The organism is Thermocladium modestius, assembly GCF_055398215.1.
The window spans coordinates 1638756-1749850 of record NZ_AP043731.1 but is presented as its reverse complement, the minus strand read 5'-3'; the positions used below and the strand labels follow the sequence as shown (position 1 = coordinate 1749850).

Below are 111095 nucleotides of genomic sequence, written 5' to 3'. Positions count from 1 at the left end.
CGTAGTTAGCGTCATCAACCCTACTCACTGTGGCGAAGTAAGGGACTTGCTGGAGAGGCATGCCAGCTGGCGTCGCGTCCACCCTGAGAAAGCCCTTGGCCTCGCCGCCCTTTTCCACCATTGCAATTCTGGTGAACGGGGATGGCGGTAAGGGCGATTGAGACTTTATCCTGCCCAGTTCCTCGATGCCGGCGGTTCTGACCTCCATGCCGTCGATCTCCAGCTTAAAGCCATCGCCCAACAGCTTGTAGAGCCAGAACTCATCCATCCTGAGAGTTGCGGCAATTATGGAGAGAGGCTGGACGCGGTCCGGGCTAGTCAGTACAAGCATGGATGCGGTCAATGCCTCAAGAATTGATGTCTTGAACGTGCCGTTGCACCCAGTCAACACGTTGACCCTCCTAAGCTCCACCGCATCACCCTCCCCGCCGCGCACCCCCTTTACCCTAAACCCCATCCCCCTAATATTACGGACAGCCACGCTCCCAATCCGCACAGCGCCTCAAGCAATAGCGCAGCGCCGGTTAAATACATTGCCGGTGCGGGGATTGAGGCCCCTCCTCAGGGGATTTCAAACCACGGGAACCGCCTCAATAATCTCCTGTCAAGGCAGAAATAATCCAGTTACGCCGACTTCCGAAATAATTACGTTATCAAAAATAGAACACGCAATTTCTACATGCATTGATTGAGTTGTTTAATCGATGATTCCTATAGATACATGCGAACCATAGGCAAGACAGGAAGCGAAATTAACGTACGGCGACAGGGAAATAAGATGCGGTAGAATATAGTTCAATTTCGAATCATAGCAGCCCCAGAAAGTTCCTCCCCTACCTCCTCAAAGCGCTTGATAACTAAAAGGGAAGCCTCGCCCCCTCCAGGAGGCGGGGAGCCGTCAGCATGAATAGATAGTTCGAGACCATTCATGAGTCCCAGCCCTGATCCCTCCTCTTAGCCGAATTGAACTTAATGCAATGCAATGGTTACCTATCTTCCGAGTAAATTGGAATTGAAGGTTTCAAGGAGCCGGGCCTCGAACGCTATAGTTTTGGTGCGGCCGGTGGGATTTGAACCCACGATCTACGGCGTGGAAGGCCGTCGTCCTGATCCAAACTAGACTACGGCCGCCCGATAGTCCATTCACGTCGCTTTTTTAAAGATTATCGCCGGGCAACCCTCCCCCGACATTAGTGGAAAAACAAACCATTACCACCCATAATAGGCCCGAAACACGAGCCCCAGGGCCCCCATGAGGGCTCCATTAATCACGGCGCGTTGCCACCTGCTCACTGCTCCGCGTCGAGCCTCTTTATTATCTCGTATACATCGCTCGCCGTGCTGGCCACCGGAACCCCGGGGAACCTCCTGGTCCAGGACGCGAACCCGATCGAGTTAAACCCAACCGCGACGCCCGCCTCCACGTCGCGCGGCGTGTCAGTGACGTACGCGGCCAGCCTGGGGATTATGCCGTGGGTCTCAATCACGACGCGCAGCAGGTCCAGCTTAGTGCCCCTCCCCAGGTCTCCTAGGGAGTGAACGGCGTCCACCCCCGAGACCCCGGCCGCCTCCATCTCCCTCCTAACCAAGCCGCTCTCCATCTCCCTCCCCGTCGCCACTATAATCCTCCTCCCCTCATCCTTGAGCCGCTTCACGAGCTCAGCCATGCCGGGGATGGGCCTCCCCACCTCCCCCGCCTCCACGTAGATGGACCAACAACGCCTCCAAAACCGGAATGAATCCGCCCCACCCGGCACGTAGGACCTGAGCAGGTTCTCCTCGTAATCCGCCAGGAACGAGTCGAAGCTGGGCGGGGGCCGCGCGCCGTGCTCCTCCACGCACTTCATGAACGCGCTGTAGAAGCCCCTGAAGGTATCCAGCAACGTCATGTCCAAATCAAACACGACCCACTCAATCATCAACCACGCGAGACAAAGCCCCCTTTTATCCTTAACCGATGACCAGCTCCCAGTCGAGACGCGCCTAGAAGAGACGCCGCGGAGTCGCTCCTGATCCCCAGCCGCACCTCCCGCATTGAGCCCTATTCAAGGTCTTCCTAGAGTGATGATAAGAAGCATCACCGAGTAAATACCTACCACAGTCCCCACACAAATATCTCTGCCTTATATAAAACATAATCTGAGTAATTTAGTAGATGTACTTAATATACTTCAATGCAATTAGTAATGAAAGTATCAACCATGTTAACTCGGAAACTAAAGATAATTCAAGAACTATAGATGTTCCAATTTGATAAAACACAGTAATGGCAGAAGTTGGCAAAAGCATGGAAACAAAGACCATGTAGTGAGGTAATAACTTAACATTGTAATACACCGGAGGTAATAAAGTAATCACAGAAGCTATGATAAAGAATACCTCCCTAGCCCTATAAGCCCAGCTAATCTTCAAAGCCATGAACAACCCCAAATTAGACGAAGTAAGGTAAAGCATGAAGATCTCGACAAACATAGTTAGCAGTGTAGTTAAAGGTAATTTTACAGTGAGTAACAATAACAATACATAAACTAAAACGAGAGGTAATGGAAATAGGAGATTTACGAGATAAATACTTACCGTATAATTCCTCCTAGCGGCTTCGTCGAACCAAATCATGTCCGTAAACTTGACGACTCTAGTCAAATATGAGAAGTCACCTGCAGAAGAAAAGCCTGAGAGGGTTAATGTAGATGCAATTGACCCCATAAGTGCAATGTCGTTCAACTTCCCCTCTATTACACTTAATATGAAGAGGATTGCAAGTGAGTCGAAATAAAGGCTAAGTAATGTCAAGGGGTGTCTTATACTGAACTTAAGCCCGTAATAATAGCTGAAGATGATCCTACTCATAAAAGACCACTTTAGCGACTATATCATCAACGTTAGCCTTTCTAATTGAGTTATAAGAAGGTATTATTCCCTTCTCGCATAGATAGTTCTTCTCGTATAATTGATAGCAATTTTCAAGAATCTCATCGCTATCCACCACTACCTTATCCTCAGCCTCTTTAACTAGCTCTTCTGGGGAAAAATGTAGAAACCTCTTACTCTTAGTAATTATCAAGACTTTATCCAATACATCAATTATGCCAGATAATGTAGGAGACGAAATTATCACAGTCTTCCCATCTTCTTTCATCTTCTTTATAATTCCCTTTAGCCTTGTTATCCCTTCAATATCGAGATAAGTTAAGGGCTCGTCAAGGAGGTAAAGGTCAGCGTCGAAGGATAATACTGCACTTAGCAATACTCTCTGTTTTTGTCCTCCAGACATCTCGTCAACTTCTTTATTAGGTACGTTAAAATACTCCAACATCTCTAAGGCTTTTTGCTTAGCCCTCCTTGAGTCAAGTCCTCTCAAGGTGAGGTAGCTCACTATAAAGTCGACTGCAGACATTACTCCTATAGGCTCTGCGTCCTGGGGCAAGTAAGATATCCTCTTAGCGTTTACTGTAACCTTACCGCTGTCAGGCTTTAGGATTCCCAGGATTATCCTTAACAGCGTCGTTTTTCCGTAGCCATTAGGAGCTACGATACCGTACACTAGGTTTTCATCGAAGGAGAGAATTAGATCTTTAAATATTATTACGTCACCATAGCTTTTTGAAACGCTCTCAAGTCTCACTATCGCCATTGTTACTCGCCCATCTCGTTTAGTTTTTAACAAAATGATTGATAAAAGATGGGGCGGGCCTCGCTCCTTCTAGGGGCTGGGGTGGGTTTTCAGGTCATGTTTTGTTTGGGTTTTTTGTTTCTTGCTGGTCGACTCTCTGAGGATGGGGGGCTGGGGCCGACTACCCCAGCAATACCAGTAGGGGAGGGGGCCAAGTAGCCCTAAAGAGGCGTAACCCCCCAGACCCCGGGAAACCCCCTCAAGGGCGGGGAGGAGGTCAGCAAAGATCTTATCTACTCTACTTTTAGCTTTCAACTTATCAGTTGAAGAGAATAATCGCATCAAGAAGAGCAAGACGCTCAAAGAGTTCAACATTTATAAAGAGAACTGCCCTTCACCTTACCGCCTTGACCTCGCTTTTTTCCCTTTCATCAAACCCCCAGTTTAGGTCTGGTTTGGAATTAATCTAGGGGTTAGGCTATAAGCAGCATACTTAATATTCCAAACCTAGGTTAAATAGGCTCAGTTTTCCTCCACTGCCTGAAAGAAGTTATGAAGGCCCTAGGGGGTGAGCCTGCCGTTCCTTTCGTCATAAGCCCAGGACTGCCCTCCTCAACGCCTCCAGCGCTTCCCACTGCGCGCGGGTGGGGGATGCGTCTGGGTTAGCCCTCTTCACGGCCAGGAACGCCTCCTCCAGACTCAACCCCCTCCTCATTAGGTAGCCAGTCAATACGGTGGGGCTCCTCCCGACCCCGGCTCTGCAGTGAACCACCACCCCGCCGCGCTGCGTCGCTCTATCCATCCACTCCAGCAGGGAGATGAAGTCGCCCAGCGGCGGCGCTTGATTGTCTCGAACCGGGACGTGCAGCACCTCAATGCCAAGCCTCCCCGCGTCCTCCACGTACTGCCTCAGGGGGTACCCGTCCTCCTCCATCTCCCACTCCTCCAGCACCGCCACGGCGGCGGTTATCCCCTCTCCCCGCCACCGCCTCAAGTCCCTCATCCCCTGGGGAGCGCATGAGCCGGCCACCCCCTCAGCCACGAAGTAGGGACACCTGCTCGGCACTAGGCACCACCGCCTCTCGGGGTGAATGGCTCGCCCCCTACCTTATTGAAATCCTCCGCTGCCATGAGGAGGCCCCTACGCTCTGGTTTTAAACTTAAAAAAGCACGTCGGGTGGGTGACTTAATGGTTAAGGAATCATTATACAGCGCAAGGACGGGCGAGGAGAGGAGGTTCGTGTGCTGCGAGTGGTGGTGCGAGGGTTACTGGCTTAGCCTGGGCGAGTTGAATCAATGCGAGGGAGAGAGCGGGGGGAGCCCCAGGGTTCCCTTCCTCATGAGGTTGAGGGCGGTGAGGAGGATGGCGTCGCCGGGCAGGTTCCCCAGGAATAAGTGGATAATCAGGTTCTGGGGGATGGCGAGCAACATGGCCAGGCAAATGAATCACTTGGGCGTGGAGTCGCTTCCGGAACCGCCGAGGGCGGCCGTGAAGGAGGTGGCGGGGGACGCCTTGGTGGTGGGCGGCGGGCTGGCGGGGCTCTCCGTGGCGGGTGAGCTGGCCAAGCTGGGCTTCAGGGTAACAGTGGTGGAGGGCTTCAAGGCCCTTGGGGGCCGCCACGCGCTGGACTCGGGGAAGCTGGTGGATGGAAAGGTGCCGGCCGAGTTGATCCGGGACTTGGCGGGGAGGCTGGAGGGGGACCCCAACGTCACCATCCTGACGGGCGCGGCGTTCGATGGAAGGCTGGAGGACGCCGTGATAGCGCACTCGCTGGACGGCTCTACAGTGTTCAAGTTGAGGCATAGGTACGTCGTGTTCGCCACCGGATCCCGCGAGGTCCCCATAGTCTACCCCGGAAACGCCTCCGTCACCACATTCACGGGGTGGACTTACCTAACGCTCCTCAAGTCCGGCGCGTTGAAGCACAAGTCCGTGGCGGTCTACGGCTCCGACGATTGGGGAGTGAGGGTGGCGCACGCCATTAAGTCGGCCGGCGTAAGCGTCTCGCTGCTGGACAACTCGGTGCAGGTGAGGAGCGACGCGTACAGGGACTTGGCGAGGGAGCTCAACGTGGAGACCTCGGTCAACCTCACCAGGGAGAAGCTGGTCGGGATGGGGGTGGACGCGCTTGTGGCGGCGGCCAGGGTGCCGGCGATAGAAGCCGTGGTTCAGTGGGGAGGCGAGGCTTACTACGAGCACGAGCTGGGCGGCATGATTCCCAGGCACTCCTGGAGCGGGGAGGTGATGGGCACCACGGACGCCTACGTGGTTGGGGAGGCGGGCGGCTTGATCCCGGTGCACTTGATACCTCTCCAGGCGAAGGCGGTGGCGGCCGGCATAGCCTTCAAGGAGGGGAGGATCGGGGAGGCGGACCTGGATAAGGCCATCGCCGAGTTCAGGACGGCCATAAACGTGGCGTCGCCGAAGCAGTTCAACGCGTTCCAGAGGCTGGATAAGGGGTTGCACGAGATAGGCCTATTCGTGGAGCCCAACGTGATAAACGTGCCCCAGTGGGGAAGCGAGATGAACCTGGAGGACGCCGAGGAGGAGTTGATATGCCCCTGCGAGGACGTGAGCCTGGGCGACTTGCTGGAGGACGTGAAGGCGTTGACCGGGGTTAAGGAGATCAAGGTGACCGTGCTCCACGAGGAGACGCTGGAGGCAAGGAACTTCCGCCCGCCCTCCATGGAGAAGATAAAGCGAACCACGGGGCTGGGCACGGGGGCGTGCCAGGGGAAGCTGTGCATGATGACGGCCACCCTAATACTGGCGAGGATATTCCAGAAGAAGCCCAGGGAGGTGGGGATCTTCAAGCAGAGGTTCCCACTGCATCCAATCCCAATGGGAGTCGCGGGTGATGCGAGTGAGTGAGGAGGGACGCGGTCTCCAGTCCTTCGTGGGGGACGTCGTGGTGGTGGGGGGCGGCGTGGTGGGGCTCGCCACCGCGTACGGCCTCGCGCGGAGGGGCTTGAAGGTCGTAGTAATGGAGCGGGGATACTTGGGGGGCGGCAGCTCGACTAGGAACGTCTCCAGGTTCAGGGTTCACTTCGGTAACGCGGAGAACACGAGGTACGCCATCGAGTCCGCCAGAATAATGGAGAGGCTGTCCGGGGAGCTGGGGTGGAACGCCATCTTCAAGAGAAGCGGGTACCTCTGGCTGGCGAGGGAGGAGAGGATTTTGAATCAATACAGGGAGTTGAACGAGAAGGTATGGAAGCCCCTCGGCGTTCCAGTCAAGTTCCTCACCAGGGAGGAGCTCGCCGAGAGGTACCCCTACATAGATAAGTCCAGGTACGTGGGGGCAGTGCTGGGCGAGCAGGACGGGGAGTTCCACCACGACTACGTGATGGCTGGGTACTACACGAGGGGGAGGGACCTGGGCGTGGAGTACGTGGAGAACTCCGAGGTGACCAAGATAACCATAACCAATGGAAAGGTGAGCGAGGTGAGGGGAAGGAGGGCGTTCGCGAAGGCCAAGAGCGTCGTCGTGACGGCCGGGGCCTGGACCAAGGACTTAATGCTTCAATTAGGCATTGACCTACCTATAACCCCGGTGCGCAAGGAGATAGGCGTCACGGCGCCCGTGAGGTACTTCATGGAGCCATTCATAATAGACACGCAGACGAACGCATACGTCGCCCAAACCATGAGGGGGGAGGTGATTGGAAGCATTGAGGGGAGGGACGAGCCGGGCCTCAAGCCCTTCGAGAACACGCTGGACTGGTTGACGAAGTGGGCGAGGGCAATGGAGGAGATCATGCCATCCGCCCGCCGCCTCAGGGTGATGCGCGTATGGTCAGGCTTCTACGAGATGACCCCGGACCACAGCCACATAATGGGCAGGGGAAGGGACTGGCCCGAGGGGCTCTACGTGGCCAGCGGCTTCAGCGGGCATGGATTCATGCTGGCCCCCCTCACGGGCGAGTTGATGGCTGAGTACGTGGCGACGGGGAGATTAAGCGATCTAGCCGCTCCCTTCTCGCCCGATAGATTCAGCTCCGGCAACATGCTGAAGGAGGCCGTAGTGATAGGCTAAGAGCGGGTAGCTGGCGGCTCATCAAAAACCACCTATAAGTTTCGGCTTATCCCGCTTCCTCGCTTGCCCAATAGCGTTTTAAGCCTCTTCCCCGCTTAACGCGAGTGGTAGTGAGGATACCCTCCTCCCTCTGCGCGGAGTGCAAGGGCCGCAGGAGGCTGTGCGGGTTGCCGGAGTGCCCGCTGCTGGACAGGCAGAGGAGCCTGAAGCCCGTGCTGAAGATAGCGGGCAGGGAGATATACGGGGCCTCGCCCCCCAGCGTGGTGGTTGGGGAGAGCGGGTACCCGAGGGTGAGCGTGATGCTTGGAGTCCCCCCAGGCAAGTCAGGGGATGAGAGCAGGGAGTTCGAGGACCCCATGGGCTGGTGGGGGAGGGCCCAGCTAAGGGATATACTGGGGCTTCGGGCCTCCATGGTGGCCTCGGCCGCCAGGGTGGATGCGCGCAATCCATTGAGGCTGTACGAGCAGGAACTCAGCGTGGCCGCGTCCTCCCTGAGGCCGGTGGACGTGGAGGTCAAGGCGGACGGGCCGCCGGTGGGCGGGGTATCCATGGATCCCCTGGACCTCCCCCACCCGCCCCTAGTGAGGGCAGTGGGGGTGCGGGTCAGCGGCTCCCCCCTCCTGCCCCGGAGGCTGGAGCAGTTGATATTCGATGATTTAAGCGCCGATAGAGCGGTGCTGGAGCTGAGTGGGGCCGGCGTCGATGTGTACACCATAATAAGGGCGTTCTCCATGGGCCTCCTGGGGGAGCGGCGGAGGCGGCGGTTGGTGCCGACTCGGTGGGCAATAACCGCGGTGGACACCATCATAGGGAACGACTTGCTGAGGCGCGTTAGGTCAATGCCGTGGGTCACCGCTCACGAGCTCTATTTCACGGAGTATCTATGGAATAGATTCGCGGTACTCATAAGCCCCGGCCCGCTCAGCGTGGCGTGGGTGGAGATCTGGCACCCCTTCACTCCATGGGCCTCCGGGGAGCCCGCCGTGGTGATAGATAGGGAGAATTGGAGGGGGGAGGTGAAGTTCCTGGACGGCGGGTATCAAGCCGCTCGCCTCTCCCTCCTGCGGTACCTGGAGTCCAGGGGTAGGTCGGGCTCCGTTATAATAATAAGGGAGGTGCTTCCGGAGTACTACGTGACGGTGGGGAACTGGCATATAAGGGAGAGCATGTCGCACGTGTTTCAAAACATGGTTGCCAGGGGGGAGGGCGCGCCGGAGGCAGTCAAGGCCCTCTTCAAGTACGACGTGTCCGGCATATTGAGGCAATTGATGGGCAAGCAAGCATCCATTATGAATTATCTATGATCTAGTCGATGATTCAGACCATCGAGGCCAGCCGTGGCTCCATTAGGTAGGATTAGGTAAGCTTTATAATCGATTCGCCGCTCCATGGCGATGATGAGGGCTCACGACGCCTCCAATCGCCGCGAGTTGGATGAGGAATTGCTGAGGATCCTGGAGGAGGATTGCACGCTCACTTACCAGGAAATGGCGAGGCGGGTGGGCAGGAGCTTGTGGGCGGTTAGGTATAGAGTGGAAGCGCTGCGGCGGAGCGGCGCGATAAAGGGATGTAGGGCCGCGGTGGATTATAAGTCCATGGGGTATGACAAAGTTGTTCTGTTCTTTAATATTCCCCCGGAGCACATGAGGGAGGCCTTGGAGTTCATGAAGTCGCAGAGCATCATCAAGAGCATATCCATGATAAGCGGAGACAAGCGATTCGTGGTCACAATGGTGGGCAAGAGCATCGACGACATCAGGAAGTTCATAGTCGACAATCTAACCAAGTACAAGATATACGACGCGGAGCTCGACATAGTAATCGACGAAATAAAGTGACCCCTCCTTCCCCCCCACCCCCGCCTGGGTGTTCCGGCCGCGGGATCCGCTTTAGGGTTTTACATCCATGCCATGAATGGCCATCTCATCTTTTCGAGGCCAACTATTTCCTCCGCAATTCAGGGGAATCCCGGCCTTCCCGGCCCTCAAGCCCTGCGGCGCCTGTTCATTTGTGGCTCAAGGCTTTGCTGGCAATTATTATAATCCATGCCTCTCCATGGAAGTGCATGGGTTCTAGCATTGCTGGGAATCGGAGGGCGAGCGGGTTGGAGAAAATAAGATCTCACATGGATAAGTGGCTCGGCCTCTATGTGGGCTTGATGATAGTGATCGGCCTGGCCGCCGGGTATCGGGACGTGGGCTGGGTACAGCATCACGTCCAGGCGCTGCAGTTGCTGGAGATAGCCTCCATCTACGTCATGATATTCCCCATGATGCTCATGCTCAACGTGAGGGCCTTGGGCAGCGCATTCAAGAACTACAAGTTGGTGTTGGCCGTGGTGCTGCTGAACTTCGCGTATGGTCCATTGATGGCAGTGCTGCTGGGCGGTCTATTTGTTGCAAACCCATTCGCCAGGTTCGGCCTGTTCATAGCCTGGCTCGTTCCTTGTTCATCAATGAGCATAGGCTACGTGGGCCTCATGATGGCCGACATAAGCGCGGCGACGGCGATGGTCGCCTTATCGTTCATACTGTCCCTTGCCGTGATACCGCTCGAGGCGTCCCTCTACATAAGCGTGATGGTCCATCAAGTAAGGGGCGTTGCGTTGACGGGGCGCGCCGTCTCCAGCATAGAGGTGGGGCTCTTCATGACGATAATAGAGGTGCTGCTTGCGCCGTTGGTTCTCGCAATTCCGATTAGGGAGGCAATGATGAGGAGGATGGGGCAGGCCAGGTTCAGGGAGGTCAGCCCCCTCTTCCCGACGCTCACCATGTTGGGCATGATGATGATAATATTCATCATTTTCTTCGCCCATGCCGGCGTATTGATCTCCCATATAATGGACGTGCTGGGCATCTTCTACTCCGCAATGGTATTTGGAACGGTTTCCCTCACGGTGCTCACGGTGCTATTCAAGTATGTGGGGCTGAACAAGAGGGGGGAGTCGAGGTATGGTTCGGCCATGGTAGCCATACTGACCGGAGTGCCTAAGAACGAGGCCACCGCGATAGCCATAAGCACGCTGGCCCTATCCTCCCTCGGCCCACAGGCCGCCTTCCTCACCTCCATGCCGCCCTCGTTGCTGCCTGCATTCCAAGTCGTCTTCATAATAACCTTCCTAAAGCTGAGGGATAGGGTAATGAAGTACTACGGAGAGCGGGGAGTCGAGGTGATAGAGCGGGGAAGGGCGGCGGAGATGGGGATCCTCGAGGCGGCCCGGGGGGCGATGGCTATGCTCGTTCCGGTGGACTTCTCTCGGGGCACCGATGAGTGGGTCGTGAACGGCCTGGGTAGGTTGAGCAGCTACGCCAGGATAGGCAGGGTTAGGCTGCTATACGTGATACCGCTCGGCCTCTCCGAGGTGAGCGAGTTCATAACCGATAACATAATCTCGGAGGGCAGGAAGGCGGCGGAGGCCAAGATGAGGGAACTGGTGGGGGCGGTGAGGAGCAAGGTGATTGGGCTGGGCGGCGTCGACCTGGACTACGAGATAGTCGTGGGTGACCCCGCCTCTATAATACTCGATAGGGCGAGCGCCGGTGGATTCGATGCAATAATGATGGGGCACAGGGGCTATGGGTACGTGGAGGACTTGTTCGTTGGTAGCGTCACGTTGAAGGTGGTCTCCAGGTCTCCCATACCGGTCGTGGTGATCAGGAAGAGCGTCTAAGGCTAGGCGAGGGCTAATCACGAAGCGGGGAAAGGCCATGGCTAGGCTCAATGAATCAGATGAATGATTATCAAACGACGCTTGCTTCACGATTAGGGCGGCGAATCAACCCATTCTCTTCAAGCCGGGCCTCCTGCCCCTCAATAAAGGAGGGAGGAACCTAGCCCTCTGGGAGTAGTGGTCGGTGGCCCCGCTCATCTCAATGGGAACCTCTCGAGTTGCTATTTCAGCTTGGCTATTATGGGAAGTAACTCGCCGTAGGTGTTGGGTAGGTTGAATCCCCTGTATATTATAGTGCCGTTGGGCGACACCAAGTAGTACACGTCTAGTTGAAGCGTTGGATTGAACGTCTTCGTCAATTGGAGGCTTGCGTTGCCTTCCATGAAGTTGCCGGGCAGCTTGCCTGCGAAGCTCTGAACGAAGCTGGTTATCGGCATGCCTTGATACCCCAGGTCATTATACTGCTCCAGTATCACGACGTAGATGCCCCTCGCGGCGTACGCGGCGGCGTCGTGGCCAAGCATGGAGACCCCCAATGCGCATGCATCGCACCAAGTCGTCACCAGGTACAGTAGGACGTAGTGCCCCCTCAATTGATCCAGGTAAATGATCGTGCCATTCGGAAGCGTGAACCAATCATTGGGAGCTTGATCGCCGACGGTTATGCCGACGCCGTGGCCGGAGCCGTGGAGAGTCAATACGATCGACGCGGCGGCTATCAACGCAACAGCCATTAAGATGATAATTATTATTCTAAACCTCATTCCCACCAACCCTGCAATGCCCTCTGCATATGTATGTGGAGGCCCTATGGAGGCTTATGGCAGCCAACGCCACCGCCGCCAAATCCAGTAGGGGCGACAGCTCACCCAGCGCGCCCTGTATCTTTCCAGTCATGGAGGCAGCAAAGGAAAAGCCGCCCAGCGATGCCAATAAGGCAGGCACTAGCGAGGTGCAGCACGCGCCGGGCAACGCGCCTATAACCATTGATGACACGCCCAGCTTGCCTCTGGACAGCGTGCCGTATGCCATCAAGTTAACGGATATGGCCATGCTCACCATCACCGAGAGGATGGCTGCCATGGATATCGAGTACGCCGCGTAGTACTTGCCAAACAACAGGAAGCCCACCGCTGAACTAATGAATAGCCAGTAGTAAATCGCCATTAAGGCGGCGACCATCGACGCGAAGATCGCCATGTATCGAGGCCTCGACGCCAATTGCTTGATTGCGCCTCGAATGTCGTTAAACCCCATATGTCGCCATTTATAAAAGATCACTAAAAAATAACTATATTAATGCATATTATGCAGTGCGCAATGCCAGCTAAGATATCTTAACAAGACAATTCGATTTAACTGACCTCCTCCCCGCCCTAAAGGGCGAGGGTTCCCCGAGGTCTCAAGGTTTGACTTCGTGGACGCCCTCCCCCGGTATTGCTGGGGTGATCGGCCCCCGCTCCCCATCCTCTGAAGATTGATCAGGGGAGGACGTCATAAAGAAAGATGTGCCGACGAAGCTTAAAAACTTTCTTCCCGCCTCAAAGAGGCGAGGTTTGTCCTCTTTTTATCACGGCAAATTTCGCCTGGCGATATTTCCCGCCCCCGGGAGGGGGGAAGGCTTTTAATTGAGGGAGGAGCGGTGGGGCAATGTTTAAGCCATCCCATGAACAGCCCAGGGTGGAGCCAGTAATAGGAATTATAGTGGTGAGCGATTCCAGGTTCCGCAAGTACTTGGAGGAGGGGAGTTACGAGGACGAATCGGGCAGCTTGGCCGCGGGCCTGTTGAGGGATGTTGGGCGGGTCTACAGCCCGGTGCTGGTTCCCAATAATCGGGATTACCTGAGGGGCGCCGTGGCCGTTCTTCAATCCATGGGCGCCAACGTAGTGGTAACCATAGGAGGGACAGGCGTGGGGAGGCGGGACTTGACGGCTGACGTGGTTTCCGAGATGTGCACGAAGGACGTGGAGGGGTTCGGGGAGACGTTCAGGAGGCGCAGCGAGGCCAGCCTCGGTCCCCACGCCATGATGAGCAGGGCATGTGCCTGCGTGCTGGGTGATTCCGCCATAGCGTTCTGCCTCCCGGGCTCCCCCGACGCTGTCAAGCTGGCCGTGAATGAATTGATAAAGCCCGTCCTGGGCCACCTGCTGGGGGAGTTGGCTCGCTGATCTCGGAGGGGGATGGGGGTGGAGGTGAGGGTTAGGCACAGGATTTGGATAGAGGTGGGGGGCCAGAGCGTTATCGGGCCGGGGGGATACGACATACTGGCCGCCATAGATCGCACGGGCTCCATATCCAGGGCGGCGAGGGAGCTCGGCATGTCTTATAGGTTCGTGTGGAATTACATTGATAAAATGGAGCGGAGGCTTGGGGTCAGCGTGGTGAGGGGGTGGCGCGGCGGCTCGAGGAGGGGCGGGGCTCAATTGACGCCGGCCGGGCGTCGACTGCTCGAGATATACGGCAGGATACTGGACGACGTGAACAAGTTGACGCCGGCGTGGGAGGAGGAGGTGCGGGGGCTTCTGGAGGAGGGCGGTGCTGGGAGGGGTTAGGGCCGGGTTTGTTTTTTAACCTCGCCAGGGCGCGGCGCAGGTGAGGATAAAGTGGCGTAGAGCGGCTGGACCGGATCCGCGCAACTACGTGGAGTTAATGGCCCTCCTCGCGGGGGTGGATGACTTGGATGAGGTGGTGGGTAGGATCCCCCTGGGCGTGGACTTAGCGGTGCTGGGAGGGGTTAGGCCGGATGAGTTGGTGAAGTCAATTATAGCGCTGAAGTCCCTCTCCAAGATGCGGAGGCCGGACTCGAATAAGGTGCCCGTGGCCATGTTCGTCAGGTGCTCCGCCATGCATGGATTCATGGGCTCGGATAGGAGGTGGGGGTCCACCATGAGGGACGTCTTCTCCCAATTCATAGGCTCATCGCTTCACGACTCCCTAATATCGGAGATCCAGGCGAGGCTCGGAGTCAGGGAGTCGGGGGAGGCCGTTCATGAATACCGCGGCTTCGCCTTGATGGGGAGGGCCGACCTATTCGTGCCCGAGTGGGATCACGTGGTGGAGATCAAGTTCAAGAAGCTGAGGGGGAGCGGGCCGCCCATGGAGGACATGCTGCAGGCAGCCGCGTACGCCTCCCTCTACGGCAAGCCCAGGGCGGCGCTGCTGTACGTGTACGATAACGACGTGAGGGGGTTCTTCCTGCCCTCCGCGTTGGGGATGGAGGTGGTGAACGCGTTCCACGAATACGTGGATTCAATGATTGAGGGCAGGCCGGCGATAACGTTGAAGACGATAAACTGCAGGGAGTGCCCCGTCAACTCGATTTGCCCGTACAGGGACGACGCGGCGAGGCCTGTGATTCCCCCCGTGAGGCTGGACGAGTACCTGGACCCCATGGGGTGAGCGCAACGATAGCGATAGCCGACATAGCGATTCGCTCCCCCTACGCTCCCCCCGGGTTCGCGGTGAGCAGGGCAGGCAATGTCTGGGTGGTCAGGGGATCCGGGGAGGGGGCCGTGGTCGTCCCTGTTGGGGATCGGCTTCACTGTCCATGCGAGGCAGGCGCGAGGGGGAAGGCGTGTCCCCACGCGTTGGCTGTGGTCGTTGAGCTGTTGAGGTCCGTCGCCGTGCATGGATTCTCCTTCTGGCTCGAGGGGGACGCGTACGTGGATGGGGAGGGGGAGTGGGTGTTGGCTAGGCGGGGTCGAGTGGGTGGGCGGGCCTTGAATTGGTTCTTGGCGGTGAGCGGCAGGCCCTTCTCGGCAACCATAAATGCAGTGGTGAACGGGGAGTCCATGGTGGTGAGGGGCGAGTCTCGACCCATGAATTGCCTCCAGGTCTCCCTGTTCGCCTTGGACTCCCATCCATGCATTAAGTATTTAATCCGGGATCGCTTCATCGATCATGTTCAAGGAAGCTAGGAAGCTGTTGGACTCCTTAATGGGGAGGAAGGGCGCGGCCTCGATCGAGGTTGGAACCCCCGTGCGGCTTGGGTTGGGGGATAGGTTGATCCTCGGGAGGGACTCGGCCGTATTGATAAGCAACCGCATAAAGGAATTGAGGGCGCCGGCCAAGCTGCCGCTGAGGCGCGTTGACATTGCCTGCGTGAGCGGGTTGTTCATCGGGAGGGCAGAGGAGCTGGATGAGTGGATAGCGGGTGGGGGTTACATTGCGGTGGAGCGGGCGCGAAGGGCTAGGCGCAGGGCGTTTCCGCCGGGGGACTTGCCGGCCGGCTACATGGTGTCCCTCACCGCTTGCCCCGCCGCCATCGGGCTCTACGCGTGGGGCGGCAGGGATAGGCCGCTGGGGAGCGTTCTGCCCAGGTGCCTGGTTCCCTGCGACGTGGTGAAGAGCGGCGTTGCGCGGTACATGTCGCTATCAATGAGTTGGTCCCAATGATGCTCTTCGATTACTTGCCAAGGCTGGAGGGCCACGCGTTGGTTCTTGGAACCACTGGGACGGGCAAGTCCACCCTGATAAAGGAGTCCCTGTCCAGCGTGAGGGGGGATTACTCGGTCGTGGTGTTCGACGCGTTCGGCTCCTATGAGGGGTACACGGACTCGCACGCGCCCTACCCGCTCAATCCATTCGACTTCGAGGACAATCCCCTGGCAATGCTTGATTCACTGGATGAGGCCTTGGCAATTCGATTCCCCAACTCCAATTACCGCTTCACCCCGGCCATGGAGCTGCTGTTCGTGAGACACGCCAAGTCAAGCAAGTCCCTCAGGGAGGTGAGCGCAGGGTTGTCCAGGGAGGTGGAGGAGCGGAGGCTGGGCACGGATGACGAGAACGCGGCTAAGGGGTTGATGAGGAGGCTGGCCTACTTCACGGGCGACGCGTTCTCCTCAACCCACCCCCTCCTGCGCGAGGTGATTGAGAGCAAGACGCGCGGCAAGTCGGTCGGGATAGACCTGAGCGGGCTCAACGAGACGCAGCGCGTCGCGTTCGTGGTGTTCTTCCTCAAGGCCATGGAGTCCGCCGGCACCACCAACGTGATTGCAGTGATCGATGAGGCGCACCTATTCTTCCTGAGCGGGGAGTCGAGCACGCTGGCTGTGCATGTGAGGGGCGGCCGCAACTTCCGCAGGTTCTACGTGATGATAACTCAATCCCCCCTAGACATACCGAACGAGGTGGTGGCCAACGTGAAGCTCCTCATCAAGTTCAGCCTCTCCTTCACGGACCCCTCGGACTTCCTTCTGGGGAGGGAGGAGTTGGTGAGGAGGTTGAGGGATAGGGTCACAGTGAGGCCGAGGAGAGCCATGGCGATCGCCGTCGCCACGAACGGGGAGGCAGGGGAGGAGCCGTGGGGTATAAGGGAGGAGGCCGTGGTCGTCGACCCAACCGCGTTGAGGCCGAGGAGCGGCAAGACACTGGGGGAGTGCTTATCCAAGGAGTTCGGCGGCTCCGCCCCCGACATAAAGAGGGGGGTGGTGAGGAGGGGGTTCGGCTACATAAAGGACGCGGCCGCGAGGGATAGGGTATGGAGGTGTGTGGGGAGCACCTAGCCGCCCTGGTTCTGTGGGGCTCCATAACAGTGAGGAGCGCGGTGGCCTGCGTGGATTGGAATTGCCGCGTAGACGTGGAGACCGCCGACTCCGTCCCCCCTCTCCCCGTTGAGACGGCGTCGCTCTTCAGGAAGCCCTTCCTGTCCAGAATGCTCGGCCTGCCTCCCCGCTCCATAAGGAACATATCCCTCAATCCATTCAAGGTACCGACGCCGGCCTCCTCCGAGGTAGATGCCCTGCGCAACGTGGTGCACATGCACGCCTTGATGCGGTTATTAAGGGGGGTCAAGATGGGGCTGCCCTCCTCGGTTTACCTATTGAACGCGGTGCTCCACGACTTGGGCCTCGGCTTCGATGAGTCCAAGTACGGGCGAGCGGCGGCTACGCTGGGCGACTCAATCCTGGGCTGCGGGTTCTTGCGGGAATTGATGAGGAGGCGCGCGGAGGGACAAAGCTAATAAAGCGTGGAGGGGGTTCATGCATCATGTCGTTGGCAATAAACGGGGGGGAGCCCGTGAGGAGGAACCCCCTCGAGTTCAAGCCCTGGATAGAGGAGGAGGACATAAAATTGGTGGGGGACATAATAAGGAGCGGCAACTTATCCTCGCTTCACGGGGAGTACAATGCCCAGCTGGAGGAGGAGCTGGCCCGCTACTTGGGGGTTAAGCATGCATTCACGGCTAGCAGCGGCACCTCCTCAATTCACCTGGCCCTCAAGGCGGTGGGGGTCGGGCCGGGGGATGAGGTCATAACGACGCCATTCACGTTCGTCGCCACGGCCTCCACGATTCTCCACTCCAACGCCGTGCCCATTTTCGCCGACATAGATAGGGAGACGCTTAATCTAGACCCCAGCAGCGTGGAGTCGGCAATAACTGATAAGACAAAGGCGATACTGGTCGTCCACCTGGCCGGCCACCCGGCCGACATGGATGGATTCACCAAGATAGCCAGGGAGAGGGGGCTGTACGTGATAGAGGACACGGCTCAATCACTGGGCGCGGAGTATGGGGGGGTTAAGGCTGGGGGGTTGGGGCACGCCAGCACCCACAGCTTCTACCCCACCAAGACGATAACGACGGGCGAGGGGGGCGCGGTGGCCACTGGGAGCGATGAGTTGGCGGCCAGGATTAAGTTGTTGAGGAGCCATGGGGAGACGGAGAAGTACCACTACGACGTGCTGGGGTATAATTACAGGTTGACGGAGTTCCAGGCAGCGCTGGGGCTCATGCAGTTGAGGAGGATAGAGAGGATAATAGAGAATAAATCGAAGTTCGCCAGGGCGTTGACGGATGAATTGAGGGAATTGGACGGCGACCTCCTCTACCTACCCCACCCTAGGCCGAGGGTTAGGCACGCGTGGCATATATACCAAATGCTGCTGACGGACAGGGCCGGGATAAACAGGGACAAGCTCGTGGACGCGATAAGGGCGGAGGGGATTAGGGCAGTCACCGTGGCGTACCCAGTCCCGCTTTACAGGACGAAGCTGTTCCAGGAAATGAGCGGGCACGGCCTGGGCTGTCCCTGGTCATGCCCATTCTATGGGAGGAAGGTCCAGTACAAGCCCCTCCCCAACGCCGAGTGGGCCTCGCAGAGGGTCTTCGGGATACTCGTCTCCCCCCACTTCACCGAGTCAGATGCAGTTGACGTGGCGAGGGCCATAAGGAAGACAATAAAGGAGTTGAAGTGATCGGGGGCGCCTCGCGTCATCGTGAAGTTATTAAAGGCCCTCCACGGGCTCTCTCCATGATGCTGTCAGGGGAAGCCATAAACGGCCTAATAAAGTCGGGCGCCCTCTCAATACAGCCCCTCTCCCCCGACACGGTTAGGGAGAACGGGGTTGACCTCAGGGTGGGCAGTCAATACGCGATCTACTCGTTCAACGATCAAGTGATCGACCCGTGCAATCTAGACAACGCGAGGGACCTCTACAGCATAGTGGAGGCCAAGGACGGAAAGATAGTGATCCCGCCCAGGAACTTCGTGCTCCTCACCACGACGGAGTACGTCAAGTTCCCCAACGACGTGATTGGCTTGTGCAACCTTAGGAGCACCGTGGCTAGGTACGGCTTATCCAGTCCTCCCACGGTCATAGACGCCGGATTTGAGGGTAACGTCACGATAGAGATAGTCAATTCAAGCAGCAATTACATAGTGCTGAGGCCAGGCATGAGGTTCCTCCACGTGGTTCTCTCCAGGACGGAGGGGGCGGCCAAGTACTCCGGCAAGTACCTGGGGCAAAGGGGGGTTACTCCCCCCAAGGGTCTCCGCGATGAGTGCAAGTGACGGGGCCGTCTCTCCGCGTCAATGCATGGAAAGATATATTAAGCATGGTGGGGGCGCAGAGCCATGGCGTCGAGCGATCCAGTAATACGTAGGATGGCGGAATTGATGAGGGAAGGCGCCGCGTTGACGCAGTACGCGTGCCCCACGTGTGGGACGCCGCTGCTCAGGTTGAAGAGCGGCAAGTACTACTGCGCCAGGTGCGATAAGGAGGTGGTCCTCGTTAAGAGCGAGGAGGAGGAGCGGTCGGTATCCATAAGGTATGGGCTGGTGGGGGTCCGCGACGTGGTTTACGGTAAGATAATGGCCATATCGAGGACCCTCGAGTCGTCCAGGGAGGTGGATGACGTGGATAGATCGACGGCCGCGCTCATAAATCTCCTCCGCGCGCTTGACCTCCTCAACCATTTAATAGGGGGAGAGCAGGAAAAGCACGCGGATTAGCTTCAGTTCGTGGGTTCCCAATCATTGCTCATCACTTAATGATCGTCATCACGCGGCGCCGGCCGCGGCTTCGCTTAAATGCGTTTCCATGCCAGGGAACGCGTTGGGCACGCAAGGCTTAAATATCGTTGGCGTTGTCCCGAGCATGGTGATGAAGCTTCACCTCACGGATCAATGACGAATCCTTTAAGTCCTGATGAAGGACCGTAAGCGAGGAGTCAACGGGCACACTCCACGCGTACGTTAGATGCAATGCGCGTCTTCAATTCATAAATTACCCTCAACTCATCCATTGATGGATCCAGCCGCGGGGCCTCGTTGGTGCCCAACTCGCTGATCGCCTCTGAGTACCGACTCAAGTCCCTCAACACCCTGCTTGGATCGGCGTAAATCGTTGAGAAATTCCTTGCGCAGCCGATGACGGGGACGGCCGCCATCCTGGTGGACCAGTGAAGCGAGAGCGGCACCCTCAACATGCCCACCTTCAACATGGTGTTGCTCCCTATCGTTACGCCGCCCATGTTATCCCTGAGCACCCTTATCTTCTTGGCGGCCCGCTCAAATGCCTCCCTCGTCGCCTCCACAATCATGCTGGCCACCCCCCTCTCCACCCCGCCGTCCAGCGGCGCGATCACCTTGAATCCATTCATGCCGTCGAAGAACGCCAACGTATTCCTAACCCCGAAGAATGAGAGGGACTCCCTTATTGCCTGGATGGCCAGGTGGAAAACCGTGGATGAGTCCTCGCTCAGCCATAAATTGCTCGTTCCCTTCACGTCGAATACGAACGTATCTATCAATCCATTCCTGGAGACGCTCGTCATGACGTCTATCCAGCCCTCCCGCACCAACTCGAGGAGGGACTCCGCGCTTGTTATATCCACCACCGCGCTCCTGCTGGCCTTGCTAGACCCCCTAACCACCGCGCTCCTCCTCCCAGCGGTGAACCTCACTATCAAAGGCGCGACCGACGCGTAGTACGCCTCCGCGCTTAACCCAGCCCTCACCGCCATCCCCATCACATCACCCCCGGAAGCGTGTAGTACCCTATCTTGCCGTCCACCCAGTCCTTGAGCACGGCCTTGGCCGCCTCATTAATGTTGGGCCTCCCGCCCTTCAACAGGAAGCCCCGCCTCCTGGCCACCGCCTCCAGCACGGCCATGGGGTCGCTCAAGTCCTCCACCCCATACCTATCGCTCAACGCCGTGGAGCCCGCCTCGCGCAGCCTGCGTATCAAGGCGACGGCGCTCACCACGGGGTCCCCGCCGCTCACGTGGGACTCCTCCCCCCTCACAACCTTGGCGGCTGGATCCCTGCTCTCGCCAGGTATAACGCCTGGAGTATCTATCACGGTCAGCCAGGGCCTCGCCTTAACTATCTTCTCCCCCCTGGTCCACCCCGGGACGGGGCTCGTGGGGGCGGCGTACCTACCGCTGAGGTAGTTTATTATCGTTGACTTACCCACGTTGGGGTACCCCACCACCAGCACAGTCACCGGTATCCTGGGCGCGATTCTCTTTATGGTTCTCGTAAGCATCCTGGTGCCCAGCCTATGCTTTGCGCTTATGAATATGGTCGGCGCATCGCGCTCCAGGTACCGCTTCCACCGCAGCATTACATTCATGGGAACCAGGTCCGACTTATTAATCACTATTAGGAGGACCTTGCCCATCCTGCGCACAGCTCCTCTGCGGCGAGGCTCCTCGTGGCCGCGGGGTCCCTGGCGTCCAGTACCTCCATCACCACGTCGCTGGCCTCCATCATCCTGGAAATCCGCCTCCAGCTCTCCCTATTGAATTGGGTGACGGCCATTGAAGTCGAGGTCGCCCCGCTCTATATAAAGTTTCATCGAGGATGAACCCAGCCCCTCACAGGAACTCGGCGGCCAGCATACTTACCCCCGCCCAGGGCGCCTCCTCGCCCAGTATCCTAGCCCTAGCCGTGCCGGCCGCCCCCACCGCCACGTAGAGAGGCTTGAGCGAGCCCTCCGGCTGCGCCTCCATCCACTCCCTAGTGCCGTGGAGCCCCAGCAGTGAATTCAAGTCGCCGGCCTCCAGGGTCTTCCTCAGCAACTCGTCGAACCAGCTTCGCCTGGGCCTCGCGCCCAGGGACATCAAGTCCAGCCTATGCGTTGGGGATCCCGTGCCCAGCACCACGACCCTCTCCTCCCCGACCGACTTGGCAATGGCCCTCCCCATCTCAATGTGGTCCACGAGCGACGCCTCAGCGGATATCGACACGGGCACCGCCCTCACCCCGCTCGGGAACATGTACGAGAGGGGGATCCACGCCCCGTGATCCAGTCCCCACCTCTCATCCCCCCTCACCGCCAGCCCAGCGTCTCTCCCAGCCTCAATTATGCGTCGAGCCAGCTCCGGGTCATTATCGGTCGAGTAGCAGTAGGTGTAAAGCTCGTCGGGGAATCCATAGTAGTCCTGAATGCATGGAAGGCGCTGCTGGGTCTCCACCAGGAACTCCCTCCTCCACGACACGAAGTGGGGGCTTATTACGACCACGGCGTCCGGCCTGAACTCGCCGCTTATCCTCCTCCCTAGATCCCCCAGCAATTGCTTCCATGGATCGTCCTCCACCAATATTGTAGGAGACCCGTGGGATACGAATATGGACTTCACGACCACAACTTCATTGAAGCCGGAGCCATTTAAACGCGTCTCGACCGTTCACTTGAATCGATGCGCGGCCGGAGGCGGGGCTCCAGAGATGGGAGGCTATCAACCGCTCACGGCGAATCACTCCCTCCTCCCTCGCCTTGCCTGGTCTGAACGGGATGGGATTATTCCGGGTCCAATAAAGATTAAAACCGACGGGATTATGGATGCATGCATGCATAAGGTTAAGTTAATGGCGTCAATAGGGCCGGCTACGGATGATGAGGCGGTGTTCCGGGAATTGGCCAAGCACGTGGACGGCGTTAGGGTGAACTTCTCCCACGGCGACCCGGGGGAGTGGCGGCGCAGGGCGGCGATGGCTAGGCGGGCCGGGCTCCCCGTGCTTGGGGACCTGCGAGGCCCGGGGGTCAGGACGGGCGTGCTGCGGCAGGATCTCAGGGTGGCGGCGGGGGACGTGGTTCAATTTAAGTTGGGCACGGAGGGGTCGGGATCAGTGCCCGTCCCCGTTAGGGAGTTCTTCTCCTCCATAGATGTGGGGGATGTGTTGGTCATGAATGACGGCAGGCTCAAGCTAGTGGTGGAGGCCAGGGGAGATGACTGGGCCAGGGCAGTGGCTCAATCGAGCGGCTCCATTGGAAGCAATAAATCAATAGACGTGAAGGGCAAGGATTACCCCCTCCCGGTCCTGGATGACCATGACAAGGCAGCGCTGTCGATAGCGGTGGAGGCGGGGTTCGAATTCGTTGGGGTCAGCCACGTGAGGAGCGGGAGGGATTTGGAGGACGTGCGGAGGGCCTTGAAGGAGCTCGGCGGGAGCGCCAAGCTGATAGCCAAGATGGAAAGCAAGTCAGCCCTGGACAACTTGGATGCCATAATCGACGCCGCCGATTACGTAATGGTAGCGCGGGGGGACTTGGGCATGACGTTTGACCTGGAGGAGGTGCCGGTGATTCAGCAGAGGATAATAGATGAATCGCTGCGGCGGGGGAAGCCGGTCATGGTTGCTACCCAACTGTTGACGTCGATGACCATGAATCCCGTCCCCACCAGGGCCGAGGTGGTGGACATAATGACAGCGGTCAAGCAGGGAGTGGATGCCCTGCTGTTGACCGATGAAACGGCCGTCGGCAAGTACCCAGTGGAGGCCGTCAAGTGGCTGGAGAGGATCGCGGCGAAGTACGAGGAGGAGAGCCCCACGCCCCCGGTTGACCTGGCCCTCTTCGATGAGAGGATGAGGTTCGCGCAGGGAGTCGCCAAGCTGGCCAGCGACATGGGGTCCAAGATAGTGATCTTCACCAAGAGCGGGTTGACCGCGGTGAGGGTGTCCAGGTTCAGGCCTGGAGTGCCCATCCTGGCCGCCACGCCAAGCGAGGAGGTGGCTAGGCAGTTGCGCATGATGTGGGGCGTGGAGGCTATCGTGGTGAAGGCGAGGGATTACGGGGAGGGGTTGGAGGAGGCGTTCTCCAACTTCCTGGGGATGGGCTTGATAACTAGGGGGGAGAACGTCGTGTTGACGTACGGCATGCAGGACAGGGAGGGGGAGCACTTAATAAAGGTCAGGAGAGCTTAGCTGCTATTCTATACTCGCCGATCCTCTCCCTGGCCTTCTCCCTCGCCTCCCTGTGTTGAACCATGAACTTGCTCAGCCTCTCGTGCAGCATTAACTTGCACTCCCCGCATAGGAGCCTGCCTCCCCTGCAGTCATCGTATATCCTCCTCACAGTCTCGTCGCTGTCCTGGAAGAGCAGGTGGTACTTATAGACGGGGCACGCATCGGGGTTACCCCCCAGTCTCCTCTGTTCCTCCACCGTGGCCTGTCCCCCCGTGAAGGCGTTCATTACCTTCCGCCTCACCGCTTTATCGTCGTCCGTGATGTATATCGATGACTCCGGGTTGGACGCGCTCATCTTATCCTCGCCTGTCAAGCCGGGGAGGAACTTGCTGTATATGGTGGCCGGCTTGGGGTAGCCCAGCAGCGGGGCCACGTCGCGGCCTAGCCTGAAGTACGGGTCTTGATCTATGGCGGTCGGTATTAGGACCGGCACCTCGGCCCCGCTTACTCGGGAGGGCAGGAACGCCATGGCTATCTCCAGGGTCGGGAAGAACGCCGCGCCCACGTTAGTGGAGTCGGTGAAACCGAAGGTGTGCTTCAGAGTGGATAGGGTTAAGTGCTTCCCTATCCTCACCGCTATGCCGTATAGCAGCGATATATCCTCCGTATCTATTATCAAGTGGAGGTGCTTCGGGTCGAAGCCCAGCGCTATCAAGTCAAGCGCGTTCTCGTATGCCAACCTGTTCGTGTCCTCCAGCGAGTACCCCTCCTTAACAAGGAACTTCTCGTCATCCGTTAACTCGAAGAAGAACTCCACGCCGAATCTATCCACGAACCACTTAGCCAGCATCCAGGGAATTAGGTGGCCTATGTGAAGGTCCCCGCTTGGGCCGCGGCCCGCGTAGAGGGCCCACCGCCCACCCCCTGCCTGCCGCTCTATTATTTGATTCAGGTCCCTGTGGGCGTAGAAGTAACCGCGCCTCAGCAATGGGTGGACGTCCCCTGCCAGCTCCCTCAACCTGCCCAAGTCCTCATCGGTTATTAATTGAACCCCGAACTCCTTCGCCAGCCTGAGGTAATCCACCTTACCCGTCACGCTCCATGGAGTTACCGAGAAATTACCATTGCCCTCCAGATGGAAATCACTGAAGGCCTTGGAGGGGCATTGCCTTAAAAATTATTCCCCGCCCGCTATCCCGCTCGACCCCGATTCCGGGGGATGGTGATGAGAACGGCGATCGACCTTCGGAGCGGGAGGGGTCAATTAAGTAATCCATATAAACCCGTCCCGAACGCGGTGAGCCATGCCATTAAGACCGGGAAGATGCTATAGGAAGCTGGAGCGGCCCTACACGAGGACCAAGTACATACACGGAGCGCCTTATGCTCAAATACCTAAGTTCGAGATGGGGGCCACGAAGCCCAAGGAGAGGGAGAGGTTCACCCACGTGGTTGCCCTCTTCCCCCTAGCCTCCGGCCAGATAAGGGTTAACTCGCTGGAGGCGGCTAGGCAGATGGCGTATAAGTACCTCTCCGCTACTTTGACTGATCAGAACTTCTACTTGAAGCTGAACAAGTACCCCCACCATGTGATCAGGGAGAACAAGATGTTAGCCATGGCTGGAGCCGATCGTCTACAGGAGGGGATGAGGCAATCATTTGGAGTGCCCACGGGTAGGGCGGTCCAGATAAAGAGGGGCGACGTGCTCTTCTACGTGGAGGTCGAGGAGAAGAACGTGAACCACGCCAAGATAGCCTTGAAGAGAGCAATGTCCAAGCTAGCCATAACTTGCCGCATGGTTACAGCCAAGAAGGGAGAGCCCCTGCTCATCCTAGGCAGAGAAGAATCCCTCGCGTGACGTAGGCCACCTGCCTTACAACCTCGCCGGTGGAGTATCCCCTCCTCATCACGTCCACGCTCACCCAGAGGGTGACTTCATCATCCCCGTTTGACTTCACCATGACTCTCCCAAACCTGGACTCGCTCATCTTCCCCTCATCCTCCTCCCGCAGGCCCAGGTACCTCAACAGGTACGGGACGGCGCGCCCAACGCCGCGGCCTCGGTACTCGCAGGGCACGTAATTCAAGCCGTTCATGGAGTAATTGCCGTAATTCATGTCGCACCGCACGTTCAAATCATCCGCCTCGAATTGCAGCACGCTCATGCGCGGGGGATTCCATGCTTCTCTATAAAGCTTTATGGTCATTGGACCCGCAGGCCGCCCAAGGGAGCGGGGGGCAATGTTTTGGATGGGCGATCGATGAAGGTTAACGCCGATGGCGTCTACTGATTTTTTAAATTAACTTGTTAAAGAAAAACAAATAATTCATGGTAAAATTACGTGAATGCTTCCCCGAAATTATGGGGAACTAGTGTTCATATTTTGCTCAACTCAACGCAAAGATTAAATAGTATTTACGTTTATTCATCTACCACAATGTCGTTTAACAGCATATTTAATACCAAGACGGATGCGGTGGGGCAAGCCATCTCCTCGCCCAGCTCCGGTGAGGAGAGGGAGGCCTACGTCAATCTTTATTGGCTGTTGGGGGGCTCCAAGGGCGGTCCAACGAGGCTGAGGATATTAATAGAGATAAAGAGGAACCCCATGAACCCCAACCAAATATCAAAGCTGCTGGGCCTGGGCTATAAGACTGTGATGTATCACTTGAACATACTTGAGAAGAGCGGATTGATCAAGAGGCTGGGCAATAAGTATGGATCCCCGTACTACACGACTGAGGTCGTTGACGCCAATTGGGCCAAAATTATTAAATTGGCGGGAAAGCTTGGAATAGACGCTGGATGGGATTAATAGATCTGGCAGTGGACACGGTCCTAATAGGCTGCCAAGCAATAATGTCGGGCCTGATAGTTAGGAACTACTTCCACATATTCAAGCTAAAGGCCCCATTAAGCTTCGCCTTAGCCGCTCTCTCGCTAATACTGCTCGCGCACAGCATCACCATGTTCGTGTTGGAGGCCGAATTGTCCGGCTCCCTGGCCACGAGGGTGGTGGACCTCCCCTTCCTGGTCCTATGCGTTCTAGACCTAATTGGTATATGCATAATATACTACGTGTCCAGAATTTGAGGCTCTCCCCGCTCCCGTCGAGGTGATCCCGCAACGCAAGCACCTCCACGGCAATATCTCCAATCAATGCCCCGTTCTTCCAATTCCCGTAGGGCCTTAAGGATGGCGGAGAGGGAGGGATGAGCCTCGCCCGGCAGGGCGGGGAGCGGGGGTAGGCTTGGGAATACATATAAGTCGGAAATTCCATCAGGCTTATGCGGCTGCGTAGGATTGAGCTTTATCACGTGGCGATGAGGCTTAAATCAAGGTTCGAGACCAGCTTCGGCGCGTCCGTGGATAGGCATGGGATTCTGGTCAAGGCGTCCTTCGATGGGGGATTGGAGGGGTGGGGGGAGGTGACTGCTGATGAGGGGCCGTGGTACAGCTATGAGACGGTCGGCACGGCGTGGCTGGCATTGACGGAGTACATGCCTCCCATCCTCAGTAAGGCAGAGGTAACGGAGCCCCGCTCGTTTATTGATCTCCTGAATAGAGTGAGGGGGCATAATATGGCGAAGGCCGGCATCGAGGAAGCGGTGTGGGATGCCTACGCCAAGTCGCTGGGCAAGCCGCTCTATGAATTGCTGGGTGGGGTTAGGGATAGAATAGTGAGCGGCGTATCGGTTGGCATACAGGACAGCGTTGATGAGCTCCTCAAGGTGATAGGGTCGTATCTTGAGGCGGGGTATAGGCGAATTAAGATAAAGATAAAGCCGGGCTGGGACTTGGCTGTGGTGAGGCGAGTCAGGCGGGAGTATCCGGACGTGCCGCTTCAGGTCGACGCGAATGCGGCCTACTCCTTAAGCGATGCGGCTACCTTCAGGGAAATGGATGACTTGGGTCTCCTCTTGATAGAGCAGCCGCTCGATTATGATGACTTGGTGGATCACGCTAAGCTACAGAGGGAGCTGAGGACGCCGGTTTGCCTGGATGAATCCATAAAGACGCCGGCGGACGCGAGGAGGGCCTTCGAGCTGGGTTCCTGTAGGGTGATAAACATAAAGCCGGGCAGGGTTGGCGGGGTAACGAATAGCGTGGCCATACATGACTTCTGCAGGCTTGCCGGCATGCCCGTCTGGATAGGGGGGATGCTGGAGACTGGGGTCGGCCGCGGCGTTCAGGTTGCGCTGGCTACCCTCCCCAACGTGAAGCTGCCCAACGACATAAGCGCGAGCGATAGGTATTACGAGGAGGATGTAACGGAGCCCTGGGTCCTCAACAGGGACGGCACGATAAGCGTCAGGAAATCGCCCGGAATAGGGGTGGAGCCCATAGAGGAGAGGCTGGTCAAGCACGTGGTTAAGCACGTATCGATAGAGCTGTGATTGCTCCGGGAAGCGGGGCAGTAAGGACTGGCTTTTTACTCTCCTCCTAGGTGCTGGCTTCAATAGCCTTGGTTGACTTGTTGATGGGCCTTCGTTAATGAGTCTCATTTAATTATTTATTTAAATATTTACACGTATTACGTGCGGAACCTGCAACATTATTTAAAGAAAAGTATTTAAATGCAGAGGGAGAGGCAATATTCATGGGTGGCAGCGACATAGCGGGCGATTCCCCCAAGGGCGAGGGAAGCAATTCGCGCGCATCCAATACCAATACTGGAAACGTGGCTAGGGGTTCCGGTAAAAGCGAGCTGGCTCCCGCTAAGTTTCCCTGGGGAGCCATAATAGCATTGGCAATGGGCATGCTGGTCTACGGCGTGGCCGAGAGTTACGGACCTGTGGCGGCCATAAGCGGCGTGATACCGTCGAGCTACGCCTTCCTGGGCCTCAGCCTTCCATACGTGGCCGGGGGCTTCGGCGCCCTTCTCTCCGGCTACTTGACGGACGCCGTGGGGAGGCGGAATTCCTTCATGTTGACGGCGGCAATGATACTGGCCGGCATAATAATATACGTGTTGGCCGGCACCAACGTTGCGGCCCTGGTGGTATCGTTTATTTTAATAGGAATGGCTGCCATAGGGCTCGAGACGCCTATCCTCTCCATAATAGCGGAAACGGTGCCCGCCAAGTGGCGTGGAAACATGGAGGTGATAGTCCAAAACTTCGGCAATTTAGGCGTCGCGATAGTGTTCATACCCCTCCTGCTTGGCTTCAGCGCGGCGCAGACGGAGGTAGCAATAGCGCTGCTGTTCCTGGCCCCGCTAGCCGCGCTGGTAATGGGTTACTTCATGGTAGAGGAAACCCTACCGTGGAGGGCGGCGACCGGCAAGGCAAACATAGATGCAGTGAATGCTTGGAAGGCCGTGGATGGAGACGCGGAACCGGTGGCGCCTACCATGAGCCTGCCCCTCAGATTCCTAATAATAACCCTAATAGGGATTGTACAGGACGTCGCGTTCGTCTACATAACGTACGACCTAGGATTCCTCTACTTCTCCAGCAGCCTGGCCAGCGAGATACCATTGATTGGAGGATTGATAATGGTGGCGGTCGGGATAGCCTTTGGGCTGGCCGCGGTCCACAAGGCATCTAGAAAAGCCGTATCGCTCGCCTCATACGGGGCCCTCGCCGCTCTATGGGCGGTTCTCTGGGCCTATGAAGCCATAACTAGGGATGTTGCAAGCAACACTCTGCTCTTCCTCACCGCGTTGCTGTTCATACCGGTGGAGACGACTTGGGGAGTCAGGGCAATGCTGGAGCCGGAGATGTTCCCAACCCAGAAGAGGGGGAAGTACGTGTCCTACGCGAGGACATTGGTTTGGATAATAGCCGGAACAATCACTGGGCTGCTCTCCGTCTACGTAATGTCATTCAACGCGGAAGCGGCCATCGTGATGGCCATATTCCTGGTCGGGCTCGCCATGACAATGCTGTGGTATTTCAAGGGATTCGAGACAGGCAAGAAGAGCCTGGTAGGGCACGACGTAACTCAATGATAGTTGGGCCTCCAAGTCCTCATTAAAACAATCTCCTCTCCCCTCAAATGCCTCGCTTCTCCGATCGAGTCGGGCAGGGGGTAAAATTAAAAAACGTTGAAATCTACGGTAGGGAAGAGGGCCCGTGGCTTAGCCAGGTGGAGCGGCCGGCTCATAACCGGTAGGCCCCGGGTTCAAATCCCGGCGGGCCCATCATTCTAACGGAGTAACATCATCGATTGGCTCGGGGCATAGCGGGGCCTCAATGAAAGAGGAGGGGCGAGTACTTCCGCTCGTACTTATATTTAGTCAATGCATCCTCCATGACCCCCAGCCCAACCCCGCCTCGGCCAAGCAGGGGAGCCACGTCCACCTCCCCGTTCCTGACCTCCAGGTTACCATCGTATAATTCGTTCAGCCAAGCCAGGGGCCACTCCACGGTGGTTACCTCGCTCACGGCTGACGCCACGTGAAGCGTGAATGCATGGGCCAGCACGGATCTGTGAGGCCTATGATGGGGAGCGATGTACTTGCCCAAATCCTTTATTCCCCTCACCACAGCGAAGAACCTGGCCACTCCCCCCACCTTAGATATATCCGGTTGGATGTAGGAAACCCCCGCCTCGGCCAACTCCTTGAACTCGTTCACGTAGTACTCATTCTCTCCAGCGGCGATCGGCACGGGCGATTCCCTGGCCACAGCGCGCAGTGAATCCTTGTCGTTGGGAGGCCAGGTTGGCTCCTCGACCCAGCGGGGCTCATACCCGTGAATCTCGTTCAGGAACTTAATTGCCTTACCGGGCGAGTTGAATGCGGCGTTTAGGTCAAGGGCGATGGCCACGTCGCTGCCGAACTTCCCCCTTATGGCCTTAACGGCATCCAGCGATTCATCTGGACGTTGATGTAGCTTAACCATAGTGAACCCCCTTTCCACGGCCTTCCCAACAGCCTTAATTATCTGGTCCACGTTAGAGTAGCGGGGAAAGCTGGCATACACTGGTATCCTGGTCCTAGTCCTGCCTCCCAGCATATCCGACACGGGCCTTCCCAATTGCTTGCCCAAGGCGTCCCAAAGGGCCATCTCCAATCCCCCCATCGCGCCGGTCACTATGCCGCACAGGCCGCCTGTGAACAATAACTTCTCCAGCTCATTGGTTAACGCCACTATGTCCTCTACGCCCTCAATGTTCTTCCCCACGGTGGCCGGCACTACCACGTCGTTCAAGACACCCATGTACGCATCCACTACGCCGCTGCCGTAGACGAGGACCTCTCCCCAGCCCACTGAATCCCCAAGCTCCACTTTGACGTATAATTGAACCCCCCATGAATCTCGAAACACCGTGGGCGGGTCATCTATGAATGGAATGGATAGTGGAAATGCCGTGATTCCCTTTATTGGCGGCATGCATTATTAAAGCCGGCGTCAATATTTAAATATCATTGGTTATTAATATCGCTGCATCCTTAAGCGGATGATTTAGCGGCTCAAATGCCTCGCTGGCCTAACATATCGGCTTTGTCCAGTTAATTAAGTCTAGAATAGTATAAAAAGGCCCATACATATTCTACTCGATGCCGTCGTTATCCGAAAAAGTGTACAAGGAATTGTTAAGCAACATAGTGGCCGGCAAGTTCAGGCTAGGGGAGTCCCTGCGAGAGGATACTCTGGCCTCCATGCTGAACGTCAGCAGGACCCCCGTTAGGGAGGCGCTGGCCAGGCTGGAGCGGGATGGGTTGGTGGTAAAAAAGGGTAAGTCATACACCATAATACCGCTGACGAGGGACGATGTATTACAACTATACGAGGTGAGGAAACCCCTTGAGGCACTGGCGGCTGAGCTGGCGGCCCGCCGCATAACCGATGATCAAGCAAGGGAGCTCCAAAATCTTGCGAATAGGATGAAAGAAGAAGCGGCCAAGCAAGATCCGGATCCAGTGTTGCTGGCCGATCTTAACGGGAAAATACACAATTCGATAGCTAACATAGGCGGGAATAAATACTTGGCTGAGTTCCTCAACGAAATACGGCTTAAGTTGATGATAGTCAGAGTGACGCTGTTCACAACATATGGCCGGCGAATCGAGGAGGTCATGGAGCACTCCGCCATAATAGACGCCGTGGTATCGAGGGATGCCAAGCTGGCCAGGGATAAAATGGAGATTCACATGAGTAATGTCGTAAAGGACGTGGAAAGCAAAATACTGCCCCTCCTATTCCCGTCGCGGATGTGATTTAATCGGTGCATTTTTTGTATACAAAAAAGTATATAAATATCAATTCAAGGAAGCAGCAATGACTGTCAAATTCGTGATACATAATAGGGCCGACAATGTGGGGGTCGCCATAGATGATATAAGGGAGGGCGAGGAAGCCGCTGGGGTCTATATAGAGAACAGGGAAAGCGGGCCAGTCGTGAAGGCATTAAACGACGTGCCCCTGGGCCACAAGATAGCGTTGACCGACATAAAGATGGGAAGCAAGGTGATAAAGTATGGACGAACCATAGGCGCGGCTACCAGGGATATAAGGGCTGGGGAGCACGTGCACGTCCATAACATTAAGTCCCTCAGGTGGGGTGGCTCTAAATGAGCGGCATCAAGGTGAAGGCATACGTTAGGCCAGATGGATCCCTGGGGGTCAGGAATTACGTTGCTGTGATACCGGTTGACGACTTATCCAACACGGCCGCGGTTGGAGTGTCAAGGCTCATTCGAGGCGCCGTCGCGATACCCCACCCATACGGTAGGCTCCAGTTCGGCAAGGACCTTGATCTCTTATTCCACGTGCTCAGCGGGACCGGCGCGAATCCCAACGTGTACGGCGCCATAGTGATCGGCATTGAGGATAACTGGGCCAATAAGGTCGCTGATGGCATAGCTAGGACCGGGAAACCAGTCTATGCATTCCCGGTGGAGGGAAACGGCGATCTCAGGACAATTGAATTGGCCTCCCGGAAGGCGAAGGAGTTGGTCCAGGAGGCAAGCGAGCAGCAGAGGACAGAGGTGGACTTGACGGGCTTTAACTTCAGCATAAAGTGCGGCGAGTCCGACACCACGTCTGGCCTTGCCTCCAACCCGGCCACGGGCTACGCAGTAGATGAATTGGTGGATTTAGGCAACACAGTCATGTTCGGCGAGACGAGCGAGTTGACGGGCGCGGAGGACATAGTTGCCGAGAAGATAAGGGATCCATTGCTTAGGGAGAAGTTCTGGAGGATCTATAGGGAGTACACGGGAGTCATTGAGGGGCAGGGCGTTGACTTGCTCGGCTCGCAGCCGACTGAGGGCAATATTAAGGGTGGCCTCTCCACTATTGAGGAGAAGGCCCTCGGCAATATTCAGAAGCTCGGCACCAAGCCCGTATCGTGTGTACTGGATTACCTGGATGAACTGCCTAAGGGAGGAGGCAAGCTCTGCTTCGTGAACACATCATCCGCGGCAGCCGAGGCAGTCACGCTGTTCGCCGCCAAGGGTTCCATACTCCACTTATTCACTACGGGGCAAGGCAACGTGGTTGGCCACCCATTGATTCCCGTCATAAAGATATCGGCGAACCCCAAGACGGTCAAGGCGATGGGGGAGCACATAGATGTGGATGTCTCCGACCTACTCCAGTTGAAGGCGGACCTAAGGGAGGCCGGCGAGAGGATATTCCAACACGCCATCAAGACCATTAATGGGAGACTAACCGCCGCCGAGGTGCTTCAACACGACGAGTTCTCCCCCATTAAGCTATACATAAGCGCGTGATGCCTTTACAAAAAGATGGTAATCGCTCCTTTAGGGAAGAAGAAGGAGATCCGTTTTATTGGGATTGATTTCATGCATTAGCCTTGGCTAGCACAGGGCACCCAGTGCCATCGTTAGAGCAGTACTGTTGATAGTACTTGGCCCGCACGGCTCGCCACTCCTCCGGCGGAAGAAAGGCACATCTATCTCCATCAACGGTATGCACGTAGAACGCGCACTTCATGTTATAGCCCGGGGAATCCCCTTTAATTAATGTATCGAGGAGCCCGACAGATCCTCGTACACCTTTATTAAGGCCTGGGTACCCTTATCGCCGAGCCCCTTTGCCACGAGGGACTCGTATAGTTGAAGCAGTATGCTGGAGCCCGGAAGCGGCGCATGTATCCTGCTTGCCAAATCCATGACGTACCGCAGATCCTTCCTTAAGTGCGCCGCCTTGAAGCCCGGCTCCAGGTCTCCCTTCATTATCTTGGGCAGGTAGTATTGAACCGTGAATGAATTCGCGGCTCCCGAGCTCAACACCGTTAAGAGCGCCTCATCGCTGACGCCGGCGCCTCGGGCAAGCGTGAGGGCCTCGGCCACCGCCATCATATCGATCCCAACCACTATCTGATTGCACAGCTTAAGCAATTGGCCTGACCCAACGTCGCCGCCGTACACTATCACCTTACCCATGGCCTCCAGCACGGGCCTCACGGCCTCAAACGTCTCCCGCCTCCCTCCCACCATTATTGTGAGGGTGCCCTCCCGAGCGCCCTTATCACCGCCCGTCACGGGGGCGTCCAGGAACTCGATGCCAGCCTTAGCCAAGCGGGCCGCGAATGACTTGGCGTGCTCCGGCGAATTGGTGCTCATATCAATGAATACCAATCCCTCCCGAGCGCCCTCCACGACTCCCCCAGGGCCGAACAGTATAGCCTCTACATCGGGGGCATCAGTTACCATTCCTATCACCACGTCGGATGACCGCGCCACCTCGCTTGGGGATGATGCTATGGAGACCCCCATCTCTGCCAGCGGCTCTGCCTTGCTTTTGGTCCTGTTATAGACGGTTAAGGGAAAGCCCTTCCTGGCTATGTTGGTAGCCATGGGTGAACCCATTATTCCCAACCCTATGAAGCCGACCCTCAACATTATGAGCCACACGCCTCCCCACTTAATTAATTTGCCTCAATCGACGATGGATCTATTGCTCGGCCCCTCCCTTCCCGTACACGCTTTCCTCGATCCATCTAAGGTAATCCTCATTGCCCGCTATTATGGGCATGGCTATTATTTCGGGAACCTCGTATGGGTGCAACTCCTTTACCCGCCTCACCAAGCGATCCAGGGCCGGCCTCGTCGTCTTTATTATTAATAGGGCCTCCTCGTCCTCCTCCACATTGCCCTTCCATCTATATATGCTCCTAATCCCCCTCACCACGTTAACGCAGGCAGCCAATCCCTCCTCGACCAGGACCCGCCCAATCCTGATCCCTTGATCCTCGGGCGCAGTCACGTTGACCAACACGTAATCCATGGTAGGCAGGCAGCGGTCGACGTTTTAACTTTTGAGGAGGTCAACGGGCGCGGTGACTTATTGCTTCCCGCTCATAGTGGGAGCGGAAGTCCGAGCACCGCGCGGTACATGATTAATCCAATCCTCCAGGAGATCACGCCTATCAATAAACCCCCCACGCAATCGCTTGGGTAGTGGGCCAGCAGAAGCACGCGGGAGGCGGATACCAGGACGGCCTCGGCGATTAGGGGCAGAGATAATTGGGGTCCAAGGAGGGAGAGGGCAAGCAGCGATGCGCCCCACACCACTGAGCAGTGATTGCTTGGAAACGATGAACCGCTGGCCGTGACTGCATTTAGGGGCATCCTCTCGTAGGGCCTCTGCCTCTTCACTACCTCCTTGACTGCCCTCCCGATGATTATTGATGTCAATATGGAGAGCGCGATGGAGATCGCCATCGCCATCCTGCCCAACGCCGCTATTGCTATGACGACGGCCGACCAGAAGGGCAATCTGCCGTACTTGGTGAGCACAATCATTGCTTGCCTAGTCCAATTCCCGCCCACGCCCGCCGCCCAGGCCATGACTGGGTCCTCCAGCTTGCCGTACCGCGTCACAGCCATGGATAGCGCCGCGAGGACGGCGGACGCCATTATTATGATCATTCATGCTCAATCCATTCCCCCATTTTTAAGCGTGGCGCTACCACTTGAGGGGGTCGGCCTCCCCGGCTGATATCACTCTAAGCCGCTCCACTGATTTCAGCTCGTCAAGTATCTTAGCCACGGAGGGCGGCACCAATTCCCTCCACGTCTCATCCCCATCCATCATCTTCTTCCTGACCAGGGTCGACACGTATATATCCCTCGAGAAGAGCGGTTGCTGCACCACCCTGTAGCCCGCGTTCCTGAGCAGCATGGCCACGAACTGGTTGCCCGTGTACGCCACGTCGAATGGCGGAACGTATGATTCCAAGTACTTCACCCAGGAATGATTGTTCTCGAAATTGTTGAGGGGAATGATTATCACGCGTCCAAGATCAACTCCAGCCTCCTTGAGGGCGGCCCTAAGCATTAACACCCGCTCCCCCGCGGTGAATGGATCCTTCTCCGAGTAATTAAATTGAGCGGACCCTACCACTATCACGAGTTCATCTACCTCGCCCAATATGTGCTGGATGGCCTTCACATGACCCCAATGAGGGGGTTGGAACCGTCCTATGAATAATCCCCGCATTGATTCGGCGTAACGGCGGTGGAAATAAGCTTTGAGGAGCATTTTTCCCCTTTACGCCCATCTGGAAAGCATTGATCACTCCATGGGCAAATGCTTAAAATATACGAGCAATTCATTGAAATCCGATGAGGGTGGTAACGATTGGGGATGATAGGACGGTCACCGCGCTCAAGCTGCTGGGCATAGAGGGCTACGCCGTCAAGTCGCCGGGAGACGCCGTCAAGCTAATCAATTCGTTCCTGGAGGACCCCGACGTGGCGGGGATCTTCATCTCATCATCCATAATGGACGGCATAAGGGATTACGTCGATAAAGTGAAGGAGAGGCGGAGGACCCCCATGTTGATGGAGTTTCCATCCCTGGAGGGAGCCGAGTATAAGCCAATTGATTACTTAAAAACCCTCAGGTCTGCATTGGGGATGTAATATGAGCGATAGAGTCATTAATTTAATAGAGGACGTGTTCAAGAGGCTTCGGGACGAGGTGGATACCTGGTCATCAGACCTAAACCTGAAGCTGGAGGCCGAGCTGGGCGGGTTCGTGGATTCCCTGCTGTCAAAGTACAGGGACGAGGCGCGCGAGGTGGATAGGGCGGCCCAGTTGAAGCTGGAGCAGGAAATGTACGAGGCAACGCTGAAGCTTAAGGCGGAGCGATTGAAGGTCCTGGACGGCATATACTGCGAAGTGACCGCCGCCGTGAGGGGGGAGGTAATGAAGAGGAGAAACACGCCTCAATACGCGAAGCTATTGGGTTCCCTCCTCGAGGAGGCCGTTGGAGTGATTCAATCAAATGAGATTAAGGTGATGTGCTCCCCCTTGGACTTCGAGGCCATTAAGGCGCTGGGATCCGAGAGGGGGCTGAGACTGACCCTGGAGGCGGGGCCCGAGGATATGGTGGGATTCAAGGCAAGCAGCATGGATGATTCCATAACCTATGACGCCACGCTGGACTCGATAATTTCATTGATGAGTGAAAACATTAAAAACATCATAGAGAAGGCGGCAGAGGAGGATATGAAGTGAGCCAGAACGGCAAGGTATTAATCATAAATGGACCGGTGGTAAAGGCGGAGCTGCCTGGAGCTAAGCTTTATGAATTGGTGTTCGTGGGCAGCATGGGATTATTCGGGGAGGTGGTTAGGATACAGGGAGACGTGGCGTTCATACAAGTCTACGAGGACACCACCAACCTAAGCCCCGGGGAGCCCGTGACTAGGACCGGGGAAATGCTCAGCGCATGGCTTGGCCCCGGCATAATAGGCCAGGTATATGACGGGGTTCAGAGACCGCTTAAGTTGATTTACGACGCGACGGGGCGGCCCTTCATAGCTAGGGGGATCAATTACGACAAGGCAAGCCCGCTTGACTTCAGCAAGAAGTGGAGGTTCCAGCCACGGGTTAAGGCCGGCGACGAGGTGGATCCAGGGCAAGTGATAGGCGTGGTTCAAGAGACCCCCTTGATCGAGCATAGAATAACGTATCCCCCGCTCCCAGGCAATAGGCGGGGCACGGTGAAGAGCATATCGCCGGAGGGGGACTACTCAATAGATGAAGTCGTGGCGGAGATCGATGTCGGCGGAGGCAATACCGTGGCGGTGAAGATGTGGCACAAGTGGCCGGTGAGAGTGCCGCGGCCCTTCAGGGAGAAGCTGCCGCCCAGCGATCCATTGATAACGGGGGTCAGGGTTATAGATACCATATTCCCCATAGCCAAGGGAGGCGCAGCCGCTATCCCGGGGCCGTTCGGAAGCGGGAAGACGGTCACAATCAGGACGTTGATGATGTACGCCGAGACCCAGTTCGGCATACCGGTCCTCTGTGGGGAGAGGGGGAATGAGGCGGCCGATGCGTTGCAGGGCCTCCTCAAGTTGAAGGACCCCAACACGGGACGGCCGCTCCTGGAGCGGACCACCATAATAGTGAACACCTCCAACATGCCCGTCGCCGCGAGGGAGGCATCCATTTACATGGGCGCAACGATAGCCGAGTACTTCAGGGATCAAGGGTATGACACGTTGATGATGGCGGACTCCACGTCCCGCTGGGCCGAGGCAATGAGGGAGGTCGCGCTCAGAATTGGAGAGATGCCGTCCGAGGAGGGCTTCCCGGCCTACCTACCCACCAGGCTGGCCGAGTTCTACGAGAGGTCGGGGAGGGTGAAGCTCATGGGGGGCGGGGAGGGGTCCCTCACCATAGCCGCATCCGTCAGCCCGCCGGGCGGCGACTTCACGGAGCCTGTCACATCCCACACGCTTAGGTTCATAGGGGCCTTCTGGCCGCTGGATGCTAGCCTGGCCTACGCTAGGCACTACCCCGCGATAAACTGGTTGAGGGGGTTCAGCAGATACGTGGATACGATAGCTGAGTGGTACAGGAGCAAGGTGGCTGAGGACTGGGTTCAGATAAGGAGCGAGGCCATGTCGGTGCTCACGCGTGAGGCGGAGCTGCAGGAGATAGTTAGGATACTGGGGGTCGAGGCGCTCAGCGAGGGAGAGAAGCACATGCTTAACTCGGCTTACATGATAAAGGAGGGATTCCTGAAGCAGGACTCCTATAACCCAGTCGATGTCCACTCGCTGCCCCCCAAGCAGTACTGGCTTCTGAGGCTGCTGGTTGATTTCTATAGGAAGGGATTGGACGCCATAAAGTCCGGAGTCCCCGCCAATGCGTTGAGGGAGATGGATATCGCAAAGAAGCTGCCGAGGCTGAGGATGGAGGTGAAGAACGAGGATTACAAGCTGCTGGAGAAGTACGACGAGGAGCTAATCAATGGGATAGAGGAGTTGAAAAAGCAATCAAGCAGGGGCGCCCAACTCAACGCTTAGGATGGCCATTATATTGATGAATTCATTATCGCCGCAGACCCCTATCAATGAATCCCCGCACTCCGATGCCTCCTTTAGATTCCTGCTCAGCTCCGCATCCATGTCGCTGACCTTGAATGGAGTCATGGGTATCACCACGTCCCCACACTCATTCCTCATTATCACGGCTGCCTTACATCCATGCCTCACCAACTCATCCCTGAGGCCAACCACGTCCTTGGGCACCATCTTGGCGACGGCTACCATGCAGGCCGCGTGCCTGGCCCTTAGTAATCGCGAGAGGTCAATCTGAATCAATTTCCGTATCCCGACCTCATCCAAGTACCTCCGCAGCTCCATCCTCCCCCTCTGAGTTAAGTAACTGCCCGACCTCTTGGACTCCACCAAACCCTTAGCCCTCAACTCGTTTAATCTATCCCTTATGAAGCCCTCCCCCAAGCCGCTGAGCTTGGCCAGGTAATACCTGCCCGCCCCCTCGTGGAAATCCATCATTATTAATATGGCTGCCTCCACGGCATTCATGCTCCATATAGAATTGCAAAGCTTTTTAAAAAGCGTGTTAATGGAGGCATCGGGGACCTGCTTGTATGGAATAAGCAAGGATAAGTACGCCGGCGCCATGGAGCTGCCGCTATCCATTTTCAACACAGCCACCAAATCAATGGAGAAAGTCACCTTACTGAAGGCAGGGCTGGCGAGGGGGTACGTGTGCGGCTTGACTCCACAATCATCGATGCACGTGGGGCACGCCAGGACAATAGTGTTCTTCGACGTATTCAGGAGGTATCTGGAGTACCTGGGCCTTGACACTAGGCTGGTCACTAACTTCACCGACGTGGACGATAAAATAATAGAGAAGGCCAAGCAGGAGTTCGGGGGCGAGGCGATAGAGAGGTGGTACGATGTTCCGAAGCGGTACATCGAGGAGTACTTCAAGGTGGTGGATGCGCTCTACGTGAGGAGGGCCTATGCTTACCCTAAGGTAACAGATAACATAGGCGATATGATAAAATGGATAGAGATGCTGATAAGGAAGAACGCCGCGTATGTGTCCAACGGTTCCGTTTACTTCGATATAAGCAGGGTTCCCGATTACGGTGATTTCTCGGGCCAGAAGATACAGGACCTAGAGGCGGGGGCCAGGGTGGAGCCGGAGCCGGGCAAGAAGGGGAGTCTCGACTTCGCTCTCTGGAAGGCTTGGAAGGAGGGGGAGCCGTGGTGGTCCAGCCCGTGGTCGCCTGGACGACCTGGGTGGCACCTGGAGTGCGTCACCATGTCGACGAAGTACTTGGGGGCACCGTTTGACTTCCATGGAGGCGGGCAGGACTTGATATTCCCCCACCACGAGAACGAGGTGGCCATAGCTAGGATTGCGTTCGGCGTCAAGTACTTCGCCAAGTACTGGATGCACGTTGGGTACGTCACCATGGGCGGCGAGAAGATGAGCAAGTCCGTCGGCAACGTGATAACGGCAAAGGAAGCGCTCAGCAGGCATGATGGGGAGGCGCTCAGGCTTTACTATATGATGACCCACTACAGAAAGCCCATGGAGTTCACCGTGGAGGGGCTGGACTCCGTTCAAGCCACCTTGAGGGGATTATATGCGAGCTATGATTATGTGGTTCAACTGATAAACGAGGCAAGGGACGAGGGGGGAACCGACGATGAGTTGGTGAAAACTGCAGTTGACTACATGATAAAGATAGAGCAAGCCTTGAATGATGACATGAACACCCCCCAAGCCGTGTCCAATTTGGTGTCATTATCCAACTACGTAAATTCACAGGTGCTGTATAAGGGAGATAAGCTGACCAAGTACGCCTTATCCACTGTCCTCAACGTGCTTGGATACGCTGGCCAGATATTCGGCATATTCAACAGGACGATGCTGCCGCCGAAGCTCGTTGATGCCGTGAATGCCATGATTAAGGTGCGGCAACGGCTCCGCGAGGCGAAGCTATTCGATGCCGCCGACGAGATACGGAGAGAGCTGGAGGACATGGGGGTTGTGATCAACGACGCGGGAAAGCGAACCTACTGGTTCATAGACAGGGAGAAGCTATCCCCCGCATCCTGACCAGCAACAGTGGCTCCAAGCTGGACGTGGACGTCAATATATTTATATACGTGCCTTGAAGCCAGCACGGGAAATGCGGATAGGCGTTGCAGGCGCTGGGCCCAGCTCGCTGTACTTGTTGAGGATCACCAAGAATCACGACATCACTGCATTCGAGGAGGACCCCAAGCTGGGCCTGCCGAGGCACTGCACCGGCTTGGTCAGCATCAACGGGGCGATTGGGCTCGGGATATATAGGAGGGAGATAGTGATTGGGAGGTACTCGAGGGTTAGGATAATCAATGGAGAGGACGGAGCCGCGGTGGAGTTCAGGCTACCCAGGCACTCCATAATTATGCTGGATAGGCCGGGACTGGAGGAGTCCCTCTATGAGGGGGTGGGCGTCGAGTTCGGCCGCAGGGTCAAGGAGGCAACGCGGGGGGGCAGCTTAATTGATGGGGAGGGGGCTCACGGCTTTGATGCCGCCATAATTGGGGAGGGGGCGCGCGGCAGGTTGTCGAGGGCCTTGGGGATGAGGGGGGAGTACCTGTTCGGCATACAGGGGGATGGGAGGGGGAGGGGGAGCGGGGATGCGTTTCCGTCATCAACGGATGAGATAGCTGTGATTTTCGACAGGAGGATAAGCCCCTCGTACTTCTCCTGGCTGGTTCCATTGGGTGAGGGCGAATACAGGGCCGGGGTGGTAGATGAGCCGGGCAGGGTGGCCTCCTCGCTCAATTACTTCATGAAGAGATTCAACATACATTATAGGCGGAAGTTCGGGGGGAACGTCATGGTGTCGTCGAGCGGGTACATAGCGGCTGGGAGGCTGGCCGCCATAGGTGATTCCACGGGCCTTAATAAGGCGTTGACCGGGGGCGGCATACTGACCGGGGTGTTGAGTGCCAGGCTTCTGGGGGAGGCTTTGAACTCCGCTCAGGACCCCGCCTCCGCGCTTCGGGCTTATGCCAAGGCGCTTTACTCAGCCATAGGGGGGACGCTGAAGCTATACTCAACCGTGGCTTCCCTGCTGTACCTCAGGAATGGGATTGAGGCCGTGCTGGAAGTACTGGACTCCGTGGGGGGCTTGTCCATCGAGGTGGACGATTACGATAATCACGCAAAGGCCGTGGCAGCCATCCTGCGCCGCCGCCCCTCCCTAATCCTGACGCTGTTGAGGCTACTGCCGAGGCTTGACTTGGGGCCGCCCACCGATGCCGTGAAGCTTCTGCTCAATGCTGCTTATGCAGTCAATAATTAAGTTTTTAAGCTTGACATTTGGAAGGCGATCCATGACCATAGCCACCCAGGTATCCCCCTCCGGTCGGAGAAGCGTCTTGTTGAACACGTTCCTGGGCTCGTTCGTCGCCGCGATGAATATATCCATGTTGATAATAGCGCTGCCCGCCATATTTGACGGCATACGGGTGTACCCATTATCGCCCCTCGGCTTCACGTCAATGATATGGTTGATAGTGTCATACCCCCTCGCGCTGGCCGTGGCCATACCGATAAGCGGGCGGCTCTCCGACATGTATGGAAGGGGCAAGTTATTCACCATAGGCTTCCTGGTATTCACGCTGAGCTCCCTGCTCCTCGGCTTGGCTCAGGGAAGCGGGGAGGCCGCGGCAGCGGAGCTTATAGTGTTTAGGATAATGCAGGGAGCGGGCGGCAGCTTCATGTTCAGCAATAGCCCGGCGCTCATAATGGACGTGTATCCCCCACGCGATCGTGGCTTTGCCTTGGGCATCATAGGGATATCATTCAGCGCCGGATCAGTGATTGGATTATTGGTGGGAGGCGGGCTAGCCGTGATTAATTGGAGGCTCGTATTCCTGATAAACGCAGTAGTGGGCTCGATTGGAACTTATTGGTCGTATAAGGTAGTGTACAAATTATCGCCGGGCTCCAGCTCCGTTAAGGTGGACTGGGGCGGCGCGGTGCTGCTGGCTGCAGCGCTGGTGTCCGTGCTGACCGCCCTTAACCTGGGCATGCTTCCCTACGGCGACCAACCCCTGGGCTGGGGAAACCCGCTTGTGTGGACCCTATTAGCGGTGGGCGCGGCTCTACTGGCGTTGCTGGTCCAAGTGGAGCGCAGGATCAAAGAGCCAATGCTTCGCCTGGACTTGTTCAAGATAAGGCAATTCACGTTCGGCGTGATGAGCGCGTTCTTCCTATTCCTGGCCCAGGGAGCCAATATATTCGTGTTATCCATTCTACTGCAAGCGCTTTACCTACCAATGCACGGCGTGCCTTACAGCGAGACTCCATTGCTGGCCGGCATATACTTGATACCGAACAGCGTGGCCAATGCCTTGTTCGCGCCCATAGGGGGGAGGTTAGTGAATAGGCTGGGGGCCAGGCTCGTGTCCACGGCCGGCGCCGTAATAGCGGCCACCAGCTTCGAGCTGCTCGCGTTGCTTCCCATCGACTTCAACTACGCCGTGTTCGCGGCAATTCTTTTCATGATGGGGGCCGGGTTCGGTCTCTTCATGTCCCCCAATCAAGTATCGATACTCACCCCAGTCCCTCCCAAGGATCGCTCGGCGGCGTCCGGCATGAGGGCAAGCATGCAGAACGTGGGGTCCCTCACCAGCATAGTGGTCTTCCTATCCCTGATAATAATAGGCACCTACTCAACCCTATCGGCCGCGTTGATGAATGCCCTGGTGAAGGCCGGCCTGCAAGCCGCCACGGCCGGCCAGCTCAGCAGCATACCACCCGCGATAGCCTTATTTGCCGCCTTCCTTGGGTACGACCCCATCAGCACGCTGGCCAGCCTCACCCACACCTCCATCCCTCCGCAGCTCCTCGCAGAACTGACTAAGCCCAGCTTCTTCCCAACCGCAATAGCTCCAGCCACCATAAATGGATTTCACTATGCATACCATGTTGCTGCGCTGATGGCGTTCACCGCCGCGGTTCTCTCGTTGTTGAGGGGCCGGGAGAGGCTGGAGTGAGTTCATCAATCAATTCGAGCAGAGTTTCAATTCTTATGTGCGGCAACGAAATGAAATCCTCGCCCCCAACAAGCACGGCATTCATCCCAGCGGCAACGGCCCCCAACACGTCGCTTGCCCTGTCTCCCACGTACATGCAGTTCTCCACCTCCACGCCGAGGAGCTGCGCCGCCAAGAGGAAAGGGGCAGTGTCAGGCTTCGTCTCCTCAGTGTCGTCTCCCGCCACCACCACCACGTCGAAGTAGTGAAGCAGCCCGCTGCTCTCCATCCTAGACATCTTGAAGCCGGGAATGCCATCGGTGTTAGCCACTATCCCCAGCCGGTGGCTGGGCCTCAGCGATTTTATGACCTGCTCCGCGTCGGGAAACGGCTTGCTGTATCTAATCCACGAGTCCCAATACATCTTGACGAGCCCAAGCACTTCACCGCGTCTCTCCTCTCGTAGTCCAAGCCTATCCAATAGGTCTAGGAACCACGCTCGTCGATCGAAGGATCGCCTAGCTTCCATTCTACCCTCTATATACTCCAACATGGCCAATGCCTCCTCCGCGGAAACCCCGTGAAGCGAGGCCACCGCGGTCGCCACGGCCTCCCTAGCCCTCCTCCTGCCATCCGCTACGTACATCAGCGTATCGTCGAAATCAAACAGGACCGCCTTTACCTGCACCGGGTTGCTTTTCAATGCGGTGGTTAAAATCTATCGGGCGAAAAAGAGGCCGCGCCCCATCACTCCATTATTGAAACTCCAGTCTCGGTGCCTATTATGGCTTTGCTGACCTTGGATCCATTGAATATGCCAACCTCGACGACCCCCGGTATTGACTTCAACTCCCTCTCCGCTCCTACGTCGATCTCCTCGAGTGGGTGAACGTAATCCAGCACGTAATTTCCATTATCCGTCACCACCGGGCCCCTCTTATCGCTCCCAATCCTCAGCCTTGCCTCCCCGCCCAGCCTCCTCTCCACGGCCTCCTTGACCGCCCTCCACGCGAAGGGAAGCACCTCTATGGGAATTGGGCGGCCGCCCGGTATGTTAGCCACCACCTTGCCCTCGTCCGCTATGACTATGAAGGAAGAAGCCCAGTAATCCACTATCTTCTCCCTCGTCAAGGCCCCGCCGCCCCCCTTTATCAGGTTTCGGCGAGCATCTATCGCGTCTGCGCCGTCTATGGCCACGTCTATTCTATCCACTTGCCACAACTGCCTAACGAGGCCTCCAATGCCTAGCCTCACGGCGTTCACCTCCACCTCGCTTGAAGTGGGCACTATGCTCACTTCCATGCCCTCCTCCCTAATCCTCCCCGCCAGCATCTCAAGGAATACCTGGGCGGTGCTCCCGGAGCCGGCGCCCACCACCATGCCATCCCTCACGTATTGCAGCGCGGCTGCCGCGGCCCTTTCCTTACCGTTCATGGATTCCACCCACCGTGGGCCTGCCTATTCCCATGTATATCACGTTCCTGGGGGGGTTCCTCCAATTCCTTATTACGTGCCTGGCGTCCACCACCGCTGCCCTGGCGTTTCTCTTACCTATATCATCCAGGCTAAGCTTGAAGTACTCGCTGTGATCGGTCAATATGGCTATCACGTCGGCCCTCAGGGCCGCGTCGAGGTCCTTGGTCAGCGGTATCCCCAACTCCCTCAACACGTCGTCCTGCTCCACGAAGGGATCATGCACCAGCAACTGCTTGAATCCATTATTCACCAAGTGCTTTATAACGTCATAGGACGGGCTCAGCCTCGTGTCGTCCACGTCGCCCCTGAAGGCCAGGCCCAGCACTGATACGCGCGGATTCGCCTCCCCCACTAAGCCGGCCGCCTCCCTTATTAGGTCGAACACGTACTTGGCCGACATCACGTTTATCTGCCTGCCGAGGGCGGTCAGGTCAAGCTGGGCCCCTATCCTCTTAGCGGCGTACAGCAGGAACTGGGGATACACGGGTATGCACGAGCCGCCAACCCCCGGGCCTGGCTTGTGTAGGTGGGAGTAGGGTTGGCTATTCGCGGCGTCCCTCACCTCGTCGAAATCAATCCCAAGGCTCCTGCACAGCCTGGCCACCTCATTAGCGAGGGCAATGTTTACGTCCCTGTACACGCCCTCCACCAACTTCTCAGTCTCGGCCACGGTGGGGGAGCTCACCTCCAGGACCCCCTTCCTGGCTATGACCCCGTACAAAGCCTTGGCTACCCTCGCGCTTCGGGGCCCCACACCCCCTATCACCTTCGGGTAACGCTCCTCTATGTCTTGTATCGCTCTCCCAACATATATGCGCTCGGGCGAGTACACCAGGCCGAAGTCGTCTTCCGCGGTCAAGCCGCTGGCCCGCTCAAGTGCTGGCTTGGCTATATCCACGGTGGTTCTGGGGGGGACGGATGATTCTATTATAACCAAATCGCCCCGCTTGAGGCCCTTCCCTATGCCTTCCATTGCTGATAGAAATGCCTCGAACCTGGGCTCCCCGTCCCTTATATAGATGGGAACGGTGACTATCTTGACCTGGCTATTGGCCGACGCCTCCTCGCCGTTCATGGTGTATGAGAAGCTCTTGGAGAGCCTCCTCAGCTCGGCCTCGACCGTTGAATCGCTTAGCTTGAACGTGCATGACTTGAACGCGGCCACCTTTCTCTGATCCGCATCGACCCCTATTACCTTGGCTCCAGCCCTAGCCCAGACGGCAGCTATGGCGGTGCCCACGTAGCCCATGCCATATATGGCAACCGTCAACTCGCCGCGCTTTAATGAATTGATCAAGTCCTCATCGCTCATCTCGAGCAGGTTAACCATGATAGCGACGGATCGGTAGAATTAAAAACTTAACCCATCCAAATCGATCCACTCCCCCCCCCCCCTTAAGGGGTTCTCCCGAGGCCTGGGGCTGCGCTCCTTAATGGGCGATGCCCCATCGTGATCCGCAGTAAATGATAATGACTACCTCATCGCGGCCACAACCCCTCCCACGGCCCCCTCACCACGTTCAAGGCACTGTTCAAATCGCTATGAGGCTTATTGCTTGTTTCATTGCGCAGAGGACGAGACCTCTAGGACCGTAATGCTGGAGGAGGTCGATGATTTGCGAGAATAGCTGAAAGGTATTGTCAATTCATTGGGAAAGCCGGGCCCGGGGGCAAAAATTTTTATAAGCACATAGGAGGCAGTTGTTTCGGTGAATTAGGTGGAGTACGTATACGCGACGCTATTGCTTCACTACGCCAAGCAACCCATAAACGAGGAAAACATAGCCAAGGTGCTGCAGGCGGCAGGAGTCTCCGCCGATGAGATAAAGGTGAAGGCCCTAGTCGCTGCAATAAAGGACGTCAACATAGACGAGGCAATAAAGACGGCGGCATTCGCCCCAGCGCCAGCCGCGGCCGCGCCGGCAGCTCAACCCCAGGCAGCAGCGGCAGCCGCCGCCCCCGCTGGTGCCGAGAAGAAGGAGGAGAAGAAGGAGGAGAAGTCCGAGGAGGAGACCATCGGCGGGCTCGCCAGCTTGTTCGGCTAATAATTAATTGCTCTCTCAAAAAATAAAATAAAAATATCGATGGGTATTATTTGATCTAGTTATCTAGTCCTTCCTCAACAGCTTCAGGACGAGCGGCAATAGGAACCAACCGTGCTCCACAATGCCTAGACTGCCCTTCAGGGCATTCACCTCATCAAACCTTGAAAAACCATCTCCCCCGCTTCCCGTTTTAACCATGAATGGAACGGGATCTCCGCTGTGGGACCTGAGCCGCCAGGGAGTGGCGTGATCGCTGGTGACCAGCACGGCCAGGGAGTCGCTGTTTAATCGCTGGACGTAGTACTTATCGATGGCCTCTATCTCCTCCACCTTTCTCTTGAAGTCCCCATCGTGGCCCGGCTCATCAGGCCCCTTCAGGTGAACGTACGCCACGTCCACCCTATCCAGCAGCCTCAGCGTTGCCTCCAGCCTCTCCCCCAGCACTTCCTCCTTCGTGCCGACGTATTTGGAGACGGGCATTGAATCCATTCCCAATGCGATGGCTATGCCCCGCTCCACCGGCATCTCGGTCACCGCGCCGAACCTGAGCCCGAACACCTTCTCCGCCGGCTCTACGTGGGGAATCTCGTGCCCTGCATCCCTGATCAATATAACGTTACCGGGCAGCTTACCCTCCCTCTCCCTCCTCTTGTTCACCTCGTGATCGGCGAGGATCTTTATAGCCTTATCCACGAATTCATTGGCCAACTCAGCGGTGCGGCGGGCCTCCTCGCTGGAGTCGAGGGCCTCCAACGGCGGCAGCTTCTTTCCTGGATTGGGGACGGCTATGGATATCTTTCCCTGCCTCGCGTAGCCGGGATCGTTATTGCTGACGTAACCGCTGAGCCTATCGCTTGATCCTATCACGACGACAGCCCTGTGCCCTATTGTCGGTATTACCCTGGCGTACCCCCTCCCGCCTCCCAGCTTCATGTTGTCCACCGCCCTGGCCAGCTCCGCGGCCTCCTCGCTGGATAAGTTCCGCCCAACCCGCCTATCCACTATGTTCCTTGATGCATCTATTGTGGCGAAGTTAGCCCTAAACGCCACCTCGTAACCCTCCCTTATCTTGTACCCAGCGCCCAGGGCCTCCAGGGGCCCCCTTCCCGTATAGTACTTATTCGGGTCATATCCCAGTATCGACATGACGGCGGAGTCGCTCTCAGGCGCCACCCCGCGCCCCAGTGGGTAGTGAACCCCCATCCTGGATTGCCGCGCCAAGCCATCCAAGCCCGGCTTGTTCGCCGCCATGTAAGGGGTGGGGACATCGTTTGCATTATCTGCAGCGCCGTCCAGAACTAGGAAGAGCAGTTTCATGTATGGAGAGTCAACTCCCTTATTTATAAATGATGCTTGGGGCATTGACTTTCAATCAACTGGCCACGATGATTGCGTCGACATGAAGGAGCCGCAAGCCCCGCCGCGCAGCGTCAAGCATTGCATTCACTTGGCGTGATTGCTGCCCATCAATAAATCGAGTCGGGAGAGGGGGTGCCAGCCGTGAAGGGAGCTCTGCTTGAGGGGGCTAGCTACTCCCCGCTGAAGTTGGGTTTTCTCTTCTCCAGGAATGCCGATACTCCTTCCTGGGAGTCCCTGGTCGAGAAGACCGCGGCGAAGCCCTCCGCCTCCGCCGTTAATCCATTCCGCAAGGAGACGTCCAGGGACTCGTTGACCAGCCTCTTGGCAAGCAGCAATCCAATGGGGGGCCGCTCCGCCAATTTACGCGCCATGGCCTCCGCCTCACTCCACAGCTTGTCCTGGGGAACCGACTTGTTGACCAGGCCAATCTCCGCCGCCTCCCGGCCAGTCACCGCATCCCCCGTAAGTATCAATTCCTTAGCCTTGCCGATGCCCACCAGCCTGGCGAGTCTCTGCGTTCCGCCCGCGCCCGGTATTATGCCTAGGGTGATCTCTGGGAGGCCCAGCAATGCATCATCTGCCGCGATTCTGATGTCGCACGCCAAGGCCAGCTCCAAGCCTCCTCCAAGGGCGTGTCCATGTATTGCTGCTATCACGGGCTTGGGCAGGTTCTCTATCCTATCGTATAGCCGCTGAAGTCTATCGCTGAATGCCAAGGCATCGCTTGACTTGAGGCCGTGGAATACGGATATGTCCGCGCCCGCGCAGAACGACTTGCCGTTTCCCTTAATCACCACCACCCTCACGGAATCGCTGGGCATTCTCTCAACCTGTGACACAGCGTTCTCCAGGTCCTCCATTACTTGGGGAGACAATGCATTCCGCTTCTCCGGCCTATTCAATTCGATCCAAGCAATGGGCGGCTCTACGCGGAGCACCACGGTGCTGAACCTCTTCTCAAGAGGGTATGCATAGAAGCCGATTCCAACTGCCTTCCCAATCCGCCCCTCCCGAACCATGAGTTGAAGAAGCGGGTCGGGCCTTAGGGACGGGTGGCCAACGGACGCTGAGAGGCTGTCCAGCTCCCTAACTATAGCATCTATTCCCAGCTCGTCCGCGTACTCCAGCATGCCCTTCGGCATGTTAAAGCCCAACTTCATGGTCTTATCGATATCCTCCTTGGACGCCACTCCCTCCCTGATAAGCCATGCAGCCTCATTGACGGCGGGCGCCAATAGCCTCACCACGTTCACGCCCCGCCCAGCGTCCCTCTGAATATCAGCTCTAGCGTACTTTCCCGGGGCTGGGTATGAGTAGAATCCCCGGCCTGACTTGAGGCCGAGCTCCTTTGCCTTGACCTTATCCTCTATCAACTTGCACGGGACCCTGCTGACTCCCCTGGCCGCCATTGCCCTGGCTATGAAGTCCATCACGTCTATTCCCACGAAGTCCAGCAGCTCGAATACGCCCATCGGAAAGCCGAGCGAGTATCGAGCCGCGCTGTCTATGGCCTCTATGCTGGCCTCGCCTCGCTCAACCATTAGGCACGCGGAGTCGGATAATCTAAGGAATACCCTATTGGCTATGAATCCTGGGACGTCCTTGTTAACCACGACGGGCTCCTTTCCCATCCTCCTCGCCAGGTCCAGCGCAGCGCCGAGGGTCTCCCGGCTGGTTGCGTTGCCCATTATTATCTCCACTAATTTCATGAGGGGCGGCGGATTGAAGAAGTGCATGCCTATCACGGCGTGGGGCCTCGACGTGAACGCCGCTATTTCGCTTATGGGGAGCGAGGAGGTGTTGGTGGATAGGATTGCATGGGGCGGCGCGTGCTTATCCACTTCAGTGAATATCTGCCGCTTCACGTCTATGTCCTCGAAGGCGGCCTCTATCACGAAGTCCGCCTCCTTGACCGCCTCGGCCAGGTCCACGGTGGCTCGTATCCTCGACAATACTTGGGCTGGGTCCTCCCTCAATTGCCCCTTCTCATGCAGCTTCTGGAGGCTCCACTTTATGTTATCCATGGCCCTGGACAGGATTTGATCATTTATATCCCTCAGGAATACGTTGAAGCCCGCCAGCGCCGCGACCTCGGCTATGCCGTGACCCATTGTGCCCGCGCCCATCACCGCTATTGTTTTCACGTCCATGGGCCATGAACGTCACATCAAATATTTAAGCATTACCATGGTAGCAGGGGGCGGATTCGAACCGCCGACCACGGGGTTATGAGCCCCGCAGGATACCAGGCTTCCCCACCCTGCTGATCAACATCTCGATTCACATGATTTAAAAATTTTTCCCTTAGGGTGAATGCATCACTTGGATATGCCGATCAATCGAATCTCTCCATTGCCGTGCGTTATCTCATTGGCCTTAGAGAGTATGGAGTCCTGCATTCCGGCCGGGGCCTCCAGCTCCAGCACCAGGTTGCCCTCCGAGTCGTAGTTCTCCTTGACTATCCTGCCCATGTGCATCACGTGCGACTTAACCTTCTGCGCGTATTCGGCGGGAACCCTCAACTCGAACACGGCAACGGCTACCTTTATGGGTAATGTCCTCTGGAGGGATTTAATCACATCGTTGACCTGCTCCTCGACCGGCTTGAATGGGTCTACTGCAACATCGGCTTGCTGCATGGCTAGCTCCACCCTCTGAGGGGGGACTGGGGCCTTGGTCCTGACATCGATGCAGTTCCTGCTTATCCACTCAACTATCTGCCTCCTCTTGTCGTCCAGCAGCCGCTTTCTCTGCTCGGAGGTCAGCGGCACCTCCCCATTCCTTATTATCTGCTCCGCCACCTTCCTTGGATCCACGGTGCCGAACACCTTCTTAAGCGATGAATCTGACGCCCTAAGGCCTCGTCTCGAGTCCTTGTAAATTACATCGCTTATCAATACTTTATCCATGCCCACGGGCTTCCCGAGCTTCATATCCAGCGCCGCGTCTGGGTCAACGAGTATCTCGAAGTGCTCTCCCTTAGACTCGTATTTGACCACCACGGCTTTACCCATGTGATTTCACAGGCATTCGGAATTAAAAATGTTTGTCTCAATGCAATTGAGGAATGGGGAATCCGGCGTTCACTCATGAATCGCTAATCAATCGCTATCAACCATGACGACGCGCCGCACCGATGCGGGCTCCACGTGGCTTAACGCGTCCTCTATCAGCTTGCGTATCCTGGCCCTATCAGCTGGGTCAAGACCGGTCGGCTGGGGTAGGGGCTTCGGCTCCCTGGGTTTCTCCGGCATGGCCTCGTTGGGCAGGAAGTGCATATCCGTGCTTCTTCCAATCACCAGCATCGCCGTGGAGCCGTTTATGTAAAGCAGGGATGGGGGTGGATTCCTCACCCTATCCATTAAAAGCATGGCCTCCCTCAAAATGCTGGCCTCCCTAGCCAATGCCTCGGCGAATGACCTTATGTAGTCGGAGTAAACTGATGGAGTGATGGCCAACACCACCTCCACTCCATCTATCTCGGTCGACGGCGCATCGCCGTAGCTGATCAACTCAGCCTTTATCTTCCGCTCGTTTAGCTCCTTCAATAATTGATCTATATCGGCCCGGCTTGGAGGGGAGGGGCCCCCTATGCTCCAGGCCTCCACGTAGCTCGATAGCTTCCCAAACGCATCCCGCAGATCCGCTGGGCCTATCTTTGTAGTTATTATCACTATCAAGTCACCTGGAGTTCTCCCTAATCCTTGGCAGCAGCACTATCTTGGATGGAACCCCGGCCAGCGATAGGTACATTATGGGCGTGTCCTTGCTTACATTATTTTTAAGCAACACGTCCAATTCCTCGCGGATGGCGGTTAACTTCTTATGCTCCAGTTTATATAAACTGAGGGATTCAAATATGTAGTAGGCCAAGTTCTCCGGCTGTGATTCCATTATGGTCACAGGAAGTTCAGGGCCTATTCCTCCGCTCAGGATTATGTACTTTCCCTTAGGCTTATCGGTGAATCTTTCCGTCCCAGCCTTAGTATTGTACAGTTCAGTCAACTCGTTTATCCTGGCCTCCGCATCCTTTATATCCCTATCCAACTTCTGGGCCAGCTCGCCTAGCGTGCCGTAATTAATGGTCTTCTCGTATATATCATCACGCAGCATTCTTGGCCTGCTCACGGCATTATCACCACCTTAGGCTTCTTATCCCCAATCATGACCAATATGAACCCGACTTGATCGATGTTATCTATCTTGGAGAGGAGGTTCCTTACCTTGTCCAGTTGGTTTATGTATTCCGTAATCTCATCCCTGATCGTCTTTAATTTGCCGAGCAAGTGCGTGGAGGCCGGTATTATGTAGATGCTGAGGTTCCCGCTTATCGATGAGGAGGTGTACTCTATGTTCCTAATACTTGTTATGCGTTGTAGTTTCTTCTCGAAATCCGAATTAATCTCCTCCCGCTGCATCAACGACTCCAGCCTAACCTTGACCTCGCTTAACTCGGCTAACTCGTCCTCTATCTCCTGCAATGCGGTCGATGCCTTGTACAGCCTAACGAGCATTACTAGCCCTATGATTTGTCATTGCTTATAAATATTTCTAGGAATAACTGCTCGAATTGATTGAGCCGATCCGCTGGCTTTGCATCATTCGTATTTCCTGGATAAGTAATTTATCAAGTAATCCGGGTTATAAGATTCCCCGAACGATCTCCTCAGCAGCGTCTTAGGATCATAGGTAGCCCCGTATCTATGTATCTTCTCGCGGAGCCATGCCTTCAATCCATCGAACTTAAGCTCGCTCACCTCATTCATTAATTTGCCGGCGAAGTGGCCCACCATGGCCGCCACCAAATTGCCTAACGTATAGGTGGGGAAATAGCCTATGGAGCCTTGGCTCCAATGTATGTCCTGGAGCACTCCCTCCGCATCGTTGCTTGGCTTCACGCCTAGGTACTCCTCCATTTTTCTATTCCATAGCTCCGGCAAATCACCTACCTTTATTTCCCCGGTAACCAATAGCTTCTCCAGCTCGTACCTGACCGCTATGTGCATGTTATACGTTAACTCATCCGCGTCCACCCTTATCAAGCTCGGCTTCACCGTGTTGAAATAGGCGTACACGTCATCAACGGAGTAGCTCCCCAGGAAATCCAGGTATCTCCGCATTATTGGGTACATGGCCTCCACGAACGACTTGCTGCGGCCCACTATGTTCTCCCAGAACCTGGACTGAGACTCGTGGATGCCCATGGACGCGCCGTCGAAGATAGGCGTCATTGCCAGCGACTCATCTATTTGAAGCTCGTACAGCGCGTGTCCACCTTCATGTATGGCTGAGAACAATGCTCGCTTGAAGTCATAGCCCTCATACCTAACCGTTATCCTCACATCGTTGGGGCCCAGCCCTATGGTAAATGGATGCGGGGATATATCCATCCTGAACCTGTTGAAGTCATAGCCCATCACCTCGAGCACGTTCCTCAGCATGGCCTCCATGCTGGAGGTATCATACTTCACGTCCTCCAAAGCGCTGTGGGACGGCATCCGTTGCTTATCCAGTATCCTCCTCAGGCTGGGCACTAGCCTAGAGAAGACGACATCGGCGTCGGATACGGTGAAGCCCTCCTCATACAGGTCCAAGAGCGCGTTGTATGGATGCCCCTCGTAGCCCAGCTTCTCGGCAACTTGCCTAGTTAACTCAACTATTCTCTCCAAGTGGGGCTTGAAAAGCGAGAAGTTAGACTTGGCACGCGCCTCTCGCCAAGCCACCGTTCCCTCCTGCGTTGCCACCGTCAACTCCTCCAGGAGCTTGGGGGGTATCTTGGTGTAGTACTTTATGTCTCGCTTCAACACCCTCACCACTCCCCTTTCTTGATCGTTGAGCTCCATTCCATCGGCCTTCTCCACGAGCGCGATGAAGGAGGGATCCGTCATGAATTTCTGCCCCAAAAGCGATAATTGGGCTATGGCGGCTCCTCGATGGGATATGCCCTTCTGCGGCATGTATGTCTGCACATCCCAATCCATTAATGCGGAGGCATGTCGTAACGCCCATATTTGCTTATATTTTTCCAGTATCTCCTTTATGATGGGGTTATCGAACGTCATCCAGTCAAGAACCAGTTCAGGATTTTAACGCTTTCGCCCATTGGCTTCGGCCGTTGCCAGCTCATTGCCGTACCTCTCCAGGATATCCCTCATCTTAAGCGCGTCAACCTCTATCAATGGGGTCTCGCTTATTATGGACACCGTTAATTCCCTCCTCCTGCCCAACTCCTCGGCCAGGGGCTCGAATGGGGGAGCGGCCGCATCGAGGGGTTCATGCTCGTCCACCCACTTACCGTTCCTGAACTTAACGCAAGTGAAGTGGGAATGCAAAACCTCGCCCGGCAGGGCGGTTGACCACTCGTCCAATATGCGGGCGAAATCTATGCTGCCGCCGTTGCGCGCGTAGACGTGCCCCCAATCCACCACCGCGGTCACTAAGGGGCTCGACAAGCTCCTCACCAGGTCCAGTATCTCCTCGAGGGGGCCCAACTGGGATTCCCGAGCCATAGTTTCAAGCCCCAGTTTAACCGATATGTCGTTATCCTCCATCCAGCCAATCAATCCCCTCATCTCATCGCCTACCTTTTTGATGCATACATCATGCCCCAATTTGCCGTAGTACGCCGAGTGAAACACAACCACGCTGGCCCCCATCGTGTTCCCCCTATCCAGGGAGTCCCTCAACCGCTCCACGCTGCTCCTCACCTTGCTTTCCTCCTCACTGCATAGGTTTATGAAGTAGGGAGCGTGAATGGATAGCCGAACCCCCGCCTCCTTGGCTGCCTCGCCCACTTCCCTCGCGGACTCCCTGCTCATTCTGACTCCCTGCACGAACTCCACCTCCATGGCGTTAAGGCCGATTTCCCTCACATATGAGACGGCGTCCGCCGTTCCGGCGTTCTTTTTCCGTTGCCTCAGCGTTATTGGTATGCCGGCGGGACCCAAGTATACCCTAGCCACGCCTGCGCTTGGGGTATTGCCATTATTATACATTGCCCTGAACTGCAGCCGAATGCCGGGAAGGACTTAATAATTTGGGCCTGCCCAGCCTGTGGGGATGGGCGTGACAATGCCGGTCTTGCTTTAATCAGTTATAATTCAATCTCTTGGTCATTGCCTATCTATATCCAGCCCCTCCACTTCATTGCTTGGTATATTCTGTCCAGCGCGTCTATGTACGCTGCGTCCCTTATGGTTGCTCCACTCATCTTCTGCCACCTATCGTAGACCCTGTTGAAGGCATTGGTTATCATGTAGTCCAATTTCTTCTTCGTTTCCTCCTCGTCCCAGATGAACCACTGCAGGTTCTCCACCCACTCCAGGTAGCTCATGACAACGCCGCCCGCGTTGACCCCTATGTCGGGGAACACGTATATTCCCCTCTTATATAGTACCTCCTCCGCGTCGGCCGTGACGGGCCCATTGGCGGCTTCCATTATTATCTTAGCCTTCACGGCATTTGCGTTGGAGTAGTTTATCACGCCCTCCACAGCAGCCGGCACCAGTATATCGACGTTGAGCGTTAATAATTCATCCATCCCTATCTTCCTGACCCCGGAGCCCGAGTAATTGGCCACGGTTCCGGTCTTCCGCTCCGTTGCCTTCACATCATCTGGATTAAACCCGTTGGGGTTGTAAATGGCACCGCCTATATCGCCGATGGCAACTACTTTGGCTCCCATCTCTGTCAGGAAGTGGCTCAGCCAGTAACCTACATTACCGAATCCTTGAACCGCCACGGTGGCCCCCTCTATTCCCTTCAGGAACCGACGCGCTGCATTGCGGGTCCAGAGGGCCGCGCCATAGCCGGTGGAGTACTCCCTCACTGGGTTTCCCCAGAGCTGGACCGGCTTCGCCGTGAACGTGGCTGGCGCGTTCCTCCCAACCATCTTGCTGTACTCATCAACCATCCAAGCCATTATCTGGGGATTCGTGTTTAGATCCGGCGCTGGTATGTCTATGTCGGGCCCAATGAATTGAACCAAGGCCCTCGCGTACCCCCTGCTGACGGCCTCCAACTCCTCCTTGGATACCTTGGCCGGGTCTATCCTGATCGCCCCCTTAGCCCCTCCGTAGGGCAATCCATTTAGGCTGTTCTTGAGCGTCATTATTGTGGCCAGCGCCATGTCGTCCTCAAGAGTCACCTCGGGGTGGAACCTTATCCCGCCCTTAAACGGCCCCAGCGCGTTATTATGCTGAACCCTGTAGCCCTCGTATATTTTAATGGTTCCATTTATCTTGACAGGTATGCTAACGCTGACCGTGCGCATTGGATGTGATAGGTACGTGAAGAACTCCTCCCCGAATCCGCCCAAGTCAATAGCTCTCTTTAGATTACTTAGAACGCTATTTAAGAACAAGTTATTGTATCTAGTTATAGAGCTATTTAGCCCCATGAAGGGGTGCACCTACGGCCATTTTTTAAACCTTTTCTTTCGTTAATTAACGAATAAAGAGAAGATTATGCAGTTAATTAATTATTAAAGAAGCATTACATAGATAGAATACAAAAAATAATGGATTAATTAACATTCATACCATTTAATTATTTCCTATTATATGAATTACTAATGTTGGCCAGGCGATCAATGGAGCCGCTCCGGGCAAGGATGAGGTGAGAGTATTGCGCAAGCGTGTTATGACTGATCAATCCATCAAACCCATCAATCCCCTTGCCCCGGCGAACTACGTAGGCGAATTCCGCTGGGCCCAGCAATAATGGGCTCGAGTAGTGAAACTCATGCCCCCTCAACTCACCTCCCCTTGCCGCAATCAATGAATCCCTCGTCGCCTCCAGCACGGTATAGCCCAGCGTTAATCGCCTCCCCATTTCTATCCCAACATCAAAGAGGCCGACCATATTGACACGCTTCCCGCCGTTATCTATGTACTTGGAAAGGTACATCAATCCACCGCACTCCGCATATATGGGCAGGCCAGCCGCGGAGTCCCGGCGCAATGCATTCATCAAAGCCTGGTTTCCGGCCAACTCGTCTAAGAACAGCTCCGGATAGCCGCCGCCGAAGATCACTAGGCCAGCATCGCTCCCGTAGACGTCCCCCGCGGTGGGGCTGAAAAACCTCACCCTAAACCCAGCCCTCTCCAGCGCATCTATGTTTTCCTGGTAATAGAAATTAAACGCCGAATCGAACGCTATATAAGCCGCAGAATCCGTTATAGTCACGCGATCCGCGCCGTCGGGAGCCGCATTGATCTCGGGCGACTCATAGGCTATCCTGACCAATTCATCCAGGTCCACGTTATCCTCCACGAGCTTCGCCAGCCCCTTAATGAAGCCCGGCGGCACTTCATGAGCCATTCTAAGCCCCAAATGCCTCTCCGGCACTGTAACCGCTGGATCACGTGGAACGCAGCCAAGCACCTTGACCCCCGCCAGTTGCTCCACCCCCCACCTACACATGTCGCAGTGGGACTTAGATGATGTATTGTTCAATATGACCCCCCTAATCACGTCCCTGAACCCCCTCACGACGGCACCTGCTGTTTCCCCCATGGCGCTGCAATCCAACACTAATATTACGGGCGCTGAAAGCAACCTTGCCACCCCCATCGTGCTGTTGCCCGACAATTCCCCATCGAACAGGCCCATCACTCCCTCTATTATCGAGATGCCCGCAGCGGGTGCGCTCCTCACAAACGAAGAAATAACCCCGTCACTTCCCATGAGCCAAACATCAAGATTAATGGATGGACGACCCGTGGCCGATTTATGGAAAGTTATATCAATGAAGTCGGGACCCACCTTGAATGGCTGAACCACGTATTTCTTGGATAATGCAGCCATTATTCCGGTGCTCACCATCGTCTTCCCAACGCCGCTGCTGACCCCCGCTACGACTGCCCTAGGGAAATGCATTGCTGCATCGCCAACGGCCAGGCTTAAAATCACTGCCGCCGGCGACCCAACGCCGCTGCATCGACGGGTAGATGCATGAGCAGCTCCTCCGTTAATCGCCCCAACGCCTAATCCTAGCTAAGCCTTAGGTTGCTCGTCACGTCGATTGAATTATTGAGCTGCTCGAGCGGAAACACCTTTAGTTCCAGGCGCTTCATTGTTAACCGTTTCCAGTTATCCCCAGATCGCTCGGCAGGAGCAAGCGAGGGGCGGCGATGGGTCACGTTGCTCAGCAAGCATGCAGTTATATCTATTTGCGCTAGCCCACCAAGAATTTCCTCAACGTGCTGGGAACGTCGTGAACCAACGCGGCGGCACCTATTATGCCTATATCATCGCCGAACCTGGTCAATTTGATCTCGGGCAATCTATTGGCTGCGTACTTCTTCATTTTTTCAATAATGCTGGGCATCAATAAGTCGCTGTTGTTTAGGATCACGCTTCCGCCCAGCACTATTAATTCAGGATCATAGGAATTCACTATGTTGGCCATGCCCATGGCGTGCACCTCGGAGATGTAATCCACGTACTGCACGGCGAAGTCATCCCCCTCCTTTGCGTATCTAAATATCTCCTGGGCGGAAGGAGGGGGGCCGGACACCGCTCTCCTGTAGAGCTCCGTATGTGGGCCGGCGTACCTCTTCTGCGCGAATAGGGAAATGCTCCTGGGCATGTTTCCCCCGCTGGCCACGGCTTCCCAATGCCCCACCCCGCCGCAGCCGCACTTTATGCCCAGCTCAGCATCCACCACGAAGTGGCCGACCTCGTGAGCATTGCCGTCCTTGCCCATCAATAAATTACCGTCAACTATGACGCCCGCCCCTATTCCAGTTGATAGCGTTATATACACCATGTTATCCACGCCGCGTCCATCGCCGAACACATGCTCCCCCCACGCCGCTGCAGCGGCATCGTTGCAGAGGATGACTTGCTTGCCCAACGCCCGCCGTATTGGCTCCACCACCTTGAACTTCTTGATGCGCCACTTTAGATTAGGCGCTATAATAACGTTGCCGCTCCTCAAATCCAGCGGACCAATCGATCCGATCCCCACCGCAATAGATGCCTCCACCTGCTCCTTCGGCAGCTTGTTTCTAATGGATCCCGTTATCAGATCAGCCATTGTATTCTCATCCCCCTCAGGGGGCACGGGCACCCGCTCCTTAGTCAAGACGCGGCCATCCCTGTCTATCACGCCAACCCTTATGAATGATGCACCTATGTCAACTCCCAGGGCCAGAGCCATGCATTGAAGATCCAACGGCGGTTTTAAAGTTAAGCCCCTTGGAATCCCCTCCCACGTCGAGGTTGAGCCAGAGGCAATGCATCGATTAAACAGGGCGGGAATGCTGGCGATGCATTTAATCGATGAATTAGCTCCCGCCTCCATGTGCTGTCAATCAATGCGTTGAGGAATCATAATTCGCAATGAGCGGGTTGAGGTGTAAGGATGAGCGGGCAATTGCCTTATCTCACAGTGACTCATCAAGCGCGCATAAGCCTCAGCGAGTTGAGCGTCACCGATATGCTGCTCATTGCCATCGCTATCGATGCGAATTCTGGCCTGATCATTATGCCGAGCACGCCGGCGGCCAACGGTATCAGTGCGGCGTTGTAGATGAAGGCATATGCTATGTTAAACTTTATGTTGGACATTGTCTTCCTAGCAATATGGTGGAGCCTAATTATCTGCCTCAAGTCGTTTCTCACCAGTATTACGTCGCCGGCCTCCTTGGCTATATCGGTTCCGCTTCCCATGGCTATGCCGACGTCGGCCGTTCCAAGCGCCGGAGCATCATTGGTGCCGTCCCCAACCATGGCTAGAAATCCATTCGATAAGCTCCTCCTCAGCTCATGAATTAAGTCTCCCTTCTCCGCCGGCATCACGCCGCTGTAGAACTCCTCAATGCCCAACTCGCTGGCCACGCTTCGCGCCGGCCCCTCGGAGTCCCCAGTCACCATTATTGGCTTAATTCCATTTCTCCTCAACCAGTCAATCAATTCGCGTGCCTCCGGCCTTATTGAGTCCCTCAGCTCTATGAATCCCAGCAACTCGCCATTCAGAATCACGTAAACCAAGGTCCCCAGCCTCCCCTTGGCCATCGCCTCCACCCGAGGCGGCAGTTCCAGTCCCATGCCCTTTACCACCCTCTCATTCCCCACCGCCACTGTATTTCCATCTATGCTTGCTACAATGCCCCCATCCACCACGTCCACAGATGCAGGCCTGCGGACCTCTAAGCCCAGCCTCCTGGCCTCCGCAATTATGGCGGCGGCGATTGGGTGATTGGAGGCGGTCTCCGCCGACGCCGCCCACTTTATGACATCCACGCCGCCGCGCACGTCGTATACGTAGCTAACCGCCGGCTTGCCTGTGGTGAGCGTGCCCGTCTTGTCAAGAACCATGACCTTAACCCGCGGCATTCTCTCAATCGCCTCCGCATTTCTGATCAGTATGCCCAGCGATGCAGACCGACCCATACTTACCATTATGCTGAGCGGCGTGGCCAGTCCAAGAGCGCATGGACAGGCCACCACCAGAACGGAGGCCATGTATATCACTGCAACAGGCAATGTGACGCGCATGATGAATAGCCACGTGATTAACGTGATTACAGCCACCGAAATGATGGCCCACGAGAAGTAGCCGGATATCTCATCTATAATGGACTGAATGGGTAGGCGAGATGATTGGGCCTGCCTCACCAATTTCAGCATCTGAGACATAAATGAATACTTACCGGTCCTGGTGGCCCTGATAACTAAGTAGCCGTTCAGCAACTTGGATCCGCCGATCACGGCATCGCCGATTCCCCTCCTCACCGGCGTCGATTCACCGCTTATAGCCGATTCATCAATCAAGCCCTCTCCTTGATCTATTACACCGTCCACCGGCACGGCCTCGCCGGCGGCCACAACCACCTCATCCCCCGGCCTCACGTCCACCACGGGTATCTCCCTGCCATCCACTAGCCTAGCAGTTAGTCGCGATGAACCCAGCTTCCCAATCGATTCGTGGGCCTTCCACCTCATCCTAGCCTCCACGTATTTCCCAATCAATATGAACGTTATGATGGCCGACGAGTCGAAGAACGTTGCTGAGGCGAGGGAGCGGGCAAGCAAGTATATGCTGAGGAAGTAAGCGCTGAGGGAACCAAGGGTGACCAGAACATCCATGTTGGCCGCGCCGTGCCGCAACGCGAATGCGGCACCCCTCATGAATCTCCACCCGGAGTAGAACTGAATCGGGGTGGCAAGCATAAATCCCACCAAGTTGTACAGTTCATTCCCAAGCACGCCCAGGTAATTCAACGATGCAGCCACGAACAGTGCGGCGGTCAGGGGCAGCGCGATCATCAGCCTAGTCCGTATATCGTTTAGATCAATCAAGGCAGCCTTCTCATCGATGTCCGCCTCATCATAGCTGGACACGGCCACCACATCCAGCCCCATCCTCCTCAACTCCTCGGCCAGCTCTCTTGGCTCCACCTCGAGGGGATTATAAGTAACCAGCACCTGGTTGAGACCCAAGTTAACTCTAGCCTTGAATACCCCGTCCATCCTCGACGCCGCTGTCTCTATCAGTCTAGCATCGTCGGCCTCCAGACGCCTGAGCGATATAACGGCATCCTCCCTGTATATATCGTACCCAACCGCTTGAACTGCCTTCAACAACTCGCCCCTGTCGAATTCCTCGCCTACCACCACGCGAGCCTCATTTGAGGCGGCGCTGACGTCCGCCGATAATACCCCCCTCACCGACCTCATGGCTTTCTGAACAGTTAAGCTGCAGGATGCACAATGCATTCCTATTATCCTGAACGAGACCTCACGGCCCCGCTCCCCGCTCAGCTTCACCTTAACCTCAGGCAAATCAACGTTCATCTCGATTACCGCCCTACCATCACTGCATGGGCTCAATGTTCCCGCTCAGGTACTTCTCCGGGTTCGAGTCGAACTTGCGCTTACAGGACTCGGAGCAGAAATAATACACTCTTCCCCTGAAAAGCGATTTGAATCGAGTTGTCGACTCCACCATCATGCCGCAGACCGGATCCCTATTTCCCGCGTGCTCCATAATGAGCCGGATGCACGGCGTTAGATATCTCTTTCTTAGCGCACTCTGCTCTCTCGATTCATATAAAGCTTAGCAGAGTGTTTTTAACTCGTCCCCGCTTTGGAGATACATGCCTGAGGGACTAAGCGAGGTGGAGTACAGGGTATTAAATGAGCTTATCCACGATTCAAGAGAGCCCACCGCTCGCTTGGCGAAGAAGCTTGGCTTATCGCGCAACACCGTATCCAAGGTAATAAGGGGTCTAGTAAGGCGTGGCGTGATAAGGAGGTTCACCGTGGAGGTGAGCGAGGAGTATAGCGGGGGCAGCATCGTGGCCTTGATAATGAACGAGAAACCCACAAAGCTGGATCGCTTTAATGAAGTATACGAGTTGATAGATGGTAAATTCCTGGGAGTAGCCAAGGTCGCCGATATGAACGAATTGGAGTTTCTAATCAAGGAAAACGGAGCATCGCAGACTCAATTTTTCATATCTAATAAAAGGATGTGGAGACGCGACTCAACCAGCATCACCCCAAGCGAGCTGCACTGCGATTACTGTGGGGGGTTGATAAAGGGAGAACCGCTCACCGCTAGGTATCATAACAGGACTTATTATTTTTGCTGCAGTAATTGCCTCGGCGATTTCAGGAAGAAACAGAGAAGCCAGTCTAATTGAGGAAGCCCAGCAATGAGCGACTACCCCCCCCCCCCTTCCCCCGAATTAGGTTGCTTCCCACTTAAACGCGCCGCCACGTTCCTCACTTCCGGGAAGCAACGAGGGCCACTCAGCTCCTCCCAGGCATGATGAGGGAGGCATTGTGATCGCCATGACAAAGCCAACCGCGTCCAGGACAAAGCGCAGCTCCCAGGATTGCAGATTAAGATCTCCCCAGCCCCTCAACCACATTAATTACCTCATTAACCTCGAGCGCCTAGGTAGCTGTAGAAATGCATGACCACAGCAGGGCATTGATGGGGCTTCCCAGCTATTTTCCAGCCCAGGCCCTCACCGAATTAATAGTAGGCCTCAAGCCCATGGCGGCAAGCCATCTAATCGTATCTTTCAGCTCAACGCGGTCACGAGCAATGCGAGGATTCACTCAACGGATCGGTGCCTCATGCTGCGAGCGCGTCCGCCCCATCAATGATCAATCTTGAAGGGGAGGGGATTAACTCCATTCACGGCTCTTCGCCCTCATGACGCGCGGACCTCCGTGGCTGATCCTATTGATCACCGGCCTTGTCTTGGTCATTTGAGCGGCTCTGATCACTATATCGACGTCGTCATCCGTGGCAAGCGTCACCGCCCTTCCTCCCCTATTCAGCCTGGCGGTCCTGCCTATTCTATGTATGTACGTCTCGGGATCTTGGGGCACGTCGAAGTTTATTATAGTATTCACATCAAGTATATCTATTCCCCTGGACACGAGATCCGTGGCTATCAGCACCTTACCTCTCTCCCTGAACTCATCCATCACCCTCTCCCTCACGCGTTGATCCACCCCGCCGTGGGTGTAGAACACGCCGCTTAATCTCCTCCTCAACTGCCTATGAAGCGCGTCCGCCCTTTTCCTGGTGTTAGTGAATATTATGGTCTTTCCATTAATTTCCTTCACTACTAGGTCCATCTTCTCGTCCCAGTCCCCCGACACCACGTAAACCACCTGCTCTATCTGGGGCACGTCGTACTCATCCCCCACGCCTATGAACGCGGCGCCCGGCATGAAGCTCTTTATCAATGACTTAACCTCCGGGGGAACCGTGGCGGAGGCCATCACTGTCTGCCTCCTATTGGCGGAAAGGGATAGTATTGTCTTCACGTCGTCTATGAAACCCATATCCAACATCCTATCCACCTCATCTATCACGAGGAACCTAACCCTGCCCAAGTCAACGCTGCCCCTCCTCACCATGTCGAGCATCCTGCCTGGGGTGGCGAAAATGAACGTGGCGGACCGCAAGCCCCTCTCCTGCCCCTGGTACCCGACGCCTCCGTAAACAAGGACCTTCCCGTAGCCCAGGTACTTGTTAAACGCGTCGAATTGATCCGCTATTTGCCTGATCAATTCCCTGGTTGGCGCCAGCACCAGGACCTCGCCTGTCCGCCCCTCAACGGAGTTCATTATGGGGAGGAGGTAGGCAGCGGTCTTGCCGCTCCCGGTCCTCGCCCTCAGCACCGCGTCCCCGCCCCTCATTAGGCGAGGCAGAGATGCGCTTTGAATCTCCGTTGGTTCTTTGAAGCCTGCATCAAGCAAGGCATTAGCCAATTCCGAACGTAGTGATTGGAACATCTTTCCATCAAACTTGACCACTCATCGTTATGCGTTTTATAAATGTTTCGTAAGGCCTCGAACCCGCGAGGAGGAAGCCATACATAGCCCCTAATTAATCGGGAAACGCCGTTCACCAACAAAGCCGTCGCCGAAATCCGCCGATGGCCTCAAAGAACGAGAAAAACAAAACGCTGACCTTTATTGAAAGAATAACGTGCCTACTGAGTGCTTCCGCGCTCCTCCTTTATCTTATCTATGAGCGCCTTGATCTCATCAGTGTTGAGCTTTCTATACTTCTTAGTGGCGGTCTCTATCGTCCCCATCTCTATCCTATCCACCTCCAGCGACTCCACCACAAGGCTAAGCGCCTTAACGGCGAGCTTAGTGCACTCGCCTATATCCATGTCATACGTGTAGTTCTTCTCCAGGTAATCCAGTATAGCGGAGGAACTATTCCCCAGCGCGGTGGCGTAGTACCCGAAGTAAATGCCGCCCGGATCGGTTTGGAACAGCATTGGCCCGTGACTATCCACCCCGCCCACTATCAACGCTGCCCCGAACGGCCTCACGCCGCCATGTTGGGTATACACCTGCTTCAGATCGCTTATCTTCTTGGTGACGTACTCCACCTCCGCCGGTTCATCGAACAGCAACCTATACGTCTGGGCCTGCTCCCTGGCGTAATCTATCAATATCCTGGCGTCCGCGTGGAGGCCGGATGGCGCTATGCCGATGTGCTCGTCTATCATGTATACCTTATCTATGCTGGAGAGGTCTATGAGGGGACTCATTTTCCGCTTCTCCGCGGCCAGCACCACGCCTCCCTTGCACTTTATTCCCAAGGTGGCCCATCCCCTCTTCACAGCCTCCCCGGCGTACCTGACCTGGTATAATTCGCCCTCCGGGCTAAATATCGTTATAGCCCTATCATACCCAGCCATCTGTGGCGAAAACATTTCTATCAAGAGATCGCGATTACATGGGTTTTTTAACGTTTCTCAGCAACCCTATTACGGCGACGAACCCATGGCTAGATCGATTCATCGATTGACTGCTCGCCTATCTTCTTCTGGTTCCTGAACATCTCCATCACCTCCCTCACTGTGGTGGCTTGCTCCGGGGACTTATCCGTCCTATACCTCCCGGTGAATCGGGGGAACCTTATGGCTAGCCCCGTGCCTGCCTTGGGATCCATGCAGCACGTATGTATGGGCGACTGCGTTATCTCCGCGCCTATCACCTCTATAACCAGCCCGGGCACGAACCAGACGTCGGGCTCCATCTTAGACACGACCCTGGGATGCTTGTGGGGTAGCTTGTATTGATCCAGCATCTCAGGCAGTTTCTTGAGGTCCTCATCCGTGAAGCCGCTTCCCACCTTGGCCACGGTGTAGAACTGATCCGTGTCCGGGTCATACGCCGCCAACAGCAATGCCCCATACAATCCAGCCCTGCGCCCCCGGCCCCAGAATGCCCCCACCACGGCTAGATCCAGGGTATCCGTCAACTCGCTCTTGTAGTCCCGCTTATACTTTATCCAGAGCCAGCCGCGCGCGCCCAACTCATAGATGGAGTCCCGCTTCACCGACTTGCACATTATACCCTCGCAGTCATTGCTTATAGCCTCCAGGAAGAATTTATCCGTCTCCGCAGGGTCGTCCAGCAACCTCCACGTGGCGTGGTGGACCTTGGGATGAGGCTTCATCGCCCCCCACAAGGCCCTTTTCCTATCTATTAGTGGGAGGTCCGTCAAGTCCACCCCGTCCATGTATATCGCGTCGAATAGAAAAACCTCCACGGGGTACTCCTCCACGGCCTCCTTTATGTCGTGCTTCCTCTTCCTATGCATCAATTCCTGGAACGGCTTGATCTCGCCGGTGTCCGGATCCACCGTGACTATCTCGCCCTCCACTACGAAGTCCCTGGACTCCATCGCCTCCATCACGTAGCCAACCACGTCGGGATATTCATGGGTTATATCCTCCAGCCTCCTGCTGAATATCCTCACCGAGTCCCCCCTCCTGTGTATCTGCGCCCGCTCCCCATCGTACTTATACTCGCAGATCGCGATTCCCCCCAGCTTGCCCAGTATCTCCTTGGATGAGGATAATCGCTCGGCCAGCATGGGCTGGATCGGGATGCCGGGAGTAACCCGCAGCTCAGCCAATGCATCGCGTCCCCTCTCCGCCAGCAGCCTAGCTATGTGGCCCAGATCAGGATGAACGTGATAAGCCTTCTCCAGGGACTCCTTGGGCACGTTGAAGACATCGGACAGCGAGTCCAGCACCGTCATGTCGGCGACCCCCAGCCGCAGCTTGCCCACTATGAACCTAGCTATGTACTTGGCCTCGTCCGGGGACGCCGCCGCGAAGAGGGACGACAGTAGCCTTACCTTGGCGTCCTGGGCCCCCTCCCCCGATGCCTTGGCAACGTTCATCAAGGATTCATACACCTCGCCCACAGTCAATGCCCTGGACCGCTTAGCCCCGAAGTAATCCAGGATGGTGGATGCGCCTTTCATGGACATCACCTGCCTAGCAGCCTCCCCCAGGTCGCCCAGCTTCTTGTAAGTCTCCTCTACCTTCTTGAACGGCAAGCCGCTGGCTGTGGATATGGCGCGCATGGCCAGCTTCTCGCCAACTCCCAACTCCACCCCCTCCCAGTCCGGGCGGAGCTGCCCCAGCAGTATGTAGACTACCTTATCCATGGCTTGGGGCGGCGCCTCCTTGAAGATGCTGGATAGGAGCTTCGCCATTACTGTGCGCTGCGTGGTGGCCTCTATCGCCTCAAACACCTTGACTACCTCCGAGAACGGCAAATCATTTTCCATACCTGTCCAACTCATCAGCAAGTTAAAAAGCATTCCCAAGCGTGAATGTTTGGAGCCCCGGCCGGGATTTGAATTCCCGGGCGGATCCCCGCCACCCGGGACCTCTCGCTCCCTTGATGGGAACTTACAAGGTTCGCCCCCTCCGCTTCAGAGCAGGGTCGAGCGCTCCACCAGGCTGAGCTACCGGGGCTCATGGACCCCCCAGCTAAGCCCGTTTTTACGGTTTACGGCAATTACTTGGGGCACAGACGCCGTGCCGTCATAAGGGGTAATGTTTATAATCCATTTCACGGCTCAATCAATAAGTGGATTTCAAGTCCCCGCCGACCAGCGATGGCTGTCCAATAAGGGAGATGGATACCCTCCACTTGATCCTTTTCATGCTGTACAGGCGGGTGATCACGTGCAACTCATTCAACTTGAGTTGCATAGATCTGCCCCTCATGGCCACCACGCCGTTCCTGGCTAGGAATTGCGAGAGGGAGGACGTGTATAGATTGCTCAGAAGATTGAGGAGACTATCCACAAAGCTGGGCGGGGAGGTCGAGATATTCAGCCATGGGGGAATCACGGCGTCGCTGAGGTTCAGCTTTGAGAGGGGAAGCATATACGTGCATAACGGCGTGATCGTAAATAGGAGTGATTGCAGTAGGGTGGACTGCGAGCTGGTTAATAACGTCAACTTGGCGTTCATGTACTTGGTAATCAAGCTGAGCGAGAGAAACGAGGCGTCGCTGAACGTCCCCGATGCATTGGTGTGGCTGGCCAAGATGGTTGGAGTGGAGGGAGTGGTGGGGCTTTTATCGTTTGTCCACGACTACGTGGAGAGGGGGGAGTTCAACGATAACGTGAGGCTGCTGGTTGGCCTTATATCCAGGTGGGGGGTGCCCATCACGGTGGAATCCCTCAGCAATGCATTGCTCCCAGCCAGGAGGAGCCTCAATGCCTTGAGGCAGATAAGCTATTGAGGAGGTTCCCTGTGAAGCAGTTGCTCGTTGAACCAGGGAACTAGGGCGTTCCTTATAGCCGTAACTATGGTGCTTAACCTTCCATGCAGCATCTCGCTCAGCAGGAAGCCTAGCCTGGCGTAGTACCTTATGTAGGCCCACTGAAGCGCCTTCTGCGCCTGCTCCTTGGTGAACCTGTACCCCCTCATCACCGCCGTTAGCGTGGTGTAGTGCTCCCAATTCCTGTCCTCTATCAAGCCCTCGCCCTCCGCCTCGGCGTAAAGCGGGGTTCCGGGGTATGGAGTGGCCACGGTGAATTGAGCATAGGTTGGCTTGAGCTTAATGGCGAACTTGACCGTGTTCTTCATATCATCCACGGTCTCCCAGGGAAATCCAACAACGAATGACCCGACATGGCTTATCTTTACCTCCTTGGCCCACTGAAACACCTTCACTGCTCTATCCAGCGTTATCCTCTTCCCTATTCTGTTTATGGATTCCTGGCTCCCCGACTCCACCCCGAAGTAGAGGGCCGAGCAGCCGCGCCTCTGTAGTGCCAGCATCATTTCCTTATCTATGGTGTCGACCCTAGAACCGCATGAGAACGATATGTCGAGGCCCCGCTCGTCTATCTCCCTCAAGAACTCGTTCACGAATTTCCTGCCGAGCGTGAACTCATCATCCGTGAATGCAATCACGTTGGTTTTATACCTGGCCATGGCATCCTCCAATTCGTCCACGACGTTCTTGGCGGATCTATACCTAATCATTCTCCCCCAAAAATACGATGTAGAGCAGAAGGAGCAGCCGTAGGGGCAACCGCGGCTGGCCATGGCGTGTATTATCCTGATGGGCTTGCCGAATAAGGTATACCTATCCATGGGAAGCAGGTGACGGGCCGGCGGGGGCAGGTCATCCAGGTTCCTCACTATGGGCCTATCCCTGGTCATCACCGGCTTGCCGCCATCCATGAAGGCTATCCCCTCCACCTTCTTGAGAGCGGCTGGATCAAGCCCGTTCCTCTCGATGGCGTTGATCAACTCCAGAGTCGTTAACTCGCCCTCCCCCCTAACCACCACGTCGACGCCGCTTCCCAGGGATTCCTCGTACATGAACGTGGAGTGGGGCCCTCCCATTATTACGGGCAAGTCAGCATCGTATTCCTTAATGGCCTTCACCGCATCATACGCCTTATATATGGTGGGCGTCATGGCGGTGAGACCGACCACGTCGGGATGCCATGTCTTCACCTCGTTCATGAACGAGGCCATATCCAGGCCAAGCGTGGGCGAGTCAACTATCTTGACGTCGTGCCCTCCCTGCTCCAGCACTGCGGCTATCCAGGCCAGGCCAAGCGGGGGCGCTCTTAGGCCCAGCACCTTATACAGCTCCAGCTTCTCTATGCCGGGCGGGACGGCGAGAAGGACCTTCATAGTTGATCACTTGATGGCCATGGGGGCCTTCACCTTTATCTTGGATACGTCTCCCATCAATTTACGCCAATCCGATGAGTTATAGATGCAGCCCGGGTCCGGGGCCAGGACGTCCCCGAAGTAATTATACGCCCTAGCCCTGCATCCTCCGCATATCAGCTTATAGGGGCATTGGCCGCAGAACCCCTTAAGCAAGTCGCGGTTCCTGAAGTTCTCCATGAATGGATCCATCCATATGTCCCAGAAAGACTTTGACCTCAAATTGCCCACGGGGTGGGGCAGGAAGACGCATGGCGTGAGCGTGCCCTCCGGCTCTATAGCGGCGTAGACCCTGCCCGCGCCGCATCCGCCGATGAACTCAGTCAACTCCTTGGTTATGGGGTCGCTGGCCACCACGAAGTGAGTTGGGGAGACATCGCTGCCCGCGCTGAGTTGATTGACTACCCTGCCGTACTGCGGCGCCGTGCTTATTATCTCCATCTTAGTCCTCTTCATTTCCCCATAAATGTGCCTGAGGAACTCCTCCCGCTCCTCCGGGGAGAGGTCTATCTCTAGGTTCTCGCGCCCCCTTCCCACCGGCACGAAGTTGAAGAAGATCACCTTGGAAACCCCTATCTCCTGGGCCAACTCTATCACCTTATCCACCTCGTCCAGGTTAACCTTGGTGACGGTGAACGCCAAAGCCGTGCTGAAGCCCAACTTGACGGCGTTCCTCAACCCGTTAACCGCCTTAGACCACGCGCCGTTAACCCCCCTGAACTTATCGTGGACCCGCGGATCAGCCGCGTCTATGCTGATCTCCACGTACCTCAAGCCTGCCCTTCGGGCCTTCTCGGCGAACTCCATATTGGAGAGCGTCAAGCCGTTCGTGGCGATTGCTGGATAGAACCCTCTCCTAGCTATCTCGGCCAGCACGGGCCAGAAGTCTCTGTGCACCGTGGGCTCCCCGCCTGATAGGGCTATGGCGGGCACCCCAGCCTCGTCCAATTCCTTTACTACCCTCAGCTTCTCGTCTAGGCTCAACTCGTTTGGGAGCGGGCGGCCCGCGTTTTGGTAGCAGTGAATGCACCTCAGGTTGCAGGAGTTCGTGAAGTTCCAGACAATGAAGAAGGGAGCCGGCAGTTTCTGGGGAGTGGTCACTCCGAAGAGCGCGATTCCCCTCAGCGTGGTGACGAGCCCTCTCCTCACGGCCGGATCGCCCAGCATCTTCTTTACTGCCTCATCATCAGAGTGAAGGTACGCCGTGGCCAACTTCATTCCCGCCTCAAAGAATGGAGCTATCATGTGGGCCACGATTGGGCACTGCTTCTCCCCCGCGTACCTAGCCAGCACCCACTCCATGAGGGGCTTCCTCTCCCCATTCAGTTCCACCTCCCTAGTCAACGCCCTGAGCGCCCACCGCACCGCTCCCCTGTTAAGCAATCTAATCGCGGTTATGATGGTTCCGGTGGCATCTACTTGAGAGGCCTTCTTCTCAACCAAGGAATCTATTTCAGGCATAAATGAGAATACGCGTTATGGTAAATATCGCTTTTTCGCCGTGAAACGACTTAAGCTCATCCATTGGCTTCACGACGCAGCCGGTCCCCGTCAAGCGATCACGGCCGGCCGCTGAGCTGCAGATATGAGCGGGGAAACGCTTAATCCAGCGATGACCGCGGCTCCTGAAGGGTATCCCGGCAAAGACTGGGGCTGAACTCGACGCAGGTAGCGCATTGCATTACTGCAATTGAACCAACATGCTGCCGTGGCGGACATCTATCAACGCTTCATTCATTAGGTGAACCTTGAACTTATGGATTGTGTTGAACCTCCTGCCGCATACCGGGCACTTCCTGGTCCTCGGAACTTGCTTGCACTCCATCATTACGTGCCTCACGTATTCATCCACAGAGTTCATGTTCTTTCCGCAAAGCTTGCAAATCATAACCATGCCATCAACGTCCTTCCCACCGTTTAAAAACATTGTGCAGCCAAATGCCGACCGCGGCCCATACGCGTCATGGAAACGCCGAGAAGTTTCCCTATTAAATTAAACATTTATATTCAATGCCGTGAGTGGTCAGTTATGAGAGTGAGCATCGCCGATGAGTTGGCCCGCATGGGCATTCAGCTTGGGGTCGCCTCGGCAATGGAGTTGAACAATAAGGCCAGCGTGGATTTGAGGCTGGAGTGGGAGCAAGCGGCGGCGGAGATCAACGGCTCAACAAAGGACTTGCTGGCCGACCCAGTGATACGCTCCTATAGGGACTTCTATTGGAGAGTCCTAAAGATAGACCCCACCAAGCAGAGGCCGGCCCAGGAAGCATTGATTCGCCGCATCCTCAATAATGGGAAGATACCAACCATCAACCCAGCCGTGGACATAGGGAACATCATCAGCATTAAGCACAAAGTCCCCATAGGGCTTTACGACATGGATAAGATAAAGGCCGACAAGTTAACCCTTAGGTACGCAGCGGAGGGGGAGGTATTCATACCCATAGGCTCCCCCAGGAGAACCCTGACCAGCAATCAAATAGTGCTGGCGGCCAGCGATGGCACAATCCTCCACGTATACCCATACAGGGACTCCGAGTTAACCATGGTTGAGGCAAGCACGAGGAACATACTGATAATAAGCGCCGGCGTGCCTGGAATAAGCGGGGACCTGCTCATAAAGGCGGCAGCGGAGGTGGGGTTGCTGTACGAGAAGTACCTGGGAGGGCGGTTGGTCAAAGTCGAGTTGGCCAGCGGAGAGCGGGAGGTCAGCGTGTAAGTAAAACGAGGCGAAGAAGATCCATTTCTTGGTTACATGGATGGTATGGGGAACTTCCTCTGCCTCAGGGTTATGGTGGTCCACCTATCATACGTTGATTCATGGAAGGAGTACTTACCCCCCTCCCTCCCTATGCCGCTCGCCTTTATGCCGCCGAAAGGCACGTGGGACTCCTCCAGGAACGTCACGTCGTTTATATGGAACATGCCGGACTCCACGGCCTCCGCTATATTCATTGCCCTATTTATGTTGTTGGTGATCACCGCGCCGGATAGCCCGTACTCCGTCTTGTTGGCAACCTCTATGGCCTCCTCGTCGTTCTCGACCACTATGAGGGGCCTGATTGGGCCGAACACCTCCTCGCGGAGGACCTTGGCGTTCTCGTCAACGCCGCTCAGAACGGTGGGTTCGAAGTAATTCCCATTTACCCCTCCCCCAGTCTCCACCTTGGCGCCGCGGCTCACCGCGTCTTCCAGGAACCCCTTCATTGACTCCACTTGGGATTTATTAATGAGGGGGCCGAAGTCTATATTCCTGTCCGCCCTGGGATCCCCCATCCTGATCCTCCTCACGTACTCTATGAATCGCGGCGCGAATCTATCGTATATGCCCTTATGCACTATTATTCTCTTGGATGACGTGCATATTTGTCCCTGGTGGAAGAAAGCTGCGAACACCGCTAGTCTAGCCGCGTAGTCGGGATCGGCGTCGTCTAGAACTATCAATGGATCAGAGCCGCCCAGCTCCAGCGTGACGGTCTTCAACCCGCGCCCGGCCTTCTCAGCTATCTGCCTCCCCGTCCCCGTTTCTCCGGTGAAGGTGAGGTGGTTAATCTTCTTGCTTGTAACTATCTCGTCGCCAACCACGCCGCCCGAGCCGAACACCACGTTCAAGACGCCCTTCGGAAGCCCAGCCTTGTGGGCTATCTCCGCTATCTTATACCCTGTTATGGGCGTGTCGCTGGCCGTCTTCAGCACCACGGTATTGCCTATCGCAATGGCGTGGATCACCTTCTTCATGGAGATGGATAGAGGGTAATTCCAGGGAGTTATTATTCCGACGACCCCCTTGGGCTTCTTGAACACCATGGAGATCGTGGCCTCGCTGTCGGAGCTCAACACCTCACCCTCATAATGCCTAGCTAGCTCCGCCGCGTTGCGCATCAGCCTCTCCGTGAACACCACCTCGCCCCATGCCTTCTTGTAAACGCCGCCGCCCTCTACAATCAATGTATTTATGAGGTCCTCCTCCATCGACTTCGCCACCTCATACATCTTGTATATATAGTCCGACCGCTTGATTGAGGTTAGCCTCGACCACTGCTTGACCGCGTCGTACGCAGCATCAATGGCTGCCCGAGCATCATCCCTGGTCCCCCTCGGCACATCCGCTATGGCCGAGCCATCCATGGGGGACGCCTTAACGCTGAACTCCTCGTTGGTTGGATTGCGGAACTCGCCATCTATATAATGTTGTAGTTTCATTCGTTGCATCGTTGACAAATGACCCCCCACTTAATAAGCATTACCTTGATCAGTTAATGGACAAATACCAATTAATTTGCTTGATTACCGTTCAATATCTTCATAATGGTCATTATCTTGCCGGCCAACTCGCTGTCCATTTTGCTCACCAACTGCATTGAGTTGCTGCCGAGCTCCCTAATGGTCTCGCCGAGCTCCCAGGGAAACACTATCCACATGGTGGTCTCCCCACCATAGTAATCCGGCTTGAATTTAGTCCACGGCTTTAACAGGAGGGTGGCCGTCTTTACCTGAAGCGGATTCATGCCTTTTATGTAATCTATGGCCGTCCTCATGGTGTTCCCGCTATCCGCTATGTCGTCTATGACCAGGACCCGCTTTCCCTTCACGTTAATAGTTAATGGCTGCGTTATTCGAGGCTCATCTCCCTGCTCTCCTATTCCCTTGTAGAACTTTATCTCCATCAATGAAATGGAATCCACCCCCAACAAGTCGCCGATCAATCGGGCAGCTATCACGCCGCCCCTCATTATTCCGACCACGACGTCGGGCCTAAATCCATCGCTTCCCATCCCCTCAACTATGCGAAGCAAATAGGTCATCACATCGCTCCAAGAAACTACCTTGAGCTCTACCATTATGACCAACTTAGACGACCAAATATAAAGTTTTCTTTTATTTTATTTTTAGCAAAGGCAAAATCTAGGGCCAGCTCCATATGCAAGAAAATATACATTAAGCAATCCAGGAACAAAATCATCTACTACTTCAACCATGATCAACTACTAATAAATAATTCAACTGAGCATCAGTGAAGGAAAATCCTCGACTGAGAAGGGGAGGCGGGGGCTCTCAATAATGGGGAGGGAAATCCCCCTTAAAGCGGGGGCGGTTCACTTGCCGCAGCGATCCGGAGGCTGGTCAGGTAGGAAGCCTGCAAGCAGGTTTAATATTTGATCAATATCAAAATCGAACTCTTCCCGCATTAAGGGCGGGGTTTCTCGTTCTATTTCATTGTTATTCCAGCGTTGCTGGGAATCTATGCTTGGGCTGAGACCCGACTATGCTGTAGGCCTCTGCGTATATGAAGGCGAAGAGGAGCCATAACAAGAAGACCTCGACGTAAACTGAGCTTATTTTCGTGAACGCGGATATTATTGAGTATATCGTTATTCCAGACGCTATTGTGGATATAGCTATCCATTTCCTAATGCGTTTCTCGATTCCTATCCTGATCAAAGCTATGTTGGATACCAAGTGCACAACTATGCCGGCCATGGTGGATAACGCGCCCAGCACCAGGAAGGCCCTTAACGGACCGTGGAAGTAATTGGACAGCAACACCGATAGCGCCAACATGGATATCGATGATAGCAATACCGCGAGCACGGGATTACCCTTGGGATTGACTTGGGATAAGGCCCGCGGCAAGTGACCATCAATGGACATAGCATATATGGTTCTCGAGGCTGCCAGCGAGAAGGCAAGGGTGCCCAGCACGCCGTCGCTTAGCATGGCGAATATCAACACTGGGTCTAGGTAAATGCCCATATAGTGCCGAAGCACGTAGAGGACGGGAGATGGCGTTGATATTATTTGATTTATGTTGTCGTGGAACAATACCATGCCGGCATTGGCAAATGCATACACATCGAAAGCAGCCAGCAAGCCGCCGGTCAATATCACCGCTATGACCGCCCTTGGAATGGTTGACTTAGGGTTCTTAGCCTCGCCGGAAAGGGGCGCGATAGCGCCGTAGCCTGTCGGTATCGCGGCTGCATATATCACCGCCAAACCCAGGTTGGACAGCGATACTCCCCCTACGAATGGATTGCTCAACTTGAAATCAGCCATGTAAAGCAGCACAACGCCTATTGTCACCAGCACCGCTATCTCTATTGAGCCGGCCACCACGGCGTACTTGGTGGATGGCTTGATGCCGCTGACCGCCAAGACCACGGTTAGGGCTAGCACGGCAATCATGGTGAGGGTGGGATCCCAATTGAATAACCAAGCGGAGAGGTAACTGACGCCGAATGCGTACGAGGCTCCATATAATATCGAGTAGAACAAATAGAGGAAGCCCGTCTCTATTCCGACCCTATGGCTCAACAATAGGTGCGCGTACTTGTAATAACCCCCCGTCCTCGTTATCTGCTTGGATAATTCGTACACTACCAACCCATTGAATAGGACAAGCACCGTCCCCAACAACGCGGCCAGCGGAGCCATTATCCCAACGTATATTATCATGGCAGTGCCATAGGTTAGAATGCTTAGGAATGGCGATTGCCCTCCTATCGAGGCGAAGTAGACATCCATGAACGATAACTGCCTCTTCAACGCGGCCCTCTCGCCGTAGCTCCTCCTTGTGGTTCCAGTCATATTACACGACTATTACGGGCCATGGAGAAATCCACTTTAAAAACTTATCTTTCACGATGAAGTAGTCAATGAAAGACAAAACGGAATAATGTCCTCAACCGAAAAAGCGGAGGTTATGAGCAAAGTATTTTTATCCGCTCGATAATAGCTAATTATGGAATTCAAAGAACTCGATAAAACTGGAATAAAGATTCCGGTCATTGGGCTGGGCACTTGGGGCATGGGAGGCGGCTTCTGGATACCCGACTGCTCCAACATGGACGTCATGATAAAGCTGATCCGAGAGGCCATAGGAATGGGCTACACAATGATAGATACGGCGGAGATGTATGGAGGAGGATGCTCAGAGAGAATAATAGGGGAGGCCATAAAGGGATTGCCCAGGAATGAATTGTTCATAATAAGCAAGGTATGGCCCACCCATGCCCGCCACGACGACGTGTTGAAGTCAGCCAAGGCCAGCTCAGATAGATTGGGCACCTACATAGATCTATACATGATCCACTGGCCGGCCAGGGATGTGCCGATAAAGGAAACCATGCAAGCAATGGAGGAGCTCGTCGACGAGGGAGTGATAAAGTACATAGGCGTGAGTAACTTCGACGTCGTGGAGCTGGAGGAGGCGCGGCGCTCCGTCTCTAAGTACGGAGTGGTGGCGGATGAGGTACGCTATAATCTGCTGGACAGGGACGTGGAGAAGGACTTAATCCCCTACGCCGAGAGGGAGGGCATAACCATAATAGCGTACAGCCCCCTTGGGACGGGGTCCATATTGAGACCAGGCAGCAGAGAGCATAAGCTGCTGGAGGAGGTGGGAAGCAAGTACAACAAGACGCCGGCGCAAGTGCTGCTTAACTGGGTGATAAGCAAGCCCAACGTGGTGGCCATACCCAAGGCAGCGAAGATAGAGCACTTGAGGGAGAACATGGGGGCGGTTGGGTGGAGGCTGGACGATGACGACGTAAAGAAGCTGGAGCAACTATACACAATTGAGTGGCAATCAAAGGAGCAACATTGAGCTCAACGCGTTCAGGAACCCCGCCTATTCAGCCAAGATCCTCACGGCCAGGAGCAATTTATAGATGACGCGCCGCGTCTCCTCGTCGTTGATCGCGCTCAACAGCCTTGCCAGCGATACGCTGCCCACGTCGCTCCTCATCAACGATGCTGCCAGCCGCAGCCTCTCCATATCTACCTGGCCCACGGCGTCCAGGAGACGCAGCAGCGCGTTTGCCTTCCTCTCATCAATGGATGACGCAATGGCGATCAACGCGCTCCAGTCCACCTCCTTGGCTGCGTCCAATAATTTGGCGATAACCTCCATTAGGCCGACCCCAGCGGAGGCGAGGCGTTGCAGTCCCTCATCGGTTAATGCTTCATTAATTGCGTCCAGCAATCCCAGCTCGTCTAGCCTGGCCAGTATATTTAATGCCTTCAACAACGCGTCCTGATCTCCCATGCGGGAAACACCCCCGCCAATTTAATTGATTTTTGCTTTGCCTCTAAATAGCAATGCATTAATAAAGAAAATCAGCTCGCCCGGCGTGTATAGGCTGACCAGCGACTCTCTGCGGCGGTTAATGGCGGTGCCGTTTGCCGTATCGATACCCCGGGAGCCACCGGCATCAGTGCACCACGCCAAGGCGGCGGCGGAGGACTTGGGATTGCAGTTGCTAATAACTGTGGGCGACGTCGTCACGAGCAACGTGAGGAGGTATTGGAGGGAGCCGGATGTGGCTATAATTGATGGAAGGACCAGGAGATACGGGATCGGCGAGGCTGAGCGGACTGGCACGGTTATAGATAATCCCCCCGCCACACTGATTTCGGAATCGTTCATAGCTGTAAGGAATGCGGTGGAGGAAGCAGTGAGGGGTAGGAGAAGCGTGATTTGGGTGAACGGGGAGGAGGACTTACTGGCCATACCAGCCGTGCTGGAATCCCCCGTTGGCAGCGCGGTAATGTATGGGCTGTACACCGGCTACTTGGTTCTGGTGCCAGTCGTGCCGGCGTATAAACTGCTAATGCTTAAGCTGCTGGCACTCATGGAGCCGAGCCCTCGGGGCAGCGGCAAGGGAAAAGCTTAAAACGTCGTAGATCAAGATCCACATCGAGCCTCGGTCGTTCAGCCTGGTCTAGGATGCGGGCCTGTCGAGCCCGAAACCCGGGTTCAAATCCCGGCCGAGGCGCCAAGGTTGGATTTACACGCTATTTTCGATTTTGGAATTGAACTTGAATATGCCAATGCATCGACGCTGAGTAGTCTGTTAACCCCCATTCAGGGCTCTTATTAGCGGATCCTAACCTTGTTGACTTGGATGAGCTGGGGGGTTAGGAAGGGGGATTCCTGGACGCGTGCCTTCTAATGGTGTTAAGCCTAGTGACTTGGGCTTCAACCGCATTCATTTACAAGGCTAGGACTGATGAGACTCCCGTCACCGATGAATTAAGGCTTGCCTCAAGTATCTAAACATTGATGAGCATGCTAAGCTCGCTGATGGTGCCTCCATCGGTGCCGCTCTCTATGATGCCATTAAGGTCGTTTTGAAGGCTCGGGGTTATCCTGCCTTTAGAGACTTCCTATTCCAGCTACTACGTCAAGTCTTCGGTATCATCATGCCTTCTGGCTTTAAGTATATTGTTGGTGAGGATGATTTTGAGGACTTTTCAAAATGCGCTAAGCCTTGGGAAGGGGGACGCGCTGGGCAGTGACTTCAAGCTCTATGGGCTTAGGAGGCTCTTCGCCGCATGGATGATCAGTCAAGGCGTGCCGGAGAGCGTCGTTAACACCATACAGGGCCCTCCAGCAAGTTCAGGATATTGATTGAGCACTACTGGGGCCAAATGCATGAGGAGCTTAGGGGGGTTGGTACATCAAGAACACACCATCTCCGGATTGGTTTAATGCTTATACGCCTTAAAATGTTGCATATTTATGACCGATTTTGAGGCGGTGGTTAGAGACTGCCTCGTTGAGGTCGGCGTTCAAATTAGTGAATGTAGGTTTGGCGTGTATGATTGTAGCAATGTCGATGCTGTCCATGAGGCTGGCATCTACGTATTCTTCGACGAATCTGAAGCATATTATGTTGGTGAGTCTAGTGATATCGCCAGGAGGCTTACTAAGGAGCATTGCTCAGCACATATTGGTGGCTCTGAGGGCATTGTAAGATTCCTAATGAATTACCTAGAGGATATTTGTGAGAATAAGAATGCGTGGACTGGGCTTAATCCGAAGAGCAGGGAGGATTTCGTAGAGGGATTGGTAAGGGAGAGGATTGATAAATTGAAGATATATGCGGTTACATGTAATACATTGAGGAATGAGGGTAGAGTGAAGAATAGGTTAAGGATTGAGCTTGAGAAATGCTTGAAAGCAAGGCTGAGGCCTAAACTAAACTAGTCATGACTACCTAGTTGGTTGATGAATGCCCACAGAACTAGAGTGCTTGGTCCAGATAAGCATGATATTGAGAATTTAATCAATCCACCCCAGGCGGCTTTGGGCTAAACCATGTATGGCAAACCATTGAATTGCACTACGCCATCACTGCAGTTAAGGCTGATTACGAAAACATGGCATGCATAGTGAAGAACATCACAAAGCATAGCGATGCGAGGCATCCCGAGCCTAAATCCAGGCCAAGGCGTCATTCAGAACAATTATATGATTAGTCATTCTCGACCATGCATCGCCGTTGAGGAGGGAGAGTTTTTAATCGAGCCAGGCGGGGGCTTTAGCGTTGGTGAGTCATGGTAGCTGTTCCAGGCGATGAGTTGGGCGTGGAGGAGGAATACGTGCCGGGCGAGTTCACCGACCTCGATTGCAGGGGAAGGATAGTGTCCACCGTGATAGGCGTGCCCAGTTACGACGTGAAGGCGCATGAGGTGCGGGTCAACCCAATAAAGTTGAAGCTGCTCCAGCAGGGCGCCGTGGTTTACGGCAGGGTCGTTTCATCAACGGATAAGGTGGCGGTCGTCAGGATAGCCGCGGTGCTGGATAGGGGGAGCCTAACCAGGATAAATGCCACGGGCTTCATATACATAGCGCATGCTGGGGAGAATAGAATTAATACCGTGTACGACGCGGTGGGGATAGGAGATTTCGTGAAGGCCAGGGTAATATCGCGCGGCCCACCCTACCACCTCAGCATAAGGGGGCTGGGGCTTGGGGTGGTGGAGGCGCGGTGCCCCAGGTGCAGGGCTTACTTGAAATTCAAGGGAACCAGGGCCTACTGCCCCAATTGCGGCGTTAATATTAGAAAGAAGGTAGCCCTGGAGTGAGGGAAATGGGCAGGAGGGCGGTGCTTAAGTTCAAGAGCAGCGAGGACGCGATAACCTACGTGGACCTCCTGACTCGCAGGATAAAGGTTGGCGAGCTTATCATAGATGTTAAATCCAACGTGGTGGAGCTGAGGGTGAGGGGAGGCAGGGAGGCCGGCGACATAATGATGGCTGAGGCCCTCAAGATATACGGCGCGCTGAAGGCCAGGAATGGGGGTTCCCTCGACCTATCAGTGTTGATCACCATGGCTCAACCCCCCCATCCAGTGCCGTTCGACGTGGTGACCACCGCATTGAACTTGAGGGGCTTCCCATCGGAGCTGAGCGGCATGAAGCTCAGGACAAAGGCCCCCCTGGACCTCGTGATCTCAATAATTAAATCCACGTCGTCGCTCTACGCGGAAATGGCCAGGATGAACATAACCCAGAACGCCAAGAAGATAATAGCCACCCACGCATTGCTGCGCGGCCTGGACGTGCCTGGGGCGATCCAGGAATTAATGGAGAAGGGAGCGGTTAGGGAGAACGAGAGCAGCGGGTCAGCGTTGATCACCGCATCCTCCTCATTTGAGGATTACGTGAGCACCATAAGGAGAGGCAAAGGCATTGCGCGCTAGGGAGTTCTCCAACGCTGCGGGCTCAACGGGCCGTGGCGGGCTTTATCCTTTTTAATGCCTCGTCTGCATGATCGCTCGCATTCTTCAAGCCGCTTATCCTGTCCATTATGGTGCCATTCTCATCTATTATGAAGGTGACGCGCTGGGCAGTGGATCCCCTCAACACGCCGTATGCCTTGGATATAGTCTTATCCCTATCCGAGACCAGGGGGAACCGCGCGCCGTACCGGGAGGCGAACTTGACCTGGGTGTCCAGGGAGTCCACGCTAACCCCTATCACCTCAGCATTGCTTGCCTTGAACTCATCATATAGCTCCACGAATCGCTTCAATTCATTGGTGCAGCCGCTGGTGAATGATTTTGGATAGAAGTAAAGAACCACCCTCCTCCCCCTGAGGCTCGAGAGCCTTATCTTTCCCGTCGTCGATTCGGCCTCGAAATCCGGAGCCTGTTCTCCCACACTCATGATAGGGGCCCCGCTCCAATTAAGAAAAACGCTGCGCCCAGGAGCAATGCGATTATCAGCGGGATGATCCGCTTGGCATGACCACCACGTCGTCCCCCAGCTCCAAGTAGTCGTCGAGCAAATATGTGCCCCACGTCGTTCTGCGGCCCTTAGTTGACTCGCTCCCCCTCCTAATGATTACCAGGCAAGCCGAGGGGTCTGGGTCTATCTTGACCTCAAGGGGCCTGATGTACTTCACGTTCACTTGGAACCACCTAGCTCATTCATTAGCTGCCCCTTAATCGAGTCCAAGTCATTCATCATGGACGTAACGGCGGCGTTCAGGGCCTCCATGGGCGGCTTACCGTGGGTCCTTATCTTGAGCGTGACCCTCCTTATCAATGGGTGATCCATGTCGTACATGGCCTGCTCCACTCCATCCTCCCGCAACAGGTACTCCAATAATGGGGCGAACAGGGTGTAATCCTCCCCCTCCACCACGGCCTCCAGGTACTCATCGCTGGATTTAACGTTCAATACCTTGACTCGCATGCGGCGCTCATTGACTTCCGCTTTAAAAACCTCGCGTCGAACCCAATGGCCCTCACTTATTGTCAACGCGGGCTCAGCTAACTCTAACGAATTCATCCATCATTCATGCCAGGTCTCATCACTGGCCTGGGCAATTCCATCGAGTTATTATTCTTTATGCATTACGGGTAAGCGGATTCCGCCGTCAATTGCCTCAAGACATCCCTTATGGATAGGACCCCCACTACCTTCCCATCATCATCCACCACAGGTATGTGGCGGATCTGGTGCTCTATCATTTTCATGCCCACGGTCAGCATGGACTCGCCCTGCCTAGCTATTATCAAGTTCCTAGATGCGATCCTGCTCACCGGCGCGTCGAGCGGAACGCCGCTGGCCACCGCCCTGACCAGGTCCCTCTCCGTGAGTATTCCCACCACCTTACCGCCGTCGACCACCACCACGCTGCCCACATTGTTTTCATTCATCTTCTTGGCCGCATCCCTGAGCGGCTCATTAATGCCGCACGTTATAACCCGCGACCCCAGTTCGAGTTGCTCCATAATAGTAAATAAACTCAGGTGTAAATAAGCATTACGGTATAACCCAGTATAACCTAAGTATAACTAGGTAAAACAAAAACAAGAACAACACAAAAAGCCTTATCAACGAAGAAGCCAATGCGCTGTGAATGCCGTACAGATTAATCGCGATAAAGGCGGATGAGAGGAGGTGGTGGGAGGAGACGGGCGATTGGCTGGGTCCCCTGGACGCCGCGGTGGACCTGAACAAGAGGCTCCAGACTTGGAGGATGAAGCCGCTGGACCCAGGAATACCATTCCTGGTGAGCTGGGGCAGACTAGTTGGGGGGAACTTCATAGGAGTGCACAGAGCGGTGGCCGTCTTCAGAAGCCCACAGACGGGCGCCCTCCACGTGTCCGCAATGGGTGGAGCCGCCTATAGATTCATGAGAACCGGCGTGAATGGGCTGGTAATCATCGGTAAATTCAACAAGCCAACGCTGATATTGATTGGAAGCAAGGCCGGCAAGTTAAGCGTGGAGTTCCAGGAAGTTGACTTGGATAGGTTGTGGGGATACGGGGGCCGCACCGGCATAGAGTCGGCGAAGCAGTTCCTGCTGGATAATTACTGGGACTTCATCTATGAACATAAGGCACGGCCCATAGTGACCGGGCCGGGGGCGGCCAGCACCATAATGGGAGCCATCGCCAGTTACGAGGTGGATTACGCCAAGAAGGCATACAAGCTGGGCGCGGAGGACTTCGCGGCCAGAGCCGGCGGGGGATCCGCATTGGTGAGGGGACATAACGTGGCCGCCATGCTGCTGGGCGGCGACTCGGAGGTGGGGGGTCCCAAGATGGGCGATATAGACAAGATATTCATTCAAAAGCTCGGTAAGACCTACATACAGGTCCTCAACGAGAAGACCATCAAGTACAGATTCGATCCACAGCTGGGAACGGGAGGAACCTTCGGCGTTAACTATGTCCATTACAGGGAGTTGATTCCCATGTTCAACTTCCAGTCCATTTACCTACCCCTCGAGGAGCGGCGCAAGTGGTCGGATGCCGCCATAGAGCACTTCTGGAAACCGTTCCAGGAGGAGGCGTTCGTCAAGTCAAGGAGTTGGTACAACTGTGGAGAACCGTGCCCCGTTGTGTGTAAGAAGGTGTGGCGAGGCAAGAAGATAGATTATGAGCCGCTGAATGCCGTGGGCCCCTACATAGGCGTTTTCACGCTTGGGAGCGCGGTTAAGGTGGCCGACATGGTGGATAATTACGGGCTGGACACCATAGAGGTCGGCTACGACTTGGGCCTTGCATTCGAGGCAGTGGATCGGGGATTAATTGAGCCGGAGGAAGCTGGGCTGAGCGGTAGGCCCGTCATGAATCCCCTGGTCTATGACGTCTCCAGCAGCGAGTTGAATGCGTCTCTGGCGGAGGAGGGCGTGAGGTCATTAATGAGCGGGGTCGGGCTGTTGGGTAGGATTGGGGCTATCGGGCTTAGGAGGGCGGCCGAGGAGGCTGGAGTGGTGGATTACGCGGTTTACGTGCCGCTCGGCGACTCGAACTACATGACCCCAAATTACTACTGGGCTCCCGGAATGGTGGCTCCCATATACATGCTGGGCAGGTACTGGACCAATTACAATCCAACCTTCATGGATCCAGTTGATTTCGCCAAGTCCGTATACTCCAGGGCGTTAATGGAGTTGATGATAGATGAGGCCGGCGCTTGCCGCTTCCACAGGGGCTGGCTGGAGCCCACCCTTAAAGAGGTCTATGGCCTGGTAGGCGTGGATGTCGACGTGGATAAGTTCGCCGCGGCCGTTTACAGAGAGTTCGCCGATTACGCGCAGAAGGCCGGTTCCACCCCCAGGTTCTGGGAGAGCAAGAGGACTAGGGATATGGTTACCACGATGGCTTCCGAGCTCGGCGCCAAGGATTGGGCAGGCAAGGATCCGCTGGAGTGGTACGAGAAATTCAAGACCGCATTCGATGGGCTAGTCTACGGGGGCCCGAATCGCTGATGCTTGAATCTAATTTATAATCTCTTTATGTTTATGGATCCGTTCTGTATGCTTACCTCCACGTAGTCGCCCACGTCTAGCCTACCGCCGAGGTACTCTATCTCATCATCGGTTAGCCAAATGGTGACTCGGGGAACCATTACCTTATTGCCCAGGGCTTGATTGAGTATCGGCATGGACTTGAGGACTTGCTGCATCATATTCATTACCTCACGGGCCATCATGGCGGACTCATCCGCTCCCGTGACGACGGGGCCGGGCGTTTCCTTCTCCTCAACTATGTCTATCTTTATCAATTTATTGCCCAAGGGATCCGGCATGAGCGTCTTGCTGAACACGTATCCCTTAAATGAAACCATGAGTAAAGCTCCAATCGCTGGTTTTAAATGTTTGGGCCCTCACGAAATCAACCTGTAACTGCATTTCGATTCTACGCGTTTAGTCAATTGAAGACAACGTTTTTAACCCTGTCATTCCAGGTCCGTCTCCATGACATCACCCCCTAAACTCCTCTGCATAAAGGCGAGACTAACGGATAGAATCACGATTAACACGAAGATGATAGCGATATGCCCCGTCACCAAGACCCTCGATAATTACTCGATCACGATAGAGTATAAGCCTAGCTGCGACGAGCGGGATGGATGCACCTACATAGAATTGAAGTCCCTCAGGGAGTACCTCGACTCGTTCCGGGACAGGGCAATATACCACGAGGACTTGATAAACGAGCTATTAAAGGACATACAGGACTCCTGCGATCCCGAGGAGCTCAGGATAGTGCTTAACAGCGAATACATGGGGATTAGATACACGGTGGAGCTGACCGCATAACCCGCTCCACCATCTATGGGCTCAATGCAGCTTTCTGTTGGCATTCAGTAAATTGATGATGAAATCGGCGGACGCCTCCGCATGCTCAAATGGCTTGGATTGAGGCTTGTTTCTGTAATCCAGTACGTACACGCTGCACTCGCCCGCATTGGCCGCCGCGAAGGCGTAGTACCTATTCGCCAATTGATGCATCTCTATTTCAGCCTCGCCCTCCGCCTCCCTCACCCTCAAGCTCTCGTCCTTGCTTCTCCGCTCAATTATGTCCCTGGGATTGAACTCCAGAAGAATTATTGCGTCGGGCCTCAGTTTCGCTATTATTCTGTCGGGCAGGCCGGGGTAAAAGCCTCCCTGCACCCTTATGGAGGCATGGGTATCGATTATCACGTCTCCCTGCATCTTAGATATCTCCTCCGCGGCCAGTTCCTGCACCTTCCTATACTCATCCACGGGTATTCTACGCCTCATTTCATCCCTATGGGTTATGCCGTACATCCGCTTCGCTATATCCAGCATCACATCGCCGTAGTTGACTATGAATACGTCGGGCATCCTCTGCTTTACCAAGCCCAGAGTAGTCGATTTGCCGGCGCCTGGCACGGCTACCAGGACTATCTTCATATACAGAACCAACCAATTCCCCTTTTTAAGCGAATCGAAGGTATTACGCCGCATTCAGCGATACGTGGCAAGGAAGCAAAAACTCGCCCCCTCCTAAATTAGGGTCACTGCCGCCTTATTATTACCTTGGTCTCCCCCAACCACAGGGTGACTGCGTCCCCCATCTCTACCTCGCCCGACACGTCCCTTAACGAGCCCTCAGACTCCATCTTGGCGCCGCTGCAGTAAATAGAAAGGGATCCACCTCTCTGTGCTATCCTAATCCATGTCCCCGCAGGGGCTGGGACAACTATCGTGGAGCCGGGGCCCCCTATCGTCACCGCTGATCTGACCTGTATCCGTTTCTCGGAGGCCACTCCGCCCGGCGGTATTATCGTTATGTACACGGTCGGCAGCGACACGCATTTCACGTCGACCACGGCTCTTCGGTATATTGCCAGTATCAGAATAGCTATTATGACGAGGGAGGAGAGCATCATGTAGGGAGATTCATAGAACTCAGCGCCGGCCACTATTATCTCTATCAGCCCCACGACGGCGGCCAGCAGAGTGTTGGCGTGCTTGCAGCTTATCAAGTCCTCCTGAACGTATATCCTCAATACCGGGGTCAATAACACGTATATTATCAACCCTATCAACATCAACGGCAACGCGGCATATACATACTGGGTCACGTGGAATAACTGAGCGAATATGCCGGCTATCAAGCCCAGCGCCACTATTAAGGCCAGCGGAAGCGCGTTGGCCGATAATAGCCTGACCAACTCATCGAACACGTCGTTCTCCGCATTCATCTGCCCATGTCGGCTATTGTACTTTATAAAAGTTTCACAGATAAATAGAGGACCAACCGCAATGCTGACTATCAATTCCTTAGTTAAAAAACCGACCCCCACCCGCCCTAGAGGAGCGGGACTTATCATTAGTTTTGTCGATCAAGAACCGATTCAGAATAGATAGGCAAGCAGTGAAGGGCGAACAGCCGCACTGCGCGATGAGGGTTGAACTAGGGATTCAAGTAGGGATTGATTGAATCGCACTTGGAGGCCAGCGTTGCCTTAAATCCATGACTGATCAACGAGTTAACGGTGTCTTCATTATCGTCACAATGAATCACGTCGGGCAACCCCACGCCGGCCAGGGCATCCACCTTATACTCTGGATCCGGCCTATCGTCGTGATCCCCCCTCATGACCAACATGCGGATCCCACCCACATCCACGCCGAACTTCATCAATTGAGACAGGGTGCATTCCCTCATCCTCTCGGGCCGACCGGTTACCAATATAACGGCGAGGCCGGAGCGAATGGCTTTATTGATTATCGATATGTTGAGCGGGATTGGTTTATCCATGCCGAGCTTCCCGCAATCGAGGAAGCATTTCCAATCAACCTTGCCGTTCTCCATGCACGATATTAATCTACTGGTGGAATCCACCAGAGTACCGTCTATGTCGAACGAGAGCACCACCATGCATTACATGCCTGGCTAGCTGCATAATAACGCTATCGCGGAAGCCCCCATGCATTACAGGGAGAGGGGCTGAGACCGCTGTTGGTCGAAATGCGCGCCGTCTAGAAAACTTTTTAATGCGAACATAGATCCGTCGGCATCATAAGGGGTAAATGGCTCATAGCATGGATTGCGGCCATGATGGTGCTCGCTGCGTTGGCGCCAAGGGTATTCAACTCCTTGATATATAATGATTCCCAACTATTGCCGAGCAACATACCTCCAACAATAGTTGAGCGCTACGTGGGGAGCGCGGCGAACCAATCATACACGGCGATCATAGTCAACTCGAGCGGGAACGTAATGGATGAGCTGGCCGCGTTGGACGGCATGATAATGGATCCCCACGTCGATCAATTAACTATATACGAAAAGTACGTGGTTTCACGGTATAATGAAACCGTTGATGAGTATATAAGGATGGCAGAGGCAAATGCCACGGAGGAATTGCTGAGTGCATGGAACGCAATGAATTCCACTTGCATGGAGCTCTCCAAGCTAAACGCGGAGTATTATGGGCAATTAAGCCTGTTGAGATCCACGCAGTCAGCTCTGAGCAGGTACGTGCAGTCGTATAATTCCATTTTAATTCAACAATTACAGAAGGCGAACCCCAACGGGAACTCCTCCCTAATCGCAATTACCGCCCTGAATCTATTGAACGAGCCGACCAATTACTCCAGCTACATGGAGGAGTACGCGGTTCAAGTGGCGAAGGCATTGAATGGATCCGCAGTGGACGAGTTGACCCCAAGCAAGCTGGAAAACGCCCTCATCCACGGCTACCACGCGGTGGAGGCCTCCCTGAGGTCCAAGTACCCACTGCCCTTCACCAAGCCCAACTCAACCCTTGCTCTGGCGATAGCCCTAGGGCCATCCAGGTCCGGCATTAACGCCGCCGTGGCCGGCCTCTACATCAACGACTCACCACCCCTCATCAAACCCTTCCTGCCCCAAATAGCATGTAGTTCCAATATAACTGGGATCGAGTCGCAGTTGAACAACAGCATTAGGAAGCTGATCATTCAGGAGAACCCACTCCCATCACCCACATCGCTGAATTATGGATTAATAAATGGAAGCTATGCATTGATATTGGTGAACTCCTCCTCCACACGGCTCTACTCGCTTCACAATGACTCCATCTTCGTATTCAATCCATCATTGATAAACTTACAATTGATAAACATGGTGGAAAACGACGTCCCGACGATAGATAAGGTAACGGGGACCGCCGTCCTCTCGATGCTGTTCTTCGTCCTGGGGACAGTGATGGGGCCCTTGCTGGTCTTAGCCATGCTGGGAACCGCCGACGCGGCGTCGCTCGGCTCCATATACCTGCTCTCCAAGGCTGGGCTGCCCGTTTATTACTTGACCGTCTACTTAACATCCCCGATAATATTGGGCATTGGAATAGATTATAGCCTACTGATACTGGGCAGGTACTTGGAGGAGAGGAGGAGGGGATTGAATAGGGAGGAGGCGCTGGGCGTCGTGAGGAGGGTTACCATCCCAACAATACTGTCATCGGGAGGCGTCGTGGCGGCGGGCCTGGGCTCCTACGTGTTCTCCACGTATCAATACATACAAGTGATAGGCATTTCCTACATAATATCCGTTGCGCTGGTCTTATTCACGGTCGTGCTGGTGCTCCCCGACGTCATAAGCCTGTTAGGGGATCGAGTGTTGTGGCCCATGGGCTTGAAGGCCAATACCAGGGAGTTAAGCACTAAGTTATTGGTTAGATTGAGCAGGAAATCAGTGGATAGGCCCAAGACCGTCATAGCCATATTCACCGTGATCACGCTGGCGTCGCTGCTGCTCATCGCTAAGACAATAAACATATCATCCAACCCTGTGAACATGATGCCGCCCAGCAACCCAGTCACCGGGCTCCGGCTACTGGAAACGCGGTTCCCAAACTACCTGCAGTCAACTGCATACGTGCTAATTAAGCCAGGCAACGAGGCGGCTTACAGTGCTTTCATTGCAGAGCTGAGCACCATGAAGGGCATCGGCAATGTGACCCTCCTGGACCATAATTCATCGATTATACTGGCCAAGATCCCAATAGATCACAGCGTGTTCTCCGATAAATTGATAGGGGTCTACGAGGAGCTGAGCGGGGCGGCGGGAAACGTGTCTAGGCAATACGGGGTGACCGTGCTGATAGGCGGGGATCCCGGCTACAAATTCTTCTCTGTTCAAGCCTTCGAGGATCAATTCTACCACACGATATCGCTGGTAGTGATTGCCCTCGTGATGCTAATGCTATTCATAATGCTGAGGTCAGCGCTGATCCCTGTGAGGCTGGTCATCACGGTTTTGATGAGCATGTCTTGGTCCATAGCATTAACCATAATAGTGTTCCAGCTGATCCTCAGAATACCAACGTACTACCTCCTCCCCATAATATTGTACTCATTATTGATGAGCGTCGGAACGGATTATGACATTTTCATAGTGTCCAGGGTCAGGGAGGAGGTGATGCGCGGATTAAGCGATAAGGACGCCATAGTGAAGGCAATCGACTCCACTGGGCCTATAGTCAGCGGGGCAGCCATGGTCCTAGCGGCTGCGTTCGCTGGGTTAACCGTATCCAGATTATTCATATTGAAGGAGATAGGCTTCGCCGTGGCCGTTGCAGTGGCAATGGATGCATTAATATTGAGACCAGTATTGGTGCCCGCTATACTGGTTGTGCTGGGCAAGTGGAATTGGTGGCCTCTCAAGGTTGAAAGAAAAATAGAGAGGGCGGCGAATTAATTGATCCTCCATAAGCGAATCAATCTAGCGTCTCTAAGTTTAAATAGGCTTGAATTGATAATTGTTTTATGTCCTCCATACGGGACCTGATTAGAAAGCCGACGGTGGTGGTTGGATTAAACGATAAGCTATCCTCCGTGATAACCTCCATGAGGGAGGGGAGAGTATTCATAGCACCCGTGGTCAATGATAATAATAAATTAGTCGGCATTTTGAGCTATAGGGAGTTATTGAGACGGCGAGTGCCGATTAATTCCAAGGCATCAAGCGTCATGTCCAGGCCATTCTCAATAAGCGAGTCATCCAGCTTCGAGAGGCTAATTATTAAGCTGCATGAGACAAAGGCGCGGGAAGTACCGGTTGTGGACGACAAGAACAACCTGGTCGGCATTATAAGGAGAATAGACGTGATTAATTCGATAGCTCCATCCCTTCCGAAGGTCGACGTCAGTCGAGCAATGTCCTCTCCCCCAATAACCATAGGCAGTAACGAGAATGTAGCCACCGCTAGGTGGCTGATGGTTAAGCACGGCATAAGCCTGCTTCCCGTAATACAGGACGGCAAGCTGATTGGAATGATTACTCTAACCGATTTGGTGGAAAAGATATTCTACGCATCGACGCCGAGAAGGGCCCGCCGCGGGGAGGTGGAGGGCGAGGAGGAGAAGATACTGGCGGCTCCCGTTGCCTCCGTAATGCAGGAGGCGGCTACCATAGATAAATCAAGGCCTATTGCGGATGCCATCGAAAAATTGAATAAACATGATGGATTGATAGTGACGGGAGACGGAGTGGTCGGGGTGTTGACGGGCAGTGACATAGTGAGACTCTACGTGGAGTCCAGCAAGGTATCTATACCTATAACCGCCCGCATCAACGATGTGCAAGATAAGTACTTGAGACAGATGATAGAGAGGGCAGTCAACAACCACCTAGAGAAGATAGCCAAGATAACCGACATAATAGACTTCAAGGTAGATATAAGGGCCAAGGCGATGGGCAACAACGATAAAAGGACAAGATATGAAGTAGCCGTGCGATTGAAGGACTCCAATAATTCATTCTCAGTAACATCAAATGGATGGGACGCCGTGGAGACGATAAAGGATGCCATGGAGACGCTGCTCAAGAGAGTGGAGAGAAGCATGGATAGAATGAGAAGCATCAAAAGAAGAGAAGAGAGACCAAGCGAGTGAGGCAATTAAATAATATAATGTAATAATCCATCCACTAATCCATAAACACTCAGTAACGCGCTTCTCCCGAATTTCTGCCCGACCATAAAGAAGGGAGCATGCGGTCCTGAACGATAGTGCAATCAACTATAAAAGAACAAGCATAGATCCACATATTACAATGGATGGGAATTAATAAAAATAATAATAATTTATGTTTAGTTGACCTCATCAAAGCGGTATTATGCTGACCACGGTATATGTGCCCACTATCACCACTAGAAGGCCCAGCGCTATCACCAACACGTCAACGAATGTCGTGAATGCCTTCCCACCGTGGAAGAGCTCCAACATTATGGTTCGTAGTCCATTCATTGCATGATAGGATGCAGCATATATTATTATCAATAGAACTATATCGTACCAAGCCATTCCTATCTGGCTCTCAACGGCGGGCCAGCTTATGGATACATCATAGCTGGGCCATCTATACGCTATATGTATCCCCACCACCACTATCATTATGAGGCCAGTTATGTAATGCCACTTCATTAAAGTTGACTTGGCTACCATCATTACCACCCCAGCAGTGCACCGAATACATCATAGGTGGCCAATATTATGAATACTATGGTAACGATTACCACCGCGTACTTATAAGCCCTCTGAGCCGCAGCGCTGGGGGATGGGGTTGCGCGGGGAAATGTGTGCCTGGACGGCTTTGGCAATCCAATGCCGAACCACTGCATAAGTATTAACCTAAACCCATTGGCCCCATGTATTACGAGCAAGACGCCGACCAAGTACTCCAGCAATGCGCCCACGGATACCGGGCCTATGTGGGGCTTCTCCAGGACGCCGAATATTATGGCATTCCATTGCTGCTGCGTAACGTTGTGACCGAAGCCCAGGGCTGCGGAGACCGCAAGCACGTGGCCTATCAAGTAGAGGGCCAAGGCAAGACCGCTGACCTTCTGGAAAATGACAAGCCATTCATCCAATCCACGAAGCCAGAGACCCCACCTAGGAGAGACGCGCTTCGATTTCTGCATGCTCATCACCTCCTCTTACCGCTTAATAACATTTTTTTAACCATGTTGATGGCCAGGGCTGGATCGACGTCCTTGGGACACACCTTGCTGCACGTACCTGAGTAATTGCAGCTCCACACGCCGTTATCCGTGTCGACTATCTTCAACCTGAGCTCCGCCCCCTCATCCCTTGAATCCGCGCTCCATCTATATGCCTGCGCCAATGCCTGAGGCCCTAGGTATTCCTTATTTAGGAAAACCAGGGGGCACGCGCTGTAGCAGAGACCGCATTTTATGCAGTAAGAGAATTGCAGGTAATAGTTCAGCTCCTCCTCGGTCTGCGGGTAATACTCCTTCAAATCCTCGAATTGCTCCTTCTCATCCTTCCTTATCAACCATGGCTTTACTTGCTTGTGATTATCGAAGAATTTATCGAAGTCCGTCACGATGTCCTTCACGGGCGGCACGTTGCTCAGCGGCTCCACGGTTATGACGCTGGTGCCCAAGTCGTACGGCTTGGTCTCGCAAGCGAGCCGGGGAGTGCCGTTTATCACCATGCCGCACGAGCCGCAAATTCCCATCCTGCAACTGTAGCGGACGGCCAACGTTGAGTCCTGGGTCTCCTTTATCCGAAGCAGGGCATCCAGTATAGTAGTTCTATTAGTTATTGTTAGTTTGTACTCCCTCCAATAAAACGAGCCCTTCTCAGGATCGTACCGCTTAACCTTGAACACCACATCCCGCTTCTCTATCTTCACCTCGGGCAATTTTATCTTAACCGTTTCCACGCTCGCCTCGGCGGAGGATGCGGATGCCATTTGGTGAGCAGCACTTCATGTTTTTTAAGCATTGCCTTCGAATCTAGCGTTACCCAATCAATCGAAAAGCAGCTCTATGCCGGGACTAACATGCATAAAATGCACTAATCGACGGCTCTATTTCATAACCTGTGAAGGCCAGCTCATGCAGGAGCAATTAATAAAGAAGGAGGGTAGATACGTGCTGGACTTGAGGGGATTCATATGCCCATATCCCCAGATATATACCGTTAAGGCGCTTCAAAACGTCGAGGGAGGAGCCATAATCGACGTATTGATAGATAACCCAGCGTCGTGCAACACCGTCCCCAGCATAGTGACTAGGAATGGCCATTCGGTGCTGGAGAATGTGAAGGAGGGAAACTACTGGCGGATAACCATTAAAAAGAAGGAATGAGATACGCCTGACAGTCTCCTCGCCTTTTGGGGTTTCCCGGGGTCTGGAGGGGGGTTGGGGGTCACTGCCCTTTGTGTGCGTTGCTCGCCTTCATCCTTACAATCGGCATTGCGGGGGAAAGCCGACCCTCACCCCCAAGGAATTGACGAACCGAAAGCCCAACACAATGCCCCCTCCCTCCCCCCTCATATCCAAGCTTTACCCTACCCCAAAGGACGGAACTTTACATTCGCGTTATCAATGGTGAAACGCGGGATTATCTTAAATGCTGCATCACCTCCTCGGGCGGGACATTACTAGGAAATCCAAGCAACTGGAAGGAGGGAGCGGCCGCGATTCATTAAATGACCTGGGGCCTGGTTCCTGCAATTATGGGGGAATAAAGTATTTATTTAGTGATTGGCCCGGCATCGTCATGATATTCAACGGAGACTCCCTTCATAAGTTCCCGTCCACTAGACCCAGGCGATTAAGGCTCAATAGATTCCTGAGGAACTCGGTTGCAGAGACGTCCCTATCAACCAGCAACTTGATAATGCCCATATTCGTGACAGACTCTAGTTCGCCGCAGCCCATAAATGCCATGCCGGGCCAATTCAGGTGGCCGTTAAACGAGGACTTGCTGAAATTCGTTGATGAGTTGAAGAGCGCCGGCATTCACAACGTTATTTTGTTCGGCGTCACCGGCAAGAAGGACCCGCTTGCCAGTGAGGCCACCAGCAAGAATGGAGTGGTGCCCAGGGCAATAAGGCTGCTCAAACAATCATTCGGCAAGGAGCTGGTCATATTCGCTGATCTATGCATGTGCGACTATACCGATCACGGGCACTGTGGGGTGGTGAAGGGATCTGGGGAGGACTACTATATAGACAATGATACTACTCTAAAGATTTATGGAGAGATAGCCGTAAATTACGCTGAGGCCGGCGCCGACGTAATTGCTCCCTCCGGCATGATGGATGGGCAAGTAAAGGCAATACGCGATGCATTGGACGGCGATGGATATGAAAACGTGCTCATAATGTCGTATAGTGCGAAGTATGCCAGCGTCTTTTATGGACCGTTTAGGGAGGCGGCCGACAGCGCGCCCCGATTCGGGGATAGGAGGAGCTATCAGATGGATCCCCGCAATTCGTTTGAGGCGTTGAAGGAGGTGGCCATGGATGTGGGGGAGGGGGCCGATATAGTGATGGTAAAGCCAGCAATGCCGTACTTGGACGTGGTGAGAATGGTTAAGGACTCTTTTCCTCAAGTTCCGCTCGCCGCATATCAGGTGTCGGGCGAGTACTCCATGATAAAGGCAGCCGCCGGGGCTGGGTGGATAGATGAGGGGAGAGCGGTGATGGAGAGCCTGACCTCGATAAGGAGGGCTGGGGCGGATCTAATACTGACGTACTTCGCGCTGGATGCGGCCCGCATGTTGAGGAATTGGGATTCTCTTTTCTAATTATTATATATAGATAAAAATATGAAAAGGTTTAAATACAGAGCATAAATTGACGAATTGATTAATGATGGAAGTCAAATCCCTCTTGTCGGAACGAACGCAATTCATGAAGGCAAGCGATATAAGGGAATTATTGAAGTGGGTGACGGAGGACGTCATATCCCTCGGCGGCGGAATGCCGGATCCATCCACGTTTCCAAAGGAGCTGGCCGACATAGCAAGGGACGTAATAGCGACCAAGGGAAGCAGTGCACTCCAGTATGGAAAGACCGAGGGAGTGGATGAGCTCAAGGATGAGCTGATAAGGTTCATGGCAAAGGACGGAATAAAGGCCGACCGCGACGAGATAATAATAACCACGGGAAGCCAAGAGGCTCTGGACCTGGTGGGCAGAATAACCATAGATGCTGGGAACGTGGTTATTACGGAGAGACCGACCTATCTAGCCGCGCTTCAAGCATTCAAGGCGTATAGACCCAACATAGTTGGAATCGACATGGATTCGGAGGGAATGGTGATGGACAAGCTGGAGGAAGCGGTGAAGAAAAGCATAAGTGATGGACGGAGGATCAAGTTCATATACGTCATTCCAACATGCCAAAACCCGACCGGAATAAGCATGAGCATTGATAGGCGCAAGCACTTGATGGAATTGGCCAGCAAGTATGATTTATTGATAGTGGAGGACAACCCATACAGCTACTTCCTGTTCGACGGCATCTACGTCCCCCCACTCAAGTCTATGGATTACGAAAATAGGGTGGTCTATATGTCGACATTCAGCAAAATAATAGCACCGGGAATACGCGTTGGCTGGGTGGTTGGGAATAGGGAATTGATAAGATGGATAGCCATGGCTAAGCAAGCCGTTGATCTGCACACATCCACGCTCAGCCAATACATAGCCCTGGAGGCGCTAAGGAGAGGCATAATAGAGCGCAACTTGCCTAGAATACGTGAAGTGTATAAAGTCAAGAGGGATGCGATGCTGGATGCCTTGGCAAAGTACATGCCGGAGCAGGTAACGTGGACGAGACCCATAGGGGGGATGTTCGTGTGGGCATCCGTGAACGGCGTGCGGACGGAGGACATGCTTCCGGTGGCGGTCAGCAAGTACAAGGTGGCCTACGTGCCCGGCAAGTCCTTCTACCCAGCCGAGGACGTCCACACGTCTATGAGGCTCAACTTCACCTACCCATCAGTCGACATGATATACGAGGGGATCAGGAGGCTGAGCAACGCAATCCGCGACGAGTTGAAGAGAAGCGGGAATTAAATAGCTCCATCCTAAATTATCTTCATCTCCCTCATCGTCTCAAGCGTCAACACAGTTATTCCAGCAGCCCCCCTAACTATATTATCGCCCAACACAACCATCCGCAAGTAACCCCCCCTCAAGCTCAACCTACCCACCGATACAGCCATGGGGTTTAAATCACGCATTGGCTGGGGCCCATCGATATCGTTAATCAATATTATGGGCCTCCGAGGAGCTGATGGCAAATCATGGAGCTGCGGAAACGACGTGAAGCTGCCCAGCGCCTTAACCACGTCATCCAGCCCCAACTCGGTCTCCGCCTCTATGACGGCCATATGGCCATAGCTGACTGGCACCCTGGTGCTGGTCACGTGAACATCCATTTCCCTCCCCATTATCTTCCCCAGCTCCGCCGCTATCTTCTCCTCCTCTCCCTTGATGTATGGAATCACATTGCCGTTAATCGCCAGGAACGGGACCCCCATGTAGCCGGCCCCGGAGACGGATTGCATGGTGGTTATGAATAGGCGACCAAGGGACTCAGCCAAGGGAGCCAGAGACAGCGATATGATGGCCGTGGTGCAGTTTGGATTCTTGACCAGCCACGCATCCCTCCCCCTAACCTGCTCCAGCGATTGCCAATTGATTTCAGGATTAATCAAGGGAACGCCGGCATCCATACGGCGAGGCGATGCGTTTGAGATGACGTTCACCCCGCTCCTGACCAACTCATCCTCAACGCGTGCAGCCACTTCATTCGGCAATGCGGAGAGCACCACATCTACATCCTTGTGATCCCTGGGCTCCGTGGATACGAGCCTCATATCGCAGACATAGTCGGGTACCCCGCCGCCCACTACCCACCTAACTGAGTCGCAGTATCTCTGTCCTACCTTGGCGGGCGACGCGGATACCTTTACCAATTCAATAAATGGATGCTCCTCCAGCATCCTTATCATGGATTGACCAACCAAGCCCGTGGCGCCCAGCAGGGAGACCCTTATCTTGCCCATGATATCACCCAGTCATGAAGCTCCTTGGCGGCCTCCACGGCCCGCTCCTCGTCGTCGAAGACCTTGCCGAACGCATTGCCATTGCTGTCCTTGAAGTCTGGATTGAACGGTAAGTCCCGGGGATCTACCTTGCCTATAATGGCCACCGCGCGGCCGCGCCGTCCTATGCGGAGCGCGTCGAAGAGTGCTACCGCCTTTGGCCCCGCCCCCGCTTTCTTGGAGATCAACGTGCCCGACGTGCTTCCGGGGGACGTTATGAATGCCGTTATTCTGGTTCCTATTAATGGCTCAAAGGTCCTCGGGTGGAACTTCTTACCTCCCATAGCCGAGAACACGTACGCCTCCTCCACGTTCATGCAGTTTATTACCTTGGGGTTTCCTATTATGTTGGGATCGCCGCTATATATGCCGGGCACATCTGTGTAAAAGAATACCCTGGATGCACCTAAGTAATTGGCTAGCAGGGACGCCGTGTAATCGCTGCCTCCCCTGCCCAGGGTGGCTGGCTTGCCGTCGGGCGTCCACCCTATGAAGCCTGGAACGACGGGGGTCACGCCTCTCTCAATTAAGTGGAGCAGCCTCTGTCTCACGTAGAACCCGCTCAATCCACTCACGCCTCCCGGCCTCTCCAGCACAATGCCCGGATCGTAAACCGCGGTAGATCGTGTTCCCCTAGCTTCAAGGGCTGCCGCCATGACGGTTGCAGAGAGGAGCTCTCCATGGGCCGCCACGGCATCCACGTCCCCCACGGATAGATACCTACGGGCCGACCCGCCTATGATGTCCAGCATTGAGGAGTACCTCACGTAATCGCTAGGCGCAATGTACCGCAACGCGTCCTCGTAGGACCCAAGCACATCCGCCAAGTCCTCGCGCCTTCCTTCCTGGGCCGCCCGCATTAGCTTATCGGTGACTCCCTTCATTGCGGAGATAACGACGACGCAGCCGTCCATAATTGAGGCGAGCCGCATGAAATCGAGCCCGCTCCTCAGAAGCGAGCCGCCTACCTTACATATACTATAGTCGCCCAGCCACAACTTAGTGTTTCCATTGGGGTCAATAAATAGACTCAATACCTAAGTTTTTTAAACATTGCTGGACAATGCGACGAGGGCCAACGCCTCCCCCAAACAATTACCGGAGCGCGGCGACGGAGCCGCATGATTGCTCAACATCTAATCGAGAACGCCCGATTCACTGTCTGGACACCACGGCAAGGCATTCCAGCCCCCTCCACCCGCTTCCAGCCAAGCGATTAATGCCCGCACAGTCCAGTCCTTCTCCTCCTCGCTGAATTAGGCTCAAAGTATTAAAATGGGTTATTGAGCGGCGAGCGGCGTGGTCAGGGAATTCAGATGCGAACCCAACTGCGCGTTATGCTGTAAGTTAAGCCCAATAACCGTGCTTCCCCACGAAGTTTACCTGCTGCAAAACGAGGCAGAGGAGTTGGGGGTGAGGCCTAGATTTGTTCCCTCCTATATGGTTGCCGATCAATTGAGCGGGGTTCGAATAGCCCTCTCATATTTGCTCTTGCTCGACGAGGAGGGGAAATGCCCTTTCCTCAGGGGAACTAAGTGCTCCGTTCACGATAAGTACAAACCGCTTACATGCAAGTCGTTTCCCTACCTGCCCAGGATCATCAGGTACACCATGGATGCGTCCACAAAAACAATAGACTTCGATACATCATTTGCCGCGTCATATGCGTGCCCCGTGGTTAAAAGGGATGACCCAAGCCACGGCAATGGAGACCTGCGCATTTACTTTAGGAATGAGGCGCCCAGCGCACAGGAGGCGATTTACTTGAGGAAGTTCTATGCAGCCACTCTCACCCAAATGTGGAGGAACGGTATGATTGAGCTAGTTGACCCCAGCGATGGACTGCCTCCTTACCCCGTGGTCAATGGCTACTCATTCATACGACAGCGGCTACCCATGCTGACGCTGAGCGCGCTGGATATAATTCAATTAAACAACAAAGATGAGTAGGGCAGGTCTCGATATCGATCCCTCATTACTTAACTTGCGTGGTTTTCACGTTGAGGATTGGGAAGCTGCCGGCAATGCTTAAAACGCCCAAGGACCTGTTTCCCAATGCGATTGCTTTTAATTCACGCGGAGGACTTTAGCTATAGCGTCAAAGATAAGGCAATACGCGAGCCGGAGCCCCTTGAGAGGCAAGGATATGAGGCAAAGAACGCGCTGGTGGTGTTCACCACCGTGGAGAGCGGGGACAACGATTCCCCCGAGTTCCTGAGCTCCGTGGCCGACGACATAATAGACGTGGCCAGGAAGGTCAAGGCCGGCAGCATAGTAATATACCCATACGCGCACCTGAGCTCGGACTTGGCTCCTCCCGATAAGGCCATCTCTATATTGGGCAAGTTATTTGAGGTGGTTAAGGAGAGGTCCGGCCTCAGCGTGGAGAAGGCGCCGTTCGGCTGGTATAAGGCATTCAGCATAAAGTGCCTTGGGCATCCGCTCTCCGAGCTGAGCAGAACCATAACTCCCTCGTCAGTGAGGAAGCAAGAACAGAAAGTAATTAACGATTTCTACGTTGTGTTGACGCCGGATGGGGGGGAATACCCAGCCGAGAAGTATCAATTCAAGCCGGGAGAGGAGGACTTGAAGATACTAGTGGAGAAGGAGGTCTTCAAGCGGGAGTTGGGCGGGGGGAAAGCCCCCAGGTACCTGGATTACTGCAAGAAGTTCGGCTTTGAGTGGGAGCCCATGTCCGACGTGGGCCACATGAGGTATGGACCGATGGCTACCTTAATGATGGAGCTCGTGGAGGACTATGCCTGGAGGGCGGCTAATGACCTGGGCTTCCCCGCATTCAAGATAAGGGGAACCAACATGTTCAGAACCGACCAGCGCGCTATAGCGGAGCACGCCAAATTGTTTGGGGAGCGCATGTACATGACGGAGGCAGACGAGGAGCTTCTAATGAGGTATGCGGCATGCTTCCAGCAATTCGCCATGATAAAGGACTGGGTGTTGAGCTATAGGGATGTCCCAGTGGGAATGCTGGAAATAGCCGATAGCTATAGGTACGAGCAGCCCGGCGAGACTGTGCTCTGCTTCAGGTTGAGGAGGTTCTACATGCCTGACCTCCACATATTCGTGAGGGACTTGAGCCAGGCCATGGATGTCGGGCTGAGGCTTCACGGGAAGATATTCGAGGAGATAAATAAGATAGGCAGGAATTACGTTAGCCTCTATAACGTGACTAAGGGATTCTTCGATGAGCATAAGGATTATCTGTTCACCTTATCCAAGAGGGAGGGGAAACCCATACTAGTCCGGGTTCTGAATGAGTCGAAGTACTACTGGGTCCTCAACGTGGAGTACCACATAATAGATCAATTGAAGAGACCCAGGGAGATAGCCACCTTCCAGTTCGACATAGGCAATGCGCAGAGATTCGGCATAAAGTACGTTGACGAGGAGAATCAATTGAAGTACCCCGTGATTATTCACACCGCCATACTGGGCTCCGTTGAGCGGTTCATATTCGCAATGCTGGATAAGGCAGCCATAGACGAGGAGGAGGGCAAGATTCCCAAACTGCCCACCTGGTTATCCCCTATACAGGCCAGGGTGGTGCCCGTCTCCAAGGATTACCTGGACGGCGCATTGAGCATAGCAAATAAATTGGCCAGCATGGGGATTAGGGTGGACGTCGATGATAGGGACGAGACCCTCAACAAGAAGATAAGGGACGCGGAGACCCTGTGGGTGCCCTATATAGTGATAGTGGGGGATAAGGAGCTCAAGAGCGGCACGCTGAGCGTCAGGGCGAGGGGGAGGGGTCAATCATCCATGAGCGTTGAGGAGCTTGGCAGGGAGATACAGGAGGAGACCAGGGGTTACCCCACCAGGCCGTTGACTATGCCGATGCTGGTTAGCAAGAAATCCTTCATCTGACGTGTTTCCACGCCCAGTAGGAGTGGAACCGCGCTCCCCGGTCCTCAATCCAAGTAAATGCCGGCCATTTCTATTCGATGCCTAAGCGACTTCCTCTCATCGCTTGGATACTCGTTTATGAATGATAATATCTTCTTCTTGTCCAGCCTAATCGATGAGTCGCCTAATCTTTCATTTAGTTCCTCCAGGAACTCCTCCGCCTCATCCGTTGCCTCCCGCGCCTTGAGCACTATCAATCCCTCAACGCGCATAACCTTTATCTTGTCCTCCCCAACCGCCGCCGCTAAGCTATCCTCCAATAACTTACTAGGTATGTAGACGTCCAAGGCGTTCTCCATCAGATCAACCCTAATCATGGAGTCGCCGGCCAGCACCTCCATGTACATGTTGCCGAACGCCGACGTGCCCACGTCCCAATCATTCCTTCCCGCCAACTCCTCGAATTTATCCGGGTTCATGAATGGGCTCTCGCCTATCACGAATAGATCAACATCGTGGACGTCCCAATACATGCCGTAACCCACGGGCAGCACCATGCTTCCAATCAATTCAAAATCAACCCCTATGCTCCTCAATGCCCTAGCCACGCTGGTCAAGGCGTAGAAATACTTTTGCAGTTCCTCCCTCATGAATGGCAAGCCCTCGCCCGGTATAAAAATTATGACCTATAATTCAGTTAATAATTAACCAAAAACACACGCCATCCAGCGCCGCCTATTCAAGGCCTAGCTGGACCTGCTGGGATTGAATATCCTCCACGTACTGCTCGTAGAGCCTCCTCAGGAGCTCCTCATCGTTCACCTTGATGTGGCTCCACGGCAGTGGATCCCCCGGTCTGCGGGCGGCATAGACGTACTTCTCCAACAGATCGGAGTGGGAATTAATCAATCGCCTGTAGTCTCCCTTATCTAGCCTGTCCTTGCCCACCCTAGCCGCGTCAACTATGAAACTGGATACATCCCTATCGCCAAGCGAGAGCAGTGCCTGCACGGATGCATGGATGGGGTCATAATAAGAACTATCCCCGAACCCCTTAACAACCACCCCTATCCTACGCCTAAGCTCGTCTGGCCGCTGCATTGGAAACCACTGAAGCGGCGTGTGAGGCTTGGGTATCCATGGATTGACGGAGATGTATACGGGGCCTAGACTTGAAACCGAGAGCGATAACTCCCTTACCTGTTTCAAATCATGATCTAGCTCGCCCGGCAGGCCTACCATGAAGTAAAGCTTGATCCTCCTCATCCCTGACTCGAACGAGCATTTCGCCACTTCCAGCAAATCGGAGTCGGAAAACCCCTTGCCCAGCGCCCTCCGCAGCCTCTCCGACGATTCCGGCGCCACGGTCAGCGTGCGCTGGCCTGACTTGGCTATCATCTCTATGAGACCGCAATCCAATGTATCCACTCGAAGCGATGGGTAGCTTACCGATATGCCGGCATCCATCAATTCCTTAACGAACCCCCTAAGGAGGGGATGATCGCCCACAGATAATCCTATCAACGCCACCCTCCTCGCGCCGCTAGCCTTGACGAGGGCAGCCGCGTTGGATAGGTCCCCGAACCTGGGCGGCTTATTCATGTAGCTCTCCAGGCAGAAGAGACAACCATGAGGACAACCACGCATTGCCTCCACCATCACGTCGCTGCCGAACAGCGATGCATCCACCCTGGACACGACGAAGGGCGAATCCCTTATGTCCCTAACATAAACCCTACGGACCTCCCGCTTCCCCAGCGAGGGAGCGTAGAAGCCGTCCACCTCGCTAAGCGATTCAGGACCCTCCGTCAATCCATCAATTAGGGAGGGAAGCACGGCCTCCAAATCGCCCAGCGTAACTACATCGACGAAATCCGCTATGGGCTCTGGATTGGCCATGACGGGGGGACCTCCCACCACCACGAAGGGGGAGGACCTCCTGGATGACTTGGCGGGTACCTTAGAGTAAGCCAGCATTTTCACCATATTGATGTAATCCAGCTCGTAGTGAAGCGTGAATATGACGGCGTCAAACGCGCTCAGCGGGGCCCCACGCTTGTGGCTTTTTGGCGGTACTCCATTCATCGATATGCCGTCAACATCGAAGCCGGCCTCCTCTAGCCTTGATTGAATTAACTTGAATGATAGGGATAGGTTGGCTATGGATGGGGATGACGGGTATGCTACTGCTACCTTCATTTACTCACTGCCCATTTCCCTGAGATAACTGTAGGTTCACCACGACGAGGGGCCTATCCATGGATCTGAGCTCCGCTATCTTGCTTATTATCATTCTCTTTACGAGCGCTGGATTGCCTTTAATGGCATCCACCGCCCCCTTAACCCCCTCCTCAGCCACCAGTTCTTGAACCACCGATCTAGCCACGAAGTCCGACACTATGCTGGTTCCGCATATCTCTCCCTCCTCAACTAGTCCCAGCATAGCCATCCTATTCAATTTACGCATCTGCCTAGTCCCTATCATGCCAATGGCCTTCTCAGTATCGGCATCGAAGTTCCTCTCCTCATCGGTGGACCCAAAGCTGAGCTTGACCCGCTGCCTCCACTTGAGCAGCCAGTAATCCAGCCAATCGGGTAGCCACGATGAGAGCGGGCCATCAACTGCCTTGCATAGAGCATCGTGATTCCTGGGGTTTCCCTTGGTTATGTAATTAACCAAGTCTTGATAAACGAAGTCGCTCAATATGCGGATCTCGTCCTGCTGGAAGCCCATGTCGGTTAACCTGAGCGTCAGCACGTACTTGAGGCGGTTCTCCACGTTCTCGCATTCATTGATATCCCCACTCATTACTTGTGTATGGACGCTGACCTGCTTTTTAATCTTTGCGGGCAAACTAACTTCACAGGCATGTAGGAGACACCCGCTGAGGCAGGCAAAGTAAAGATTAACGGCTGATCCGCTACCAGGGATTTAACTCATCATTCCTGAACCAGTAGCTTATCTCCCTAGCGGCGGACTCGGGGCTATCGCTGGCATGAACTAGGTTGCGGATGGCCCGCTTCTCCTTATTGGCCAGGTCGGGGCTGTCCGTCGAGTAATCGCCCCTTATTGTGCCTGGAGCCGCCATGTAGGGAAGGGTATGGCCTATCATTTTCCTCACCACATCGATGGCATGATTGCCCTCCACGACTATGAGCACTACGGGGGTCTCCGTCATGTAATTGACCAGCCACTGCTTAACCATTCTCCCCACTTGCACTGGATCATCGGTTCCCATGTCCTTCCTTATATCCATGTTCATTTCCTGGTACGACTTGATCGATTTATTGCCGACGCTCCTGAACCACTCCTCGTCGCTGGGGTAAAACCCAGCCATCTGCTCCACAGTTGCCTTAACCATCTTAATTCCTATTATTTTAAGGCCCAGCCGCTCCAACCTGCTTATAACTTCCCCTATTATCCTGGCCTTAACTCCATCAGGTTTAACTATGACGAGCGTCCTCTCAATCATGGCCGCGACTAGGATGAGATCCTTTTAAGCATTGTCCATTTCATTCCAGCTCAAGACAGGCCTTGAGGAAAACGAATATTTAACCCCAAACTCGTCATATATTGGTGTATTACTCCGTTGACCCGAATTACGGTAGCCTGAGAATAAATAGAATAAGGGCCGCGGTGAGGGGGGTCTCGCTGGAGCTAATCACTGCTCCAGGCGTCTTCTCGCCAAGCGGGCTGGATAGGGGATCGCTAGCGCTGGCGGAATCAATGGAAGTACCAAGCCAAGGCAAGGTGCTGGACCTGGGATGCGGATACGGTTTCCTAGGAGTGCTGGCTGCCCTGTTATCGCCGAAATCAACTGTGACCATGATTGACTCGAACAAATTGGCGGTTAAGTTGGCGTCAATAAATGCAAAATTGAATGGAGCGACCAACGCCGTGGCTAGGCAAGGAGATGTACTGCAAGGCATGGATGAGTCCTTCGACCTAATAGTGACTAACCCCCCATACTCGGCGGGCTCCAGAGTCGTCGAGAGATTCATAGTCGAGTCAGCGGTGCACCTATCCAATGCTGGATCGCTTCAATTGGTGGTTCCATCGAAGATGAAGAGAGGCATTCAAAGGCTGCTGGAGGACGCGTATGGATCCGTGGAGGAAATCGGCGGCACGGGATCATATAAAGTATATAAAGCAATGCATCCAAAAACCTTGCATTGAATGAGGGGAGACGCTCAATGCGGAAGCCCAAGGTCATCAATTAATGGTTAGGCTCAATTCAAGGCAGACGCGTAATTGATGGCGCATTCACCCAAACGCGAGCCCCCACTGGACCCAGCTGGGATCTTCGATTGAGACCGACCATTGCCGCTGAACGCGGTGAGGGTTTAAGGCATCCTCTTAAAGGCGGGGAGCCTCATATATATTTAATAATCTCCTCTTAAATCCCTAGTTTAATGATCGCAGCTTTAATCGGATTGATAGTCCTGCTCATAGCGTGGCTAATAGCCTCTATACCGGTGTGGATAGGGGCTAAGGTGGCGGGTGGCGATGCATCCATTGGTAAGGCAATGCTGGCAACGCTTGCCTCAGTGATTGTATTCGCCATAATATTTGCTATATTCAGCGCATTCTCGGGAGGCGTTGGATTGATAGCCGGCTTCATAGGCATTCTGGCCGTCTTCAAGGCGATATTCAACCTAGGATGGGGAGGCGCATTCCTGACAGCCTTAATAGCATTTATAATAGTGATCGTGATAGCTATGGTGCTCGGCGCAATAGGGTTGGCAGTGCCGTTAATGCATGGCCAATTCATAATGATACGTCGCTGATGGAAAGCTTCACGAACTACTCACCGCATGTTCTCGCGTCTCATTGAGGCCGGGCGGGAACCTAATGACAGGCGAGGCAGCTTTTTAATTCGGTCCGCCGATTGATTTTCATGGCAGTAATAACGTTGCTCACGGACTTCGGCTTGACTGATTACTTCGTGCCCTCAATGAAGGGGGTCATACTTTCAATAAATCCATCGGCCACCATTATTGATATAACCCACGATGTGCCCAAATTCAACGTGTTGAGAGCCGCGTTCATACTTAAATCGGCCTATAAATGGTTCCCTAAGGGAACAATCCATGTGGTCGTGGTGGATCCAGGCGTCGGCACTCCACGGAAGCCCATAGCTATAAGGGGACGCAGCCACGTATTCGTGGGTCCAGATAACGGCGTGTTATCGCTGGCGGCCGAGGAGGACGGCGTGGTGGAGGCAAGGGAGATTAAGTCAAGTGGAAACGCGTCGTTCACGTTTCATGGAAGGGATATATTTGCGCCGATTGCCGCCAGGCTGAGCGCCGGAATCGAGTTCAGCGACGTGGGGCCCGTTACTGAGTTCCAGCGGCTTGAGTTGATGAAGCCGCATTGGGCCGATGGTTTCCTCGCGGCGATGATAATATACGTTGATTCCTTCGGCAATGCCTTCACTAACGTAACTGCAGACCAACTGCAAGTGGATTATGGAACTGCCCTAGACGTGGAACTGCAGAGTGGATCGCGCGTGAGGGTCAGGTTGGAGCGATCATATGGGTACGTCCCCCCAGGGGAGCCGCTGGCATTGATAAATAGCGAGGGTTACCTTGAGTTGGCTGTTAACCAGGGAAGCTTCGCGGATAGATTCAAGGTAGTCTCCGGCGCGTCGATTAGGATAATCCCTGTCCGCTAGAATCCTCTTGCTGCTTTTCTATCTCGCGTATTACTTTAACCGCCTCAGTGAGGCTTCCGTTGATGGCTATGTTTTTTATGTAATTGATCACGGGATACATGGACTTGAATAGAACTGACTTTGTTACCACGTCTATGCCTTCATCGCCATCTATCAATCCCTTGCTGCGGCCCTTCTCTATCTCCTCGAGCCTGAGCCTTTCCATTCTAGTCATAAATGCGGAGAGCTCGATCTCAACTATCTTTCGCTTATAGGCTAGCTCGAATCCCCTGAGCTCCTTCTCCACGGCCGCCTCAGCTTCCTTTATGGCCTTAAGCCTCTCCTCGTTCAATGCAGCCATGAACTCCTTCAATTCATCTATGGAGATGGCCGGACCATCGACGTTCCTCGGAATGCCCAGGTCTATCACCAGGGAACCCGGAGGCATTAAGTTCAAATCATCCCTGCCGAGAATGGGCTTGCTGGTCTTCACGGCGGTTATCAGGGCGGCCAGGCTTGGAATGCTGCCGCGCAGCGAGTCGATGGGTTCATAGTCATAACCCAGCCTAGTCGCGAGCCTCCTCGCGTTCTCCAAAGTTCTATTGAATATCACCACGTTCGAGAAGCCGCGCTCGTGGAGCTTCATCGCGATCAGCGAAGCCATTGCTCCCGCTCCAACCAAGCCCACGCGAGACTCCTTGCCGATCCCCCTCTTCACCAAGTAATCCACAGCTGCTCCCCCCAATCCATTCGATGATTTGGATAATTTGGGGTTCGCTGTCCTAATTCTCTTCCCAACCCCTATTGCACGCTCGACTACGAACTTCAGCTCCGCCTTCAATGCCTTCCTGGCTATTGCGTCCTGGAAGGCCTCCTCCAACTGCCCCAGCACCTCGCTCTCCCCGATCGCCGCTGATTCTAGGCCGGCCGCCACTCGGAATAGGTGCCTCACCGCATCTAATCCCCTGTGGACGTCTGCCAGCGATCTCGCTAGGCTGGCCTTATTCCCATAAATCTCGAGAACCCCCTCGACCCCCCTCCCCGCCGTATCCAATGCGTAAATCTCTATCCTATTGCAAGTTTGGAAGATAAATGACTCGTCATACGAATCGGCCAAGCGTTTGTATGCCTCTCCCTCGTTCAAGTAAATGCTGCTGAGGATGACTGTATTGGCCCTCTTATGGGTCACGGCCACGGCGATCAGAGAGTTGAGCCTCCTGGCTAGCTCCGGATCATCCATTGCGGATCACCTCATCCACGTACTTCAGCACGTCATCCACCCTCCCGCTCTTGGCCAATGACTTGAAGGCATCGTCATCCCTCAACCGCATGTATAACTGCATCCTCCTGCCCGGAGAGGCGACCTCCTTCTTTATCTTTTCCTTAGCGGCGTACCAAGCAGTGATGAAGCTGGCCATATCCCCGCTGCCCTCCAGTACACTCATTAAGTAATCCCGAACCGCCCGCGCCGCCACGCCGCTTTTCCCCTCCGTGGTGACGGCGAGCCTAACGCCCATGTACTCCCCCTCAAATGGAACGACCACCTCGGTTTCCTCGGCGTTGGTGGCATCGTTGAACAATGCATTTCCAGCGGCCGCTGCGCTCCTGGCCTTAGCCCGTAAGTCCTCATTTGGCACCGCATACACAACCAAGTCGAACCCCCTCGCGATAAAGTTGAGATCCATGAGCCTCAAATCCCCTATTATCAAGTCAATATCACCTTGAGCCCCCAACCCCCTTAATTCCTCGGATGCATCCATGGCTATCGCGATTACGTGGGAACCGGCCGATAGGAACTTCTCGACCCGCTTCGTCGCGGCATATCCACCGCCGAGCACGAGCACCTTCTTTCCGCTGAATTCTATGAAGAGGGGGATCCTCACTGGCATCGCCATGAATTAATTAAATATTAAACTTTTCCCCGCAATTATTGGGTGGGAATAGATGAGGAATCCGTTTAAATTCAAGGTAGGTCCATGCATTATTATGCATGGTTCTCCTCGCCGTGATGGCCATGTTCATGGGTGGGCCCCTTGGCCGGCATTAGTTTCCCCTCTATTAACATAGTCAAGGCATCGTTAACTGGAGTTCCATCAGGCACTACATAAATATTGAGGCCCCAGCTAAGCGCTGCCCTGTAACCGGGCGGCCCTATCTCCGTCACTATTATTGAGGAGACCCCGGCATCCTTGGCTCTCCTCAACGCGTGAAGACCCCTATGCATTGTGGCATTAATAGCCGGGTTGGGTTCCATTGATACCTCCTTAATGCCCGAGGGGCTTACCTCGTATATTAGTATGTATTCCCCCTCTCCAGGGCCGGTGACCACATTGTTGCTGGCCACGACCGCTATTTTTTGCATCATCGGAACCGATATCAGAAACCCTTAATAAGCATTTCGCGGCTTGGTAACACGGCGGCCGTGTATGGTTAGGATTGATCTCGGCTCGCTTAATGTGAGCAGGAGAAGGGATCCCCAGGGCTTCTACGTAGCCATAATAGGAAAGGAGAGGGCGGCGATCATAATCGATGCCGTGGAGGAGCTTGGCCTCGACATAGAGAGTAGCGGGGACGTGATAATGATAAGAAGCAAGTCATGGGCCAAGCTGGCCAGCCTGATGTCACGGGCCAAGGCACGAGGCCTGAGAGTAATCAATGATTGAGGTGAAATGCTTAATAGGCGACATGCCGCAATGAGCAAGTGGAGTGCGGCGGCCTTAAGTGCAGCAAATCCGGCGAACACTTGGAATGCGCCAGGGTGGAGCATTGGGTCCATGACTTTGACCTACTGATAGACGCATTAATCAATAGAGGTAAACTGATGGTGCTTACCGTGGAGGGACCCATAATGAGATCCGGCATTTGCAGGTTCATCAGGCTTGAGATTCACGTGGAGCCAGGAGGCAGACTCAGGGCATTAGTCAGAATAGATACGTATAAGGACGAGCCCATAATGCTGGAATACCCGGTCAAGTCGATCCCCGATGAATGGAGGAAGGCCGATCCATGTCAATTGGTGGATAAGTTAACCAAGGAAGCAAGAATAGACACAATCACTAAGACGATAGCGTACATCCTTAATGCAATCAACGTGGATCCAAGATTGCCGTGCAATTAGCAAGCGCCGAGACATCATGGATTTCCACTCCAACTATGCATTGCGTTCCGAACAATGAAGCTAAAATATAATAACTCAGGAGTGCTGAGTACTCAGGAGTGCTGAGCAGTGATCTTTGACATAAGACCTAAGGAGGACTTAAGGGAGCTGCTTTTCCGAGATGATGAGGC

General features: G+C 54.8%; 122 protein-coding genes and 5 tRNA genes (2 of these 127 cut by a window edge). 58 read left to right on the top strand and 69 right to left on the bottom strand.

Features of this window, described 5'->3' with window-relative positions:
- The 6 genes from ACZ5ZS_RS09110 to ACZ5ZS_RS09085 form a co-directional block, all read right to left on the bottom strand.
- Positions 1 to 412: the 5' portion of an AAA family ATPase gene (locus ACZ5ZS_RS09110; protein WP_229657622.1), read on the bottom strand. The gene continues 530 nt to the left of window position 1, outside the view; 412 of the gene's 942 nt are visible here — the first part of the coding sequence; the start codon lies at positions 410 to 412; its stop codon lies beyond the left edge, outside the window.
- Positions 413 to 1052: 640 nt separating this feature from the next.
- Positions 1053 to 1131, bottom strand: a tRNA-Gly gene (locus ACZ5ZS_RS09105).
- Positions 1132 to 1289: 158 nt separating this feature from the next.
- Positions 1290 to 1919 carry an HAD family hydrolase gene (locus ACZ5ZS_RS09100; protein ID WP_188595738.1) on the bottom strand — a complete coding sequence of 210 codons (630 nt, stop codon included), beginning with the start codon at positions 1917 to 1919 and terminating at the stop codon, positions 1290 to 1292.
- A gap of 229 nt (positions 1920 to 2148) precedes the next feature.
- Positions 2149 to 2850: a hypothetical protein gene (locus tag ACZ5ZS_RS09095; RefSeq protein ID WP_188595737.1), complete on the bottom strand. Its 702-nt coding sequence runs from the start codon at positions 2848 to 2850 to the stop codon at positions 2149 to 2151.
- Positions 2843 to 3634: an ATP-binding cassette domain-containing protein gene (locus ACZ5ZS_RS09090; protein ID WP_188595736.1), complete on the bottom strand. Its 792-nt coding sequence runs from the start codon at positions 3632 to 3634 to the stop codon at positions 2843 to 2845. The genes ACZ5ZS_RS09095 and ACZ5ZS_RS09090 overlap by 8 nt, the downstream gene beginning before the upstream one ends.
- Before the next feature lie 568 nt (positions 3635 to 4202).
- Positions 4203 to 4679, bottom strand: a complete 477-nt coding sequence (locus ACZ5ZS_RS09085; RefSeq protein WP_188595735.1) for a protein-tyrosine phosphatase family protein — start codon at positions 4677 to 4679, stop codon at positions 4203 to 4205.
- 123 nt (positions 4680 to 4802) lie between these two features.
- On the opposite strand from ACZ5ZS_RS09085, the gene ACZ5ZS_RS09080 reads away from it, so the two are divergent.
- From ACZ5ZS_RS09080 to ACZ5ZS_RS09060, 5 genes are all read left to right on the top strand, one after another.
- Entirely contained in the window at positions 4803 to 6485 is a 1683-nt protein-coding gene (locus tag ACZ5ZS_RS09080; RefSeq protein ID WP_188595734.1) for an FAD-dependent oxidoreductase, read from the top strand.
- Positions 6478 to 7650 (top strand): NAD(P)/FAD-dependent oxidoreductase, encoded by a 1173-nt coding sequence (locus ACZ5ZS_RS09075; RefSeq protein ID WP_229657621.1) that lies wholly within the window; start codon positions 6478 to 6480, stop codon positions 7648 to 7650. The genes ACZ5ZS_RS09080 and ACZ5ZS_RS09075 overlap by 8 nt, the downstream gene beginning before the upstream one ends.
- A 104-nt stretch (positions 7651 to 7754) precedes the next feature.
- Positions 7755 to 8954, top strand: a complete 1200-nt coding sequence (locus ACZ5ZS_RS09070; RefSeq protein WP_188595733.1) for a hypothetical protein — start codon at positions 7755 to 7757, stop codon at positions 8952 to 8954.
- A gap of 90 nt (positions 8955 to 9044) precedes the next feature.
- The gene (locus ACZ5ZS_RS09065) at positions 9045 to 9488 is read left to right on the top strand and encodes an Lrp/AsnC family transcriptional regulator (RefSeq protein WP_188595732.1); all 444 of its coding nucleotides are present in this window, start codon (positions 9045 to 9047) and stop codon (positions 9486 to 9488) included.
- 227 nt (positions 9489 to 9715) lie between these two features.
- A complete protein-coding gene (locus tag ACZ5ZS_RS09060) occupies positions 9716 to 11320 on the top strand; it encodes a universal stress protein (protein ID WP_188595731.1) in 1605 nt (534 codons plus the stop codon).
- A gap of 221 nt (positions 11321 to 11541) precedes the next feature.
- Here ACZ5ZS_RS09060 and ACZ5ZS_RS09055 read toward each other — a convergent pair whose 3' ends face one another.
- Together ACZ5ZS_RS09055 and ACZ5ZS_RS09050 are read right to left on the bottom strand one after the other, a co-directional pair.
- Positions 11542 to 12084 carry a thioredoxin domain-containing protein gene (locus ACZ5ZS_RS09055; protein ID WP_188595730.1) on the bottom strand — a complete coding sequence of 181 codons (543 nt, stop codon included), beginning with the start codon at positions 12082 to 12084 and terminating at the stop codon, positions 11542 to 11544.
- Positions 12074 to 12577, bottom strand: a complete 504-nt coding sequence (locus ACZ5ZS_RS09050) for a hypothetical protein (protein WP_188595729.1) — start codon at positions 12575 to 12577, stop codon at positions 12074 to 12076. The genes ACZ5ZS_RS09055 and ACZ5ZS_RS09050 overlap by 11 nt, the downstream gene beginning before the upstream one ends.
- A gap of 393 nt (positions 12578 to 12970) precedes the next feature.
- Here ACZ5ZS_RS09050 and ACZ5ZS_RS09045 point away from each other — a divergent pair, with 393 nt between their 5' ends.
- The 10 genes from ACZ5ZS_RS09045 (at position 12971) to ACZ5ZS_RS09000 (ending at position 19558) form a co-directional block, all read left to right on the top strand.
- Positions 12971 to 13489, top strand: a complete 519-nt coding sequence (locus ACZ5ZS_RS09045; RefSeq protein ID WP_188595728.1) for a MogA/MoaB family molybdenum cofactor biosynthesis protein — start codon at positions 12971 to 12973, stop codon at positions 13487 to 13489.
- An 18-nt stretch (positions 13490 to 13507) separates the two neighbouring features.
- A complete protein-coding gene (locus ACZ5ZS_RS09040) occupies positions 13508 to 13873 on the top strand; it encodes a winged helix-turn-helix domain-containing protein (RefSeq protein WP_188595727.1) in 366 nt (121 codons plus the stop codon).
- A 40-nt stretch (positions 13874 to 13913) separates the two neighbouring features.
- The gene (locus ACZ5ZS_RS09035) at positions 13914 to 14720 is read left to right on the top strand and encodes a PD-(D/E)XK nuclease family protein (RefSeq protein ID WP_188595726.1); all 807 of its coding nucleotides are present in this window, start codon (positions 13914 to 13916) and stop codon (positions 14718 to 14720) included.
- Positions 14717 to 15238 carry a hypothetical protein gene (locus tag ACZ5ZS_RS09030; RefSeq protein ID WP_188595725.1) on the top strand — a complete coding sequence of 174 codons (522 nt, stop codon included), beginning with the start codon at positions 14717 to 14719 and terminating at the stop codon, positions 15236 to 15238. The genes ACZ5ZS_RS09035 and ACZ5ZS_RS09030 overlap by 4 nt, the downstream gene beginning before the upstream one ends.
- On the top strand, positions 15222 to 15716 hold the full coding sequence (locus ACZ5ZS_RS09025; RefSeq protein ID WP_188595724.1) for a hypothetical protein: 495 nt from the start codon (positions 15222 to 15224) through the stop codon (positions 15714 to 15716). The genes ACZ5ZS_RS09030 and ACZ5ZS_RS09025 overlap by 17 nt, the downstream gene beginning before the upstream one ends.
- Positions 15713 to 16828 (top strand): ATP-binding protein, encoded by a 1116-nt coding sequence (locus tag ACZ5ZS_RS09020; RefSeq protein WP_188595723.1) that lies wholly within the window; start codon positions 15713 to 15715, stop codon positions 16826 to 16828. The genes ACZ5ZS_RS09025 and ACZ5ZS_RS09020 overlap by 4 nt, the downstream gene beginning before the upstream one ends.
- Positions 16804 to 17286, top strand: coding sequence for a hypothetical protein (locus ACZ5ZS_RS09015; RefSeq protein WP_188595722.1), 483 nt, complete (start codon positions 16804 to 16806; stop codon positions 17284 to 17286). Before ACZ5ZS_RS09020 ends, ACZ5ZS_RS09015 begins: the two co-directional genes overlap by 25 nt.
- A gap of 26 nt (positions 17287 to 17312) precedes the next feature.
- Positions 17313 to 18521: a DegT/DnrJ/EryC1/StrS family aminotransferase gene (locus ACZ5ZS_RS09010; RefSeq protein WP_188595721.1), complete on the top strand. Its 1209-nt coding sequence runs from the start codon at positions 17313 to 17315 to the stop codon at positions 18519 to 18521.
- Between the two features lie 56 nt (positions 18522 to 18577).
- Positions 18578 to 19117 (top strand): dCTP deaminase, encoded by a 540-nt coding sequence (gene dcd / locus ACZ5ZS_RS09005; protein ID WP_188595720.1) that lies wholly within the window; start codon positions 18578 to 18580, stop codon positions 19115 to 19117.
- Between the two features lie 63 nt (positions 19118 to 19180).
- The gene (locus tag ACZ5ZS_RS09000; RefSeq protein WP_188595719.1) at positions 19181 to 19558 is read left to right on the top strand and encodes an Sjogren's syndrome/scleroderma autoantigen 1 family protein; all 378 of its coding nucleotides are present in this window, start codon (positions 19181 to 19183) and stop codon (positions 19556 to 19558) included.
- A 218-nt stretch (positions 19559 to 19776) separates the two neighbouring features.
- Here ACZ5ZS_RS09000 and ACZ5ZS_RS08995 read toward each other — a convergent pair whose 3' ends face one another.
- The 4 genes from ACZ5ZS_RS08995 to ACZ5ZS_RS08980 are packed head-to-tail and all read right to left on the bottom strand — an operon-like array spanning position 19777 to position 22197.
- Positions 19777 to 20577 carry a hypothetical protein gene (locus ACZ5ZS_RS08995; protein ID WP_188595718.1) on the bottom strand — a complete coding sequence of 267 codons (801 nt, stop codon included), beginning with the start codon at positions 20575 to 20577 and terminating at the stop codon, positions 19777 to 19779.
- Positions 20577 to 21230, bottom strand: a complete 654-nt coding sequence (locus ACZ5ZS_RS08990; protein WP_464858292.1) for a GTPase — start codon at positions 21228 to 21230, stop codon at positions 20577 to 20579. Before ACZ5ZS_RS08990 ends, ACZ5ZS_RS08995 begins: the two co-directional genes overlap by 1 nt.
- A complete protein-coding gene (locus ACZ5ZS_RS08985; protein WP_464858290.1) occupies positions 21212 to 21370 on the bottom strand; it encodes a hypothetical protein in 159 nt (52 codons plus the stop codon). Before ACZ5ZS_RS08985 ends, ACZ5ZS_RS08990 begins: the two co-directional genes overlap by 19 nt.
- Positions 21371 to 21426: 56 nt before the next feature.
- Positions 21427 to 22197, bottom strand: a complete 771-nt coding sequence (locus ACZ5ZS_RS08980; RefSeq protein WP_229657619.1) for a DODA-type extradiol aromatic ring-opening family dioxygenase — start codon at positions 22195 to 22197, stop codon at positions 21427 to 21429.
- Between the two features lie 205 nt (positions 22198 to 22402).
- Between ACZ5ZS_RS08980 and pyk the strand changes: the two genes are divergently transcribed.
- Positions 22403 to 23758 carry a pyruvate kinase gene (gene pyk / locus ACZ5ZS_RS08975; RefSeq protein WP_188595716.1) on the top strand — a complete coding sequence of 452 codons (1356 nt, stop codon included), beginning with the start codon at positions 22403 to 22405 and terminating at the stop codon, positions 23756 to 23758.
- On the opposite strand, the gene ACZ5ZS_RS08970 is transcribed toward pyk, so the two are convergent.
- Positions 23745 to 24836, bottom strand: coding sequence for a tryptophan--tRNA ligase (locus ACZ5ZS_RS08970; protein WP_229657618.1), 1092 nt, complete (start codon positions 24834 to 24836; stop codon positions 23745 to 23747). The two genes, pyk and ACZ5ZS_RS08970, sit on opposite strands and share 14 nt — an antisense overlap.
- Positions 24837 to 25044: 208 nt before the next feature.
- Here ACZ5ZS_RS08970 and ACZ5ZS_RS08965 point away from each other — a divergent pair, with 208 nt between their 5' ends.
- Positions 25045 to 25599, top strand: coding sequence for a 50S ribosomal protein L16 (locus tag ACZ5ZS_RS08965; protein WP_188595715.1), 555 nt, complete (start codon positions 25045 to 25047; stop codon positions 25597 to 25599).
- Here the strand turns inward: ACZ5ZS_RS08965 and ACZ5ZS_RS08960 are convergent.
- A complete protein-coding gene (locus ACZ5ZS_RS08960) occupies positions 25568 to 25906 on the bottom strand; it encodes a hypothetical protein (protein WP_188595714.1) in 339 nt (112 codons plus the stop codon). The genes ACZ5ZS_RS08965 and ACZ5ZS_RS08960 overlap by 32 nt on opposite strands.
- 273 nt (positions 25907 to 26179) lie before the next feature.
- Here ACZ5ZS_RS08960 and ACZ5ZS_RS08955 point away from each other — a divergent pair, with 273 nt between their 5' ends.
- The 5 genes from ACZ5ZS_RS08955 (at position 26180) to ACZ5ZS_RS08935 (ending at position 29887) form a co-directional block, all read left to right on the top strand.
- A complete protein-coding gene (locus tag ACZ5ZS_RS08955) occupies positions 26180 to 26557 on the top strand; it encodes an ArsR/SmtB family transcription factor (RefSeq protein ID WP_188595713.1) in 378 nt (125 codons plus the stop codon).
- On the top strand, positions 26548 to 26835 hold the full coding sequence (locus ACZ5ZS_RS08950; protein ID WP_188595712.1) for a hypothetical protein: 288 nt from the start codon (positions 26548 to 26550) through the stop codon (positions 26833 to 26835). The genes ACZ5ZS_RS08955 and ACZ5ZS_RS08950 overlap by 10 nt, the downstream gene beginning before the upstream one ends.
- A gap of 194 nt (positions 26836 to 27029) precedes the next feature.
- Positions 27030 to 28139: an o-succinylbenzoate synthase gene (gene menC, locus ACZ5ZS_RS08945; protein WP_188595711.1), complete on the top strand. Its 1110-nt coding sequence runs from the start codon at positions 27030 to 27032 to the stop codon at positions 28137 to 28139.
- Positions 28140 to 28342: 203 nt separating this feature from the next.
- A complete protein-coding gene (locus tag ACZ5ZS_RS08940) occupies positions 28343 to 29695 on the top strand; it encodes an MFS transporter (RefSeq protein WP_188595710.1) in 1353 nt (450 codons plus the stop codon).
- A gap of 118 nt (positions 29696 to 29813) precedes the next feature.
- Positions 29814 to 29887: transfer RNA gene (locus ACZ5ZS_RS08935), tRNA-Met, on the top strand.
- A 49-nt stretch (positions 29888 to 29936) separates the two neighbouring features.
- Here the strand turns inward: ACZ5ZS_RS08935 and ACZ5ZS_RS08930 are convergent.
- Positions 29937 to 31082 carry a mandelate racemase/muconate lactonizing enzyme family protein gene (locus ACZ5ZS_RS08930; RefSeq protein ID WP_188595709.1) on the bottom strand — a complete coding sequence of 382 codons (1146 nt, stop codon included), beginning with the start codon at positions 31080 to 31082 and terminating at the stop codon, positions 29937 to 29939.
- A gap of 167 nt (positions 31083 to 31249) precedes the next feature.
- On the opposite strand from ACZ5ZS_RS08930, the gene ACZ5ZS_RS08925 reads away from it, so the two are divergent.
- The 3 genes from ACZ5ZS_RS08925 (at position 31250) to ACZ5ZS_RS08915 (ending at position 33427) form a co-directional block, all read left to right on the top strand.
- The gene (locus ACZ5ZS_RS08925) at positions 31250 to 31909 is read left to right on the top strand and encodes a GntR family transcriptional regulator (protein ID WP_188595708.1); all 660 of its coding nucleotides are present in this window, start codon (positions 31250 to 31252) and stop codon (positions 31907 to 31909) included.
- A gap of 61 nt (positions 31910 to 31970) precedes the next feature.
- Positions 31971 to 32267, top strand: coding sequence for a UxaA family hydrolase (locus ACZ5ZS_RS08920; protein WP_188595707.1), 297 nt, complete (start codon positions 31971 to 31973; stop codon positions 32265 to 32267).
- The gene (locus tag ACZ5ZS_RS08915) at positions 32264 to 33427 is read left to right on the top strand and encodes a UxaA family hydrolase (RefSeq protein WP_188595706.1); all 1164 of its coding nucleotides are present in this window, start codon (positions 32264 to 32266) and stop codon (positions 33425 to 33427) included. Before ACZ5ZS_RS08920 ends, ACZ5ZS_RS08915 begins: the two co-directional genes overlap by 4 nt.
- Positions 33428 to 33497: 70 nt before the next feature.
- Here the strand turns inward: ACZ5ZS_RS08915 and ACZ5ZS_RS08910 are convergent, their stop codons facing one another.
- The 5 genes from ACZ5ZS_RS08910 to ACZ5ZS_RS08890 all read right to left on the bottom strand — a co-directional run bounded on the left by ACZ5ZS_RS08910 (position 33498) and on the right by ACZ5ZS_RS08890 (position 36161).
- Complete coding sequence (locus tag ACZ5ZS_RS08910; RefSeq protein ID WP_162508897.1) at positions 33498 to 33650, bottom strand: metal-binding protein; 153 nt, start codon at positions 33648 to 33650, stop codon at positions 33498 to 33500.
- Positions 33651 to 33676: 26 nt separating this feature from the next.
- Positions 33677 to 34558, bottom strand: coding sequence for an NAD(P)-dependent oxidoreductase (locus ACZ5ZS_RS08905; RefSeq protein WP_188596001.1), 882 nt, complete (start codon positions 34556 to 34558; stop codon positions 33677 to 33679).
- 55 nt (positions 34559 to 34613) lie between these two features.
- On the bottom strand, positions 34614 to 34946 hold the full coding sequence (gene cutA, locus ACZ5ZS_RS08900; RefSeq protein ID WP_188595705.1) for a divalent-cation tolerance protein CutA: 333 nt from the start codon (positions 34944 to 34946) through the stop codon (positions 34614 to 34616).
- Positions 34947 to 35017: 71 nt separating this feature from the next.
- The gene (locus ACZ5ZS_RS08895; protein ID WP_188595704.1) at positions 35018 to 35590 is read right to left on the bottom strand and encodes a phosphatase PAP2 family protein; all 573 of its coding nucleotides are present in this window, start codon (positions 35588 to 35590) and stop codon (positions 35018 to 35020) included.
- Between the two features lie 37 nt (positions 35591 to 35627).
- Positions 35628 to 36161 (bottom strand): nicotinamide-nucleotide adenylyltransferase, encoded by a 534-nt coding sequence (locus ACZ5ZS_RS08890; protein ID WP_188595703.1) that lies wholly within the window; start codon positions 36159 to 36161, stop codon positions 35628 to 35630.
- 125 nt (positions 36162 to 36286) lie between these two features.
- On the opposite strand from ACZ5ZS_RS08890, the gene ACZ5ZS_RS08885 reads away from it, so the two are divergent.
- The 3 genes from ACZ5ZS_RS08885 to ACZ5ZS_RS08875 are packed head-to-tail and all read left to right on the top strand — an operon-like array spanning position 36287 to position 38986.
- Positions 36287 to 36586, top strand: coding sequence for a V-type ATP synthase subunit F (locus ACZ5ZS_RS08885; protein WP_188595702.1), 300 nt, complete (start codon positions 36287 to 36289; stop codon positions 36584 to 36586).
- Between the two features lies 1 nt (position 36587).
- Positions 36588 to 37184, top strand: a complete 597-nt coding sequence (locus ACZ5ZS_RS08880) for a V-type ATP synthase subunit E (protein WP_188595701.1) — start codon at positions 36588 to 36590, stop codon at positions 37182 to 37184.
- Positions 37181 to 38986, top strand: a complete 1806-nt coding sequence (locus ACZ5ZS_RS08875) for a V-type ATP synthase subunit A (protein ID WP_188595700.1) — start codon at positions 37181 to 37183, stop codon at positions 38984 to 38986. Before ACZ5ZS_RS08880 ends, ACZ5ZS_RS08875 begins: the two co-directional genes overlap by 4 nt.
- Here ACZ5ZS_RS08875 and ACZ5ZS_RS08870 read toward each other — a convergent pair.
- A complete protein-coding gene (locus ACZ5ZS_RS08870) occupies positions 38957 to 39508 on the bottom strand; it encodes a DUF4443 domain-containing protein (protein ID WP_188595699.1) in 552 nt (183 codons plus the stop codon). The two genes, ACZ5ZS_RS08875 and ACZ5ZS_RS08870, sit on opposite strands and share 30 nt — an antisense overlap.
- Before the next feature lie 97 nt (positions 39509 to 39605).
- On the opposite strand from ACZ5ZS_RS08870, the gene cysS reads away from it, so the two are divergent.
- From cysS to ACZ5ZS_RS08855, 3 genes are all read left to right on the top strand, one after another.
- On the top strand, positions 39606 to 41063 hold the full coding sequence (gene cysS, locus ACZ5ZS_RS08865; RefSeq protein WP_188596000.1) for a cysteine--tRNA ligase: 1458 nt from the start codon (positions 39606 to 39608) through the stop codon (positions 41061 to 41063).
- A gap of 73 nt (positions 41064 to 41136) precedes the next feature.
- Entirely contained in the window at positions 41137 to 42303 is a 1167-nt protein-coding gene (locus tag ACZ5ZS_RS08860; RefSeq protein WP_188595698.1) for a geranylgeranyl reductase family protein, read from the top strand.
- Positions 42304 to 42334: 31 nt separating this feature from the next.
- The gene (locus ACZ5ZS_RS08855; protein ID WP_188595697.1) at positions 42335 to 44002 is read left to right on the top strand and encodes an MFS transporter; all 1668 of its coding nucleotides are present in this window, start codon (positions 42335 to 42337) and stop codon (positions 44000 to 44002) included.
- Here ACZ5ZS_RS08855 and ACZ5ZS_RS08850 read toward each other — a convergent pair.
- Genes ACZ5ZS_RS08850 through ACZ5ZS_RS08840 form a run of 3 tightly spaced genes read right to left on the bottom strand, consistent with a single transcriptional unit; the run spans position 43953 to position 46787 of the window.
- A complete protein-coding gene (locus ACZ5ZS_RS08850) occupies positions 43953 to 44669 on the bottom strand; it encodes an HAD family hydrolase (protein WP_188595696.1) in 717 nt (238 codons plus the stop codon). The genes ACZ5ZS_RS08855 and ACZ5ZS_RS08850 overlap by 50 nt on opposite strands.
- A 59-nt stretch (positions 44670 to 44728) precedes the next feature.
- Entirely contained in the window at positions 44729 to 45415 is a 687-nt protein-coding gene (gene rpiA / locus ACZ5ZS_RS08845) for a ribose-5-phosphate isomerase RpiA (protein ID WP_188595695.1), read from the bottom strand.
- Positions 45405 to 46787, bottom strand: a complete 1383-nt coding sequence (locus ACZ5ZS_RS08840) for a nucleotide sugar dehydrogenase (protein WP_188595694.1) — start codon at positions 46785 to 46787, stop codon at positions 45405 to 45407. The genes rpiA and ACZ5ZS_RS08840 overlap by 11 nt, the downstream gene beginning before the upstream one ends.
- Before the next feature lie 388 nt (positions 46788 to 47175).
- On the opposite strand from ACZ5ZS_RS08840, the gene rpl12p reads away from it, so the two are divergent.
- Entirely contained in the window at positions 47176 to 47502 is a 327-nt protein-coding gene (rpl12p, locus tag ACZ5ZS_RS08835; protein ID WP_188595693.1) for a 50S ribosomal protein P1, read from the top strand.
- 63 nt (positions 47503 to 47565) lie between these two features.
- Here the strand turns inward: rpl12p and ACZ5ZS_RS08830 are convergent, their stop codons facing one another.
- On the bottom strand, positions 47566 to 48819 hold the full coding sequence (locus ACZ5ZS_RS08830; protein WP_188595692.1) for an alkaline phosphatase family protein: 1254 nt from the start codon (positions 48817 to 48819) through the stop codon (positions 47566 to 47568).
- Between ACZ5ZS_RS08830 and ACZ5ZS_RS08825 the strand changes: the two genes are divergently transcribed.
- Positions 48818 to 48958: a hypothetical protein gene (locus ACZ5ZS_RS08825; protein WP_188595691.1), complete on the top strand. Its 141-nt coding sequence runs from the start codon at positions 48818 to 48820 to the stop codon at positions 48956 to 48958. The genes ACZ5ZS_RS08830 and ACZ5ZS_RS08825 overlap by 2 nt on opposite strands.
- A gap of 73 nt (positions 48959 to 49031) precedes the next feature.
- On the opposite strand, the gene ACZ5ZS_RS08820 is transcribed toward ACZ5ZS_RS08825, so the two are convergent.
- The 13 genes from ACZ5ZS_RS08820 to ACZ5ZS_RS08760 form a co-directional block, all read right to left on the bottom strand.
- On the bottom strand, positions 49032 to 51011 hold the full coding sequence (locus ACZ5ZS_RS08820; RefSeq protein WP_229657617.1) for a 3-hydroxyacyl-CoA dehydrogenase/enoyl-CoA hydratase family protein: 1980 nt from the start codon (positions 51009 to 51011) through the stop codon (positions 49032 to 49034).
- A gap of 38 nt (positions 51012 to 51049) precedes the next feature.
- Positions 51050 to 51126, bottom strand: a tRNA-Met gene (locus ACZ5ZS_RS08815).
- A gap of 53 nt (positions 51127 to 51179) precedes the next feature.
- A complete protein-coding gene (locus ACZ5ZS_RS08810) occupies positions 51180 to 51875 on the bottom strand; it encodes a ribosome assembly factor SBDS (RefSeq protein ID WP_188595690.1) in 696 nt (231 codons plus the stop codon).
- A gap of 87 nt (positions 51876 to 51962) precedes the next feature.
- Complete coding sequence (locus ACZ5ZS_RS08805; RefSeq protein ID WP_188595689.1) at positions 51963 to 52535, bottom strand: hypothetical protein; 573 nt, start codon at positions 52533 to 52535, stop codon at positions 51963 to 51965.
- Between the two features lie 7 nt (positions 52536 to 52542).
- Positions 52543 to 52989: a hypothetical protein gene (locus ACZ5ZS_RS08800; protein ID WP_188595688.1), complete on the bottom strand. Its 447-nt coding sequence runs from the start codon at positions 52987 to 52989 to the stop codon at positions 52543 to 52545.
- A complete protein-coding gene (locus ACZ5ZS_RS08795) occupies positions 52986 to 53375 on the bottom strand; it encodes a hypothetical protein (RefSeq protein WP_075059538.1) in 390 nt (129 codons plus the stop codon). Before ACZ5ZS_RS08795 ends, ACZ5ZS_RS08800 begins: the two co-directional genes overlap by 4 nt.
- Positions 53376 to 53459: 84 nt before the next feature.
- Positions 53460 to 54923, bottom strand: coding sequence for a carboxypeptidase M32 (locus ACZ5ZS_RS08790; protein WP_188595687.1), 1464 nt, complete (start codon positions 54921 to 54923; stop codon positions 53460 to 53462).
- Between the two features lie 24 nt (positions 54924 to 54947).
- Positions 54948 to 55823: a TIM barrel protein gene (locus tag ACZ5ZS_RS08785; RefSeq protein WP_188595686.1), complete on the bottom strand. Its 876-nt coding sequence runs from the start codon at positions 55821 to 55823 to the stop codon at positions 54948 to 54950.
- 161 nt (positions 55824 to 55984) lie between these two features.
- Positions 55985 to 57259 carry a Glu/Leu/Phe/Val family dehydrogenase gene (locus ACZ5ZS_RS08780; RefSeq protein ID WP_188595685.1) on the bottom strand — a complete coding sequence of 425 codons (1275 nt, stop codon included), beginning with the start codon at positions 57257 to 57259 and terminating at the stop codon, positions 55985 to 55987.
- A 149-nt stretch (positions 57260 to 57408) separates the two neighbouring features.
- Positions 57409 to 58740, bottom strand: a complete 1332-nt coding sequence (locus tag ACZ5ZS_RS08775; RefSeq protein WP_188595684.1) for a cobyrinate a,c-diamide synthase — start codon at positions 58738 to 58740, stop codon at positions 57409 to 57411.
- A gap of 298 nt (positions 58741 to 59038) precedes the next feature.
- Positions 59039 to 60025, bottom strand: a complete 987-nt coding sequence (locus tag ACZ5ZS_RS08770; protein WP_188595683.1) for an ROK family protein — start codon at positions 60023 to 60025, stop codon at positions 59039 to 59041.
- 239 nt (positions 60026 to 60264) lie between these two features.
- Positions 60265 to 62664, bottom strand: a complete 2400-nt coding sequence (locus tag ACZ5ZS_RS08765) for a heavy metal translocating P-type ATPase (RefSeq protein WP_188595682.1) — start codon at positions 62662 to 62664, stop codon at positions 60265 to 60267.
- A 19-nt stretch (positions 62665 to 62683) separates the two neighbouring features.
- On the bottom strand, positions 62684 to 62857 hold the full coding sequence (locus ACZ5ZS_RS08760; protein WP_075059537.1) for a YHS domain-containing protein: 174 nt from the start codon (positions 62855 to 62857) through the stop codon (positions 62684 to 62686).
- Between the two features lie 109 nt (positions 62858 to 62966).
- Here ACZ5ZS_RS08760 and ACZ5ZS_RS08755 point away from each other — a divergent pair, with 109 nt between their 5' ends.
- Positions 62967 to 63515 carry a TRASH domain-containing protein gene (locus tag ACZ5ZS_RS08755; protein WP_188595681.1) on the top strand — a complete coding sequence of 183 codons (549 nt, stop codon included), beginning with the start codon at positions 62967 to 62969 and terminating at the stop codon, positions 63513 to 63515.
- A gap of 493 nt (positions 63516 to 64008) precedes the next feature.
- Here ACZ5ZS_RS08755 and ACZ5ZS_RS08750 read toward each other — a convergent pair whose 3' ends face one another.
- The 4 genes from ACZ5ZS_RS08750 to ACZ5ZS_RS08735 form a co-directional block, all read right to left on the bottom strand.
- Entirely contained in the window at positions 64009 to 65151 is a 1143-nt protein-coding gene (locus tag ACZ5ZS_RS08750; RefSeq protein WP_229657616.1) for a DEAD/DEAH box helicase, read from the bottom strand.
- Between the two features lie 179 nt (positions 65152 to 65330).
- Positions 65331 to 66068 (bottom strand): archaeal proteasome endopeptidase complex subunit alpha, encoded by a 738-nt coding sequence (psmA, locus tag ACZ5ZS_RS08745; RefSeq protein ID WP_188595680.1) that lies wholly within the window; start codon positions 66066 to 66068, stop codon positions 65331 to 65333.
- Between the two features lie 74 nt (positions 66069 to 66142).
- Complete coding sequence (locus ACZ5ZS_RS08740; protein WP_188595997.1) at positions 66143 to 67930, bottom strand: ATP-dependent DNA ligase; 1788 nt, start codon at positions 67928 to 67930, stop codon at positions 66143 to 66145.
- A 62-nt stretch (positions 67931 to 67992) separates the two neighbouring features.
- Positions 67993 to 68132 (bottom strand) — tRNA-Thr (locus ACZ5ZS_RS08735).
- Positions 68133 to 68247: 115 nt separating this feature from the next.
- Between ACZ5ZS_RS08735 and ACZ5ZS_RS08730 the strand changes: the two genes are divergently transcribed.
- The gene (locus ACZ5ZS_RS08730; protein WP_188595679.1) at positions 68248 to 68910 is read left to right on the top strand and encodes a hypothetical protein; all 663 of its coding nucleotides are present in this window, start codon (positions 68248 to 68250) and stop codon (positions 68908 to 68910) included.
- Here ACZ5ZS_RS08730 and ACZ5ZS_RS08725 read toward each other — a convergent pair.
- The 3 genes from ACZ5ZS_RS08725 to ACZ5ZS_RS08715 all read right to left on the bottom strand — a co-directional run bounded on the left by ACZ5ZS_RS08725 (position 68904) and on the right by ACZ5ZS_RS08715 (position 72249).
- Positions 68904 to 70322: a B12-binding domain-containing radical SAM protein gene (locus tag ACZ5ZS_RS08725; RefSeq protein WP_188595678.1), complete on the bottom strand. Its 1419-nt coding sequence runs from the start codon at positions 70320 to 70322 to the stop codon at positions 68904 to 68906. The two genes, ACZ5ZS_RS08730 and ACZ5ZS_RS08725, sit on opposite strands and share 7 nt — an antisense overlap.
- A 6-nt stretch (positions 70323 to 70328) precedes the next feature.
- Positions 70329 to 71822: a radical SAM/SPASM domain-containing protein gene (locus ACZ5ZS_RS08720; RefSeq protein WP_188595677.1), complete on the bottom strand. Its 1494-nt coding sequence runs from the start codon at positions 71820 to 71822 to the stop codon at positions 70329 to 70331.
- A gap of 220 nt (positions 71823 to 72042) precedes the next feature.
- Positions 72043 to 72249, bottom strand: a complete 207-nt coding sequence (locus ACZ5ZS_RS08715; RefSeq protein WP_075059542.1) for a C2H2-type zinc finger protein — start codon at positions 72247 to 72249, stop codon at positions 72043 to 72045.
- Between the two features lie 141 nt (positions 72250 to 72390).
- Here ACZ5ZS_RS08715 and ACZ5ZS_RS08710 point away from each other — a divergent pair, with 141 nt between their 5' ends.
- On the top strand, positions 72391 to 73080 hold the full coding sequence (locus tag ACZ5ZS_RS08710) for a B3/B4 domain-containing protein (protein ID WP_188595676.1): 690 nt from the start codon (positions 72391 to 72393) through the stop codon (positions 73078 to 73080).
- A 32-nt stretch (positions 73081 to 73112) separates the two neighbouring features.
- Here the strand turns inward: ACZ5ZS_RS08710 and ACZ5ZS_RS08705 are convergent, their stop codons facing one another.
- The 3 genes from ACZ5ZS_RS08705 to ACZ5ZS_RS08695 form a co-directional block, all read right to left on the bottom strand.
- Positions 73113 to 74573: an aldehyde dehydrogenase family protein gene (locus ACZ5ZS_RS08705; RefSeq protein WP_188595675.1), complete on the bottom strand. Its 1461-nt coding sequence runs from the start codon at positions 74571 to 74573 to the stop codon at positions 73113 to 73115.
- 62 nt (positions 74574 to 74635) lie between these two features.
- On the bottom strand, positions 74636 to 75202 hold the full coding sequence (locus ACZ5ZS_RS08700) for a phosphoribosyltransferase (protein WP_188595674.1): 567 nt from the start codon (positions 75200 to 75202) through the stop codon (positions 74636 to 74638).
- A 379-nt stretch (positions 75203 to 75581) separates the two neighbouring features.
- The gene (locus ACZ5ZS_RS08695) at positions 75582 to 76949 is read right to left on the bottom strand and encodes an APC family permease (RefSeq protein WP_188595673.1); all 1368 of its coding nucleotides are present in this window, start codon (positions 76947 to 76949) and stop codon (positions 75582 to 75584) included.
- A 154-nt stretch (positions 76950 to 77103) separates the two neighbouring features.
- On the opposite strand from ACZ5ZS_RS08695, the gene ACZ5ZS_RS08690 reads away from it, so the two are divergent.
- A complete protein-coding gene (locus tag ACZ5ZS_RS08690; protein ID WP_188595672.1) occupies positions 77104 to 77967 on the top strand; it encodes an aldo/keto reductase in 864 nt (287 codons plus the stop codon).
- Between the two features lie 24 nt (positions 77968 to 77991).
- On the opposite strand, the gene ACZ5ZS_RS08685 is transcribed toward ACZ5ZS_RS08690, so the two are convergent.
- Positions 77992 to 78408, bottom strand: coding sequence for a hypothetical protein (locus ACZ5ZS_RS08685; protein WP_188595671.1), 417 nt, complete (start codon positions 78406 to 78408; stop codon positions 77992 to 77994).
- 85 nt (positions 78409 to 78493) lie between these two features.
- Here ACZ5ZS_RS08685 and ACZ5ZS_RS08680 point away from each other — a divergent pair, with 85 nt between their 5' ends.
- The 6 genes from ACZ5ZS_RS08680 to ACZ5ZS_RS08655 all read left to right on the top strand — a co-directional run bounded on the left by ACZ5ZS_RS08680 (position 78494) and on the right by ACZ5ZS_RS08655 (position 81850).
- Entirely contained in the window at positions 78494 to 79036 is a 543-nt protein-coding gene (locus ACZ5ZS_RS08680; protein ID WP_229657615.1) for a DUF359 domain-containing protein, read from the top strand.
- Between the two features lie 27 nt (positions 79037 to 79063).
- Positions 79064 to 79141: transfer RNA gene (locus tag ACZ5ZS_RS08675), tRNA-Asp, on the top strand.
- Between the two features lie 464 nt (positions 79142 to 79605).
- The gene (locus tag ACZ5ZS_RS08670; RefSeq protein ID WP_188595670.1) at positions 79606 to 79773 is read left to right on the top strand and encodes a hypothetical protein; all 168 of its coding nucleotides are present in this window, start codon (positions 79606 to 79608) and stop codon (positions 79771 to 79773) included.
- Positions 79774 to 79884: 111 nt separating this feature from the next.
- Positions 79885 to 80352 (top strand): GIY-YIG nuclease family protein, encoded by a 468-nt coding sequence (locus ACZ5ZS_RS08665; RefSeq protein WP_075059527.1) that lies wholly within the window; start codon positions 79885 to 79887, stop codon positions 80350 to 80352.
- A gap of 350 nt (positions 80353 to 80702) precedes the next feature.
- Positions 80703 to 81233, top strand: coding sequence for an exosome complex RNA-binding protein Csl4 (locus ACZ5ZS_RS08660; RefSeq protein ID WP_188595669.1), 531 nt, complete (start codon positions 80703 to 80705; stop codon positions 81231 to 81233).
- Positions 81234 to 81238: 5 nt separating this feature from the next.
- Positions 81239 to 81850 (top strand): DUF2067 family protein, encoded by a 612-nt coding sequence (locus tag ACZ5ZS_RS08655; protein WP_188595668.1) that lies wholly within the window; start codon positions 81239 to 81241, stop codon positions 81848 to 81850.
- 22 nt (positions 81851 to 81872) lie between these two features.
- Here ACZ5ZS_RS08655 and ACZ5ZS_RS08650 read toward each other — a convergent pair whose 3' ends face one another.
- The 4 genes from ACZ5ZS_RS08650 to ACZ5ZS_RS08635 all read right to left on the bottom strand — a co-directional run bounded on the left by ACZ5ZS_RS08650 (position 81873) and on the right by ACZ5ZS_RS08635 (position 83389).
- Positions 81873 to 82316 (bottom strand): peroxiredoxin, encoded by a 444-nt coding sequence (locus tag ACZ5ZS_RS08650; RefSeq protein ID WP_188595667.1) that lies wholly within the window; start codon positions 82314 to 82316, stop codon positions 81873 to 81875.
- 55 nt (positions 82317 to 82371) lie between these two features.
- Positions 82372 to 82560 carry a hypothetical protein gene (locus tag ACZ5ZS_RS08645; RefSeq protein WP_188595666.1) on the bottom strand — a complete coding sequence of 63 codons (189 nt, stop codon included), beginning with the start codon at positions 82558 to 82560 and terminating at the stop codon, positions 82372 to 82374.
- Complete coding sequence (locus ACZ5ZS_RS08640; RefSeq protein WP_188595665.1) at positions 82557 to 82847, bottom strand: RpoL/Rpb11 RNA polymerase subunit family protein; 291 nt, start codon at positions 82845 to 82847, stop codon at positions 82557 to 82559. Before ACZ5ZS_RS08640 ends, ACZ5ZS_RS08645 begins: the two co-directional genes overlap by 4 nt.
- A gap of 161 nt (positions 82848 to 83008) precedes the next feature.
- Positions 83009 to 83389, bottom strand: coding sequence for a CBS domain-containing protein (locus tag ACZ5ZS_RS08635; RefSeq protein ID WP_188595664.1), 381 nt, complete (start codon positions 83387 to 83389; stop codon positions 83009 to 83011).
- 128 nt (positions 83390 to 83517) lie between these two features.
- On the opposite strand from ACZ5ZS_RS08635, the gene ACZ5ZS_RS08630 reads away from it, so the two are divergent.
- The gene (locus ACZ5ZS_RS08630) at positions 83518 to 85377 is read left to right on the top strand and encodes an aldehyde ferredoxin oxidoreductase N-terminal domain-containing protein (RefSeq protein ID WP_188595663.1); all 1860 of its coding nucleotides are present in this window, start codon (positions 83518 to 83520) and stop codon (positions 85375 to 85377) included.
- 14 nt (positions 85378 to 85391) lie between these two features.
- Here the strand turns inward: ACZ5ZS_RS08630 and ACZ5ZS_RS08625 are convergent, their stop codons facing one another.
- Positions 85392 to 85736, bottom strand: coding sequence for an arcadin 1 (locus ACZ5ZS_RS08625; RefSeq protein WP_188595662.1), 345 nt, complete (start codon positions 85734 to 85736; stop codon positions 85392 to 85394).
- 130 nt (positions 85737 to 85866) lie between these two features.
- Here ACZ5ZS_RS08625 and ACZ5ZS_RS08620 point away from each other — a divergent pair, with 130 nt between their 5' ends.
- Positions 85867 to 86211 carry a hypothetical protein gene (locus ACZ5ZS_RS08620; protein WP_188595661.1) on the top strand — a complete coding sequence of 115 codons (345 nt, stop codon included), beginning with the start codon at positions 85867 to 85869 and terminating at the stop codon, positions 86209 to 86211.
- 21 nt (positions 86212 to 86232) lie between these two features.
- On the opposite strand, the gene ACZ5ZS_RS08615 is transcribed toward ACZ5ZS_RS08620, so the two are convergent.
- The 3 genes from ACZ5ZS_RS08615 to ACZ5ZS_RS08605 all read right to left on the bottom strand — a co-directional run bounded on the left by ACZ5ZS_RS08615 (position 86233) and on the right by ACZ5ZS_RS08605 (position 88303).
- Complete coding sequence (locus tag ACZ5ZS_RS08615) at positions 86233 to 86829, bottom strand: adenylate kinase (RefSeq protein ID WP_188595660.1); 597 nt, start codon at positions 86827 to 86829, stop codon at positions 86233 to 86235.
- 104 nt (positions 86830 to 86933) lie between these two features.
- Complete coding sequence (locus ACZ5ZS_RS08610) at positions 86934 to 87623, bottom strand: hypothetical protein (RefSeq protein ID WP_188595659.1); 690 nt, start codon at positions 87621 to 87623, stop codon at positions 86934 to 86936.
- A gap of 212 nt (positions 87624 to 87835) precedes the next feature.
- Positions 87836 to 88303 (bottom strand): HAD family acid phosphatase, encoded by a 468-nt coding sequence (locus tag ACZ5ZS_RS08605; RefSeq protein WP_188595658.1) that lies wholly within the window; start codon positions 88301 to 88303, stop codon positions 87836 to 87838.
- Positions 88304 to 88480: 177 nt separating this feature from the next.
- Between ACZ5ZS_RS08605 and ACZ5ZS_RS08600 the strand changes: the two genes are divergently transcribed.
- Both ACZ5ZS_RS08600 and ACZ5ZS_RS08595 read left to right on the top strand, forming a co-directional pair.
- Complete coding sequence (locus tag ACZ5ZS_RS08600) at positions 88481 to 91108, top strand: MMPL family transporter (RefSeq protein WP_188595657.1); 2628 nt, start codon at positions 88481 to 88483, stop codon at positions 91106 to 91108.
- 68 nt (positions 91109 to 91176) lie between these two features.
- Positions 91177 to 92304, top strand: a complete 1128-nt coding sequence (locus ACZ5ZS_RS08595) for a CBS domain-containing protein (RefSeq protein WP_188595656.1) — start codon at positions 91177 to 91179, stop codon at positions 92302 to 92304.
- Positions 92305 to 92514: 210 nt separating this feature from the next.
- On the opposite strand, the gene ACZ5ZS_RS08590 is transcribed toward ACZ5ZS_RS08595, so the two are convergent.
- From ACZ5ZS_RS08590 to ACZ5ZS_RS08580, 3 genes are read right to left on the bottom strand one after another with little or no spacing between them, the layout of a single operon-like run.
- On the bottom strand, positions 92515 to 92856 hold the full coding sequence (locus ACZ5ZS_RS08590) for a succinate dehydrogenase/fumarate reductase transmembrane subunit (RefSeq protein WP_188595655.1): 342 nt from the start codon (positions 92854 to 92856) through the stop codon (positions 92515 to 92517).
- A gap of 2 nt (positions 92857 to 92858) precedes the next feature.
- The gene (locus ACZ5ZS_RS08585) at positions 92859 to 93335 is read right to left on the bottom strand and encodes a succinate dehydrogenase/fumarate reductase transmembrane subunit (protein WP_229657613.1); all 477 of its coding nucleotides are present in this window, start codon (positions 93333 to 93335) and stop codon (positions 92859 to 92861) included.
- 5 nt (positions 93336 to 93340) lie between these two features.
- Positions 93341 to 94132 (bottom strand): succinate dehydrogenase iron-sulfur subunit, encoded by a 792-nt coding sequence (locus ACZ5ZS_RS08580; RefSeq protein ID WP_188595653.1) that lies wholly within the window; start codon positions 94130 to 94132, stop codon positions 93341 to 93343.
- 145 nt (positions 94133 to 94277) lie between these two features.
- On the opposite strand from ACZ5ZS_RS08580, the gene ACZ5ZS_RS08575 reads away from it, so the two are divergent.
- From ACZ5ZS_RS08575 to ACZ5ZS_RS08565, 3 genes are all read left to right on the top strand, one after another.
- The gene (locus tag ACZ5ZS_RS08575; protein ID WP_188595652.1) at positions 94278 to 94529 is read left to right on the top strand and encodes a sulfurtransferase TusA family protein; all 252 of its coding nucleotides are present in this window, start codon (positions 94278 to 94280) and stop codon (positions 94527 to 94529) included.
- A 415-nt stretch (positions 94530 to 94944) separates the two neighbouring features.
- Entirely contained in the window at positions 94945 to 95976 is a 1032-nt protein-coding gene (hemB, locus tag ACZ5ZS_RS08570; RefSeq protein ID WP_188595651.1) for a porphobilinogen synthase, read from the top strand.
- 64 nt (positions 95977 to 96040) lie between these two features.
- Positions 96041 to 97252 (top strand): aminotransferase-like domain-containing protein, encoded by a 1212-nt coding sequence (locus ACZ5ZS_RS08565; protein WP_306464041.1) that lies wholly within the window; start codon positions 96041 to 96043, stop codon positions 97250 to 97252.
- An 11-nt stretch (positions 97253 to 97263) separates the two neighbouring features.
- On the opposite strand, the gene asd is transcribed toward ACZ5ZS_RS08565, so the two are convergent.
- Both asd and ACZ5ZS_RS08555 read right to left on the bottom strand, forming a co-directional pair.
- Positions 97264 to 98250 carry an aspartate-semialdehyde dehydrogenase gene (gene asd, locus ACZ5ZS_RS08560; RefSeq protein ID WP_188595994.1) on the bottom strand — a complete coding sequence of 329 codons (987 nt, stop codon included), beginning with the start codon at positions 98248 to 98250 and terminating at the stop codon, positions 97264 to 97266.
- Positions 98235 to 99320 (bottom strand): aspartate kinase, encoded by a 1086-nt coding sequence (locus ACZ5ZS_RS08555; RefSeq protein WP_188595650.1) that lies wholly within the window; start codon positions 99318 to 99320, stop codon positions 98235 to 98237. Before ACZ5ZS_RS08555 ends, asd begins: the two co-directional genes overlap by 16 nt.
- 265 nt (positions 99321 to 99585) lie before the next feature.
- Between ACZ5ZS_RS08555 and ACZ5ZS_RS08550 the strand changes: the two genes are divergently transcribed.
- Positions 99586 to 100236, top strand: coding sequence for a YkgJ family cysteine cluster protein (locus ACZ5ZS_RS08550; RefSeq protein ID WP_188595649.1), 651 nt, complete (start codon positions 99586 to 99588; stop codon positions 100234 to 100236).
- Between the two features lie 105 nt (positions 100237 to 100341).
- On the top strand, positions 100342 to 102174 hold the full coding sequence (locus ACZ5ZS_RS08545) for a threonine--tRNA ligase (RefSeq protein WP_188595648.1): 1833 nt from the start codon (positions 100342 to 100344) through the stop codon (positions 102172 to 102174).
- A gap of 44 nt (positions 102175 to 102218) precedes the next feature.
- On the opposite strand, the gene ACZ5ZS_RS08540 is transcribed toward ACZ5ZS_RS08545, so the two are convergent.
- The 4 genes from ACZ5ZS_RS08540 to ACZ5ZS_RS08525 all read right to left on the bottom strand — a co-directional run bounded on the left by ACZ5ZS_RS08540 (position 102219) and on the right by ACZ5ZS_RS08525 (position 105626).
- The gene (locus tag ACZ5ZS_RS08540; RefSeq protein ID WP_188595647.1) at positions 102219 to 102803 is read right to left on the bottom strand and encodes a nucleotidyltransferase; all 585 of its coding nucleotides are present in this window, start codon (positions 102801 to 102803) and stop codon (positions 102219 to 102221) included.
- Between the two features lie 85 nt (positions 102804 to 102888).
- Positions 102889 to 104352 carry a B12-binding domain-containing radical SAM protein gene (locus ACZ5ZS_RS08535; RefSeq protein WP_188595646.1) on the bottom strand — a complete coding sequence of 488 codons (1464 nt, stop codon included), beginning with the start codon at positions 104350 to 104352 and terminating at the stop codon, positions 102889 to 102891.
- A gap of 4 nt (positions 104353 to 104356) precedes the next feature.
- Positions 104357 to 104962, bottom strand: coding sequence for a hypothetical protein (locus tag ACZ5ZS_RS08530; RefSeq protein ID WP_188595645.1), 606 nt, complete (start codon positions 104960 to 104962; stop codon positions 104357 to 104359).
- A 112-nt stretch (positions 104963 to 105074) separates the two neighbouring features.
- Positions 105075 to 105626, bottom strand: coding sequence for a nucleoside-diphosphate kinase (locus ACZ5ZS_RS08525; protein ID WP_188595644.1), 552 nt, complete (start codon positions 105624 to 105626; stop codon positions 105075 to 105077).
- A 104-nt stretch (positions 105627 to 105730) separates the two neighbouring features.
- Between ACZ5ZS_RS08525 and ACZ5ZS_RS08520 the strand changes: the two genes are divergently transcribed.
- The 3 genes from ACZ5ZS_RS08520 (at position 105731) to ACZ5ZS_RS08510 (ending at position 107828) form a co-directional block, all read left to right on the top strand.
- A complete protein-coding gene (locus ACZ5ZS_RS08520; RefSeq protein WP_188595643.1) occupies positions 105731 to 106330 on the top strand; it encodes a class I SAM-dependent methyltransferase in 600 nt (199 codons plus the stop codon).
- A gap of 236 nt (positions 106331 to 106566) precedes the next feature.
- A complete protein-coding gene (locus ACZ5ZS_RS08515; RefSeq protein ID WP_075059659.1) occupies positions 106567 to 106941 on the top strand; it encodes a hypothetical protein in 375 nt (124 codons plus the stop codon).
- A gap of 110 nt (positions 106942 to 107051) precedes the next feature.
- On the top strand, positions 107052 to 107828 hold the full coding sequence (locus ACZ5ZS_RS08510) for an SAM hydrolase/SAM-dependent halogenase family protein (RefSeq protein ID WP_188595642.1): 777 nt from the start codon (positions 107052 to 107054) through the stop codon (positions 107826 to 107828).
- Here the strand turns inward: ACZ5ZS_RS08510 and ACZ5ZS_RS08505 are convergent.
- The 3 genes from ACZ5ZS_RS08505 to ACZ5ZS_RS08495 all read right to left on the bottom strand — a co-directional run bounded on the left by ACZ5ZS_RS08505 (position 107806) and on the right by ACZ5ZS_RS08495 (position 110172).
- Entirely contained in the window at positions 107806 to 109047 is a 1242-nt protein-coding gene (locus ACZ5ZS_RS08505) for an NAD(P)-binding domain-containing protein (protein WP_188595641.1), read from the bottom strand. The two genes, ACZ5ZS_RS08510 and ACZ5ZS_RS08505, sit on opposite strands and share 23 nt — an antisense overlap.
- A complete protein-coding gene (locus ACZ5ZS_RS08500) occupies positions 109040 to 109702 on the bottom strand; it encodes a precorrin-2 dehydrogenase/sirohydrochlorin ferrochelatase family protein (protein ID WP_229657611.1) in 663 nt (220 codons plus the stop codon). The genes ACZ5ZS_RS08505 and ACZ5ZS_RS08500 overlap by 8 nt, the downstream gene beginning before the upstream one ends.
- 89 nt (positions 109703 to 109791) lie before the next feature.
- Positions 109792 to 110172 carry a NifB/NifX family molybdenum-iron cluster-binding protein gene (locus ACZ5ZS_RS08495; RefSeq protein WP_229657610.1) on the bottom strand — a complete coding sequence of 127 codons (381 nt, stop codon included), beginning with the start codon at positions 110170 to 110172 and terminating at the stop codon, positions 109792 to 109794.
- A 61-nt stretch (positions 110173 to 110233) separates the two neighbouring features.
- On the opposite strand from ACZ5ZS_RS08495, the gene ACZ5ZS_RS08490 reads away from it, so the two are divergent.
- From ACZ5ZS_RS08490 to ACZ5ZS_RS08480, 3 genes are all read left to right on the top strand, one after another.
- Positions 110234 to 110470: a hypothetical protein gene (locus ACZ5ZS_RS08490; protein ID WP_188595639.1), complete on the top strand. Its 237-nt coding sequence runs from the start codon at positions 110234 to 110236 to the stop codon at positions 110468 to 110470.
- 38 nt (positions 110471 to 110508) lie between these two features.
- Complete coding sequence (locus ACZ5ZS_RS08485) at positions 110509 to 110925, top strand: hypothetical protein (protein WP_188595638.1); 417 nt, start codon at positions 110509 to 110511, stop codon at positions 110923 to 110925.
- A 108-nt stretch (positions 110926 to 111033) separates the two neighbouring features.
- On the top strand, positions 111034 to 111095 hold the 5' end (the start) of the coding sequence (locus ACZ5ZS_RS08480) for an AAA family ATPase (RefSeq protein ID WP_188595637.1). Its footprint extends 958 nt past the window's final position; only the first 62 of its 1020 coding nucleotides appear in the window; it begins with the start codon at positions 111034 to 111036; its stop codon lies beyond the right edge, outside the window.

Coding starts and splice junctions, on each gene's coding strand:
- ACZ5ZS_RS09100 (WP_188595738.1), bottom strand. CDS start 1,919: ATGATTGAGTGGGTCGTGTTTGATTTGGACATGACGTTGCTGGATACC.
- ACZ5ZS_RS09095 (WP_188595737.1), bottom strand. CDS start 2,850: ATGAGTAGGATCATCTTCAGCTATTATTACGGGCTTAAGTTCAGTATA.
- ACZ5ZS_RS09090 (WP_188595736.1), bottom strand. CDS start 3,634: ATGGCGATAGTGAGACTTGAGAGCGTTTCAAAAAGCTATGGTGACGTA.
- ACZ5ZS_RS09080 (WP_188595734.1), top strand. CDS start 4,803: ATGGTTAAGGAATCATTATACAGCGCAAGGACGGGCGAGGAGAGGAGG.
- ACZ5ZS_RS09065 (WP_188595732.1), top strand. CDS start 9,045: ATGATGAGGGCTCACGACGCCTCCAATCGCCGCGAGTTGGATGAGGAA.
- ACZ5ZS_RS09060 (WP_188595731.1), top strand. CDS start 9,716: ATGGGTTCTAGCATTGCTGGGAATCGGAGGGCGAGCGGGTTGGAGAAA.
- ACZ5ZS_RS09055 (WP_188595730.1), bottom strand. CDS start 12,084: ATGAGGTTTAGAATAATAATTATCATCTTAATGGCTGTTGCGTTGATA.
- ACZ5ZS_RS09050 (WP_188595729.1), bottom strand. CDS start 12,577: ATGGGGTTTAACGACATTCGAGGCGCAATCAAGCAATTGGCGTCGAGG.
- ACZ5ZS_RS09045 (WP_188595728.1), top strand. CDS start 12,971: ATGTTTAAGCCATCCCATGAACAGCCCAGGGTGGAGCCAGTAATAGGA.
- ACZ5ZS_RS09025 (WP_188595724.1), top strand. CDS start 15,222: ATGTTCAAGGAAGCTAGGAAGCTGTTGGACTCCTTAATGGGGAGGAAG.
- ACZ5ZS_RS09020 (WP_188595723.1), top strand. CDS start 15,713: ATGATGCTCTTCGATTACTTGCCAAGGCTGGAGGGCCACGCGTTGGTT.
- ACZ5ZS_RS09015 (WP_188595722.1), top strand. CDS start 16,804: ATGGAGGTGTGTGGGGAGCACCTAGCCGCCCTGGTTCTGTGGGGCTCC.
- ACZ5ZS_RS09010 (WP_188595721.1), top strand. CDS start 17,313: ATGTCGTTGGCAATAAACGGGGGGGAGCCCGTGAGGAGGAACCCCCTC.
- dcd (WP_188595720.1), top strand. CDS start 18,578: ATGATGCTGTCAGGGGAAGCCATAAACGGCCTAATAAAGTCGGGCGCC.
- ACZ5ZS_RS09000 (WP_188595719.1), top strand. CDS start 19,181: ATGGCGTCGAGCGATCCAGTAATACGTAGGATGGCGGAATTGATGAGG.
- ACZ5ZS_RS08995 (WP_188595718.1), bottom strand. CDS start 20,577: ATGGGGATGGCGGTGAGGGCTGGGTTAAGCGCGGAGGCGTACTACGCG.
- ACZ5ZS_RS08990 (WP_464858292.1), bottom strand. CDS start 21,230: ATGGGCAAGGTCCTCCTAATAGTGATTAATAAGTCGGACCTGGTTCCC.
- ACZ5ZS_RS08985 (WP_464858290.1), bottom strand. CDS start 21,370: ATGGCCGTCACCCAATTCAATAGGGAGAGCTGGAGGCGGATTTCCAGG.
- pyk (WP_188595716.1), top strand. CDS start 22,403: ATGCATAAGGTTAAGTTAATGGCGTCAATAGGGCCGGCTACGGATGAT.
- ACZ5ZS_RS08965 (WP_188595715.1), top strand. CDS start 25,045: ATGCCATTAAGACCGGGAAGATGCTATAGGAAGCTGGAGCGGCCCTAC.
- ACZ5ZS_RS08960 (WP_188595714.1), bottom strand. CDS start 25,906: ATGAGCGTGCTGCAATTCGAGGCGGATGATTTGAACGTGCGGTGCGAC.
- ACZ5ZS_RS08955 (WP_188595713.1), top strand. CDS start 26,180: ATGTCGTTTAACAGCATATTTAATACCAAGACGGATGCGGTGGGGCAA.
- ACZ5ZS_RS08950 (WP_188595712.1), top strand. CDS start 26,548: ATGGGATTAATAGATCTGGCAGTGGACACGGTCCTAATAGGCTGCCAA.
- menC (WP_188595711.1), top strand. CDS start 27,030: ATGCGGCTGCGTAGGATTGAGCTTTATCACGTGGCGATGAGGCTTAAA.
- ACZ5ZS_RS08940 (WP_188595710.1), top strand. CDS start 28,343: ATGGGTGGCAGCGACATAGCGGGCGATTCCCCCAAGGGCGAGGGAAGC.
- ACZ5ZS_RS08930 (WP_188595709.1), bottom strand. CDS start 31,082: ATGCCGCCAATAAAGGGAATCACGGCATTTCCACTATCCATTCCATTC.
- ACZ5ZS_RS08925 (WP_188595708.1), top strand. CDS start 31,250: ATGCCGTCGTTATCCGAAAAAGTGTACAAGGAATTGTTAAGCAACATA.
- ACZ5ZS_RS08920 (WP_188595707.1), top strand. CDS start 31,971: ATGACTGTCAAATTCGTGATACATAATAGGGCCGACAATGTGGGGGTC.
- ACZ5ZS_RS08915 (WP_188595706.1), top strand. CDS start 32,264: ATGAGCGGCATCAAGGTGAAGGCATACGTTAGGCCAGATGGATCCCTG.
- ACZ5ZS_RS08910 (WP_162508897.1), bottom strand. CDS start 33,650: ATGAAGTGCGCGTTCTACGTGCATACCGTTGATGGAGATAGATGTGCC.
- cutA (WP_188595705.1), bottom strand. CDS start 34,946: ATGGATTACGTGTTGGTCAACGTGACTGCGCCCGAGGATCAAGGGATC.
- ACZ5ZS_RS08895 (WP_188595704.1), bottom strand. CDS start 35,590: ATGATCATAATAATGGCGTCCGCCGTCCTCGCGGCGCTATCCATGGCT.
- ACZ5ZS_RS08890 (WP_188595703.1), bottom strand. CDS start 36,161: ATGCGGGGATTATTCATAGGACGGTTCCAACCCCCTCATTGGGGTCAT.
- ACZ5ZS_RS08885 (WP_188595702.1), top strand. CDS start 36,287: ATGAGGGTGGTAACGATTGGGGATGATAGGACGGTCACCGCGCTCAAG.
- ACZ5ZS_RS08880 (WP_188595701.1), top strand. CDS start 36,588: ATGAGCGATAGAGTCATTAATTTAATAGAGGACGTGTTCAAGAGGCTT.
- ACZ5ZS_RS08870 (WP_188595699.1), bottom strand. CDS start 39,508: ATGAATGCCGTGGAGGCAGCCATATTAATAATGATGGATTTCCACGAG.
- cysS (WP_188596000.1), top strand. CDS start 39,606: ATGGAGCTGCCGCTATCCATTTTCAACACAGCCACCAAATCAATGGAG.
- ACZ5ZS_RS08860 (WP_188595698.1), top strand. CDS start 41,137: ATGCGGATAGGCGTTGCAGGCGCTGGGCCCAGCTCGCTGTACTTGTTG.
- ACZ5ZS_RS08855 (WP_188595697.1), top strand. CDS start 42,335: ATGACCATAGCCACCCAGGTATCCCCCTCCGGTCGGAGAAGCGTCTTG.
- rpiA (WP_188595695.1), bottom strand. CDS start 45,415: ATGAACGGTAAGGAAAGGGCCGCGGCAGCCGCGCTGCAATACGTGAGG.
- ACZ5ZS_RS08840 (WP_188595694.1), bottom strand. CDS start 46,787: ATGGTTAACCTGCTCGAGATGAGCGATGAGGACTTGATCAATTCATTA.
- ACZ5ZS_RS08825 (WP_188595691.1), top strand. CDS start 48,818: ATGTATGGAGAGTCAACTCCCTTATTTATAAATGATGCTTGGGGCATT.
- ACZ5ZS_RS08830 (WP_188595692.1), bottom strand. CDS start 48,819: ATGAAACTGCTCTTCCTAGTTCTGGACGGCGCTGCAGATAATGCAAAC.
- ACZ5ZS_RS08820 (WP_229657617.1), bottom strand. CDS start 51,011: ATGGACGTGAAAACAATAGCGGTGATGGGCGCGGGCACAATGGGTCAC.
- ACZ5ZS_RS08810 (WP_188595690.1), bottom strand. CDS start 51,875: ATGGGTAAAGCCGTGGTGGTCAAATACGAGTCTAAGGGAGAGCACTTC.
- ACZ5ZS_RS08795 (WP_075059538.1), bottom strand. CDS start 53,375: ATGCTCGTTAGGCTGTACAAGGCATCGACCGCATTGCAGGAGATAGAG.
- ACZ5ZS_RS08790 (WP_188595687.1), bottom strand. CDS start 54,923: ATGACGTTCGATAACCCCATCATAAAGGAGATACTGGAAAAATATAAG.
- ACZ5ZS_RS08780 (WP_188595685.1), bottom strand. CDS start 57,259: ATGGGGCTAAATAGCTCTATAACTAGATACAATAACTTGTTCTTAAAT.
- ACZ5ZS_RS08775 (WP_188595684.1), bottom strand. CDS start 58,740: ATGCATTTCCCTAGGGCAGTCGTAGCGGGGGTCAGCAGCGGCGTTGGG.
- ACZ5ZS_RS08770 (WP_188595683.1), bottom strand. CDS start 60,025: ATGGCTCTGGCCCTGGGAGTTGACATAGGTGCATCATTCATAAGGGTT.
- ACZ5ZS_RS08765 (WP_188595682.1), bottom strand. CDS start 62,664: ATGAACGTTGATTTGCCTGAGGTTAAGGTGAAGCTGAGCGGGGAGCGG.
- ACZ5ZS_RS08760 (WP_075059537.1), bottom strand. CDS start 62,857: ATGGAGCACGCGGGAAATAGGGATCCGGTCTGCGGCATGATGGTGGAG.
- ACZ5ZS_RS08755 (WP_188595681.1), top strand. CDS start 62,967: ATGCCTGAGGGACTAAGCGAGGTGGAGTACAGGGTATTAAATGAGCTT.
- psmA (WP_188595680.1), bottom strand. CDS start 66,068: ATGTTTTCGCCACAGATGGCTGGGTATGATAGGGCTATAACGATATTT.
- ACZ5ZS_RS08725 (WP_188595678.1), bottom strand. CDS start 70,322: ATGAAGGTCCTTCTCGCCGTCCCGCCCGGCATAGAGAAGCTGGAGCTG.
- ACZ5ZS_RS08720 (WP_188595677.1), bottom strand. CDS start 71,822: ATGCCTGAAATAGATTCCTTGGTTGAGAAGAAGGCCTCTCAAGTAGAT.
- ACZ5ZS_RS08715 (WP_075059542.1), bottom strand. CDS start 72,249: ATGATTTGCAAGCTTTGCGGAAAGAACATGAACTCTGTGGATGAATAC.
- ACZ5ZS_RS08710 (WP_188595676.1), top strand. CDS start 72,391: ATGAGAGTGAGCATCGCCGATGAGTTGGCCCGCATGGGCATTCAGCTT.
- ACZ5ZS_RS08705 (WP_188595675.1), bottom strand. CDS start 74,573: ATGCAACGAATGAAACTACAACATTATATAGATGGCGAGTTCCGCAAT.
- ACZ5ZS_RS08700 (WP_188595674.1), bottom strand. CDS start 75,202: ATGGTAGAGCTCAAGGTAGTTTCTTGGAGCGATGTGATGACCTATTTG.
- ACZ5ZS_RS08695 (WP_188595673.1), bottom strand. CDS start 76,949: ATGACTGGAACCACAAGGAGGAGCTACGGCGAGAGGGCCGCGTTGAAG.
- ACZ5ZS_RS08690 (WP_188595672.1), top strand. CDS start 77,104: ATGGAATTCAAAGAACTCGATAAAACTGGAATAAAGATTCCGGTCATT.
- ACZ5ZS_RS08685 (WP_188595671.1), bottom strand. CDS start 78,408: ATGGGAGATCAGGACGCGTTGTTGAAGGCATTAAATATACTGGCCAGG.
- ACZ5ZS_RS08665 (WP_075059527.1), top strand. CDS start 79,885: ATGACCGATTTTGAGGCGGTGGTTAGAGACTGCCTCGTTGAGGTCGGC.
- ACZ5ZS_RS08660 (WP_188595669.1), top strand. CDS start 80,703: ATGGTAGCTGTTCCAGGCGATGAGTTGGGCGTGGAGGAGGAATACGTG.
- ACZ5ZS_RS08655 (WP_188595668.1), top strand. CDS start 81,239: ATGGGCAGGAGGGCGGTGCTTAAGTTCAAGAGCAGCGAGGACGCGATA.
- ACZ5ZS_RS08650 (WP_188595667.1), bottom strand. CDS start 82,316: ATGAGTGTGGGAGAACAGGCTCCGGATTTCGAGGCCGAATCGACGACG.
- ACZ5ZS_RS08640 (WP_188595665.1), bottom strand. CDS start 82,847: ATGCGAGTCAAGGTATTGAACGTTAAATCCAGCGATGAGTACCTGGAG.
- ACZ5ZS_RS08635 (WP_188595664.1), bottom strand. CDS start 83,389: ATGGAGCAACTCGAACTGGGGTCGCGGGTTATAACGTGCGGCATTAAT.
- ACZ5ZS_RS08630 (WP_188595663.1), top strand. CDS start 83,518: ATGCCGTACAGATTAATCGCGATAAAGGCGGATGAGAGGAGGTGGTGG.
- ACZ5ZS_RS08625 (WP_188595662.1), bottom strand. CDS start 85,736: ATGGTTTCATTTAAGGGATACGTGTTCAGCAAGACGCTCATGCCGGAT.
- ACZ5ZS_RS08620 (WP_188595661.1), top strand. CDS start 85,867: ATGACATCACCCCCTAAACTCCTCTGCATAAAGGCGAGACTAACGGAT.
- ACZ5ZS_RS08615 (WP_188595660.1), bottom strand. CDS start 86,829: ATGAAGATAGTCCTGGTAGCCGTGCCAGGCGCCGGCAAATCGACTACT.
- ACZ5ZS_RS08610 (WP_188595659.1), bottom strand. CDS start 87,623: ATGAATGCGGAGAACGACGTGTTCGATGAGTTGGTCAGGCTATTATCG.
- ACZ5ZS_RS08605 (WP_188595658.1), bottom strand. CDS start 88,303: ATGGTGGTGCTCTCGTTCGACATAGACGGTACTCTGGTGGATTCCACC.
- ACZ5ZS_RS08600 (WP_188595657.1), top strand. CDS start 88,481: ATGATGGTGCTCGCTGCGTTGGCGCCAAGGGTATTCAACTCCTTGATA.
- ACZ5ZS_RS08595 (WP_188595656.1), top strand. CDS start 91,177: ATGTCCTCCATACGGGACCTGATTAGAAAGCCGACGGTGGTGGTTGGA.
- ACZ5ZS_RS08590 (WP_188595655.1), bottom strand. CDS start 92,856: ATGGTAGCCAAGTCAACTTTAATGAAGTGGCATTACATAACTGGCCTC.
- ACZ5ZS_RS08585 (WP_229657613.1), bottom strand. CDS start 93,335: ATGCAGAAATCGAAGCGCGTCTCTCCTAGGTGGGGTCTCTGGCTTCGT.
- ACZ5ZS_RS08580 (WP_188595653.1), bottom strand. CDS start 94,132: ATGGCATCCGCATCCTCCGCCGAGGCGAGCGTGGAAACGGTTAAGATA.
- ACZ5ZS_RS08575 (WP_188595652.1), top strand. CDS start 94,278: ATGCAGGAGCAATTAATAAAGAAGGAGGGTAGATACGTGCTGGACTTG.
- hemB (WP_188595651.1), top strand. CDS start 94,945: ATGATATTCAACGGAGACTCCCTTCATAAGTTCCCGTCCACTAGACCC.
- ACZ5ZS_RS08565 (WP_306464041.1), top strand. CDS start 96,041: ATGATGGAAGTCAAATCCCTCTTGTCGGAACGAACGCAATTCATGAAG.
- ACZ5ZS_RS08545 (WP_188595648.1), top strand. CDS start 100,342: ATGCGATTGCTTTTAATTCACGCGGAGGACTTTAGCTATAGCGTCAAA.
- ACZ5ZS_RS08540 (WP_188595647.1), bottom strand. CDS start 102,803: ATGAGGGAGGAACTGCAAAAGTATTTCTACGCCTTGACCAGCGTGGCT.
- ACZ5ZS_RS08535 (WP_188595646.1), bottom strand. CDS start 104,352: ATGAAGGTAGCAGTAGCATACCCGTCATCCCCATCCATAGCCAACCTA.
- ACZ5ZS_RS08530 (WP_188595645.1), bottom strand. CDS start 104,962: ATGAGTGGGGATATCAATGAATGCGAGAACGTGGAGAACCGCCTCAAG.
- ACZ5ZS_RS08525 (WP_188595644.1), bottom strand. CDS start 105,626: ATGATTGAGAGGACGCTCGTCATAGTTAAACCTGATGGAGTTAAGGCC.
- ACZ5ZS_RS08515 (WP_075059659.1), top strand. CDS start 106,567: ATGATCGCAGCTTTAATCGGATTGATAGTCCTGCTCATAGCGTGGCTA.
- ACZ5ZS_RS08510 (WP_188595642.1), top strand. CDS start 107,052: ATGGCAGTAATAACGTTGCTCACGGACTTCGGCTTGACTGATTACTTC.
- ACZ5ZS_RS08505 (WP_188595641.1), bottom strand. CDS start 109,047: ATGGATGATCCGGAGCTAGCCAGGAGGCTCAACTCTCTGATCGCCGTG.
- ACZ5ZS_RS08500 (WP_229657611.1), bottom strand. CDS start 109,702: ATGGCGATGCCAGTGAGGATCCCCCTCTTCATAGAATTCAGCGGAAAG.
- ACZ5ZS_RS08495 (WP_229657610.1), bottom strand. CDS start 110,172: ATGATGCAAAAAATAGCGGTCGTGGCCAGCAACAATGTGGTCACCGGC.
- ACZ5ZS_RS08490 (WP_188595639.1), top strand. CDS start 110,234: ATGGTTAGGATTGATCTCGGCTCGCTTAATGTGAGCAGGAGAAGGGAT.